Raw genomic sequence first — 81,757 nt, 5'->3', positions numbered from 1 at the left:
TGAGTAGGTTGTGATCTCAGATTACAAACCGGCCAAAATAATTGTCGCGAACCGGCCAGATTAATTGTCGTCAGATAGGGCCCGCCGAAACCGCCGGCCAGCAGGTTGCTCATCATCAGGTTGCCGGCGCGGCCGGGCTGCTGCGAAGCGCCCAGCACGGCGATCGATTTGGGACGTAGTAGCGCTTCTAACCCTCGCTGGCTCATGCACGGCTCCTTTTGGCAACGTTACGCCTGATTTTAGGCGCTTTCTGGCTACATTGCTGTGACCGGTGCCTCCGGCCGGGTCGGTTTTCCCGCCAGATATTGTTGACGGAAATAGCGGAAATGCTGATTCAATCCGTCGGCGGCCGGCAGATCGCCCGCCTGTTGCAGCAGGGCGGCGGCCACTTCCGCCGTGCAGTGTTGCTCGGCGCGGCTGGCTTCGCGCAGCTGGTAGTCCGATGCCGCGTCGACGTTGAGGGAAAACACCGGGAATTGATTGAGGTACGGGCTTTTACGGAACATTTTGCGCGCTTCCGCCCAGGTGCCGTCCAGCATGATGAACAGCGGCGGTTTGCCGCCGGCGGGCAGCTCGCTGAACACCGGCCGTTCGGCGTCGGCGTAGGAAGCGGGGAACACCACATAAGGCTGCCGCGCCGGATCGTTGATGGCCGCCAGCAGGGCCGGATCGACTTCGGTGCGCGACCAGAGGAACGCCTGGGTGTCCGGCAGGATATCGGCGATCAGGCGGCCGGTGTTGCTGGGCTTGAGCGGCTCGGCGCCGAACATGATCAGGCAGAAACGGCTGCCGGCCTGCTGCGGGCGAATGGTGTCGCACAGGCAGTTTTTATGCGGCAGCAGGCAACCCTGACAACGCGCCACCCGGCAACCGCGCGCCAGAAAAGGGCGGGTGGCGCGGTCTAAACGGAATTGGCGCAGGCGAAGTACGGCGTTGTCGGTCATAACGATCCTGGGGAAAAACCGCCATTGTAACGCAGAAAAAAGCCCGCCGGGAGGGGCGGGCTCGATCGAGGCGCGTTCGCGCGCGATGGCGGGATACGGCCTATACTTGCCGAATCACACTAACTCGTTGAGCCAGTTGTCAAACGGCGCTTTCGGCATCGCGCCGTTGAGCATGTCGACCATCTTGCCCTGACGGAACACCATGATGGTCGGGATGCTGCGGATGCGGAAACGGGCGCTCAGCTCCGGCTCGGCTTCGGTGTTCACTTTCACGAAGCGCACTTTGCCGGCGCGCTCTTCGGCCACGTCTTCAAAGATCGGCGCAAAGCTGCGGCACGGGCCGCACCACGGCGCCCAGAAATCGACCACGACCGGCAGATCGTCCTGCAGCAGCTGGTCCAGCGTGGCGGCGGTGGCATTGATCACTTCACCGTCGAAGAGCTCATGGCCGCAGCGGTCGCATTTCGCGTTGTCCGCCAAACGTTCTTCCGGCACGCGGTTGGTGGCATTGCAAGCTGCACAAACTGTATTCATGTTGACCTCGGGTACAGAGAAAGCATGGTCCCCGCAACGCAGTTGCGGAGATGTTTCTTTAATGCTGACAATTATCGGCAAAACCCGGCGCATGAACAATGAGGTTTGTTCAATGGATGTGATAGTTGGGAGCTTTTAGCGCAAGTTGGTGGCTTCGTGCACCAACATCAGGTAATCTTCGCGCCCTGCGCGTTGGTGGAGAAGACAATGAACGATTCATTTAGTGGCAAGAACGGTAAAGTCAAAGTGATGTACGTCCGCAATGACGACGACAACGGCGACGACCGCAACAAGAATAAACGTCCGGCCGGCAAAGGCCGTCCGGCTGACGGTGCGCGCTCGGGCCGCACCGGTCAAGACAAGGCGCGCGGCGGCAACGATCGCCGCGGCGCCGACTCCCGCCGCAGTGAAAGCGATCGTCCTCGCCGTCCGGCGCGCACTGAAGATCGCGGTGGCAACGAGTCGCCGTGGAGAACCGTTTCTCGCGCGCCGAATGAAGAGCCGGCGTTCGATCACGGCGGTATCAGCGGCAAAAGCTTTATCGATCCGGAACAGCTGCGCCGCCAGCGCGCGGAAGAAACCCGCGTTTACGGTGAAAACGCCTGTCAGGCGCTGTTCGCCAGCCGCCCGGAAGCGATCGTGCGCGCTTGGTTCGTGCAGTCGGTCACCCCGCGTTTCCGCGAAGCGCTGCGCTGGATGGCGGCTAACCGCAAGGCTTACCACGTGGTGGATGAGGAAGAGCTGGCCAAGGCTTCCGGCACCGAGCACCACGGCGGCGTCTGCTTCCTGATCAAAAAGCGTCAGGGCCTGGATGCGCAGACCTACCTGAAAAGCGCACCGGCGACCGACTGCGTGCTGGCGCTGGAAGAAGTGGGTAACCCGCATAACCTGGGCGCTATCGTCCGTTCTTGCGCTCACTTCGGCGTCAACGGCGTGCTGCTGCAGGATCCGGCGCTGCTGGAATCCGGCGCGGCGGTGCGTACCGCAGAGGGCGGCGCGGAGCACATCAAGGCGATCAACGCCGACGATTTCCTGTCGGTGCTGGACACCTTCCGCAAGGCGGGTTACACCATCGTTACCACCTCCAGCCACAAAGGCACCGCGCTGGCGCAGGCCAAGCTGCCGGCCAAGATGGTGCTGGTGCTGGGCCAGGAACGTGACGGTCTGAGCGACAGCGCCTGGCAGCAGGGCGACATGAACGTGTCTATCGGCGGCACCGGCAAGGTGGAAAGCCTGAACGTTTCCGTAGCGACCGGCATTCTGCTGGCGGACTGGTGGCGTCAGAATCAGGCGTAATCTGTTCTACGTCGGATAAAAAAACGGGCGCCCCAGGGCGCCCGTTTCGTTTATTGAAGCTTAGTGAGCGCCGCCGCCCCCACCGCCGCCGGAGCTGAACGGCGGTTTCGCCACCCACACCAGCACCAGCAGCACCAGGAATACCCCGGCCGACAGCCAGAAGATCTCGTTGGCGGAGATGATCAGGCCCTGCGCGGTGATCTCGTTGGCGATATACGCCGACGCTTGTTGTTTGCTCATGCCGAGCTGCTCCAGCTGCCGGTACATCTCCTGCGACTGCGGGTTGTACGGGTTGACGAACTCCGTCAGTTGCGAATGGTGCTGCGATTCGCGCTGCGTCCACAGGGTGGTGGTGATCGAGGTACCGATCGACCCCGCCAGCGTTCGCGTAAAGTTCGACAGGCTCGACGCCGCTGCCATGCGTTCCGGCGGCAGGCCGGACAGCGTGATGGTGGTCAACGGCATGAAGAAGCAGGCGATGGCGAAGCCCTGGACAAACTGCGGCCAGGCGGAAGCGCCGAAGTCCATACCCGGTTCAAACGTATAGGCGCGCCAGTAGAAGCACACGGCATACATGATGAAGCTGAAGGTGACCAGCCGGCGCATGTCGAGCCGGTTGCCGAACTTGCCGATGATCGGCGACAGCAGCACCGGGATCAGCCCAACCGGCGCCGACGCCAGCCCCGCCCAGGTGGCGGTATAGCCGTACACCTCTTGCAGCAGCTGCGGCAACAGCACGATGGCGCCGAAGTACAGCATGTAGGCCAGGCTGATACACAGGCAGCCGATGGTGAAGTTGCGCGACTTGAACAGCGACAGATCCACCACCGGATGGTCGTCCGTCAGCTCCCACACCACCAGGAACAGCAGTGCCACCACCGCGACGACGGTGAGCGTGATGATCTCGGTCGAGTTGAACCAGTCCAGCTCCTTGCCCTGATCGAGCATGATCTGCAGCGAACCGATGCCGACGATCAGCAATACCAGGCCGACGGTGTCGATCGGTTTGATCTCGGTTTTGGTTTCCCGCCCCTTCAACGTCGCCATCGCCGCCACGATCACGAAGACGCCGATCGGGATGTTGATGAAGAAGATCCAGCCCCAATGGTAGTTGTCGCTGATATAGCCGCCGAGGATCGGCCCAAAGATCGGCGCGACGATAACGGTCATCGACCAAAGCGCCAGGGCCATCGCTCGCTTGGCGGGCGGATAGTTGTTCAGCAACAGGCTCTGCGACAGCGGGATCAGCGGCCCGGCCACCACGCCCTGGATCACGCGGAAGAAGATCAGCATGCCGAGGCTGTTGGAGATGCCGCACAGCCAGGAGGCGAGGGCGAACAGCGCGGTGGACCAAAGGAACAGCCGCACTTCGCCGAAGCGCTTCGCCAGCCAGCCGGTGATCGGAATCGAGATGGCGTTCGCCACGCCGAACGAGGTGATCACCCAGGTGCCCTGCGAGTTGGAAGACCCGAGGTTACCGGAAATGGTGGGGATCGCCACGTTGGCGATGGTGGAGTCCAGCACCTGCATGAAGGTCGCCATGGCGAGCGCGACCGTCATCCAGGCAAGCTGGGCGCCTTCAAGCGGTTTCTGTGGCAAGATGGCCTCCCGCGCGCTTAGCCGGCGTTCGCATGGATCACGTCGGCGATCAGCTGGTTAACCGGCGCCAGATTCAACGCCAGCGCGTCGCTCTGATACAGCGGTTTGTCGCGCACCACGTCGGCCAGCACGCGGCCGTCCAGGTTGGCGGTGTCGACGGTCACCAGCGTAGAAAGACCGATGCGCAGCGGATGATCGGCCACCTGCTTGGCGTCGAGCTCAATACGCACCGGCAGACGTTGCACCACTTTGATCCAGTTGCCGGTGGCGTTTTGCGCCGGCAGCAGGGAGAAGGCGCTACCGGTGCCCATGTCGATACCGGCCACTTTGCCCTGATACACCACGTCGTCGCCGTAGACGTCGCTGACCACCGTCGCCGGCTGGCCGATGCGCATGTTGGCGATCTGGGTTTCCTTGAAGTTGGCGTCAACCCAAATGTGATCGGCCGGCACCACCGCCATCAGCGGCGAACCGGCGGCGATCTGCGCGCCGACCTGCACGCTGCGGCGCGAGACATAGCCGGTGATCGGGCTGATCACTTTGGTACGCTGCAGCGCCAGCCAGGCATCGCGCATCTGCGCGGCGGCCTGTTGGATCGCCGGCTGCTGTTCCAGCGGGGTGTTCAGCACCATCGCCTGATTGGCGTTGTATTGCTGCACCGCCACTTCCAGCGCGGCCTTGGCGCTGTCGACCGCATCGCGAGCGTGTTGCAGCTCTTCGCGGCCGATGGCGTCAACGCTGCCCAGCACCACGCGGCGCTTCAGATCGTTCTCGGCCTTGCTCAGATCGGTCTTGCGCAGGGCGATGTTGGCCTGATATTGCTTGCTGTTGATGATCAGCTGGTGGGTCTGACGCACGCTGTTGGCCAGGCCGGTCTTGGCGCGTTCAAACGCCTGCTCGGCATCGGTCGGATCGAGCGTCAGCAGCACGTCGCCCTGCTTGACGTAGTCGGTGTTGTCGAAATTGACGCTGTTCACGCTGCCGGACACCTGGGCCATGATCTGCACCTGGTTGCCGGAGACGTAGGCGTCGTCGGTTTCCTGGTGATGACGCAGCACCAGGAACCAATACACTAAGTAAGCCACCCCTATAACAATGAAAATAACCGTCAGCAACAGCAGCCAAAATTTACGCTGCTTCTTTTTGCCGTTCGGCTGCTGCGGGTTTTGGATTTCCGCGCTTGCGCTCATGGTGTTCTCCAAGCCTTATATTATTATGCTTTCGAATCCGCTGCGGCCGGGGCCTGATAGCCACCGCCCAGCGCGCGGATCAGTCCTATCTTCGCCTGCAGTAAATTGCTGCTGGCATTCAACTCCGCCTGTTGCTGCTGTAATAGCTGCGTCTGGCTGGTCAACAGATCGTCGCGCCCGATAATCCCTGCCTGGTAACGGGCGTTGGCGACCTGATACACCTGTTGCATCGACTGGGCCGCGGACGCCGCCTGCAGCTGCTGTTGCGCAGAGCTCTGCTGGATGGTGATGGCGTCGGCGGTTTCCTGTACCGCATTCAGGATGGTTTGGTTGTAGGATTCCACCGCTTCGTCATACAGCGCGGATTCCTCGCCAAGCTTGCTGCGCAGCGCCCCGGCGTGGAAGATTGGCAGCGAAATCGCCGGCATCACGTTCCAGGCCTGGCTGGCCGCTTCAAACAGGTTCGGGCTGGTACCACTGGTATTGGTGGTCATCAGGCCGGCGAAGGCTGAAATGGTCAGGCTGGGGTAAAACTCTTTACGCGCGGCGCTGACGCGCTGGCTGTAAGACTCCACCAGCTGGCGTTGCGCGGCGATGTCCGGGCGTTTGCCCAGCAGATCCGCCGTCAGCTCGCCCTGCGGCGCCATCAGGTTGTCTGCGGGCAGCGGCACCTGACGCAGGTGCTGCATGGCGTTTGGCCCCTGGCCCGCCAGCGCGGCGAGCTGGTGTCTGAGCTGCTCGATCTGCGATTGCAGCTGCAGGATCTGCTGCTTGGCGACGTCGGACTGTGCCTGGGTTTGTTGCGGCACGTCGACGCCGGTCAGGCCGGCCTGATAGCGCTGTTGGCGCAGCGCGGTCAGGCGCTCATTGTTGTTCACTTCCTGCTGCAGCAGCTTCTCGAGCGCCAGGTTGCTCTGCAGCTGATAATAGGCGGACGCCACCGAACTGGTCAGCGTCAGCGCCGCTTGTTCCTGCTCGGCGCGCGCGGCGTTGACCTGCGCCTTGGCGGCGTTCACCTGGTTGCGGTATTTGCCCCACCAGTCGAACTCGTACGCCAGGTTCAGCCCCAGCGAATTGGAGCTTTCGTAGATCGGCTTATGCGGATACCCCAGCCCCATATTGACGTTTTGCGGCACGCGCTGGCGTTGGGTGCTGGCGTTCAGATCCAGGTTCGGCCCGTTGGCGGCGCTGGCTTCACCCACCACGCTCTGCGCTTCGCGCACGCGGGCGGCGGCCTGCCGCAGGGTCGGCGAGCTTTGCAGCGTCTGCGTCATCAAGGCGTCCAGCTGCGGATCCTTGAGGGCGCGCCACCACTGCGGGCTGACGGCCAGCGAACTGACTTTCGGCTGAGCCAACTGCAGGCTCTGCGGATCCATCAGCGTGGATTGCGGGGCAATATTATCGGTCGAAGCACACCCGGCCAGCAGCAACACGGCGAACAGCGGGGTGAATCTCCAGTTAAATGGGGATCGCATAAGTAGGTACCTGAACAGAAATTGTGAATTAGGATAACTGTTCTGTGATTTCCATTTGATCCAGACGTGCCAGCAATTTGCGCGTCAGCTGTTCCAGCTGTTTTTGCTCATCGTCGGTCAGCGTGGACCACAGGAAATGCAGACATTGGTGCTGCGGCGGCAGCAGTTGACTGAGAAATTCTTCCCCCTGCGGCGTCAGATGCAGATGCAGGCAGCGGCGATCGTTGTCGCTTTCCCGGCGCTCGATCCAGCCGCGTTTCTCCAGCTCGTCGGCGATGCGGGTCGCATTGGTGCGCGAGGAGCCTAAGGCAGAGCTTAGCTCAGAAGGTTGGATGCTGTGGCTTTCCTGCGCATCCAGGGTGATCAGCGCCATAAACAGTGTTTCGTTAATCCCCTGCGCCTTCAGCATCTTATTGCGGTTTTCCAGCAGCTTGCCTTGCATGTGCATGCACAGGCGGGTCAGCAGGATTTCCTGATAAGGGAAATCTTTCTGCCGGGTGGCGCGGAAATTCAGCATTTGTTCTATGGGGGCAAACGAGCTTTCCATAATTTAGGGCCTCATTAATTTCGTTCGAGATAGTAACGACGGTGACTAATAATGTAAATGTTCAGCCGTGCGGATAATTTAGCAATTCGTGTCATTTGTCAGTGTTTGTAAAGATGTGACGCATGAAAACGCCAAAGTGAAGCCAAACGATCGGGAGCGGCGTCAGCCCGGACCGAAAAGCATTAACAGCTTTAATGTGACGCCAAAGGCCGTCGCGCCGAGCAGCGTCGACAGAATGATGCTTTTGCTGTGGTAGAAGCACAGCGCCAGTGCGGCGAACCCCGCCAACGTCGGCAGCAGCTTGTCCGGTTCGCGCATGACGACCGGCGTGCTGGAGACCACCAGCAGGGCGCAGATCGAGGCGATGCCGATGCTGTCGAGCAGCAGGGCGGCTTTACCGCGTTTGAGGCCGGGCTGGACGCGCGCCGGCGCCAGCCGCAGCGGCAGATAACGGAACAGGTAATTGGCGCAGCCCACCACCAGGCCGATCACCAGCACATCAGTGTTCATGGTTGGCCTCCGCAGGGGCGGGCTGGAACAGGGCGGCGACGCAGCCGGCGCCGATGCCGGCCAAAATGGCGACCGGAATGGAGAACAGCACCACGCCGAGCAGCGCGCCGGCCAATGCGGCAGCAATGGTCAGGCTCTGCGGGCGCCGGAAGGCGGCCAGCAGGAAACTGAGAAACAGCGCCGGCAGCATGAAGGCCAGCGAGGCTTCGATCACCGGGAACTGCTCCAGCGGGCCGTTGCCGAACAGCGCGCCGAGCGCGGTGCCGGCCACCCAGGAAAGCCAGGAACAGAGCGCGATGCCCAGCATCCAGTTTTCGCTCCAGCTGCGGTTATTGCGCATCAGCCTGGCGGTAGCGGCGGCGAAGACCTCATCGGTCAGGCCAAAGGCCCACATCGCCGTTTTACCGGGCGACATGCGCGAGACGATGCGGTGGCGCAGCGCCGGGCCGTAGAGCAGGTGGCGCACATCCATCGCCATCACCGTTAACGCGGAGACCCACAGCGACATCCCGGCGCTCAACAGGGCGGTGATCACGAACTGGCTGGCACCGGCGTAGATAATGCAGGAGAAGAAAATGCTTTCCAGCGGGGAAAAGCCCAGTTTGACGGCACTGAGGCCAAAGGCGAACGCCACCGGGACATACCCGATGACGATCGGCAAACTGTCGACGACGCCGTTGGCGAAGGTGGCGCTGACGGCGGGCGGATTGAGGCTGTCTGCAGCTTGGCTTTGCATGGTTGTGGGTCGCAGGGTAGATAGGACTTCAATAGTTTATGCCCAGAACATTACCAGAGAGTAAGTAATGTTTATACCCTGCACCGCTAATAAATTTCTTAAGTGACTATTTGCACGATAATCAGATTGTCGCCGGCCCCTGCGGATCGTGGTGCTTGCCGAGCCACCAGGTCAGCAGGTTGAGCAGGCATAACACCCCGCCGGCGGCGGCCACGCCGTACCAGCCGGCATGCTGATAGGCCGAGGCGGAGAGCAGTGAACCGAGGGCGCCGCCGATAAAGTAGCTGGTCATATAGCCGGCGGTCAGGCGGTTGCGCGCGTCCGGCATGATGCGGTACATCACGCTCTGGTTGGTGACGTGTACCGCCTGCACCGCCAGATCGAGGATCAGGATGCCGGCGATCAGCGCCCACAGCGATTGTTTGGCGAACGCGATAGGTATCCAGGACAGCAGCAGCAGCACCAGGCCGACGGTGGTGGTCAATCCGGCTTTGCCCTTGTCCGCCAGATGCCCGGCGCGTGAAGCGGCCAGCGCCCCGGCGGCGCCCACCAGGCCGAACAGCCCGATCACCCCCTCGGAATAGTTGAACGGCGGCGCGGCGAGCAGAAAGGCCATGGAGGTCCAGAGCACGCTGAAGTTGGCGAACGACAGGGCGCCGAGGATGGCGCGGGTGCGCAGCAGCGGCGTGCGGCAGAACAGGCTGAAGATCGAGGCCAGCAGCTGCGGGTAGTTCAGCCCGGAGTGTTGCTTATAGCGCGGCAGCGCGCGCCACAGGATCAGCGCCATCAGGATCATCAGCACGCTGGCGACCCAGTAGATGGTGCGCCAGCCGCCGAACGATGCCAGCGCGCCCGCGACGGTGCGTGCCAGCAGGATGCCGAGCAGCAGGCCGCTCATGATGATGCCGACGGTCTTGCCGCGCTTTTCCGGGTGGGCCAGCGTGGCGGCCAGCGGCACCAGAATCTGCGCCACCACCGAGAACAGCCCGGTGAGCGCGGTGCCGAGGATCATCATCGGCAGGGTGGCGGAGGTGGCGGTGATCAGCATGCCCCCGGCGGCCAGCAGCGTCATGAACACGATCAGCCCGCGGCGCTCGAACATATCGCCGAGCGGCACCAGCAGCAGCAGCCCGGTGGCGTAACCGAGCTGCGCGGCGGTCACGATAAAGCCGGCCTGATTGACCGACAGGTTGAAGCCGGTGGCGATGGTTTCCAGCAGCGGCTGCGCGTAATAGTTGCTGGCGACCGCCAGGCCGGTAGCGATGGCGATCAGCACGGTCAGCGCCGGGCTGAGGCCCGGGTGGGCGTTTTGTTGGCTCATGGTTTTTTCATCACGGGAAGAAGATGGCGCGCAGTATCCGGCAACGCACGGCGGGAAACCAATGTATAATTTTCATTTTATTTATCTCATTTCAAGATAGATGCCATGAACCTGAAACAGATCCGCTATGCGCTGGCGGTGGCGGAAGAGCTGAACTTTACCCGGGCGGCGCAGCGCTGCCATACGGTGCAGTCGGCGCTGAGCCACCAGATCGCCAAACTGGAAGAGGAGCTGGGCTGCACGCTGTTTGAACGCACTTCGCGTCGGGTGCGGTTGACCCCGGCCGGCCAGGCTTTCGTGGCCCCAGCGCAGCGCCTGTTGGCGGCGCAGCAGGCGCTGGTGGAGGAGGTGACGGCGGCCGACGGCGCGGTGTCCGGCACCCTGACCATCGGCACCATTTCAACGATAAACGTGATGGCTCTGACCGAAAGGCTCGACAAGTTTCATCGCCACTATCCGGCGGTGAATATCCGCCTGTACGTCGGCATGAGCGAAGCGTTGCTGGAAGACGTGCGCCAGCAAAAATGCGATATGGCGTTCGTCGGCATCTGGCCGGGCGATGCCGATCTGCTGCCGATGTCGCACCGGCAGTTGGCCGATGAGCCGCTGGTGGCGCTGGTGGCGCCGCAGCATCCGCTGGCCGGCCGCGAGCGGGTGAACCTGCAGGCGCTGGCGGAAGTGCCGCTGGTGGATTTCTACAGCGGCACCGGCGCGCGGCGCCAAACCGATCGCGCCTTTCAGGCGGCGGGCATTCGTCGGCACGTCAGTTTTGAAATCGATCATATCGAATGGCTGGAGAATTTGGTGCGGCGCGGGCTGGCGGCGGGCATCGTACCGATTTCGACCGCGCAACGCTTGAGCGCGCTGGTGTCGATTCCGATTGAAGACGGGCCGCGGCGCCAGGTGTATTGCATTTGGCCGCAGCCCATGTCGACTATCGCCGAGCGCTTTTTGCATTTCAGCGGCATCGATATGGCGGGGTAGGGGCGCGGCACAGGCGGCGCCCCTGAACGGTTACGGCTTCGCCGCTTCGGCGGCGGTTTTCACCCAGCCGTCGAAGGTGGCCTGGTGCGCCTTGATCCAACCGTTGACGTGGTTCTGGATGTCGGCTTCCGAAGCCTGGCCTTCATGCATGCGCAAGTTTTGCGCGTTGATGTCGGCGATCGGCAGCTTCATGATGGCGAACAGCTTGGCGGCCGCCGGATTGGCTTCGGCCCACTGCTTGTTGGCGGCGATGCGCATGGTGTTGACCGGGAAGCCGTAGTTGGCGCCGTTAGGCAGCTTGGTGTCGACGTTCTTTTGCTCGCCCGGCAGGGAGGAGAACGGCACCTGCAGCCAGACCACGTCGCGCCCTGGCACCATTACATCGCTGACCCAGTACGGCGTCCAGGTGTAATACAGCACCGGTTTGCCCTCTTTGTAGCGGGTGATGGTGTCGGCGATCATCGCCGCGTAGTTGCCCTGGTTGTGTTCGACGGTATTGCTCAGGCCATAGGCCTTGATATGGTGGTTAATCACCGCTTCGCAGCCCCAGCCCGGGGTGCAGCCGGTCAGATCGGCCTTGCCGTCGCCGTTGGTGTCGAACAGCTTGGCGATCTTGGGATCCTTGAGCTGCTCGACGTTGGTGATGTGGTACTGTTCGGCGGTTTTCTTGTCGATCAGGTAGCCCTGCGCGGCGCCGTTGACGTAGACGCCTTCGCGGTAGAACTTGGCGTCGCCGCCGGCGGCCTTGTACTGATCGGCGTGCAGCGGATCCCAGTTGACCGCGATAAAGGTCGCGTCGCCGGAGGCGATCGAGGTGTAGGCGACGTTGTAATCCACTTCACGCGGTTCCTTCACGTCGTAACCCAATTTTTCCAGCGCCTTGCTGACCAGCAGCGTCTGGAACGTCTCTTCGGAAATGGTGCTTTGCACCGGCTGTACCGCGATCCCCTTGCCGGGTAAATCTGCCGCGCTCACGCTCTGTGAGCCAATCAGCGTCGTCAGGGCGAGAGCCCAGATGCCCGTAGTGCGCATAGTGTTTCCCCTTTTTTCGATGTGGTGGTGTCATAGCCCGCCGGGGCCGCAGCCGCCGGCGGGAAAAGCGTCAGGCCTGTTTGATGAACGGGCGAGTCAGCAGCCCGATGGGGCCGCGGCGATACCAGCGGCCGATGCCTTTGCTGCGGCGATCGCGCCCCAGCGATTGGGTGAGGCGATCGAGAATGATCGCCAGGATCACGATGCCGACGCCGCCGACGGCGGCCAGGCCCATGTCCAGCCGGCCGATGCCGCGCAGCACCATCTGGCCCAGACCGCCGACGGCGATCATCGAGGCAATGACGACCATCGACAGCGCCAACATCAGCGTCTGGTTCACGCCGGCCATGATGGTCGGCATCGCCAGCGGCAGCTGCACCTTGAACAGCAGCTGACGCGGGCTGGCGCCGAAGGATTCGGCGGCCTCGATCAGATCCTCCGGCACCTGCTTGATGCCCAGAATGGTCAGGCGCACGATCGGCGGCAGCGCGAAGATGATGGTCACCACCACGCCCGGCACGTTGCCGATGCCGAACAGCATGACGATCGGCACCAGGTAGACGAAGGCCGGGGTGGTCTGCATGGCGTCGAGCAGCGGTCTTATCACCTTGGCGGCGTGCTTGCTGCGCGCCAGCCAGATGCCGAGCGGCAGGCCGATAAGAATGCAGAAGAACAGCGCGGTCAGCACCAGCGCCAGCGTGACCATCGCCTGCGACCAGGCGCCGATGGCGCCGATGGCAACCAGGGAGAGCAGCGTGGCGGCGCCCATGCCGAGGCCCGAGACCTGCCAGGCGAGCAGCGAGAACACCAGAATGGCGATCGGCGCCGGCATGCCCAGCAGAAGCTGCTGGAAGCCGCTCAGGATCATGTCGACCGGCACGCGGATGCCCTGGAACAGCGGGCGGAAGTGCAGCACTAGCCAGTCGATGCCTTGCGTGACCCAGGTATCGAACGGCACCCAGGCTTTGTGGAACGGATCGAGCAGGCTGAAGTGTTCCGGCTGCGCCGGGGCGCCGCTGAGCCAATCGGCGCCTGACGCGGCGGCGTCATGGGCGGCCGGCGGCGGCGCGCTGGACCAGGCGTCGCCGGCGTTGGCGGCGGCATCGTTTGTGGGTGCGGCGCCGGCATCGGCCGGTGCGGTAGCCCAGGGATCTTGGGTTTGCGTGGTATCACTCATTGGGGGAGCCCTCCTTGTCCAACGCCTGCAGCAGCATGGCCTTGGAGATGATGCCGAGATAGTTATGTTCTTCGCACACCACCGGCACCGCGCACGGCGCCTGGGCGACCAGGGAGATCAGATCGCTGAGCGGCGTGTCGGCCGGCACGGCGGCGGGGGCCTCGAGCAGGGCATCGTCCAGCGTTTGATTGGCGGACAGCGCCTTTTTCAGCGACTCTATCGACACTACGCCGATAAATTTCTTCCCGCGTTCAACCACATAACCATAGTCCCGGTCCTCATCGCGCAGCAGCTGCAGCGCCGAACGGGGGCCAAAACCGGGGGTTTTGCGGATCAGCGTCACCGGGCGCCGTTGGGCGATATCCTTGGCGCTGAACACATGGCTGATGTCCACGCCGCGGAAGAAGGTGCGCACATAGTCGTTGGCCGGGTTATTCAGGATCTCGTCCGGCGTACCGACCTGGATCACCTCACCGCCCTGCATGATGGCGATGCGATCGCCGATGCGCATCGCTTCGTCCAGATCGTGGGAAATAAACACGATGGTGCGTTGATGCTGGGCCTGTAATTTCACCAGCTCATCCTGCATTTCGGTACGAATTAACGGATCGAGCGCCGAGAAGGCTTCGTCCATCAATAATATATCCGGGTTATTGGCCAGGGCGCGGGCTAATCCCACGCGCTGGCGCATACCGCCGGATAATTCATCCGGATAAGACAGCGCATAATTCTCCAGCCCGACCTGGCGCAGGGCATCCAGCGCTTTTTCCTGGCGCTCCTGCAGCGGTATGCCGGCTAATTCCATACCGAAGGCGGTATTATTCAGGACATTCATGTGCGGCATTAGCGCGAATGACTGAAATACCATGCTGATCTTATTTCGCCGCACGGTACGCAGCGCGGTTTCGGATATTTTGGCGATGTCCTCACCGTCGATCAGTACCTGACCGCGGGTGGGTTCTATCAGACGATTGAGAAGGCGTACCAGGGTGGACTTGCCGGAACCGGAGAGCCCCATGATGACAAATATCTCGCCTTCTTCAATGGCCAGAGTGGCGTCTTTTACGCCGAGCGATAAGCCGGTTTTTTCAAACAGCCGATCTTTTGTCAGACCTTTATCCAGCAGTTTGAATGCGCGTTCCGGGTGTTCGCCAAATATCTTATACAGGTTCTTTACTTCAAGTTTAATTGCCATGCAATTTGCTGTTTCCTCTGGTTTAATTAAAGCGATATGAGCTGTCCTTAGCAAAATAAAAGAGCTTTTTACCCTAACACAGTGAATATCTGAGACAACCCTGAATGTCGTTTAAATGGGATATTAGTGGTTTACATCAAGGTTTTAATTAGTTATGGTAGTTTGGCCCATGACTCAAAATTGACGGCCGTTATTCGCCATAATGGATTGGTTTTGGGGGAAATAACGCGGCGTGAAGCAGGGGAGATATTTCGCTTCTGCGTCTGCCGTTCGGATAATAAAAAACCCGACCAGAGGCCGGGCAAAAGTCATCAGTATTTCATCAGTTTTAACGACAGGTGCCGATATCGAGGGGGATATCGTCGGGCGCTATGTTATCGCCGTAATATGACAGCCAGATGGCAGCCTCAGGCCTTGCGATATAGCCGCCGCGGATGGCCGATATTGCCGTACAGCATCTCCACCCGCACGAACTGGGTGGCGACGCAATATTCCAGATAACGGCGGGCGGTGGTCTTGCTGATGCCGACCTGCTCCACCACGTCTTCCACCGCATGCGCCACCGCCGGCTGGGCGATAAACAGCGCCTGTACCAGCTCGAGGGTATTGGTTTCGATGCCTTTGGCGCTCGGCTCGCTGGAGAACTGCTTCGACTGCAGGTTGTACAGCGCATCGACGTTGTCCTGATCGATGATCTTGAAGGTGCGCTGGGTCTGCACAAACTGCATGAAGCGTTCGAGCGAATTGCGCAGCCGCTTGTAAGACACCGGCTTGATGATGTAGTCGAAGGCGCCGTTGCGGATCGCCTGGCTGCAGGTATGCATGTCGCTGGCGGCGGTGATGAAGATCACCGAGCAGGCGGGGTTCTTCACCGCCGGTTCTTCCATCAGCTCGATGCCCTGGCCGTCCGGCAGGAAGTTATCCAGCAGGATCAGCCGCGGCTGATGCGTATTGGCTTTGGCCCGCGCTTCGGCCAGCGTGGCGGCGTAAGCCACCACCCGCAGGTTGAAATTTTTCTCGATGAACTCCGCGTGCAGCGTCGCCAGTTGCGGCTCGTCTTCCACGATCAGAACGTCCAGTGCTTGGTGTGACATAATCGGGTGCTCAAAAAATCGGGTTATGGGTTTTATTTAGGGATAAATATAGAGAATATCGCGCCGTGCGGCTCGTTGTCCGACACTTCTATGCTGCCGTGCGCCTGCGCCACGTGGCTGGCGACCAGATGCAGGCCGATGCCGTGGTCGCTTTTATCCGCTTTGGTGGTGACGCCCTGTTCAAACAGCGTATCACGAATCTCCTCGGCGATGCCGGTGCCGCGATCCGCCACCTCGATCACCAACTCGTCGCTGCCGTCGCTGATATAAAGCTCGATCGCTTCGTGCGGGGCCGGGTAGTGCAGCGTCGCCTCCACGGCATTATCCAACAGGTTGCCGACGATCGACATCAGTTCGGTCTCATTCAGCGCCGCCGGGATCTGCCGCAGCTGGCAGGCCGGATCGAAGCGCAGCTCGATGCCTTTTTCTCTGGCGCTGGAGTATTTGCCCAGCAGCAGGCCGCACAGCGCCGCCGAGCTGAAGCGCTGCGAGATGAAATCGAGGATTTCCTGCGCGCCCTCCGACTGGGCCTCCACGTAGCGGATGGCCTCGTCGTAGCGCTGCATATGCAGCAGCCCGGCCAGCGTGGCGGTCCAGTTCAGCTGCTCGTGGCGCATGATGCGCAGGTTGTCGGCATAGCGTTTCACCTGGCTGAGCTGGCTGCTCAGGGTATTGATATCGTTCTTGTCGCGGAAGCTGATCACCCAGCCTTGCAGCTCCTGTTCCTGCATGATGCGCACCCGGCTGGCGATCACCCGCACGTGGTTGAAGCGGCACACCTCGTCATGCGTATCCTGGCCCAGCTGCGCGGCGGCGAAGAAGTTCGGCTGCGCCTGGATCACGTCGCCGATCGGCCGGCCCAGCAAGCCGGCGGCGGGCTGGTGCAGATCCAGCAGCTCGCGCGCCGCATGGTTGATGGTGATGATCCGCATCTGCGGATCGATGGCGATCACCCCTTCATAGATGGCTTCCAGCAGCGCTTTTTGCTGGCGCACCAATAGCGCGATCTCTTTCGGCTCCAGCCAGAACATCTGGCGCTTGAGATTTTTCGACAGCAGCCAGGAAAAGACGAACAGGGCGATCAGCAGCAGGACGATAGAGCCGATAATTTGCGTCAACGTCCTGGCATTTAAATTATCGATATGCGATTTCAAATAGCCGACGGAAACGATGCCGATCACGCGATTATTTTCATCCACGATCGGCGCCTTGCTGCGCAATGAAACGCCAATGCCGCCCTTGCGAATGGAAATAATGCTTTTTCCTTCCAGCACCTCTTTATTATCGCCGCCGATCATCGGCGTGCCCAGGCGGCCTTCATATTCGGAATGATAAAGGTGGCGGGCATGATTATCGCCGATGACGATATAACTGGCGTCGCTGCTGGCGCGGATTTTTTTCATCAGCGCGGCGATCCGGGCGGCGTCGTTGTTCTCCACTGCGTCCACCAGCGAAGGAATGAGGGCGATTTCCCGCGCCTGTACCTGGGCGCGGGCGCCGAGATCGCGGTGCAGCTGCGCATCCAGCTGGTAATAGGTATAGGCGCCGATACAGGTCAGCAGCAGGCAGGAGAAGGCCACCAGGCACAGAAACAGCTTGATTTGAAATGAGAGTTTGAGGCGCATGGCGGTGCTTCACCGTAAAGAGATCCTGAAGCCTTACCCTATCACGAGAAGCGGGGTCTGTAATATTGTGCCCGATCAACTTGTGATCCCTCACACGGGATTAGAGTGAACCGGACGAGAATTGTTCGTCTGCGATAAAGTTGATAAGCTTTAAAATAAAAGCGGTATTAACACCATTAAAACCACGCTGATTTTTACATAATCTTAATTAACTCCATAGAAACCATAACCACCATTAAAAACCCTTTTTAACTTTGAACATAATCACAGCAGATAATCCGTGCGCTTCTCTATGATGGCTGAACAAACTAATAAGAGGCCAGATTATGAGCACAACAGATGATTCTTACCTCGTAGCCAAAGACAAGGCCGCCGATATTTCTCTGCGTGAGAAATGGTGGCGGATACTGGACAATTATAAAGTAGGGATTATTCCGTTACCGTTCTTTATTCTGGCCGGCGTATTGATTCTGCTCGACTGCCTGGAAGGCAAATTGCCGAGCGATATCGTGGTGATGGTGGCCACCCTGGCGTTCTTCGGTTTCGCCTGCGGCGAATTCGGCAAGCGCCTGCCGCTGATCGGCAAAATGGGCGCGGCGGCGATCTGCGCCACCTTCATTCCTTCCGCGCTGGTGCACTACGGTCTGCTGCCGGACGTGGTGGTGGAGTCGACCACCAAGTTCTACAAATCGACCAACATTCTTTATCTCTACATCTGCTGCATCATTGTCGGCAGCATCATGAGCATGAACCGCCAGGTGCTGATCCAGGGCTTCCTGCGCATCTTCATTCCGATGCTGTGCGGCGAGATCGTCGGCATGCTGGTGGGGATGGGCGTCGGCATGGCGCTGGGCCTGGAGCCGTTCCAGATCTTCTTCTTCCTGATCCTGCCGATCATGGCCGGCGGCGTGGGTGAAGGGGCGATCCCGCTGTCGATGGGCTACGCGGCGATCCTGCACATGGAGCAGGGCGTGGCGTTGGGGCGCATTCTGCCGATCGTGATGCTCGGCAGCCTGACTGCCATCGTCATCGCCGGCCTGCTCAACCAACTGGGCAAGCGTTATCCGCACCTGACCGGCGAAGGCAGCCTGATGCCGAGCAAGCAGGGCGACAGCGACATGAACGCGGTGGAAAAAATCAGCGGCAAGGTGGACGTCAGCACCATCGCCTGCGGCGCGCTGCTGGCCATCCTGCTGTATATGGTAGGCATGCTGCTGCACCGCCTGATCGGTCTGCCGGCGCCGGTGGGCATGCTGTTCGCCGCCGTGGCGGTGAAGCTGGCGCACGGGGTGTCGCCGCGCATTCAGGAAGGCTCGCAGGTGGTGTACAAATTCTTCCGCACCGCCGTGACTTATCCGATCCTGTTCGCGGTCGGCGTGGCCATCACGCCGTGGCAGGAGCTGGTGGACGCGTTCACCGTACAGAATCTGATCGTGATCGTCACAACCGTCAGCGCGCTGGTGGCGACCGGTTTCTTCGTTGGCAAGAAAATCGGCATGCACCCTATCGACGTGGCGATCGTCTCCTGCTGCCAGAGTGGGCAGGGCGGTACCGGCGACGTCGCTATCCTCACCGCCGGCAACCGCATGTCGCTGATGCCGTTCGCCCAAATCGCGACGCGTATCGGGGGCGCTATCAACGTCTCGCTGTCGCTGCTGGTGTTGGCCAAGTTCTTCGTATAACTCCTATAAATCCTTAGCGTTACTTTGCCTTTCCCCGCCCCCGCGGGGATTTTTTTTGCCCGCGCGCCGGCCGTACGCGCGGGCAGGGATAATACCGGTTACGCTGCCTGTTTCATGGCGGCGTCGTACCAGGCGAAGTAGCGCTCTACGCCGCGGCGGCCGGATTCGATCAGCGCGCGTTTCTTCTCTTCGCTGATGTTGAAATCCAACGTGTTGACGTCAAGCGTGTCGACATACACGGTGCGCTTCCAGTCGTCGCTGTCCAGGTGCACCTTGGTTTGGATGTCCAGCATCACGTTGGCCACCGCCAGGGTGAAATCAAACAGGTTGTTGACCGGCGTGCGCGGGCCGGCCTGCCCGGCGGCCTGGGCGATTTCGCCGGCGGAGTCCAGGCGAAGGCCCAGGGTGCGGGTATTGATGCGCTGGCTGGAACTGTCGATATAAGGCGGCGTGGCGGAAAAGTCATAGTCGAACAGCCGCACCGGGTAGTTGTCGATCATGCCGCCGTCGATGCACAGATCGCCCAGGGTATTGTTCTTCGCCACGAAGGCGAACGGGAACGACATCGAAATGCGCAGGCCGTCCGCCACTTTCATGCGCGGCGTGGTGCGATGCGAATAGACCTCGCGCTGGCCGCTGTTGAGGTTGGCGCCGATAAAGTAAATCGACTTGAACCCTTTCGCCGCTTTCATCGCTTCGAACTGCTCGAAGGTAATATCCGGCTTGCCGGTATATTGCTTGATAATATCGCGCGACCATTGATAGAAATAATCGCCGGGCGCGATGCCGTATTGATTGAACAGGCGGTAGGCGTCCTGGAGCGTACCGAAAAAGCCGCCGTTATAATCAAGGAATTTTTTAAAATCCATCGCCGACAGAATTTTGGTGACGTCCGCCGAGCTGCAGCCCAGGCCGACCAGCAGCGCGGCGATGGCGCCCGCCGAGGCGCCGGAGGTTTGCTTGATCTGCGGCATGATGCCTTTGGCTTCCAGCAATTCCAGCGCGCCGCCATAGGCGATGCCTTTTACGCCGCCGCCTTCAAAGACCAGATTTTCGAATTGATAGTTCATGATATTTCCTCACTCTTGGTTTAGGGAGTAAGAAAAATAACCAAGTGGCGAGCGAGAAAATATGGATTGGGGTTGTGTGGCTCGGCAAACAAAATTATTCATAATAAATATATTATTTATATATTTATCAAAGGCATTTATTAAACAGGCGCATCGGGCCTTTTGCGTCAATACTTAGCGCTGTCCAATTCTCGCAAGGAGTCATCATGTTCTGGAAACGTTGTCTGATGGGCGCGGCGCTGGCCGTTATGTCATTACAGGCCGGGGCCGCCGCGCCGCAGGCCAAAACCCCGACGCCGGGATTTTACCGCATCATGCTGGGCGGCTTTGAAGTGACCGCGTTGTCCGACGGCGTCATTCGCCTGCCGGCGGACAAGCTGTTGCTCAACACCACGCCGCAGCAGATCGCCACCGGGTTGGCCGAGCGGCATCAAAGCCTGCCGGTGGTCACCTCGGTCAATGCCTATCTGATCAATACCGGCGACAAGCTGGTGATGATCGACAGCGGCGCCGGCCAGCTGCTGGGCGACGGCCTGGGCAAGCTGGTGGATAACCTGCGCGCGGCGGGCTACCAACCGGAGCAGGTAGATGAGATCTACCTGACCCACATGCACCCGGATCACCTCGGCGGCCTGACGCACGACGGCAAGGCGGTATTCCCCAATGCGGTGGTGCGCGCCGCCAGCCAGGACGCGGACTTCTGGCTGAGCGCCGACCAGCTGAAACGGGCCAACGCGGAAAATAAAAGCAACTTCGAAAGAGCCCAGGCGGCGATCAAGCCTTATCAGGCGGCCGGGCACTTTAAGCCATTCAACGGCGACGGCGAGCTTTCGCCGGGCATCGCCGCCTTTGCCGCCCACGGGCATACGCCGGGCCACAGCGTCTATCAGGTGACGAGCCAGGGCAAAAAGCTGCTGTTGCTGGGGGATTTGATCCACGTAGCGGCGGTGCAGATGCCGCATCCGAAGGTGGCTATCAGTTTTGACAGCGACGCCAAGGCGGCGGTCGCTCAACGGCTGCGGGTGTTCGGCGACAGCGCGCGGCAGAGCGAGCTGGTGGGCGGCGCGCACCTGTCGTTCCCAGGGTTGGGCTACTTGAACCGCCAGGGCGAAGGGTACAGCTGGGTGCCGCTGAATTACGGCGCGCTGTAACACACTCGGTCGCTACCGGTTGCGTTCGGCGAATACCCGGCTGAACCAATCGAGAAACACGCGCACCCGCGGCGAGAGCTGGCGGTTGCGCGGATAAAGCAGCGAGACCGGCATCGGCGGAGAAGGCCAATCCGGCAGCAGCGGCAACAGGCTGCCGTCTGCCAGATCGCCGCGCAGGTGATAGCGCGGCACCTGAATGATGCCCAACCCGGCGCGGGCGGCGGCGACCAGGCTCTCCGCCGCGCTGACCGACACCGTCGCCGGCAGCGTGATGGGCTGCGCTTGCCCCGCCACCGTGAACGCCAGCGGCATCAGCGCGCCGGTCGCCGAAGAGCGAAAACCCACCATGCGATGATGGCGCAGGTCGTCCAGGCTTTGCGGCGTGCCGAAGCGCTGCAGGTAGGCCGGGGCGGCACAGGTCACCTCTTCCAGCTCGCCCAGGCGGCGCGCCACCATGTCGCTGTCCCGCAGTTTGCCGACGCGCACCACGCAGTCGATGCCTTCCCGCAGCGCGTCCACCAGCCGATCGCCTTCGCTCATATAGAGCTCGATATCCGGGTATTGCGCCAAAAAATCAGGCAAGTCGGGCAACAGAAAATGGCGCGCCAGCGTGCCGTGCACCTCGATGCGCAGCAGCCCGCGCGGTTTGGCGCCGGCGAACGCCATCTCCGCCTCTTCGATGTCCGCCAGAATGCTCAGACAGCGCTGATAGTAGGCTTCGCCGTCCAGCGTCGGGCTGACGTGGCGGGTGGTGCGCTGCAGCAGCCTGACCTGCAGCCGGGCTTCGAGCTGTTTGATGGCGTCGGTCACGGTGGAGCGCGGCAGGTTCAGATCCTGCGCCGCCTGGGTAAAGCTGCGTTGTTCTACCACGCGGGTGAACAGGCGCATGGCGTCGATTCTGTCCATAATTGTTCGTTTATTTCGGATAGTGATAACGAAGAATAGGGGATTATTCGCCGTGCCGAAAGGTGCATGATGACAACTCACTGACCCAGGAGGAGAGACTTATGCAGCACGCCACTCAACGCGTCGCCATCGTCACCGGCGCATCGCGCGGCATCGGCGCCGCCATCGCCGAGCGTCTGGCCGCCGACGGTTTTACCGTCATCATCAACTATTCAGGCAACCCGGCGCCGGCCGATGAACTGGTGCGCAAGATAGAACAGGCGGGCGGCCGCGCGCTCGGCGCCAAAGCCGACGTCAGCGATGCGGCAGCGGTTTCCCGATTGTTCGACAGCGCCGAACAGGCGTTTGGCGGCGTCGACGTGCTGGTCAACAACGCCGGGGTGATGGCGCTGGCACCGGTGGCGGACATGCGCGATGAAGACGCGGATCGCCTGATCGACATCAACCTGAAAGGCAGTTTCAACACGATGCGCGAGGCGGCGAAGCGCCTGCGCGACAACGGCCGCATCATCAACTTCTCCTCCAGCGTGGTGGGGCTGCTGCAGCCGGGGTACGGCATGTATGCCGCCAGCAAGGCGGCGATCGAGGCGCTGACCAGCGTGCTGGCAAAAGAGCTGCGCGGCCGCAATATCACGGTGAACGCCGTTGCGCCGGGGCCGACCGCGACCGGGCTGTTCCTCGACGGTAAAACCCCGGAGCTTATCGAGCGGCTGGCGAAGATGGCGCCGCTGGAGCGCCTGGGCACGCCGGAAGATATCGCCGCGGCGGTGGCCTTCCTCGCCGGGAACGACGGCGGCTGGATCAACGGCCAAACCCTGCGCGCCAACGGCGGCATCATCTGATTGACGACGCGCCGCCGCAGGATCGGGTATCCTGTGGCGGCACACATCACATCAAGGGCGGTTTATGGCGGGCGACAATCAGCAATTCCAGCACGGCGTGAGATCGCCCTGCGTCAGCCTGTGCCGCATCGACGACGAAACCCAGCGGTGCCGGGGATGTCGGCGCACGCGGGCGGAGATCGCCGCCTGGCCGACCGCCAGCGACGCGGAGAAACGAGCTATTTGGCGGCGGCTTGAGCTGCGTCAGTGGGTGAAATAATCCCCAGCATCATTGCGCTGCCAGACTCCATGTAGCACAATTGAGCTACATGTGATTGACCGACGTTGGGAGCGATTATGTCGACGACGACCATCCGTATTCCAGATGAGCTTAAAGCCCGAGTCGCCGCCGTCGCCGAGCAGGCTGGCGTGACGTCTCACAGCTTTATTTTGCAGGCAATAGCGGAGAAAACGCAGCAAGAAGAGTTGCGCCGCGGCTTTGAGAATGAAGCGGAAAAACGCTATGCCAAGATAATTGCGACGGGAGAGACTGTCTCTTGGAAAGAGATGCGCGGTTATTTGGAAAACTACGCAGCGGGTAACACCGAAGCGGTTAAACCTCCGGTTAAAAAATTGGGGCGCTGATGGCAAATGTCGAGTTGGCGCCAGAGGTCAGGGATGATATCGAACGTATTCTCGCTCATTTGGCTCAGTATGGTGCCGCGGATTCAGGGCGACGCATTCAGGAAATCATCCAGGCGATTGCGGTATTGGAACATAATCCATTGCTCGGACGAGCCCTTGGCGCAGGAATGCGTGAATTAATTATTGGGCAGCAGGCTCGCGGTTATTTGGCGCTCTACAAATATATCCCTGATATCGATACGGCGTTTGTTCTGGCGATCCGTAGTCAGAAAGAACAAGGGTATTAAATGCACGATACCGGCCTGAAAGACCGGTATCGTTGTCATGTCCTCAGAAATCCCAGTCCTCATCCTCGGTGTTGACCGCCTTGCCGATGACGTAAGACGAACCGGAGCCGGAGAAGAAGTCGTGGTTTTCATCGGCGTTCGGCGACAATGCCGATAGGATAGCCGGGTTGACCTCCGCCATCGCCGGTGGGAACAGCGCTTCATATCCCAGATTCATCAGCGCCTTGTTGGCGTTGTAGTGCAGGAAGGTTTTCACGTCTTCCGTCCAGCCGACGCCGTCGTACAGCTCCTCGGTGTAGCGCACCTCGTTGTCGTACAAATCCTGCATCAGGTCGAAGGCAAAGTTTTTCACCTGCCGGCGCCGCGCGGCGTCCACTTTCTCCAGCCCTTTCTGGAACTTATAGCCGATGTAGTAGCCGTGCACCGCCTCGTCGCGGATGATCAGGCGGATCAGATCGGCGGTATTGGTCAGCTTGGCGCGGCTCGACCAGTACATCGGCAGATAAAAGCCCGAATAGAACAGGAACGACTCGAGGAACACGCTGGCAACCTTCTTCAACAGCGGATCGTCGCTGCGGTAGTGGGCCAGAATGATGCCGGCCTTTTTCTGCAGCGCGCGGTTTTCCTCGCTCCAGCGGTAGGCGTCGTCCACGTCCGGCGTTTGGCACAGGGTGGAGAAGATTGAGCTGTACGAGCGGGCGTGTACCGCCTCCATAAAGCTGATGTTGGAGTACACTGCCTCTTCGTGCGGCGTCAGCGCATCGGCGATCAGGGCCGGCGCGCCGACGGTGTTCTGGATGGTGTCCAGCAGCGTCAGCCCGGTAAACACCCGAATGGTCAGCTGCTGCTCCTTCGGCGTCAGCGTGGCCCAGGAGGGGATATCGTTGGACAGCGGCACCTTCTCCGGCAGCCAGAAGTTGGAGGTCAGGCGGTTCCATACCTCCAGATCCTTGTCGTCTTCGATGATGTTCCAGTTGATGGCGCGCACCAGCGGCGCCGATGTTAGGGTCGTCATAAGTTGCCTCACAGCGAGCAGGACACGCAGCCCTGCACCTCGGTGCCTTCCAGCGCCATCTGGCGCAGGCGGATGTAGTAAATGGTCTTGATGCCTTTGCGCCAGGCGTAGATCTGCGCGCGGTTGATATCGCGGGTGGTGGCCGTATCGCGGAAGAACAGCGTCAGCGACAGCCCCTGATCGACGTGCTGCGTGGCGGCGGCGTAGGTATCGATGATTTTTTCCGGGCCAATCTCGTAGGCATCCTGGTAATACGCCAGGTTGTCGTTGGTCATGTAGGGCGCCGGGTAGTAAACGCGGCCGATCTTGCCTTCCTTGCGGATCTCGATGCGTGAGACGATCGGGTGGATGCTGGAGGTGGCGTTGTTGATGTACGAGATGGAACCGGTCGGCGGCACCGCCTGCAGGTTCTGATTGTACAGCCCGTGCAGCATCACCGACTGGCGCAGCGCGCGCCACTCGTCGCGGCCCGGAATGGCGATGCCGGCGGCGGCGAATAGCTCGCGTACCCGCTCGGTTTGCGGCAGCCAGTCGCGTTCGGTGTACTTGTCGAAGTACTCGCCGCTGGCATAGCGGGAGTGTTCAAAACCGTCGAAGGCGCCGCCGCGCTCGATCGCCAGCCGGTTCGAGGCGCGAATGGCGTGATAGGCCACGGTATAGAAATAGAGGTTGGTGAAGTCGATGCCTTCTTCCGAGCCGTAGAAAATGCGCTCGCGCGCCAGGTAACCGTGCAGGTTCATCTGGCCCAGGCCGATGGCGCGGGCGCTGCGGTTGCCCTCGGCGATCGACGGCACCGAGCGGATATCGCTCATGTCGGCCACCGCGGTCAGCGCGCGGATCGCGGTCTCGATCGCCTTGCCGAAGTCCGGCGCGTCCATGGTTTTGGCGATGTTCAGCGAGCCGAGGTTGCAGGAGATGTCCTTGCCGATGCGATCGTAGCTCAGATCCTCGTGATACGTGCTGGCGCGGTTGACCTGCAGGATCTCCGAACACAGGTTGCTCATGTTGATGCGCCCGGCGATCGGGTTCTCCCGGTTGACGGTGTCCTCGAACATCACGTACGGGTAGCCGGATTCGAACTGGATCTCCGCCAGCACCTGGAAGAACTCGCGCGCGTTGATGCGCGACTTGCGGATGCGCTTGTCGTCCACCATCTCGCGGTACTTCTCGCTGACGGCAATCTCCGAAAACGGCACGCCATACACCCGTTCGACGTCGTAGGGCGAAAACAGGTACATCTCTTCGTTGTTCTTCGCCAGCTCGAAGGTGATATCCGGGATCACCACCCCCAGCGACAGCGTTTTGATGCGGATCTTCTCGTCGGCGTTTTCCCGTTTGGTGTCGAGGAAACGCAGAATGTCCGGGTGGTGGGCATTGAGATACACCGCGCCGGCCCCCTGGCGCGCGCCGAGCTGGTTGGCGTAGGAGAAGGCGTCTTCGAGCATTTTCATGATCGGAATGACGCCGGAGGACTGGTTCTCGATGCGCTTGATTGGCGCGCCCACCTCGCGAATATTGCTCAGCAGGAAGGCCACGCCGCCGCCGCGTTTCGACAGCTGCAGCGCGGAGTTCACCGCCCGCCCGATCGATTCCATATTGTCTTCGATACGCAGCAGGAAGCAGGAGACCAGCTCGCCGCGCTGGCGTTTGCCGCAGTTGAGGAAGGTTGGGGTGGCCGGCTGGAAGCGGCCGGAAATCATCTCCTCCACCAGATCCTGCGCCAGCCCGGTGTCGCCCGCCGCCAGCGTCAGCGCCACCATGCATACCCGATCTTCGTAGCGCTCCAGATAGCGTTTGCCGTCGAAGGTTTTCAGCGTATAGCTGGTGTAGTACTTGAAGGCGCCGAGGAAGGTCTCGAAGCGGAATTTTTTGGCGTAGGCCTGCTGGAACAGCTGCTTGATAAACGGGAATTCGTACTGCGCCAGCACCTGCGGCTCGTAGTAGCCTTCCTCCACCAGATAGCGCAGCTTTTCCTCCAGGTTATGGAAGAACACGGTGTTTTGGTTGACGTGCTGCAGGAAGTAGTGCCGCGCCGCCAGCCGATCTTTATCGAACTGGATCCGGCCTTCCGCATCGTAAAGATTGAGCATCGCGTTGAGCGAATGGTAATCCAGCGCGCCCGTCTCGGGCCTGGTCAGTTCTGTCGTTGCCAAAATGCGGTTACTCCCTGTCGAACGTTTTCAACGTCTTGCGCGGTGCCGAGCAGCTCGAAGCGGTACAAAAAAGGCACCTGGCATTTTTTGGCGATGATGTCGCCGGCGATGCCGTACGCTGCGCCGAAGTTGGTGTTCCCGGCGGCGATGACGCCGCGCAGGTATGAACGGTTTTGCGGAACGTTGAGAAAGCGGATGACCTGGATCGGCACCGCGCCGACGGCGCTGCCGCCGCCATAGCTGGGCACGATCAAGATATAGGGTTGTTCCATCAGCAATTTGCTGCGGGCTCCGGCGATCGGAATGCGGATCGCCGGCAGGCCCAGTTTCTCAACGAACCGATGGGTGTTCTCCGAGCTGCTGGAGAAATAGACCAGCGGATTCATCGGCGGGCCTCAGCAGGTGAGCGCCAGTGCGCCGATCTTGTCCGGCCGGAACCCGGACCAGTGATCGTCACCGGCGATAATCACCGGAACTTGCTGATAACCTAAGGATTTAACGTGATTCAGCGCCTGCTGATCCTGGGTGAGATCGATCACCTGATAATCAATCCCCTGTTTATCAAATGCGCGATAGGTGGCGTTGCACTGGACACAGTCCGGCTTACTGTAAATAATAATGCTCATGATTCGCATTTACCTTTAGGCTGAAGGAAAGGCGGACAAGTCAGATAACGGAGCATCGTTCCTGGCGTTTCTGACGGCGTTATCAACCGAACGACACTCCCTGCGGCTGACCTATAAAATACTATATGTTGATATTTGTTTTATCAACCACGCTATATATGGTGTTTTGTCGGGTTGGAGGCGCAGGCCGCGCCGGGGCTGGAAAAGGCGAGGGAAAAAATTTTTGCGGGTGAGAAATTCCCCCTCTCAGTGAAGAGGGGGAATCGAGCGCATTACTGGCGCATGCTGACGGCCAGCCGGTTGAAGGCGTTCATGATGCTGATGGCGAAGGTCAGATCGGCGATCTCGGTATCGCTGAAGTGCGCCTTCAGCGCCTCGAAAGCGCTGTCCGGTGCGCCGGTGGCGGCGATCAGCGTCACCGACTCGGCCCATTCCAGCGCGGCGCGTTCGCGCTCGCTGAACTCATGGCTGACGCGCCAGCCCGCCAGCGTATCCAGCTTGGCATGGCTGAAGCCGCTTTCGCGCAGCGCTTTGCCGTGCATATCCAGGCAGTAGGCGCAGCCGTTGATCTGCGAAACGCGCATAAACATCAACTCGATGGTCGCCTTGTCCAGGGCACCTTTCTCCAGCGCCATCAGCGCGCTTACCATATTTTTGTACGGGGCGGGCGCCAGCTCGGCATAGTTCAAACGTTGCTTAATCATGGTCAACCTCAATCGGTAGTAACGAAATCATGCCGCTACTTTAGCGGCCTTATGGTCTATGCTATAGGGCCATAAAATGATTATTTAATCAGGCCATGATGCCATCTTTCCTGACCTCGCTGCGGCTGGACAACCGGCTCGCGGAACCGCTGTACCGGCAGATCTACCTGCGGATTAAAGACGCCATCGCCCAGGGCAGCCTGGCGGCGGGCAGCCGATTACCCTCAGTGCGCGGGTTGGCGAGCGATCTGGGCGTGGCGCGCGCCACGGTGGAAAGCGCCTACGCGCAACTTATTGCCGAAGGTTTCTTGCAGAGCCGTGGGCAGGCGGGCACCTATGTCTCGCCGCAGCTGCCGCACGTGCCGCCGGGTGCGGTATCCGCTGCGCCGCCGCTGGTGGCGATGGCGCCCGATCCGCTGCAGCCGCAGGGCATGCTGCAGCCTTTCCAGCTGGGCGTGCCGGCGCTGGACGCGTTTCCCCGGGCGTTATGGCAGCGCATTGTCGCCCGCCAGCTGCGCGGTTCCACGGTGGCTTCCCTGGCGCTGCCGCCGGCCGGCGGCCTGCCTGAGCTGCGTGAGGCGATCGCCCATTATCTGCATTTGTCGCGCGGCATCAGCTGCAGGCCGGAGCAGGTTTTCCTCTGCGCCGGTTATCCGGCGCTGTTGGACTGGGTGGTGGAGACGCTGTTGCACGCCGGCGACGCGGTATGGATCGAAGATCCCGGCTATCCGGTCACGCGCCCGCTGCTGCGGGCCGCCGGCGTCAGGCCGATCGCCGTGCCGGTGGATGAACAAGGCATGGACGTGGCCGCCGGTAGGCTGACGGCGCCTGAGGCGCGGCTGGCGGTGGTGACGCCAACCCATCAAAGCCCGCTCGGCGTCACGCTCAGCCTGGCGCGGCGCATGGCGCTGCTCGACTGGGCGCAGCAGCGCAGGGCCTGGATCCTGGAAGATGACTACGACAGCGAGTTTCGCTATCACGGGCGGCCATTGCCGCCGCTGAAAAGCCTCGATGTTCAGGGGCGGGTGCTGTACGCCGGCACCTTCAGCAAAACGCTGTTCCCGGCGCTGCGCATGGCCTACCTGGTGGTCCCCGCCGGCCTGACGGAGGCCTTTGCGCGCAGCAGCCGGCTACGTGGCTGCGGCTGCCCGCCGCTGCTGCAGGCCGGCGTGGCGAATTTTATCCGGCAAGGGCATTTCTACCGCCACCTGAAACGCATGCGGCCGCTGTACCGCCAGCGGCGTGAGTGGCTGACGCAGGCGCTGGAACGGCAGCTGGGGACGTGGCTGACGGCGGTGCCGCAACAGGGCGGCATTCAGCTGTTGGCCCGGCTGCGTGACGGGGTGGCGGATACGCCGTTGGCGGCGCAAGCCTGGCAACAGGGGTTGGCGGTGCAGGCGTTATCGGACTGGCGAATCGATCATCCGGCGGGGCAGGGGTTACTGCTGGGGTTCGCCAATTTCACTCGGCAAGAGGAGACGGAGCGGGCGGTGCAGGGGCTGTCGCAGCTGTTCAAACGCCTCAATTAAACGGCCCGCGATTTCCGCGGGCCAGACGCACATCTGTTTTATCTTTATGACTGCAGGGGTGTTAACGCCGGGCCAGCAGCACGCCGAGCACGATGCCGACGGCGGCACCGATCCCTACGCCCTGCCAAGGTTTGTCACGCACATAGCTGTCTGCTTGATCGACCGCGTCGCGCGCATGCTGTGTCAGACTGGTGGAGCCATTGAACCGCGCCCGGGCGTCGCGCAGCACGCCTTTCGCCTTACTGTGCAGCTCTTTCAGTTCCTCTTTGGTCTTGTCACCGGACTCGCGCAACACTTCATCCAGCGTATCGGCCAACAGAGTGACGTCCTGATCGATATCGCGTTCTGTTCTTTCCGCTTTCTTAAACATTCAGCTCTCCATTTCGACACATGTCTTTTAAGTGTAGACCATGCCGAGATTTATGTGGCCGATCACGCAAAAAAACGACGATTTACCGGCGTTAGCAGCCGGCGGCGATAAAATCGCCGTTGGCGCTGACCGGGATCACCGAATTGAACAGCACCAGCGCGAACAGGATCAGGATCACGCCGCCGAGCATCACGGCGATGCGCGACGCCTGTGCCAGATAGTAGCCCGTCAGGCCGGGTTGATGGGCCAGAAAACGCTCGCGCGCGTGGTGCACCAGCGTGGCGAGGATCATGATCGACAGCCCGGTGCCCAGCGCCATGCTCATGGCGGAGATCACCCCCCAGGTGAACATGCCGATGGCGTTGGCGAACACCAGAATCAGGATGGCGCCGCTGCATGGACGAATACCGATGGAGACGATCAGCCACAGCGCGTTGCGCCAGCCGCCGGTCAGTTCGGCTGCGCCGGGCTGATGCCGGTGGTCGCACTCGCACGCCGCGCTATGCGCGTGGTCCGCTGGGTGCAGCGCCTGAATGACCGGCGCGCGGCGCCGACGCCAGCGCCAGCCGCTGGCGCGCAGGATCACCATCAGGCCGAAGGCGGCGATGAAGACCGCGCTGCCTTTTTCCACCCAATAACGGCTGAGGCTGAGATCGCCCATCGACAGGTTGAGCGCCACCGCCAGCACCATCACGAACACAATGGCGACCACGCCTTGCATCAGGCTGCCCAGCAGGGTGATCGCCCGGCTGGCGTTCAGCCGTTCGCGGTGAGTGGCCAGATAAGTGGTGATGACGAACTTGCCGTGGCCAGGGCCGATGGAGTGCAGGAAGCCGTAAGCGAAACTGGCCAGCGTCAGCATTAGCCCGCCGCTGTATTGCTGGTTGCGCTGCTGCAGCAGATAGAGCACCAGATAGCGGTGCATGTAAATCTGGAAGTTGATGCAATACTGCACAAACTCGGCCCAGTGCCGCACGAACAGGTAGAGCAGCGTCAGCAGCAGCAGACCGGCGAGGGCCAGACCGGCGTAGCAGCCCGGCGCGTGTTTCAGCGAGACGGTTTTCATAGCGTGAGCGAGCCTGTACGAGGGGCGTCTTCCTTCAGCATATACCCGCCGATGCGGTTCACAAGCGCCGTTCACAAACGTTGTACATTTGGTTACTCGGCGAAACCAATCACTCACGGAAACGGCAGTTTGATTCCACTAGTATCTGTTTCAACGGCTCCACCGGAGCTTACCGAAACAACACTCTGAGGATTTAAAGATGAAAAAAGTATTAGCGCTGATCGTTGCTGCCACTATGGGTCTGTCTTCTGTTGCTTTCGCTGCTGATACTGCAGCTACTGCTCCGGCTACCACCACCGCGCCAGCTGCGACCACCACTACCGCTGCGCCAGCGGCTGCTGCTGAAAAAGCACCAGCTAAAGCAACGCACCACAAGAAAGCTAAGCACCACAAAAAAGCGCCAGCCCAGAAAGCTCAGGCCGCTAAAAAGCACCACAAAAAAGCGCCAGCTCAGAAAGCCCAGGCTGCTAAAAAACACCACAAAAAAGCGCCAGTGCAGAAAGCTCAGGCCGCTAAAAAACACCACAAAAAAGCCGGTAAAAAAGCTTAATTAAGTGATGTTTGCGGAACCGAAAGGTTCCGCACTCTCCAGCCCGTACTCCAGACACCCGGTTCTTCCGGGTGTCTTCTTTTGAGGCGACGAACGATGATCAATCGCTATCTGTTTGAAGTCATTTTCAGTACGGTAACCCTGTGCGGGGTGATCGTCGGTTGGGAACTGTTTTTGGCCGGCAGCTTTTTGTAATTATTGCGCTGCGGCGGTTTCGTGCAAATGCCGCCAGCCGAGTACGTTGGGCTGACGTTCAAAGACCACCGTGGAATAGCGCAGCGTGGCGCTTTGCCCCGGCAGGCTCTGTTTTTCCCGGTAGCTGACTACCGCGCCCGTCGGCCATTCGGCCACCAGCTTCATCTCTTCTATCTCGATTTCCAATCCCGGTTTGGCGGCGCGATGCGCACGGAAAAAGGCGCACAGCGCGGCAAAATCCAGCGGAGCGCCGCTCAGCGCGATCATGCTGAAATCCGGCGTAAAGCGCGCCAGCAGCGCCTGTTCTTCTCCAGCCCCTTTGCCCAGCCAGCGTTCAATGGCGATGTGGGCGTCGATCACTTCGGTAAAGTACGGGTTCATAAAGCATCCTGTTGAGCGTTGAGTTGGCGCACGATGGCGCGGTTGGCGAGGCGCAGGCACAGCAGCAGCGGGATAAATACGCTGGCGCCCGCCAGAATGAAGCAGGTGCGGTAGGCCGCCGCGGGCGGCAGCCCGGTCAGCAGCAAATTCAGCAGCAGGCTGAGCAGCGCCACGCCGAGGCAAAAACTGAGCTGGCGATTGATGTTCCACAGCGCGCTGGCGTCCGCCAGCTGAGCGTCGGGGATCTGCAGGAACGCGCTGCTCTGCGCGGTGCTGCTGCACAGGCTGCCGCCAAACCCCATCAGGGCGAAGGCGGCGATCTGCAATGCGTGCTGGCCGGCCAGATCGATCTGCGCCAGCGTCAGCATGCCGGCGCCTTGCAACAGGCAGCCGGCGATCAGCAGCGGCCGCGGGCCGAGGCGATTAAAGGTTTTGCCGGTCAGCGTGATGGCCAGGAACGACGCCAGCGCCCAGGGCAGCATCAGGCCGCCGACCTGGGCGGCGGGCATCCCCAGCTGGTTTTGCAGATACAGCATCGCCACCAGGCTGACGCCGATGAACAGGCCGGGAATGCACAAATAAACCGCCATGGCGTTGCGCAGCAGCGGATCGGCGACCAGCCGCAGGTTCAGCAGCGGCTGCGGGGTGCGCAGGCTATGGCGCAGATAATAGGCCAGCACCAGCAGGCCGGCGGCCAGCAGCGCCGCGCCGGAAGCCTGATGACCGGTCTCGCTCAGCCGGGTCAGGCCGAGCAGCAGCAGCGTCAACGCCGCGCAGGCACTCAGCAGCCCTTTGCCGTCGAGCGGTTTACGCACCGCCGTCGACGTTTCCGCGCGCAGCCACAGCGCCGCCAGCGCCAGGGCCAGGGCCGCCAGCGGCAGGTTGGCGAAAAACACCCAGCGCCAGTCCAGCCGATCGACGAGCCAGCCGCTCAGCGCCGGTGACAGCGCCGGCGCCAGCAGCCCCACCAACATGATAGCCGCCGACAGCCCGGCGCGTTCATGGCTGCGGTACAGCTGGTAGGTCAGCGTTTGGCCGATGGGGATCAGTAAGCCGCCGCCCATGCCCTGCAGGGTGCGCCAGCCGATCAGCGCGCCGATGCTGTCGGCATTGCCCGCACCGAGGGTGGCCAGCATGAACAGCGCCAGCGACAGCAGGAACACCCGCCGCCCGCCGATGCGCTGCGCCAGCCAGGCGCTGAGGGGGATCACCAGCGTCAGGCCGAGAATATAGCCGTTGCTGACCCACGCCAGTTGGCTGACCGACGCCCGCATCGCCTGGCCGATGGCGGGGTAGGCGACGTTGGCGATAAACATATTGATCAGATCGACGAAAAAGCCGAGCAGATAGACGATTGCCACTTTGCTGCGATAAGACATGGTGCCTCCGGTTGAAGGCGAGCAGTGTATCGGGGGGAAAAGTGCGGATAAATCGGCGGCGGGCGATTACACTGTCAAAATGATTTTGACAATAAGGGCGGCGAAATGCTGAATTTGCAGCGCCTGGCGATCTTTGCGGCGGTGGTGGAAGCGGGCAGCTTTACCGCGGCAGCGGCGGCGCTGGGGCAAACCAAGGCGGTGGTGAGCTTTAACGTCAAACAGCTGGAGAACGAGCTGGGGGTGTCACTGCTGGCGCGCAGCACCCGGCGGCTGTCGCTGACCGACGCCGGCGAACGCTTTTACCAGCGCAGCCTGCAGCTGCTGCAGGAGGCGGAAAACGTGCTGGACGACGTGCGTCGCGATCATCACGGCCTGAGCGGCGTGCTGCGCATCACCAGCACGCCGGAGTACGGCGCGCAGGTGGTGGTGCCGGCGCTGGCGGCTTTTTCGCGGCAGCATCCGCGGCTGCGCATCCAGCATGTCTCTTCTTCTTATCATGCCGATCTGATCTCGGAGCGCTTTGACGTGGCGATCCGCCTGGGCCAGCTGGCGGACTCCAGCCACCGCGCGGCGCTGATCGACAGCTTCGCCATTTTTCCGGTGGCGTCGCCGGGTTATCTGGCCGACCGACCGATTCATTCGCTGACGGATCTGGCGCAGGCGCAGTGGATCGCCCACAGCCGGCTCAGTTCACCGCTCAGCTGGCAGGTGGCCACGCCGCAGCGCGAAGCGGTGCTGTTCAAGGTCGCGGACGCTGCCACGCTCACCGGCGACAGCGCCGCGGCATTGCTGGCGTTCGCCCTGCATGGCGCCGGGGTGGCGCTGCTGCCGGCGTGGCTGGCACAGCCCGAAATCGACGCCGGCCGGCTACAGCGGTTGCTGCCGGATCACCGTTTCCCCGAGCAGAGCATCTATGCGCTCTACCCGAACACCCGCCATGTGCCGGAAAAGGTACGGGCGTTTATCGATTTTCTGCGCGCGCGGGTGGCGGCAAAATCGTTAGCGAAATAATAATTCGTTATAACTCTCTCATTTATCATCAGATCCCATCGGGGTATGCTGGCAATCTCTGTCTACCCCGTCCGATGCGAGCCACCTTCGATGACCGCAGAAAATAACCTCCAGCTGAACCGACGCATTCTGTCCGTGGTGATGTTCACCTTCGTCTGCTACCTGACCATCGGCCTGCCGCTGGCGGTGCTGCCGGGATTTGTGCATGAGCATCTGGGCTACAACTCGGTGCTGGCGGGCCTTATCATCAGCGCGCAGTACTTCGCCACGCTGTTCAGCCGCCCGCACGCCGGGCGCTATGCCGATCAGCTGGGGCCGAAGAAGGTGGTGCTGTTCGGCCTGGCGTGCTGCGGTGCCAGCGGCCTGTTTTACGCGCTGGCGTTCGGCGTTGACGGTTACCCGTGGCTCAGCCTGCTGTTGCTGTGCGCGGGGCGGGTGTTTCTCGGCGTTGGCGAAAGCTTCGCCAGCACCGGTTCCACGCTGTGGGGCATCGGCCGGGTCGGAGCGATGCACACCGCGCGGGTGATTTCCTGGAACGGCGTTGCCACCTATGGGGCGATGGCGGCCGGGGCGCCGCTCGGCGTGTACCTGAATCAGCAGTGGGGATTGGCCGGGGTGGCGGCGCTGATCGTGCTGGCGGTCGCGGTGGCGCTGCTGTTGGCGAGCGGCAAGCCGGACGTCTCGATCGCCGCCGGGCAGCGCATCGCCTTTCGCGCGGTGTTCGGTCGCATTTGGGCCTATGGCCTCGGGCTGGCGATGGGCACCGTCGGCTTCGGCGTGATCGCCACGTTCATCACGCTTTACTATGCCGACAAAGGTTGGAGCGGCGCGGCGTTTTCGCTGACGCTGTTCAGCTGCGCCTTCGTCGGCATCCGCCTGATCTTCAGCAACGTCATCAACCGCCACGGCGGTCTGAAGGTGACGCTGGCGTCGTTTCTGGTCGAGATCGTCGGGCTGCTGTTGATCTGGCTGGCCGGTGAGCCCTGGATGGTGCAAACCGGCGCGTTGCTGGCCGGCGCCGGTTTCTCGCTGGTGTTCCCGGCGCTGGGCGTCGAGGCGGTGAAACAGGTGCCGCCGCAGAATCAGGGCACGGCGCTCGGCACCTATTCGGCGTTCCTCGACCTGGCGCTGGGCATCACCGGCCCGCTGGCCGGGCTGCTGATTGGGCAAGCGGGCGTGCCGTCGATCTATCTGGCGGCGGCGCTGCTGGTGGCGCTTGGCGTGTTGCTCACTCTGCGCCTGCTGCAGCGCAGCCGGGCCTAATTCAGGAATAGTCCGAAACCCGGATTCCTCCCCAGAAAATCATTGTTTCGGTGAATGATTACGGTAAGGTCGCTCAGCGGTCCAGAATGAGAGGAGGAATCGATGTATTTACGGCCGGATGAAGTGGCTAAAGTGTTGGAGAATACCGGCTTTGAGCGTGATTATGTCACCGATCAGGCCTATGGCTACCGCAAGGGTGCACACTACGTGTATGTGAATCGCGAAGCGCGGATGGGCAGAACCGCGTTGGTGATCCACCCGGCGTTGAAAGAGAGAAGCGTGCATTTCGCCACGCCAACCTCCCCGGTGCGCACCAGCGAGCAGTATCTGGAGTTTCCCCTGGATTTAAGCGGCGACGCCCCGAACCTGCGTTACGGCATCGCACACGGCTTCAGCTCGCGCGAAGCGCTGTCGCGCTACCTCTTCAGCATGTTCCTGTAATCGGTCCCCCGCTTCGGGGGACGCGATCAGCCGTGGGCCAACGCTTCGCGGTTGAAACGCTCGTTGTAGGCGCGACGGAACTGCGCCAGTTCAAACGCATCGATATCCAGTTCGGCGAAGTAAAACAGCGCCGCTTCGGTGTGCTCGGCGTGCAGCTCCGGCGACAGCCCGGCGCGCAGTAGCACGTCGCGCCACAGGGCAATCTGTTCGTCGTCCGCCTGTTTGATGAACGTCAGGTAGATGAACAGCAGATAAGCCGCCTGGTGCATCTCTTCGGTGTAGCCGTTGTTCAGCATGCGGATAAAGGTCTGGCTTTGGCGGCCGCCCATTTCCTGGATCATCGATTCGATCAGCATCGGTTTGACCCTCAGCAGATGGGCCAGCGAATCGATGGCTTTGCGGGTGTCGGACGTCAGGATGCGGTAACCGATAATGAATACGACGATCAGGGCGGCGAGGATGATCCAGGTCATTTAGGCTTTATTACACTCTCAATACGCCAGAAGAGGGGCGGGAGGCGCTGTGCGACAGCGCCCGCTATCAATGCTGTTCGCCGCTGAAATTACCGACCGCGCTCTGTTGGCGCAGGTGGTGATTGAAGGTGGCCGCGTCTTTGGCCAGCGCGTCCAGATGAGCGCCGAGCATTTTGATCTGCTTCACCAGCGCATGCTGTTCCGGTACCGAACTGGCGGTGCTCAGCTTGCGCGCCAGTTGTTCATTCTGCGCCCGCAGTGCGGCTTCGCGCTGTTTGGCTTCTTCCAGCAGTTGCTGCAGCGCCTGGTAGCTCTGCTGCCATTCGCGGTGTTGCCGTTCGAAGCTGCTCTGCAACTCATTCATCGCATTTTGAAACTGGATTTCCAGCTCGCGCATTGTCATGGGCTCGATCCTTTGCGGCACTCAATGATGGCTTAGCAGTATAGCGAAAACTGTTCGCAAGCTCACCCGTTGACGACAAATGAGACAAATGCCGCTGACAATTCCCGGCTTGCAACCGTGGCAAGGCGTCTTACAATCGACCCCATTCCCGGCCGTAAAGGCTGCCGTTCAAGAGAGGTGGAAGATGAGCGAGCAGGAAAAAGACTTTTTTGAACAGGCGATGGCGGACGTGGTGCCGCTGGTGAGCGGGCGGCAGACGCTGTACCTCAAGCCGCAGGAGGCGGTGGACAAAAGCGCGCGGCGCGAAGCGCAGCGGCTGCTGCAGGAAAACTTCCTCAGCACCGATTTTCTCGAGGTGATCCCCTGCGAACAGCCGCTGGAGTTCAAAGGGGAAGGCATTCAACAGGGCGTGCTGGACAAGCTGCGCAACGGGCGTTATCCGCCGCAGGCGTCGCTGAACCTGCTGCGTCAGTCGGTCGAAGCCAGCCGGCAGGCGCTGTTTCGCTTTATCGTGCAGGCGGAGGCGCAAAACCTGCGTTCGCTGCTGATCGTGCACGGCCGCGGGCGGCAGAACGAAAGCCATCCGAATATCGTGCGCAGTTACGTCGCCAAATGGCTGGCGCAGTTTGAACAGGTACAGGCGTTTTGCCGCGCCTTACCGCGCGACGGCGGCGAGGGCGCCTGCTATGTCACGCTGCGTAAATCGGCGCAGGCCAAGGCGGAAAACTTTGAGCGCCACGCCAAGCGCAGCCGTTGAAGGGATAGCCGAAATAAAATGGCCGGCGAATATCGCCGGCCATCGATGAATTATTTATTAAATATTTTATAGTCCAGCGAATAACGGCCGGCGCCGGTTACCGCCAGCAACAGCAAGCCGCCAATGATGCTGATGTTTTTAAAGAAGTTGATTTCATTGCCCATCATTTCCATGCCGGTCATTTTCCAGAACGGATGGCCGATAAACGCGGTGCCCAACACATACAGGGCGAAAATGACCGCGATAGGGCGAGTAAACAGACCGAGAATAAGCGCGATGCCGAAAATAAACTCCACCACTACGGCAACGATCGCCGCTAAATAAGGCATCGGCGTGCCGTAGCCTTCCATCGCCGTGACGGTCGCACCGAAGTTGACCAGTTTCATCCAGCCGAAAATGATAAACAGAACCATCAGTAATATGCGGGACAGCAGAATTACGCCGTCTTTTGAGCTATCACCCATTTCGAACTCCTTAGCCACTGTCGGAATGATGTTGTCTTACTGAATAAAGATTAGAACAATTTACGTTTTTTTCTAGCGGCGGCGGGCGGTTGCGCCACTTTTTTCGGTGAGCGAGACGCGTGGTGAAGCCGGTGGCATTGCCTATACTTGAGCCTGGAGCAAAAACAATAAAACAGGCAATGTGAGGCCAAAATGGACGAGGAATTGACCGCCGCCGGTTACCGCCGTTATTCCGGCGACAAGATTGACGTTTATTTTAACAGCGCGATATGCCGCCATTCCGCCAACTGCGTGCGTGGCAACGCGGCTATTTTTACCCTGAACCGCCGCCCGTGGATTATGCCGGACAATGCTGACGCGGCGGAGGTGAAACGCGTTATCGACACCTGCCCCAGCGGCGCACTGAAATATAGGGAGAAATAATATGGAACATAAAATACTGGCAGACGACAAGCGTTTTTATATCAATGACGAGCAGGGCAAGCTGATCGCCGAGATCTCTTTCGTGCCGAGCGGCGACAAGCTGACCATTATCGATCACACCTGGGTGGATGAGTCATTGAAGGGGCAGGGCGTCGGCAAAAAGCTGGTGGCGCTGGTGGTGGAGAAGATGCGCGCGGAGCAGCGTAAAATCATTCCGCTCTGCCCGTTCGCCAAGCATGAGTTTGATACCACGCCGGCCTATCAGGACATTCGCGCCTGAAGCGATAACGGGGCGCGGTGCGCCCCGGTTATTCAGCAGACGCCGAAATCGCCGTCTTCGTGGTACAGCGCCACATCGCTGGCCTGCACCTCCGTGCGCTGCTCTTTGCCCAGTTCATTCCAGCTGCAAACCAGGGTTTCACCGTCGATCGCCACCACGGTCATCTTTGGGCCGCCGGTGGTGCGTTGAACAAAATCACCGATATTGAATGCCATGCGTTCCTCCACAACAGATTAAACCTCACCTATTGATAACACAGAATGGCGCTGCCGTTGGCACGAGTTTCGTTATGTATTATTTTATATAGCGATTATCACCAAGGAGAGCAGAATAACATGCCGGGAGTATTGATGTTTTATGTGGGCGGTACGGCGCCGGGCGCCAATATTGAGCTGCACGACGTGCAGTTCGCGGCGGCGGATCGGCCGGAAGAGGCGTATCCGCTGCTGCGTGAAAAGTGGTTCGGCGATAAGCGCAAGGTGCATGTCGACGGCTATGCGCGCATCGACTGGGCGGACGGTTACGACGTGAGCCTGGAGCCTGCGCCGTTCGCCGGTGAAGAGAAGCTGTTTTTCGTCAACGTGGGCGGCTACCGCAGCGATGAGCTGGCGGAATTGCACCAGTTCGGCCTGTTTGTGGCGCGTTCCGCCGACGAGGCGAAGGACAAAGCCAAACGGGTGCTGCTGACGGACAGCGCGCAGCAGCACAAGGATGACCTGGCCGAGGTGGACGACTGCCTGCTGCTGCAGGCGCTGCAGGGCTACTACGTGCATCTGCGGGCCAACCCGCACGGCAAACCGGCCCGGCCGCTGTGGCAGGGGTATCTGCCGATCGGCGAACCCGCGTTATAACGCCGCCAGCGCCTGCAGCTGTTGCCGCAACCAGCGGCAGGCCTCCGGCCGGCCGTTCTTGCGGTGCAGGTAGATTTTAATCTGATACGGCGGCACCGGAAACGGCAGGGGGTGGATATCCAGCGCCGCCGCCTGCCGCAATTTTTGCGCGGCGTAGCGCGGCATGCTCATCACCAGTTCGCTGTCGGTGACGATGAACGGCGCTCCCAGCAGCGAAGGCGTGCGGATGGCGATATCGCGCTGCAGCCCCAGCTTATCGAGCTGGTAGTCAATGACGCCGCGCTGTTCGTTCCACGGCGTCACCACCAGATGGCGCGCACGCAGATAGTTTTCCAGCGTCAGTTCGCCGTATTTTGCGCTGAAGGCGGGTGAACAGATCGCCACATACTCATCCTCCAGCCAGCTCACCTCGTCGATCTCCGGGTAGCTTTCGCCGTCGGTTTCGCTAAAGCCCAGCGCGAAATCGATGCGCCCCGCCAGCAGATCGTTCAATGCCACCTTGCGCTCGGAGTAGCGCAGCTGGAACGACAGCCCCGGCGCCAGGCGCTGCATCTGCTCCATCAGCGCGGGAAACACCGCGAAGGCGGTGTAATCGGTAATGGCGAAGGTGAAGCTCTCCCGGCTTTCGGCGGGGACGAAGCGCGGGCGCGGATGCAGCCCTTTGGCCAGCAGCGCCAGACTTTCGCTGACGGTCGGGGCCAGGCTGTCGGCATACACCGTCGGGTGCATGTCGTTGCCGACCCGATAGAACAGCTCGTCCGCCAGCGCCTTGCGCAGCCGGATCAGCGCGTGGCTCAGCGCCGACGCGCTGAGGGCCAGCTCCGCCGCGGCGCGCGTCACCGATCGCAGCCGATAGACCGCTTCGAACACCAGCAGTAGGTTGAGATCGAGACGCTTCAAATCCAGATGCATGATATTCATTACCTGTTGATGAAAATGCAGTTCATACAGTATTTGAGGCGCGATATGCTGGCAAGCACAGTCATTAACACACTCAGGATTTGCCATGACCATCGAGATTTACCCGGCGCAAAAAAGCGACGCCAAACTGATTCTGGATATGATTATCGAGCTGGCAGTGTACGAAAAGGCGCGCGAGCAGGTGCTGGCCAGCGTGGAAGATATCGAACGCAGCCTGTTTGGGCCGGGCGCCTGTTCCGAAGCGCTGATTTGTACGGTAAACGGCGAGCCGGCGGGTTATGCGGTGTTCTTTATGAGTTACTCCACCTGGCTGGGTAAAAACGGCATCTATCTGGAAGACCTGTACGTGGCGCCGAAGCATCGCGGCGCGGGCGCCGGTAAAAAGCTGCTGCGGCACATCGCCCAGCTGGCTTGCGAACGGCAGTGCGGCCGCCTGGAGTGGAGCGTGCTGGACTGGAACCAACCGGCCATCGATTTCTACCTCAGCATCGGCGCGCAGCCGCAGGGCGAGTGGGTGCGCTATCGTATGGAAGGCGAGGCGCTGACGCACTTCGCGGCGCACGGGGCGGCGCTGCCGGCATAATAGCCGTTGGGGGGAGGTGGCCTCCCCAACTGTGGTGATGTGAACGGTTTACTGCGGATCAATCAGGCGGGTTTGCGGGCGGCGAGAATGAAGATCATCGGGCGTTCCTGCTCTTCGTCCTGCGCCGGATTAGCGGCGATTTGCTGCGCGCTGGGGCCCCATTCGTTCAAATGCTGGATGATAAAGCCTTGCTGCGCCAGCGGGTTGATATAGCTGCCGAGCGTGCGGTGCTGCTTGATGACGCCTTCCGCCAGCCAGTTGGAAACGCGCTGCCCTTCCCGCTGGTAGCCGTTCACCGGCCAGGATTTCTGCCCGTTGCCGTCGGTCAGCCAGCCCTGCTGCGCCGGGGCGGTGTAGATCGGGTGCTCGGCGGTGAAGATGAACTGCCCGCCGGGTTTCAGCGCGGCGTAAACCGTGGCGAACAGGGCGGCCAGATCCTCGAGGTAGTGCAGCGTCAGCGAGCTGTAGACCAGATCGTAACTTTCCGGCGGCAGCTGCAGCTGCGCTAAATCCTGCCGACGGTACTCGATGCCCGCGTCGGCGGTCATCTCCCGCGCCTTGGCCAGCATTTTTTCCGAGACGTCCAGCCCCAGCACGTCGGCGGCGCCCTGTTCGCGCGCGCTGCGGCAAAACCAGCCGTAGCCGCAGCCGAGATCGACCACGCTTTTGCCCTGCAAATCCGGCAGGATGCGGCGGATGGCGGGCCATTCCGGCGCGCCGTCCAGGCCGTGCTGCGAGCGGCTGAGCTGCGCATAGCCGTCGAAAAAGGCCTGATTGTCATAGATGTTTTGCGTCATGATGACTCCTTGGGGTGAATGACGGCGGCGGAATGCCGCTGCCATACCGTGTATATTGCTGCATAATTCTACGCTGACAACATGAATAACGGGAATGACGATGGACATGATTTCGGTGCGGCAAGCGCCCGAGCTGGCGCCGCGCGCCATTGCGTATTTTCAGCGGCACTGGGCCACGGCAGAAACGCTGATGATGTATGAAGACGCCATCAACCGCAGCCTCGGCGCCGCCAACCCGCTGCCCCAGTGGTACCTGCTGATGGAAAATGACCAGATCCTCGGCTGCGCGGGGCTCATCACCAACGACTTTATCAGCCGTGGGGAGTTGTATCCCTGGCTGTGCGCGCTCTACGTAGAGGAAGCGCAGCGCGGCCGTGGCTACGGCGCCAAACTGATTGAGCATGTGGCGGCGGAAACCCGCCGGTTGGGCTTCCCGCAGCTGCACCTGTGCACCGATCTGGAAGGCTACTACGAGCGCAGCGGCTTCGTTTATAACGGGCTCGGGTATCACCCGTGGGGCGAATCCTCGCGGGTCTATTCGCGAGTGCTGTGATCGCCGCCGCCGAGGACGATTAAGACAAATCTGACTTTTCTTTCACCTCATCGCGCATCGCGGGTTACACTGGCCGCTTGTTCGCCACCGACCGGGTTAATTCGCCGCCGCGATGAGAGTACCACGCCAGCTACAGCAACGCTTTACCGCCTGCATCGCCATTATGGCGGTGCTGTTGCTGTTTGTGGCGCCGGTGGTGTCGAAATCGCTGATGCACCACCCGATGATGGGCGGCATGGCGCAGACGGACGCCGCTATGCCGCACGACATGCACGCGATGGCGATGCCCGCCGCCGAGCATGCCGGCCACCACGGCATGGATCCTGCGGAGATGATTTTCTGCGGCTATTGCGAGCTGCTGATCCACGTGCCGCTGCTGCTGTGGACATTCGTCCCGCTGCTGTGGCTGATGGCGCGCATCGCGCGCCTGCCTTGCGCGCCGCGTATCGTTTCTCCGCCCATTCGGCGCCTGACTCTGCGGCCGAGCCCGCGCGGGCCGCCCGGCCAACCGTTTTTCCCTATTGCTTGATCATGGGTAACGCCGTTCGTATCGCTGCGGACGGTTTGCCTGCGCGCACAGTTTGAAAAACGAGAAAGGCCATGTCTTCAATAACCAAAACCCCACCTGCCGCATCGCCGCGTGGCGCGATGCTGAACCTGATCAGACGGCTGCATTTTTATATCGGCCTGCTGGTCGCTCCTTTTATTCTGGTCGCTGCATTGACCGGCACGCTGTATGTGCTGACGCCGCAGCTTGAAGAGGCGCTGTATCGCGATGCGCTTTTCACCGAACCGCACGGGCAGGCGAGATCGCTGGCTGACCAGATCGCCGCCGCCCGCCGCGCGGCGGGTGACGAGGCGCGCATTTACGCCGTGCGCCCGGCACCCGGCGCAATGGACACCACGCGCGTACAGTTCGCGGGCGCCGATCTGGGCGCTTCCGAGTCGCGCGCGCTGTTTGTCGATCCTTATACCCTGGCGATCAAGGGCGATATGACGGTGTACGGTACCTCCGGCGTGCTGCCGCTGCGCACCTGGCTGGACAAGTTGCACAGCAGCCTGCTGCTCGGCGATCTGGGGCGCAACTACAGCGAGCTGGCGGCCTCTTGGCTGTGGGTGGCCGCGCTGGGCGGCGTGGCGCTGTGGCTGGCGACGCGGCCGAAGCGCAAGCTGAAAAGGGCGAAAGGGGGCTTCGCCGCCAGCCGCCATTGGCATATCACGCTGGGCGTGGCGCTGCTGGTCGGGCTGCTGTTCTTCTCGGCTACCGGACTGACCTGGTCGCAGTGGGCCGGCGGCAACATCGACGCGCTGCGGGCCAACCTGGGCTGGCTGACGCCACAGGTCAACACCAGCCTGCAGGCCGATGCGCCGCAGACGCCGGCCGATCCGCACGCCGAGCACCGCGGGATGATGCCGGGCATGAAGATGGGGCCTGCCGCGCAGAGCAATGCGCTAAACGGCGACTGGGATCGGGCGCTGCACGCTGCGCGCGCCGCCGGGATCGACGCCGCCAAGGTCGAGCTGCGCCAGCCGAAAGGCGAGGGCAAAGCCTGGACGGTAACCGAAGTGGATCGCAGCTGGCCAACGCAGGTGGACGCGGTTGCCATCGCACCGCAAAGCTTCGCCGTCATCGATCAGGTGCGGTTCGACACCTTCCCACTCATCGCCAAGCTGACTCGCTGGGGTATCGACGCCCACATGGGCATTCTGTTCGGCTTGCCGAATCAGCTGCTGCTGGCGGCGTTCGGCCTTGGGCTATGCCTGATGATTGCGCTGGGTTACCGCATGTGGTGGAGTCGCCGTCCGGCGGCGGGGGCGCAGCATCCGGTGCATACGCTGATTGCCGCCTGGCTGGCGCTTTCCCTGCCGGCGCGTGCCGTCACGCTGCTGGTTGCAGCGGCGCTGGGGTATTGCCTGCCGGTAATGGGCGTGAGCCTCGCGGCGTTGCTGCTGGTGGACGTGTGGCGCTGGCGCGGCCAACGGCAAAGCCACCGGGACGAAACGCCGGAAGCGGCCGCCCGCCGCGCCGAGGTGCGTAAGTTCCGCGCGGCGGTGGCGACCGTGGCGCTGGCGGTCGGCTGCGTGATGGGCCGAGCGATCCTTGGCGGCACCGTCGAGCAATTCCAACTGCCGATCGGCGCCTGGAGTGCCCAGATGGTGATCATGCAGAGCCTGATGGTGCTGCTGTATACGCTGGTGTTCACCCTGCTGCTTTCCATTCCGCTGTGGTATTTCTTCCTGGGAGAGAAAGAGGGGCGGTGAGGTAGCGTCCGGCATGCCTGCGGGCATGCCGGATATTTGGGAATGTGGCTTAAGCACGTATCAGCTCACCAAAGGGTAATCGCCACTGAAAGGAAGCGAACGATGACGTTTGAATAACGAAGGGACAAAGCGATAACCGCGAGGAAATTGCACAACAAAGAAACCTAATACCAGAAAATGTAAGCATACTCGTTTTATTTCCTCCTTAAAATATTTTATTTATTTAATATCATAGGGTGAATTCCCGCCGCGCTTTGCTTTTCAGTTGTAGTACGAGGCCTCAGATATTCCTGCTTCGCGGCAAACATTTTTGACGGTCCAATCTGCTTCGACGGAGTTCAGTACGAGGATGATCTGATGCTCAGTAAAATGGGCTTTGCGCATGATGATCTCTTTAAAGGACACATTCTATATGCCGAAAGATCTCTAAAATTGAATAATTCGATTTACTGGATGCTTACACTTGCACAGGAGCTTTGAAATTTTCACTTCAGCCACTTACACACCACACAATCTTTTTGTGCTCAGTATATGAGATAAATAGAAGAACGTATTAGCGGATCACCCAGGTCGCAGTGTATTAGCCAACGACGCGGACAGGTCAATGCTGATGTGAAATGCATTCTTAGTCGGGTTTAATAGACGGGAGAGTGATAAGTAGTATGTATAGTCATTTTTATTGATATGATGAAATCAGATGTTTCCATATTGGAATGTGATTCGTTTTTTATTTAAAAGTTATTATGCATGGAAAAGATAGCTTGAAAAATAGATGGTGTCCGCAATTAAGTTATGTCGTTCAATAAATAGGCTGTGATATTAATACACGGATTAAACCATCTTGATTTATACCTTAATTATATTGCCTAACTATGTTTCACTTGAGATAATACTATTGATATCAAGAAGCTTGAAAATCGACGGTAATTTTTCACACGGCCTAAAATATGGAGGTGTTTCTGTGAAGAAAAGAAAATATCTTACACAAAATGAAATAGATCGCTTGCTTGAGGCATCTCGTAAAGGAAGTTTCCCTAAGCGAGATGAGTGTTTTATTCAAATGTGTTTTATTCATGGTTTCAGGGTTAGTGAGCTCTGCCACTTAAAATTTTCGGATATCAATCTCATTGATAAAGTCGTGCACGTAAACAGGCTAAAAAGCGGCTTAAAAACAACGCATCCACTTTTGGCTTCAGAGATAAAGCTTCTAAAAGCTTGGCTAGAGGAAAGAGTAACATGGCGTGGCTGCGAATCACCTTGGATATTTCTCTCGCAAAAAGGCGGTCCTCTTTCTCGCCAACAAGTTTATAACATGATGAAGAAGTTCGGTTCCTTGGCAAGTATCGCCGTCTCTCTTAATCCACATATGTTGAGGCATTCATGCGGATATGCTTTGGCTAACAGGGGGACAGATACGCGGCTGATACAGGACTATTTGGGACATAGAAACATTCAACACACAGTGTTATATACCTCGAGCAATCATCGTCGGTTTGCAGAGGTTTGGCAAAAGGAATTGTAGAGGAATTAGTCAAAATGAACCAAATTGTAATTAGTTTCGTCTATAATTTGCGCCAAGTCAATTCTTCTTGGATTCTTTTTTTTAACAGAATATCCGCTTTTATTAGTTACCTAACTAGCCAACCGCAGCAGAAACATCTGAGAGTGCAAAATTCTTTGCAGTCGCAATCCATACTTTATCCATTCTTATATTATCCCATCAATCGCCTCTCCAGCTTGTTTGACTACAATGCATATTTATTTCGAAGCATTTAACTGTAATTATGCAAAAAACAATATTTAACTCCAAATGATACAATTTGGTTCATTTTGACTACTTTTTTTGTCTTTCCGTGTTCGATTTGGCGCGAGACAAACAGAAAAAATGCTCATTTGAATCAAGTTGTTATGCCAATTATTGGCCTTTTACCAAGACATGGAGTTTTGAACTTATGCGTAAGATCCGTCTTATCAACACCTTGATTGCCGCCTCTCTGATGACTGCTGGCCTGGCTCATGCAGCAACTACTACCGTTAACGGTGGTACCGTTCACTTTAAAGGTGAAGTAGTTAACGCTGCTTGCGCCGTTGATGCCGGTTCTGTAGACCAAACCGTCCAGCTGGGCCAGGTCAAAACTGCCACGCTGAGCGAGGCGGGTAAAACCAGCTCTGCTGTAGGCTTCAACATTCAGCTGAACGATTGCGATACCACCGTTGCTACCAAAGCGGCCATTGCATTCTCTGGTGTTGCTGTCAATGCTGAGAACCCAACTGCTCTGGCACTGGAAAGCTCCTCTGCGGGTGGTGCTACCAACGTGGGTGTGCAGGTGCTGGACAGTGCAGGCAAAGCGCTGGCATTCGACGGTGCAACCTTCAGTACTGCTGCCACTCTGACTGACGGTACCAACACTCTGCCATTCCAGGCGCGTTACATCGCCACCGGTGCTGCCACTCCTGGTACTGCCAACGCGAACGCCAACTTTAAAGTTCAGTACCAGTAATACCGGTCTGCAAGGATGCTTAATCAGGCCAGGACGGCCTGTTTTCAGCTATCGAAGAGGGAATAAGCGATGCTCAAAACCAGACTGGGACTCTGCCTGCTTTTCATTGCTCCTCTGTCTATCGCCGGCAACAAGTGGAACGTCACGCTTCCTGGAGGACAGATGCGCTTTCAGGGGGAGCTCATCGCTGAAGCCTGTACGGTTGAGGCGGGTGACAGGCAACTGGTTGTTCGCATGGGACAGGTTAGCAGTAACCGTTTCAAGGATGCAGGGGATGACGCCGATCCGGTGCCGTTCAGTTTGCATCTCCAGGATTGTAATCCCAATGTCAGCGATCGCGTCGGTATCGTCTTTCACGGCGTAGCCGATGGCAAAAACCCTGATGTTCTGTCGGTTGGCGAAGGCGAGGGAATTGCGTCTGGCGTCGGCATCGCCCTGTTCGATGAACAGGGGCAACTCATACCCATTAATTCAGAACCTCAGTCTTGGAAACCGCTGACTAAAGGAACGCGTATCTTGCAATTTGTTGCCAAATATCGGGCAACCGGCAATACGGTTATCGGTGGTGCTGCAAATGCCCAGGCTTGGTTCTCTTTGACATACCAATAAAACATTCGTTTTCGCGTATGAAACTTTTATCTCGGATGAGATAAGCGCGCGCAAAAGGTTAAAACGGCGGTTATCCGCCCAAGAGGTTAACGTGATTAAAATGAAAGCGACCGGAAACGTCATGGGTTCACTGCTGGCTTTGGCAGTCGTATTTTGTACTCCGCATGCTGAAGCGGGCGTGGCTCTTGGGGCAACACGCGTTATTTATCCGGCAGAACAGAAACAGGTCACTCTGGGTGTGAGCAACAATAATGATAAAGACACCTTTCTTATTCAATCCTGGGTCGAGAACGATGATGGTCAAAAAGAAGGCCGGTTCGTTATTACTCCGCCGTTGTTCCTCATGCAGGGGAAAAAAGAAAATACGCTGCGTATTATTGATGCAACCAATAACGCCTTGCCTAAAGACCGCGAAAGTCTTTTCTGGGTCAACGTCAAAGCCATTCCCTCTCTGGACAAGGCAAAACAGAAAGAAAATACGCTTCAACTGGCGATAACGAGCCGAATCAAATTGTTGTATCGCCCACAAAATCTCAGTATGGCGCCTGATCAGGCCCCCGGAAAACTGACGTTTAAACGCGATGCGAACACACTGGTACTGAATAATCCAACACCCTATTTTCTGACCGTCACGGAATTGAATGCCGGCACACGTTCATTAGCCAATGTCATGGTCCCGCCTATGGGGGAGGCAACGGTGAAACTGCCGGGCGATGCCGGCAGTGCAATTACATATCGCACGATTAATGATTACGGTGCGCTCACGTCTGTGATGAAAGGCACCTTGCAGTAACGATCTGAGTCATTCACTAAAACAATGGATTCAATAACGCAGGTAACGCAGCACCGGCATTGATGACGGCGTGCGGTAGCGACAAGTCACCTGGTTTATGGAGCAGGCACGGATAACATGAAAAAATACCACATCCGGGAACGGGCGCTAAACAAAGCAATGCTTACGCCGCTGGCATTGCTCTTGGTGGCTTCGACATTTTCCGCGCGCGCAGACAACTACTTCAATCCCCGGTTCCTGGCTGACGACCCGGCATCGGTTGCCGATCTCTCCAGTTTCGAAAAGGGGCTTGATGCGCCGCCGGGTACCTATCGTGTCGACATTTACATGAACGAGGGTTACGTGACGACGCGAGACATCACCTTTGATAAAAGTGATGACGGTAGCAAGCTGGAACCGTGTCTCACTCGCTCTCAGCTGGCTTCACTTGGCGTCAATACCTTGACTATTCCAGATATTGCCGTAATGAAGAGCACGGCCTGCGTGCCTTTCACACGGCTTATTGCTGATGCTGCAAGCTCATTCGATGTCGGTCGCCAGCGTCTTTCCATCAGCATTCCTCAGGCTTTCATGGGAAATCAGGCGAGAGGGTACATAGCTCCCGAGCTTTGGGATAATGGTATTACGGCCGGTTTGCTCAATTACAACTATACCGGCAGTGAAGTGCGCAGTCACAATGGCGGCACCCGCAATTACGCCTATCTCAATCTGCAAACGGGTCTCAACCTGGGGGCATGGCGCCTGCGGGATAACTCAACCTGGAGTTACAGCAGCGGCACGGGATATAACGAAAATCGCTGGCAACATGTCAATACCTGGCTTGAACGTGACATTGTATCCTGGCGCAGCCGGCTGACGATGGGTGATGGCTATACTGCGGGTGATATCTTTGAAGGTATCAACTTCCGCGGCCTTCAGGTTGCCACAGACGATAATATGCTGCCCGACAGTCAACGCGGCTTTGCTCCTGTTATACATGGAATAGCACGTGGTACCGCACGCGTATCGGTCAAGCAGAACGGATATGAAATATATCAGACCACGGTACCCGCCGGCGCATTCACTATCGGTGATCTGTATGCGGCAGGAAACAGTGGCGATCTGCAGGTGACGGTGAAAGAGGCGGATGGCTCCGTTCAGGTCTTTACCGTTCCCTTCTCATCCGTCCCGATGTTGCAGCGTGAAGGACAGGTGAAGTACGCGGTGACTGCAGGGCAGTTCCGCAGTGGTAATGAACAACAAGACAAGCCGAAGTTTTTCCAGGGAACGGCGCTTTGGGGATTACCCGATGGCTGGACGGTCTATGGCGGCACACGTGCCTCAAACGACTATCGTGCCTTTAACCTCGGGGTGGGAAAAAACCTGGGCTACCTCGGGGCGGTATCTTCAGATATTACGCAGGCGAATGCCACCTTGCCTGACGGCAGCAAGCATCAGGGACAATCTCTGCGTTTTCTCTATAACAAATCGCTCAATGAGTTAGGGACCAATTTCCAACTGGTCGGATACCGTTATTCTACTCGGGGCTTCTATTCTCTGGCCGACACCGCGTGGCGACGCATGAGCGGTTACTCCGTGATTAGTGAAGACGGGATCGTGAATATCAAACCAAAGCTGACGGATTATTACAATCTGAACTACAGCAAGCGCGGTCGTTTGCAGGCGACGGTGACGCAACAGGTTGGACGGACATCGACGATATACCTGACTGGCAGTCATCAAAGCTACTGGAATACCAGCCGTTCAGATGAACAGCTGCAGATTGGTTATAACAGCACCATTCAGGATATCAGCTGGAGCCTGAGTTATAGTCTGTCCAAAAATGCCTGGTCCGACGATAAAGACCAACTGCTTGCTTTCAACATTAATATTCCGTTCAGCCACTGGATGCGCTCGGATACCCGGTCAGTATTCCGAAATGCCAATGCCAGTTACAACACGTCGACAGACTTCAAGGGACGTACGACAAATACGGCCGGCCTTTACGGGACGCTGCTGGAAGATAACAACCTGAGTTATAGCGTGCAATCGGGCTATAACAGCGGCGGTAATGGTAACAGCGGCGCAACGGGTAACGCCGCGCTGAATTACCGCGGCGCTTACGGCAACGCCAACGTCGGTTATAGCCACAGCGGTGACTATAAGCAGATTTACTATGGTGCCAGTGGTGGCGTACTTGCCCACGAAAATGGCATCACCTTCAGCCAGCCACTCAATGACACCATGGTGCTTATCAAGGCGCCGGGGGCGAAACACGTTTCTGTCGAGAATCAAACAGGGGTGCGTACAGATTGGCGTGGTTATGCCGTGCTCCCTTATGCGATGGACTACCGCGAGAATCGGATATCCTTGAACACGAATACACTGGCGAACAACGTCGAACTGGAGGAACCGGTATTAAGCGTCGTTCCTACACGGGGAGCCGTCGTGCGTGCGGACTTCAAGGCCAAAGTCGGGCTGAAGGTTCTTATGACATTGACAAACAACGGCAAGCCAGTCCCGTTCGGCTCTGTAGCCTCTTACGGAGATGGTCAGTCAGGCAGCATCGTGGCAGATGGCGGGCAAGTTTACCTTACCGGCCTTGCGCCAAAAGGTACCGTCAACGTGAGGTGGGGCAATAGCGAAAATGAACGCTGCACGGCGACGTACAGTTTGCCGGCTGACAGTCAAAACCAGGCTTTGAGCTATGCCTCTGCCATTTGCCGGTGATAAGCAGGAGATGATGACGCAATGAGAAAATACCTTCCAATCCTGTGTTTGTTGCCGTTGGTTGCGGGATATGCCCATGCGGCGGACAGTACTATCACCATCACAGGTTATCTAAAAGACAATGCCTGCTCGGTCTCTGTTGACTCTCAGGATTTTACGGTGGATTTGTTGAGCAATGCGGCCAAGCAATTCAACCGGGTTGGGGCCGTCACGCCATCCATACCTTTCAAGATTGTCTTCGACAAGTGCGGCAGTTCCGCGACGGCAGTTCGCGTGGGGTATGTCGGAACCTCTGACAACGACAACACTACCCTGTTAAAGATTGATGCTGGAACAAACGCCGCAAGCGGTATTGGAGTGCAAATACTGGATCGCGACAAGACTCCGATTCCATTAAATGCGGCTCAGGACTCCCTGAAGTGGACGACATTGACGGCGGGCCAGCCCAATACGTTGGGCTTTTATGCACGCTTAATGGCAACGCGCGCTCCCGTGATGGCAGGAACAGTGACAGCGACGGCCAATTTCACCTTAGAGTTTCAGTAAGGAAGTCTGAAGATGATCATTATCAAGAACATTATGCTGGCGGGGGCGTTGCTTTTTACTACAACATTCGCCGCGCATGCAGCTGACGTGACCATTACGGTCAACGGACGCGTAGTGGCCAAGCCCTGCACCGTATCAACGCCATCGGCGACGGTAGACTTGGGCGACTTGTTTACATTTAATTATATACAGGCCGGCTCGGGTTCAGCCTGGCATCCGGTAACGCTGAATTTGACCAATTGTCCAATAGGCACTTCGAGAGTCACGGCAACATTCACGGGGACAACGGACAGCACGGGATATTACAAAAATCAAGGTGGGGCAACCAATCTTCAATTGGAATTGCAGGACACCAGTGGCAATAACCTAAACAACGGAAAAACCAAGGCGGTTCAGGTTGATGATTCCACACAGTCAGCGAGTCTGCCATTACAGGTTCGTGCGTTATCAGTTAATGGCAACGCCAAGCAAGGCAGTATTCAGGCCGTAATTAATGTCACATACACTTACGCCTAAATTGAGGAGTCACGTCATGACACTGGTTTCAAAACTAAATAAAGTGTTGAAGAAAAAAGAAGTTGCTGCCCTCGTGGCTTCTGTATGCCTAATGGCATATTCATCCGGCGCTAATGCTTTTGCTTGTAAGGATGCTACAGGAAATGTAATTAATTCTAGCTCTGGAGGAGGGGCAGGAACTTTCACTGTTTATGCTAACTTAACGCCTAGCGTACAGGCTGGTCAGAACCTCGTTGTAGACCTAAACTCAAGCATAAGTTGTCGAAATGAACTTCCACAATCCTATATTGACTGGGTGGCTTTAAATGACGGCAGCGCCTATGGTGGGGCGCTGGAAAATTTCACAGGAACGGTGAAGTATTATAATTCAAGCTATCCACTGCCAGTTACTAATAGAACCAAAGAGACCGCATTTACAACCAGTTCATATCAGCCATGGAATGTTATGCTATTTCTGAAGCCTATTTCAGCGGCGTCAGGAGTATTAATTAATAAGGGTAGTTTGATTGCCAGATTAAATATGTATAAATATTCAACAAACCCTCAAACCGGTCAACAAAATGGCACAATAGACCGTTTCACATGGAATATTTATGCTAATAACACAGTGGTGGTTCCCACTGGTGGTTGCGACGTGTCATCGCGCAATGTGACGGTTACCTTGCCGGATTACCCCGGCACGGCTGCTGTACCGCTGACTGTCCATTGCGGACAAAACCAACAGCTGGCTTATTATCTGACCGGCACAACTGCTGATACGGCAAGCACCATATTTACCAATACGTCATCTTCAAATCCGGCTACTGGCGTTGGCGTACAACTGTCTAACCGTAATGGCATTGTAGCTACCAATAAGAATGTCTCTCTCGGTACGGTCGGTACCAGCCCCCAAAGTTTGGGACTAACGGCTTCCTATGCACGAATCAATGGGCAAGTGGTAGCAGGCAATGTTCAGTCCATTATTGGCGTGACGTTCGTTTACGAGTAGCATTATCTATATCTTATACCTCGATAAAACGCTTTAGCAGATAAAAATTCGCGACATGATTATCATGTAGGGCTCGTTTAATCTCGAAACTACTTGCGCTCGGGGTCATAAGTATATGGTTATTACATGGGCATCGCAATCTTGAAGAAAAACAACAGAAAGATAAATATTGTAGTGATGGATCCGGTGGTTTTTTATCGGGAGAGTATGGTTCAGGTATTAAGTAAATATTTTGTTGAAAGAATAAATGTTACCGATGTGGTATCCAGTCTATCCGCACTAATGTGTTTGGCGCTGAGGAAAGGGCCTGCCGATGTCTATTTGATGGAGGCCTTCGGTCAGAATGAGAGTTATAATAACTGGGGAGAGTTCACTCACTTCATGGCCACTTATCATCCGTCAGTAAAGTGTCTGCTCTGGTCTTCAAAACCGACCATGTTTATAAATAAATTCAATAATTTTGAGCGGGGGGAGGCTGGCTGGCAGATACCAAAAAAAATTGACATAAGTTGCTTTGTTAGTTTTTTGACACGATTTTTTGATGGAGAGAATTTTGCCTCATATAATTCCCAGTTTTACATAGGTCCTCCCATGTCAAACCTCACACCTAGTGAAATAGCTATAATTACAGGTATCATTGAAGGGGATAGTATCAAGTGTTTGGCCAAGAAATTTAATGTTGCATATAAAACTATAAGCACGCACAAACGGAACGCCATGATAAAAATGCGCATATCGTCGACAGCTCAGCTACGTAGCCTTTTTCTGGACGGGCATATCTTGCGAGGCGATAAGGAACGATATCTTCCAATTGAAACTAGCTCTAACCAACCTTTTATGTTGTAACCTTAGGTAGTAGAGTGGCTTACTGAATTCGTCCATCTGAACAGAAGTGATATGTTTACCTAATCACGGCGCAGCTGTAGAAATTACATTCTAAACGTCTGTTAGGGTGGCTTTGTTTCGAAAATAATGATCGTCATCTGCTTAATGGGTATTTTTTTATAAGTAAAAGGGTATGGTGTATCGAGGTATTTATTCTCCATAATCAAGGTTGTCTGCCTCAGAAGCGTATAGCTAAACGGTTGGAACTCCCTTGGTTAACTGTAAACAGTAGTTTCTTGCGAGCTACCCAAACTGGGGTGCGTTGATCCGTCAACTAACTGAAACTGGAATGCACTCTACTATTGCCATACTAATGCTTCAATCACCATTCTTGCCTTAATTTCCTGAATTAGGATAACTACAGACCTCGGAAAACAACTTTCTTAAGATCGCCAGATATCCTTGGCTAGTCCGCAGTTATCCTTGTTCGCTTAAGGGCAAACCAATTGGCCTCGACGGCTGCGAAAATGCTCTCTAAGGCAATTTGCTGCTATTCTGCCATTTGCTGGGCTCTGGTTTTTATACTTATGTAGTCCACGCTATGCACGGAGTCTTCCATCTATTGGTTGTACGTAATTGGTATCAATTTAGCGTATATCAAACCGCATACCAACAGTCTCCAGATTTAGCCGGATAAACTCGAACGATTACGGATACAAAAAAGCCCGCAACCGAAGTTGTGGGCTTTTTCGCTATTATCGCCGGGTCTATCTGGTTCACTGGCGACGTATTTGGTGGAGCTGGGGGGATTTGAACCCCCGTCCGAAATTACTACACCGTCGGCACTACATGCTTAGTCCAATCTTTACATTCGCCGGCCAGCTGCGGATGGACACGCTACTGACAGACTAGCCTGATTGAGTTTAACGCTTCAGCCCCAGGCAGGACGTCCACGCGATCTCTTTTGGGTTTGACCTCTCTTGATCCCCGTCCTAAGAGCGGAGGCTAGGGAGAGAGGGCTCTAAGCAGGGTATTAAGCTGCTAAAGCGTAGTTTTCGTCGTTTGCGACTATTTTTTTGCGGCTTTTTACGAGGCCAACCGCCCCTCGGCATGCTCCTAGGGCTTCGCAAATCCCGTCGAATCCAGAATCAGCCCCAAGTAACTTTATGCAGTATACCAGAAGTTTACCTCGATAAGCCAGCGGCTTAACGATTGGCGTGCTTCATGATACGGGCTTTCGCCGTCTGCCATTCGCGATCTTTGATGTCATCGCGTTTGTCGTGCTCTTTCTTGCCTTTGGCTACGCCGATCTTGATCTTGCTCCAGGCATTTTTCCAATACAGGGACAAGGCCACCACGGTGTAACCTTCGCGGTTGACGCGGCCGAGCAGGGTGTCCAGCTCGCGTCGGTTCAGCAGCAGTTTACGGGTACGCGTCGGATCGCACACCACATGCGACGAAGCCACGTTGAGCGGGGTGATGGTGGCGCCAAACAGATAGGCTTCACCGTCACGGAACGTCACGTAGCTGTCGCTGAGGTTGGCTTTGCCGGCACGCAGCGATTTAACTTCCCACCCTTGCAGCGACAGGCCCGCCTCGAACTCTTCTTCAATGAAGTATTCGAAACGCGCGCGCTTGTTTTGAGCAATGGTGGCGGAACCGGGTTTGTGTGCTTTTTTCTTTGTCATAGTGCGTTCATTATACTGGATGCTTCAGCGAAAGAAATCCTTTCCCGTTCAGCACCTGCGCAATTTTTCGCATTTTTGGCGCCTCCATCCCTTAGCAGATTTTTTGTTTGCCGCCAGATAAATGGTATTATCTGTACGTTTTATGTCTCACAGGAAATGATATGCCCCAGATCAGTCGGTCTGCATTAGTGCCGTTCAGCGCCGAGCAGATGTATCAGTTGGTTAACGATGTTCATTCTTATCCCGATTTTCTGCCAGGCTGCACCGGCAGCCGGGTGCTTAACGCTACCTCCAACGAAATGACGGCCGCAGTGGACGTCGCCAAGGCCGGTATCAGCAAGACCTTCACCACACGCAATACGCTGCTGGATAACCAGAGCATCAATATGCAGCTGGTCGATGGTCCGTTCCGCAAGCTGATGGGCGGCTGGCAGTTCACGCCGCTGAGCGAAGAGGCCTGCAAGGTGGAGCTGCACCTGGACTTCGAGTTCACCAACAAACTGATAGAGCTGGCGTTTGGCAAGGTGTTCAAAGAGCTGGCGGGCAGCATGGTGCAGGCATTTACCCAGCGGGCGAAAGAGGTCTACAGTGTCTGACATCCAGGTCGAGGTGGTGTACGCCTTGCCGGAGCGTCAGTACCTGCGCAAGGTGAAACTGGCCGAGGGCAGCAGCGTTGAGCAGGCGATCCAGACTTCGGGCCTGCTGGAGCTGCGCCAGGATATCGATCTCAAGAGCAATAAAATCGGCATCTACAGCCGCCCGGCCAAGCTGGGCGATACGCTGAACGACGGCGACCGGGTGGAGATCTACCGGCCGCTGATAGCCGATCCGAAAGAGCTGCGCCGGCAACGGGCAGAAAAGGCAAAAAAATAAGGCGCTATGAGCGCCTTATTTTTTATCTGAAACTGATTTCTCTTCCGCGTTGCAGCCTGCGACTGTCATGAGGAACATCATGCCCCCTCATGGGCCGGAAGAGCGGGCGGCGCCGATTACTTGGTCAGCGCCGGTTTGTTCTGGATATCGGTCAACACGCCTGCGCTGTCGAAGGTCAGCGTCAGCGTCTGCTGGGTGATGTCTTCATGGCCAGGTTGCTGACGGAACACATAGAACCACGTCTGAGTCCCGAACGGGTCTTGCAGCATTGGGGTGCCCAATGTGTAAGCGACCTGTTGCTGGGTCATCCCTTTCTGAATTTTCGCCACGTCGGTCGACGTCAGGTAGTTCCCCTGGTTGATGTCAGGACGATAAACCACCTTTTCAAAAGTAGAACAGCCTGCAGTCAGCATCACAAGAACTACAGCGGCGGCAGTCAGCGTTTTACAGCGCATAGTAATCACATTCCTTTAGGGCATAGGATGCCGATGATAATAGACCTTGCGGCAGTTGGAAACCTTTATACCCTTCATCTTTCAAGTTGCGACGCGTTGGCTTTCTTTCAGCACCTCAAGCGCTTGGCCTGTTTCAGGCCGTTGAGGAGGCTTCGAATCGCCGCCGCGCCGCACTTTAGATATCTTTCGGGTCAACAGCGTCACTGTCAGACCGCAGGAAAGTGAAAAAGTTGAGCTTTTTTATGCCGCCAGCAGTTCTTTGGCGTTCGCCAGCGTATTGCGGGTGACTTCGCTGCCGCCGAGCAGGCGCGCCAGCTCCTGCAGCCGGGCGCGCTTATCCAGCGGCGCCATCTGGGTTTCGGTGACCGTGCCGTCGGTCTGCTTGCTGACGAACAGGTGCTGATGCCCGCACCCGGCCACCTGTGGCAGGTGGGTCACGCACATCACCTGGGTGGATTCGCCGAGCTGGCGCAGCAGGCGGCCGACGATGGCGGCGGTCGGGCCGCTGATGCCCACGTCCACCTCATCGAAGATTAGCGCCGGGGTTTCCATCTTGCGGGCGGTGATTACCTGAATGGCCAGCGCGATGCGCGACAACTCACCGCCGGAGGCGACCTTCGCCAGTGGCTGCAGCGGCTGCCCCGGGTTGGTGGAGACGCAGAACTCGGTGCGGCTGGCCCCTTCGGCGCTCAGATGCTGCGGTTCGAAGCGCACATCGATGTTGAACTTGCCGTGCGGCATGGAGAGCGCTTGCATGCTGTCGGTGATGAGCGTGGTCAGCTCGGCGGCGTAATGCAGGCGTTTCTGATGCAGCTGCTCCGCCAGCGCCAGCGCCTGCTGGTGATGCAGGGTGACCGCCTCGTTCAGGTGCTCATGGTCGCTTTCCTGCTGTGAAAGCAGCTGTTGTTCATCCAGCAACTGCTGATGCAGCTGTGGCAGCTCTTCCGGCGCAACCTGGTGTTTGCGCGCCAGGCTGATTTGGCGCGACAGGCGCTGTTCCAGTTCGTGCAGGCGATTGGGATCGAGATCCATGCGATCGGCGTAGTGGCGCAGCTCGTCGCTGGCTTCGCTGATCTGGATAGAGGCCTCTTCCAGCATGTCCAGCAGGCCGCTGAGCTTGTCGTCCAGCCCGGCCAGCTCGAGCAGCAGGTGCTTGGCGCTGTAGAGTTGGCTGAGCATGTTGTTCTCGTCGCTGTCGGCCAGCAGCTGCAGCGTCTGCTGGCTGAGGGTCAGCAGCTGGCCGCTGTTGGCCAGGCGCTTGTACTCGGCGTCGGTCTGTTCGAACTCGCCGGCCTGCGGCGCGAATTCGTTCAGCTCTTTCAATTGGTATTGCAGCAGCTGCTTGCGCGCTTCGCGCTCGATGGACTGCTGCTGATGGTGCGCCAGCTCGCGGCAGCTCTGGTGCCAGCGTTGGTAGGCCTGGCTCATCGCCGCCAGCAGGGCGGGTTCGTCGGCGTAGGCGTCGAGCAGCGCTTTTTGGTGCTCCGGTTTGAGCAGCAGCTGATGGGCGTGTTGGCCGTGGATTTGGATCAGGCGTTGCCCCAGCTCGCGCAGCTGCGACAGCGGCACGGCGGTGCCGTTGATAAAGCCGCGCGAACGGCCGTCGGCGTTGATCACCCGGCGCAGCAGGCATTCGTTGCTGTCGTCCAGCTGGTTCTGTTCCAGCCATTCGCGCGCGGACGGGGTGTCCGCCAGCGAGAAGCGGGCGCAGATGTCGGCGCGGGCGGCTCCCAGGCGCACCACGTTGCCGTCGGCGCGGTTGCCGAGGCACAGCCCCAGCGCATCGATGGCGATGGATTTGCCGGCGCCGGTTTCACCGGTGATCGCCGTCATACCCGGTTGAAAATCGATTTCCAACTCACGAACGATAGCAAAGTTGCTGATGGTTAATTGCGCCAGCATGGGAACCTTCCTGTGTATAAACACATAACTGTAATTTCATACAGTATAAACTGGTTTTATATACAGTAAAGTGGCCGGCGCAGATTTTAGAACAATTTTTTCGACCAGCCCAGCTTGGTGCTTAACGTGTTGAAATAGCTGTAGTCCTTCGGGTGAATCAGATTCAGGTGGAAATCGCTGCGGCGGATCAGCACTTCTTCGCCTTCCTGGATAGGCAGCGCGATCTGGCTGTCGCAGCTGATCTCCAGATCGCTGCCGATCTGCGAAAACTTCAGGCGGATGGTGCTGTCGCCGTTGATCACCAGCGGCCGGGCGGAGAGAGTGTGCGGGAACATCGGCACTAGCGCGATCGCCTCCAGCGACGGGGTGAGGATCGGCCCGCCGGCGGAGAGCGAGTAGGCGGTGGAGCCGGTCGGCGTGGCGATGATCAGGCCGTCGGAGCGCTGCGAGAAGGCGAAGCGATCGTCGATGTACACTTCGAATTCGATCATGTGCGCCACTTTGCCGGGGTGCAGCACCACTTCGTTGATGGCGGTGCTGATGCGGCACTGCTGGTGCTCTTTATGCACGATGGTTTCCAGCAGGAAACGCTGTTCGTCGATGTATTCGCCTTCCAGCACGTCCGCCAGCTGTTGTAGGGCGTTGTCGGGATCGAGATCGGTGAGGAAGCCGAGGTTGCCGCGGTTGACCCCGATCACCTTGATGTCGTAACGCGCCAGCACGCGCGCGGCGCCGAGCATGTTGCCGTCGCCGCCGACCACCACCGCCAGATCGGCGCGCTGGCCGATATCCGCCAGGCTGCCGGTCACGGCGTCTTTCAGCCCCAAATCATGGGCGATCTGGCGTTCGACCATCACCGAATAGCCGCGGGCGACCAGCCAGTGGAACAGCATCTCGTGGGTTGCCAGCGCTGAAGGGTGACGCGGGTGGCCAACAATGCCAATACAGGCGAATTTTTTATTCATTTGTTGTGATTTTCCTCACCGGGACCCGTTTATGCCCCACATTGTGACCGGTTGACTTGAAACCCCGGTTTTGATCCCCATAATAAGCCAAGTTGCGAGATTAATGCTAAAACGCGGAGATATTCATGAGTAGTAAAGAACAGAAGACGCCAAACGAGCAAGTCTCGGAAGAAATGGAACAACACGCTCATCACGATGATACGCTGCCGGAAGCGGCGGAAGGCGTCGATCTGCGCGATGCGCGTATCGCCGAACTGGAAGCCCAACTGGCGGAAGCTCAGCAGCACGAGCGCGACAGCCTGCTGCGCGCCAAAGCGGAAGCGGAAAACATCCGCCGCCGCGCCGAACTGGACGTCGAGAAAGCGCACAAGTTCGCCCTGGAGAAATTCTCCGGCGATCTGCTGCCGGTGATCGACAACCTGGAGCGCGCGCTGGATCTGGCGGATAAAAACAACCCGGAACTGGCCGCGATGATCGAAGGCATCGAGCTGACGCTGAAATCGCTGCTGGACGTGGTGCGCAAGTACGGCATCGAAATCGTCGGCGACGTCAACGTGCCGTTCAACCCGGAAGTGCATCAGGCGATGAGCATGATGGAATCCGCCGATCACCAACCGAACCACGTGATGATGGTGATGCAGAAAGGCTATACGCTGAACGGCCGCCTGCTGCGTCCGGCGATGGTTGCAGTTTCCAAAGCCAAGGCGTAATCGCCCCGGCAACGCATAAAGAAAGGCACCCGAGGGTGCCTTTTTTGTCTCTGTGCTACGCCTGCGGCAGGCGCGGCATCCAGTCGATCGGCGTGAGCCCTTGCTGCTCCAGCAGCTGATTGGCCTGCGAGAAATGACGGCAGCCGAGGAAACCGCGGTGCGCGGAGAGCGGCGACGGGTGCGGCGCCTTCAGCACATGGTGGCGGTTGCGGTCGATAAAGTTGCCTTTCTTCTGCGCGTGCGAGCCCCACAGCAGGAACACCACGCCTTCACGGTTCTCGTTCAGGGCGGCGATCACTTTATCGGTAAAGGTTTCCCAGCCCAGGTTGGCGTGCGAGTGCGCGCGGCCGCCTTCCACCGTCAGCACGGTGTTGAGCAGCAGCACCCCCTGTTCGGCCCAGCTTTGCAGGTAGCCGTGATCCGGGCGTTCGAAGCCGGGAATGTCGGTCGCCAGCTCTTTATACATGTTCACCAGCGACGGCGGCGCCGGCACGCCGGGGCGCACCGAGAAAGAGAGGCCGTGCGCCTGATTGGGGCCGTGATACGGATCCTGGCCGAGGATGACGACCTTGACGTCCGCCAGCTCGGTATAGCGGAAAGCGTTGAACACGTCCTTCTGCGGTGGATAAATGGTCTTACCGGCCTGGCGCTCAGCGGCAACAAAGGCGAGCGTTTCAACAAAATAGGGCTGCTCTTTCTCTTTGCCGATCACGTCATGCCAGGTGAGGGAGGTGGCCATAAACGCTCTCCTTTGTTTTCTTTAGCAATTCATGGGCTATAGCTTACCGTTTCGGCACGCGCAGCGAAACCCGCTTTTCATTTCTCGCCGCCGTGTCTTATGCAATTATTTTTGAAAATTTACAAAAATAATTGGTTTTTGCCGCAGTGGGAAAATTGATATAAAACATAAATTTGCCCCTTCACGCCCTGTGCCTACCCGGTAAAAATTGACTTTAATCAAGGAACTGGCCCGGTCAGGCTGGTATACAGAACAACAAGACAGCAATGGTTTTACCAAATGGCCGAAACCAGAATTGGGTTTTCTCACGACGTGAATTTTTACGCCCTTGTACGGAGGCAACATAATGATTACCGGTATTCAAATTACCAAAGCGAATGACCAGGCGCTGGTGAATTCTTTCTGGCTGCTGGACGATGAAAAAGCGGAAGCTCGCTGCGTGTGCGCCAAGGCCAACTACGCGGAAGATCAGGTTGTCGCGGTGAGCGACCTGGGCCAGATCGAATACCGTGAAGTGCCGCTGGAAATGCAGCCGACCGTGCGCGTGGAAGGCGGTCAGCACCTGAACGTCAACGTGCTGCGTCGCGAAACCCTGGAAGACGCGGTCAAGCACCCGGAAAAATACCCGCAGCTGACCATCCGCGTGTCCGGCTATGCGGTGCGCTTCAACTCCCTGACGCCGGAACAGCAGCGCGACGTTATCGCCCGCACCTTTACCGAAAGCCTGTAATTTGCGGCGCAGTCAATCAGGGAGCTTCGGCTCCCTTTCTGGCGTTTGGCGGCCGAAAACCGAACGTGGATCACATTCTGTACAAAGATAAGCATTTCTAATACAGAACTCATCCGACCTGCCGATAGCTAAATCAGCACCTATTCAGGTGCTCAATAAAAAGTCTATCGACAAGGAGTCGGCATGAGTATGCCTTTAAGTTTTACCTCTGCAGTATCCCCGGTGGCCGCGATCCCTACGCCTCGCGCCGCTGCCGAGACGGCGACGGCGGCGCAGCCCGCGGCAGCGCCGGCAAATCCGGCGCCGGTGGCCTCTCCCTCTCAGAACACGCTGAACGCGCAGAATCTGTTGAATACGCTGGTCGGCGATATCTCAGCGGCGGTACCGACGGCGGCGGCAGCGCCGGGCGTGACGCGGGGGCAGCAATCGCAGGAGGGGGATTATGCGTTGGCGCTGTTGGCCAAGGACGTTTACTCACTCAATGGCCAGGGCGCCGCCGGGTTCAACCGCCTGAGCGACAGCGCGCTGCTCGGTTTCGGCATCGATCCCGCCAGCCTGCACGACGCGGGCAGCGGTTTCCAGGCTGGGATTTACAGCAACGACAAGCAGTATGTGTTGGCGTTCGCCGGCACCAACGACTGGCGCGATTGGCTGAGCAACGTGCGGCAGGCGACGGGCTATGACGATGTGCAGTACAATCAGGCGGTTGCCGCTGCCAAAAGCGCCAAGGCGGCCTTCGGCGATGCGCTGGTGATCGCCGGCCATTCGCTCGGCGGCGGCCTGGCGGCCACGGCGGCGCTGGCGACCGGCACTGTCGCGGTCACCTTCAACGCGGCCGGGGTGTCGGATTACACCCTGAATCGCCTGGGTATCGATCCGGCGGCGGCGAAGAAAGATGCCGAAGCCGGCGGTATTCGCCGTTACAGCGAACAATATGACATGCTGACCAGCACCCAGGAGTCGACCTCGCTGATCCCGGACGCCATCGGCCACAACATCACCCTGGCCAACAACGATACCCTGACCGGCATCGATGACTGGCGGCCGAGCAAGCATCTGGATCGCAGCCTGACGGCGCACGGCATCGACAAGGTGATAAGCTCGATGGCGGAACAAAAGCCGTGGGAGGCGAAGGCCAATGCCTGAAGGGCGTCGCTTGCGGCGGGCGCTGGCGATAGCCTTACTGGCGCTGGTCGCGGTGACCGGTTTACTGATGATGGCTAAGGAGCAACAGATGGGGCAGGAGATTTCGCCGTTTGACGGCCACAGCAATCTGGCGCTGGCTCAGGCGGTGGCGCGTGGCGATACGCAGGGTATCCATGCGCAGGCCACGCAGGATCGCTTGCGCGAACGGGGCGATCGGCAGGTCACGCTGTTGCAGTGGGCGGTGCTTTCGCAGCAGCCGGATAGCGTGCAGGCGTTGCTGGATCTCGGCGCCGACCCGGCGGCGGCGGGGCTGGACGGCAACAGCGCGCTGCACACCGCGGCGATGCTGCAAGACGCGCAGTACCTGCGGTTGCTGCTGGCCAAAGGGGCGCAGGTGAACGTGCGTAATGCCGTTACCGGCGCCACGCCGCTTGCGGCGGCGGTGCTGGCCGGGCGTGAAGAGCAACTGCGGATGTTGCTGGCGGCCGGGGCGGACACCACCTTGAGCGACCGGCTGGGGGATACTCCGCTGCATCTGGCGGCGAAGATTAACGCGCCGCACCTGGCGCTGCTGCTGTTGCAGGCCGGGGCCGATGCCCGGGCGCGCAACCAGCAGGGCGTCGCGTTCCAGTTTTATTTCTCGCAAACGCCGGCGCATTTGCAGAATGACGAACTGAAGGCGCAGTTCCGCGAACTGGATAAATGGCTGCAGGGGCACCGCCTGGCCACGCACTACGCGCAGCAGTAAACGCCCATAAAAAAACCGCCTGTACAGGCGGTTTTTTCTTAGGCAGCGGTGGTTATTCCGCGTCGCCGGCCGGTTTGGCCTTCGCCTGACGGCGTTTGCCGACGTTTTTGGCGTCACGGTGGCGCACTTTCACCTTGGCCTTTTCTTTGTTCTTCGCTGTATCTTCCGCGCGTTTGGCCAGCACTTTCTTCGATGGCTTGCCGTTGCTCTTCTCGTTCGGCACCTTGGTTTTCGGCCGCAGTTCGTCGATCACGCGCGCTTTCAGCGGCTCGTTCAGGTAACGGCCCACTTTGCCCAGCAGCAGATGGTCGTGCGCTTCCACCAGCGAAATGGCGGTGCCTTTGCGCCCGGCGCGGCCGGTACGGCCGATGCGGTGCAGGTAGGTGTCCGCCGTGCGCGGCATGTCGAAGTTGAACACGTGGGTGATATCGAGGATATCCAGACCGCGTGCGGCAACGTCGGTGGCGACCAGCACGTTAACCCGGCCATCCATCATGCGTTTGACCGCTTCGTTGCGTTTGGCCTGCACCATTTCGCCTTCGAGATAGCAGGTGTTGATGCCCGCTTCGCGCAGCCAGGTGGCCAGCTCGTGCACGCGCTCGCGTTTGCGCACGAAGATCACCGATTTCTGCACGTCCGGCTGCTTCAGCAGGTGGATCAGCAGCGCGGTTTTGTGCTGCACGTCATCAGCGCGGTAGTACCACTGCAGGATCTTTTTGCGTTCGCGGCGCGACGGATCGGCTTCCACTTCCACCGGCTCTTTCAGGATGCGCTCGGCGAATTCGCGAATTGCTTCGCCTTCCAGCGTGGCGGAGAACAGCAACGTCTGGTTGCGCCAGCGGGTTTCGGCGGAGATGGTTTCGATGTCCTGCGCGAAGCCCATATCGAGCATGCGGTCGGCTTCGTCGAGGATCAGGGTTTCCACCGCGCGGCAGTTGAAGTTCTCTTCTTTAATGTATTGCAGCAAACGGCCGGTGGTGGCGACCACCACGTCCTGGTTTTCGCTGAACACTTCCGCGTGGTTCATGTAAGCGACGCCGCCGGTGATGGTGGCGATATCCAGCGAGGTATGAGCAGCCAATTCACGCGCCTGATCGGCGACCTGCATCGCCAGTTCACGCGTTGGCGTCAGGATCAGTACGCGCGGCGGGCCGGATTTTTTGCGTGGAAAGTCCAGCAGGTGCTGCAGCACGGGCAGCAGGAAGGCGGCGGTTTTGCCGGTGCCGGTCGGAGCCGAACCTAAGACGTCGCGCCCGTCCATCGCCGGCGGGATCGCAGCGGCCTGAATGGCGGTGGGGCGATCGTAGCCTTTGTCGCGCAGCGCGTCGATCAGGCGATCATCGAGTTCGAGTTCGGAAAAAGTGGTTGCTGTCATGGTCTACCTCTACTTGGGGCGCCGATTATAGACGGGTTGGCCGCGATCTTCACCTATTTAAGCGGAAAGCCGCTCTTTTCCCGTCGATCAGATTGCCTTATGCTACGCCAGTTTTATAGCCAGGTGGTGAGTGTGAGCAAGCGATCGAAAGCCGATTTTACCCCGCGCCGCGGGGGTTTTACCTTTAAACAATTCTTTGTCGCCCACGATCGTTGCGCCATGAAAGTGGGCACCGACGGGGTGCTGCTCGGCGCCTGGGCGCCGCTGGGGCAGGCGCGCCGGGTGCTGGACATCGGCAGCGGCAGCGGGCTGATCGCGCTGATGCTGGCGCAGCGCAGCGGCGACGAAGTGACCATTGACGCGGTGGAGCTGGATGAAGCCGCCGCCGGCCAGGCGCGCGAAAATGCGGCGGAGTCGCCGTGGCCGCAGCGCATCCGCGTGCATGCGCAGGATATTCACCATTATGCGCAGCAGCATGCCGCTGAGTATGATCTGATCGTCAGTAATCCGCCTTATTTCGAGCCGGCGGTGGCCTGCCGCGACCAGGCGCGCCACAACGCGCGCTACACCGAAACCCTGACGCACGATGCGCTGTTGGCCTGTGCGGCACAGCTGTTGGCGGAACAGGGAACGTTCTGCGTGGTGCTGCCGCACGACATCGGCGCCGAATTCGAACGTCTGGCGCAGCAAAGCGGCTGGCAGACGGCGGCGAAAGTGAACGTCAGCGATCGGGCCGATACGCCGCTGCACCGGGTGCTGCTGGCGCTGACGCGGCGGGAAACGCCGCTGCGGGAGCAGGCGCTGGCGATCAAGCAGGCCGATGGCAGCTATACCGAGGATTTCCGCCGGTTGATCGCCGACTTCTACCTGTTTTACTGAAAAGAAAAGGGCGCCGATTAGGCGCCCTGTCGCAGAGTTTAAGGCTGTAAAATGGTCGGCAGCGCTTCCGGCAGCAGATCCGGATAGTCCAGCGTGTAGTGCAGGCCGCGGCTCTCTTTGCGCGCCATGGCGCTGCGCACGATAAGCTCGGCCACCTGCACCAGATTGCGCAGCTCCAGCAGGTTGTTGGAGATGCGGAAGTGAGCGTAGTACTCGTCGATTTCCGCCTGCAGCGTGTTGATGCGGCGCAGGGCGCGTTCCAACCGCTTGGTGGTGCGCACGATGCCGACGTAATCCCACATGAACAGCCGCAGCTCGTGCCAGTTGTGCTGAATCACCACCCGTTCGTCCGCATCGTCCACTCGGCTTTCATCCCAGTGCGGCACCTGTTTGGCCTGCTGAATGAACGGCAGGCGCTGCAGAATGTCTTCCGCCGCCGACCAACCGTACACCAGGCACTCCAGCAGCGAATTCGACGCCATGCGGTTGGCGCCGTGCAGGCCGGTATAGCTGACCTCGCCGATGGCGTACAGCCCGTCGAGATCGGTGCGGCCGTGCTGATCGACCATCACGCCGCCGCAGGTGTAGTGCGCCGCCGGGACGATCGGGATCGGCTGCCGGGTCAGATCGAAGCCCAGCGTCAGCAGCTTCTCGTGGATCATCGGGAAGTGCTGGGTGATGAACTCCGCCGGCTTGTGGCTGATGTCCAGGTACATGCAGTCGGCGCCCAGGCGCTTCATTTCATGGTCGATGGCGCGGGCGACGATATCGCGCGGGGCCAGTTCGCCGCGCGGGTCAAAATCGGGCATAAAGCGGCTGCCGTCCGGGCGCTTCAGGTAAGCCCCTTCGCCGCGCAGCGCTTCGGTCAGCAGGAAGTTGCGCGCCTGAGGATGGAACAGGCAGGTCGGGTGGAACTGGTTGAACTCCAGGTTGGCGACCCGGCAGCCGGCGCGCCAGGCCATGGCGATGCCGTCGCCGGAGGAGATGTCCGGGTTGGTGGTGTATTGGTATACCTTAGCTGCGCCGCCGGTGGCCAACACCACCGTTTTGGCGCAGTAGGTTTCCACCCGCTCCAGCTCGCGGTTCCAGACGTAAGCGCCCACCACTCGGCGGGTGCCCGGCAGGCCGATTTTGTTCGAGGTAATCAGGTCAACCGCGTTGCGGCGCTCCATCACGCAAATATTGGGGTGAGCGCTTGCTTTCCCCACCAGCGTGGTCTCTACTTCCTTACCGGTAGCGTCCGCGGCGTGCAGGATGCGGCGATGGCTGTGGCCGCCTTCGCGCGTGAGGTGATAATGCTCCTCGCCCTGCGCGTTGACCTCGGTGTCGAACAGCACGCCCTGATCGATCAGCCACTGCACGCAGTGGCGCGCGTTGCCGGCGATGAATTCGACGGCCTCTTTGTCGCACAGGCCGGCGCCGGCAATCAAAGTGTCATCAACGTGTGAGGCAATGCTGTCCGTCTCATCGAATACCGCGGCGATCCCGCCCTGGGCATAAAAGGTGGCGCCCTCGCTGAGCGGCCCCTTGCTGAGAACGGTAACCTTGCAATGCTGCGCCAGGCGCAGCGCCAGTGACAGGCCCGCAGCGCCGCTGCCGACGATCAGTACATCGCTAACATGTTCAGATGATGGTTGCATAACGTATGATGTGTGCAGAAGAAGAGTGAATTTCATGTTAGCCTAACTGTCCGGGCAAAAGCCACGGATAGGGCGACATCAACAGAAAAAACAATGGCGATATGGAACTTCGTGTTCTATATGAACTCCAAGCGAGTGCTTGCTCAGGAAAATAATGTATGGCTGGCAGTACAATTTTACGCGTGGAGACGGATTTGGGGAGAGTTTACCTCGGATGAGCGAGCAGTTAACGGATCAAGTTCTGGTCGAGCGGGTCCAAAAGGGCGATCAGAAATCGTTTAACCTACTGGTAGTGCGCTATCAGCATAAGGTGGCGAGTCTCGTTTCCCGCTATGTGCCGCAGGGCGATGTGCCCGATGTGGTGCAGGAGTCGTTTATCAAGGCCTATCGCGCACTGGAATCGTTCCGTGGCGACAGCGCTTTTTATACCTGGTTGTATCGAATCGCCGTGAACACGGCAAAGAATTATCTGGTTGCTCAGGGGCGCCGTCCGCCATCCAGTGATGTGGACGCTAACGATGCGGAAAATTACGAAAGTGCGGGCGCACTGAAAGAAATTTCGAACCCTGAGAACTTAATGTTGTCAGAAGAGCTGAGACAGATAGTTTTCCGTACCATTGAGTCGCTCCCTGAGGATCTTCGCATGGCGATTACCCTGCGGGAGTTGGATGGTCTAAGCTACGAAGAGATAGCTGCCATCATGGATTGCCCGGTCGGAACCGTACGTTCGCGTATTTTCCGCGCCCGGGAAGCTATCGATAATAAAGTTCAACCGCTGATCCAGCGTTAGCAATGGCGGGCACAGGAAGGGTACTTAGGCATGCAGAAAGAAAAGCTTTCCGCTCTGATGGATGGTGAATCGTTCGACAGCGAGCTGTTGAGTTCTCTGTCGCAAGATCGAACGCTTCAACAAAGCTGGCAGAGCTATCACCTGATACGTGACACACTGCGAGGTGATGTCGGGCAAGTGATGCATCTCGACATCGCCGATCGCGTAGCCGCTGCACTTGAGAAAGAACCCGCCCGGCTGGTGCCTTCCGCCGTTCAGGAATCTCAGCCGCAGCCTCATACCTGGCAGAAAATGCCGTTCTGGGACAAAGTGCGTCCTTGGGCGAGCCAGATTACGCAAATCGGTATGGCGGCCTGCGTGTCGCTGGCGGTGATCGTCGGCGTACAGCACTATAACCAACCTGCTGCGTCATCGAACGCGTCCGAATCGCCGGCCTTCACCACGCTGCCGATCATGGGCCAGGCCTCACCGGTCAGCCTGGGCGTCCCGGCCGACAGCTTCTCCACCGGCAGCGGCCAACAGCAGCAGGTGCAGGAACAGCGCAAGCGTATCAACGCCATGCTGCAGGACTATGAACTGCAACGCCGCCTGCATTCGGATCAGCTGCAGCTTGAACAAAGCAACCCGCAACAGGCTGCCATTCAGGTTCCCGGAACTCAGTCTTTAGGAATGCAACAGCAGTAATGAAGCAAATCTGGTTCTCCGTTTGTTTATTGACGGGCAGCCTGCTCTATTCCAGCATCGCCCCGGCGCAGCCAACTGCGTCCGGGGCGTTATTGCAACAGATGAGCAGCGCCAGCCGTTCTCTCAATTACGAGCTCGCCTACATCAGCATCAGCAAGCAGGGAATCGAGTCGTTGCGCTATCGCCATGCGGTGATCGGCAACGTGCCGCTCGGCCAGCTGTTGCATATGGACGGCCCGCGCCGCGAAGTATTGCAGCGCGGCGGCGGGATCAGCTACTTCGAGCCTGGCCTGGAGCCGTTCACGCTCACCGGCGATCACATCGTCGATGCGCTGCCGGCGATCGTCTATGCCGATTTCACCCGTCTGGCCAAGTACTACGACTTCATCTCCGTGGGCAGCACTCGCATCGCCGATCGGCCGTGTGAAGTGCTGCGCGTGGTGGCGCGCGACGGTTCCCGCTACAGCTACATCGTCTGGATGGACGAGGACACCAAGCTGCCGCTGCGGGTGGATCTGCTCGACCGCGACGGCGAAACGCTGGAGCAATATCGGGTGATCTCCTTCGCGGTCGGCGCCGACGTGCAGGGCGCGATGCAGGGGCTGCTCAAGGCCAACCTGCCACCGCTGTTGTCGCTGCCGGCGGTGGAGAACGTCCAGCTCAGCTGGAGCACCGGCTGGCTGCCGGCCGGGGTGGACGAGGTGGCGCGCAATCGCCGCAAATTGCCAAACGTCGCCGTGCCGGTCGAATCCCGGCTTTACAGCGACGGTCTGTTCAGCTTCTCGGTCAACGTCAGCCCGGCGGGCAGCGGAGCCGGGCAGCAATACTACCGTCAGGGGCGCCGCACCATTCAGACCGAAGTGCGCGCGGGCAACGAAATCACTATCGTGGGCGAATTGCCGCCGGCTACGGCCAAGCGCATCGCCGACAGCATTTCTTTCAAGGTATCGCCGTAATGATGAAAGAGTGGGCCACGGTGGTTTCGTGGCAACAGGGCGTAGCGCTGCTGCGCTGTGAACCCAAGGCCGGTTGCGGCAGCTGTACCGCGCGCTCCGGCTGCGGCGCGCGCGCGTTGAACGAGCTGGTGCCGGAAACCGAGCATCAGCTGCAGGTGCATATTGATCAGCCGCTCGAACCGGGGCAGCGTGTCGAGGTTGGCATTGCGGAGGGCAGCCTGCTGCGCTCCGCCATGCTGGTTTACCTGACGCCGCTGCTGGGCATGATGTTGGGCGGCACCTTGCTGCAATATTGTTTCGGCAGCGACGCCTCGGCGGCAGTCGGCGCCGTGCTGGGCGGCGGGGCGGCCTTTATGCTGGCGCGCCGGTTGGCCCGGCGTCTGGGCGAGCAGGCCGATTACCAGCCGGTGGTGCTGCAGATTGGGCTGCCGCCTACCGCGATGCGCATGCAGGCGGAAAACTCCCCGCTGATTTAAACCGACGGCCGCGTCATCGCCGGGTTGTGATAGGCGGGGATGCGGTTGTGGATCATATGCTCCAACAGCGCGATAAACAGATCGGCGCTGAGCAGCGAATCGTAGTTAATCGCGAACAGCACATTTCCCTGGCCGTCGAGCAAACGGATGCCGCGCCGCGGATGGTTTTCCACCGCGCGGATCTGCTCGAGCGGCACGTTTCCCCGTTCCGTGGCCAGCAAGGTGGCGCTTAGCCGCAGCGTTTCAGTCGGCGTACCTTGCCGTTTGCCCAGCAGCAGCTGCCACAGCCAGCGTGCGTCGCCCTCAACGGTGTGAAACGGCACCACCTCCCCCTGATAGAGCGCATTCAATGCCAGCGGCCCGCGCTGCTGCAGCTGTTGGTCAACGATCACGTCCGCCAGCCGCCACGAATGGGCGACGTTGCTGAAAACCGTACACCAGGGCTGATCCGCGCCGGCGCGGAACGCCGTGACGTCAAACAGCCCGCCAAAAGCTTTGCCGCCGTGAAAGCGATAGATGTCGCCGATCTTCTCAAACGGGATGAAGCGCTCTTTGTGATGGTGGCCGTCAAAGACCCGCACGCCGTGCTCGTACAGGCGATAGGTCAGCGTCGGGCGCAGATAGTGCCGCAGCGCCAGCAGCGTACAGCCGAGTAAAACCGTGCCCGCGCCGGCCTGCAACAGCGTGATGACTTCACTCTCATCAATGCTGCTCAGCAGCGGCAGCACCAACAGCGCGGCTCCCACGCTAAACAGCAGCGCCGCCGCCGCCAGAATGCCCCAGTTGACCTTCGAAAAATCGTGCCGGCTCAGCATTTGCCCTTTATCGATCATATGCACCTTCCAATCAACGTACGCAGATATGCTGCTGAACCCCGGTGGGCTGCCGATGTAGTGCCCGGAATAATGTTTTGTCGCGGAGTTCATGCCCTTTCTATCCGAGGGGCGGTGGTGGCGTATATGGGGTTTTTCCTAAAGGAAGAGGGGCGAAATGGAATTCTAAGAGGTTGATCCAAATATTCTTTTCTTATAATTTCGGAGAGGGTTTATTGCGCTGCGGCCGGTTATGTATTAGTGCCGGAGTTTGACGGCCACGAAGCACCTGCAAGCCTTGGGTTCAGGCCGTATCGTCCGCGTTAACATCTGTTTTCACCCGCCGGGGTGCCCTGTAACATTTAGCTGCGCATAATAGAATGCCTTCACTGCACCGATCGCTAGGTTTTCAGTGGTGTGGCATGTAGAATGCAGCGATTCAGGTGCAAGACGGCCTAACCCATTCACTGTCGCTTTAGGTCCATGCGGGTTTCTATAGGCGAGTAATTCAGAAATACCAAGGCAGAAAAACTTTTATAATGAAGCATATACGAAATTTCTCCATTATTGCCCATATTGACCACGGTAAGTCGACGCTGTCTGACCGCATTATCCAAATCTGCGGTGGCTTGACCGACCGTGAAATGGCCGCGCAGGTGCTCGATTCCATGGATCTGGAGCGCGAGCGCGGCATCACCATCAAAGCGCAGAGCGTGACGCTGGATTATAAAGCGCTGGATGGGCAGACCTATCAGCTCAACTTTATCGACACTCCCGGCCACGTTGACTTCTCCTATGAAGTTTCCCGCTCGCTGGCGGCCTGCGAAGGCGCGCTGCTGGTGGTTGATGCCGGTCAGGGCGTAGAAGCCCAGACGCTGGCCAACTGCTACACCGCGATCGAAATGGATCTGGAAGTGGTGCCGGTACTGAACAAGATTGACCTGCCGGCCGCCGATCCGGATCGCGCCGCACAGGAAATCGAAGACATCGTCGGCATCGACGCTACCGATGCGGTGCGCTGCTCGGCCAAAACCGGCGTCGGCGTGCCCGAGGTGCTGGAGCGCCTGGTGCGCGACATCCCGCCGCCGCAGGGCGATCCGGATGCGCCGCTGCAGGCGCTGATCATCGACTCCTGGTTCGATAACTACCTGGGCGTCGTGTCTCTGGTGCGCGTCAAGAACGGCACGCTGCGCAAGGGCGACAAGATCAAGGTCATGAGCACCGGCCAGGTGTACAACGCCGATCGTTTGGGCATCTTCACGCCGAAGCAGGTCGATCGCGACGTGCTGAACTGCGGCGAAGTGGGCTGGCTGGTCTGCGCGATCAAAGACATCCTCGGCGCGCCGGTGGGCGATACCCTGACGCAGGCGCGTCAGCCGGCGGATAAAGCGCTGCCGGGCTTCAAGAAAGTGAAGCCGCAGGTGTACGCCGGTCTATTCCCGATCAGCTCCGACGACTATGAATCCTTCCGCGATGCGCTGGGCAAACTGAGCCTCAACGACGCCTCCCTGTTCTACGAGCCGGAAAGCTCCACCGCGCTGGGCTTCGGCTTCCGCTGCGGCTTCCTCGGCCTGCTGCACATGGAGATCATTCAGGAGCGTCTGGAGCGTGAATACGATCTGGATCTGATCACCACCGCGCCGACGGTCGTCTACGAAGTGGAAACCACCGGCAAAGAAGTGATCTACGTCGACAGCCCGTCCAAGCTGCCGCCGTTGAACAATATCCAGGAACTGCGCGAGCCGATCGCCGAATGTCACATGCTGATGCCGCAGGAATACCTGGGCAACGTCATTACCCTGTGCGTTGAGAAGCGCGGTGAGCAGACCAACATGGTCTACCACGGCAACCAGGTGGCGTTGACCTATGAAATCCCGATGGCGGAAGTGGTGCTCGACTTCTTCGACCGCCTGAAGTCCACGTCGCGCGGTTATGCGTCGCTGGATTACAACTTCAAGCGCTTCCAGGCTTCCGACATGGTGCGCGTGGACGTGCTGATCAACAACGAGCGCGTGGATGCGCTGGCGCTGATCACCCACCGCGACAACTCGCAGTATCGCGGCCGTGAACTGGTGGAGAAGATGAAAGATCTGATCCCGCGTCAGCAGTTCGACATCGCGATTCAGGCGGCGATCGGCACGCACATCATCGCGCGTTCCACCGTGAAGCAGTTGCGTAAAAACGTGCTGGCGAAATGCTACGGCGGTGACGTCAGCCGTAAGAAAAAGCTGCTGCAGAAACAGAAAGACGGTAAGAAACGCATGAAGCAGGTCGGCAACGTCGAGCTGCCGCAGGAAGCGTTCCTGGCCATTCTGCACGTCGGTAAAGACGGCAAGTAACCGCGACGAGTTCGCGAAACGAGGGAGTTTGCATGGCGAATATGTTTGCCCTGATCCTGGCGTTGGCCACCCTGGTCACCGGGATCATCTGGTGCTTCGAGCGCTTTAAATGGGCGCCGGCCCGCCGCGCGAAGATCGCGGCGGTCAACGAGCAGACCGCGGGCGCCGTAGACGATAAAACGCTGGCGAAAGTGGCGAAGCAGCCTGGTTGGGTAGAGACTGGCGCATCGGTGTTCCCGGTGCTGTTGCTGGTCTTTGTGGTGCGTTCGTTTATTTACGAACCGTTCCAGATCCCGTCCGGCTCAATGATGCCGACGCTGTTGATTGGCGATTTCATTCTGGTGGAGAAATATGCCTACGGCATTAAAGATCCGATTACCCAGACCACGCTCATTGAAACCGGCCATCCGAAGCGCGGCGATATTGCGGTATTTAAATATCCGCTGGATCCGAAGCTCGATTATATCAAGCGCGTAATTGGCCTGCCGGGCGATCGTATTACTTACGATCCGGTGAATAAGCGCGTTACGGTGCAGCCGTCCTGCAACAGCGGGCAGTCCTGCGATACCGCGCTGGCGGTGACCTACGCGGACGCCCAGCCGAGCGACTTCGTGCAGCTGTTCAGCCGCAGCGGCATGGGCGAGGCCAGCAACGGCTTCTACCAAATCCCGCTGAACGACAACGTGCCGCAGGGCGGCATTCGTCTGCGCGAGCGTCAGGAGAGCCTGGGCAACGTGACCCACCGCATCCTGACCGTGCCGGGCACGCAGGATCAGGTGGGCGCTTACTACCAACAGCCGGGCAAACCGCTGGCGGAGTGGGTGGTGCCGGCCGGACATTACTTCATGATGGGCGACAACCGCGACAACAGCGCGGACAGCCGCTACTGGGGCTTTGTGCCGGAGAAAAATCTGGTGGGTAAAGCCACGGCCATCTGGATGAGCTTTGAAAAGCAGGAAGGTGAGTGGCCTACCGGCGTGCGTTTCAGCCGGATCGGCGGCATTCATTAATCGCTGACTTATTCTCTGTCTATTTCACGCCGCAGCCTACTGCGGCGTGAAAGATTAAGGGGATATAAACACAGCATTATGTTTCCACTCGTTGTAGAATACTTTCTCGAGCGATAAAAAGTTGGCTCCTGCTGGGAGCCACTGCAAACGAAACAGCTTTGGATCGGCTTTCGGCGAAGCAGGCCTGTTCCGTATGCTGCAAGTTTTTGACGCATTCTTGATCTATTGGTAACTCATGAACCCCATCGTAATAAACAGGCTGCAGCGGAAGCTGGGCTACACTTTTCAACAGCAGGAGCTTTTACTGCAGGCTTTGACTCACCGCAGCGCCAGCAGTAAACACAATGAACGTCTTGAGTTTCTGGGTGACTCGATTCTGAGCTTTGTCATCGCCAATGCGCTCTATCACCGCTTTCCTCGCGTAGACGAGGGCGATATGAGCCGCATGCGTGCCACGCTGGTGCGCGGCAACACGCTGGCGGAGATGGCGCGCGAGTTTGACCTGGGCGAATGTCTGCGGCTGGGGCCGGGCGAATTGAAAAGTGGTGGGTTCCGCCGCGAGTCAATCCTGGCGGATACGGTGGAGGCATTGATCGGCGGCGTGTTCCTGGACAGCGACATCCAGACCGTCGAGCGTCTGATTTTGGACTGGTATCGCAGCCGGTTGGACGAAATCAGCCCCGGTGATAAGCAGAAAGACCCGAAAACCCGTTTGCAGGAGTTTTTGCAGGGGCGTCATCTGCCGTTGCCTTCTTATTTGGTGGTGCAGGTTCGCGGTGAAGCGCACGACCAAGAGTTTACCATCCACTGCCAGGTGAGTGGTTTGAGCGAGCCCGTGGTGGGCACCGGCTCGAGCCGCCGTAAAGCCGAGCAGGCGGCAGCGGAACAAGCGCTGAAAAAGCTGGAGCTTGAATGAGCGAAGTAAAACAACACTGCGGGTTTATCGCCATCGTCGGCCGCCCGAACGTGGGCAAATCGACGTTGCTGAACCAACTGCTGGGGCAGAAGGTTTCCATTACGTCGCGTAAGCCGCAGACGACCCGTCACCGTATCATGGGCATCGACACCGATGGCGCCTATCAGGCGATCTACGTCGACACCCCTGGGCTGCACATCGAAGAAAAACGCGCCATCAACCGCTTGATGAACCGCGCGGCCAGCAGCTCGATCGGCGACGTCGAACTGGTGATCTTCGTGGTCGAAGGCACCAACTGGACCGCCGACGACGAAATGGTGGTCAACAAGCTGCGCAGCCTGCGCTGCCCGGTATTGCTGGCGATCAACAAGGTCGATAACGTCACCGACAAATCCAAGCTGTTGCCGCACATCGCGTTCCTCAGCCAGCAGATGAACTTCCTCGACGTGGTGCCTATCTCCGCCGAGAAAGGGATGAACGTCGACACCATTGCCGGTATCGTGCGCAAGCTGCTGCCGGAAGCGGAACACCACTTCCCGGAAGACTACATCACCGATCGCTCCCAGCGCTTTATGGCGTCCGAGATCATCCGCGAGAAGCTGATGCGTTTCCTGGGCGAAGAGCTGCCGTATTCGGTGACGGTGGAAATCGAACAGTTCGTGGCTAACGATCGCGGCGGCTACGATGTGCACGGCCTGATCCTGGTCGAGCGCGAAGGCCAGAAGAAAATGGTCATCGGCAACAAAGGCGCCAAGATCAAAACCATCGGCATCGAAGCGCGCCAGGACATGGAACAGATGTTCGACGCCAAAGTGCATCTCGAGCTGTGGGTGAAAGTGAAATCCGGTTGGGCGGACGACGAACGTGCGCTGCGCAGCCTGGGCTATGTTGACGATCTGAAGTAACGATCCGTGGACGGCTGGGAGCGCGCTTTCGTCCTGCATGGGCGGCCGTACAGTGAAACCAGTCTGATGCTGGATCTGTTTACCGAAGGTCATGGGCGGGTGCGCTTGCTGGCGAAAGGCGCGCGCAGCCGCCGTTCCAATCTGAAGGGTTGCCTGCAGCCCTTTACCCCCCTGTTAGTGCGCTGGGGCGGCCGCGGCGAAGTGAAAACGCTGCGCAACGCCGAAGCGGTCTCCCTCGGTTTACCTCTCAGCGGCATGATGCTTTACAGCGGCCTGTACGTGAACGAACTGCTGGCGCGCGTGCTGGAGCAGGAAACCAACTACTCGGTGCTGTTCTTCGACTATCTGCAATGCCTGCAGGCGCTGGCGGCGGAAGACAGCTCGCCGGAGCAGGCGCTGCGTCAGTTCGAACTGGCCTTGCTGCACCACCTGGGCTACGGCCTCGATTTCCTGCACTGCGCCGGCAGCGGCCTGCCGGTGGATGATGCCATGACCTATCGTTACCGCGAAGAGAAAGGCTTTATCGCCAGCCTGGTGGTGGATCACTACAGCTTCACCGGGCGCGAACTGCGCGCGCTGGCGGAGCGGCAGTTTCCCGATGCCGAGACGCTGCGCGCCGCCAAGCGTTTCACCCGTATGGCGCTGAAACCCTACCTCGGCGGCAAACCGTTGAAGAGCCGCGAACTGTTCCGTCAGTTTGTGCGCAAACAGCCGAATACGCCGGTCGACGACGCCTGACCTTTTCCCCTTTTGCCGCCTTGCGCCCGCGTGTAAACTGCTGGCACTGAAAATCGTATTTAGAGGTTGTCATGGCTGATTTGCTGCTGGGCGTCAATATCGATCACATCGCCACGTTACGTAACGCGCGCGGAACCCAATACCCGGATCCGGTTCAGGCGGCATTCATTGCCGAACAGGCGGGGGCCGACGGCATTACCGTGCATCTGCGCGAAGACCGCCGCCACATCACCGACCGCGACGTGCGCCTGCTGCGCCAGACCATCCAGACGCGCATGAATCTGGAGATGGCGGTGACCGACGAGATGCTGGATATCGCCATTGAGCTGAAGCCGCACTTCTGCTGCCTGGTGCCGGAAAAGCGTGAAGAAGTGACCACCGAAGGCGGCCTGGACGTCGCCGGCCAGCTGGACAAAATGAGCGTGGCGGTTGAGCGCCTGGCGCAGGCGGGCATTTTGGTCTCGTTGTTCATCGATCCCGATCATCGCCAGATCGACGCGGCGGTGGCGGTGGGCGCTCCTTATATCGAGATCCACACCGGTGCCTACGCCGAAGCGCAGGGCGAGCTGGCGGTACAGGCCGAGCTGCGCCGCATCGCGGTAGCCGCCGCCTACGCGGCCGAGAAGGGGCTGAAGGTCAACGCCGGCCACGGCCTGACCTACCACAACGTGCAGCCGATTGCCGCGCTGCCGGAAATGCACGAGCTGAACATCGGCCATGCAATTATCGGCCAGGCGGTGATGTGCGGGCTGCCGGCTGCGGTTGCCGACATGAAAGTGCTGATGCGGGAAGCGCGTCGGTAATGGCGGTGCTCGGGCTGGGTACCGACATCGTCGAGATGGCGCGTATCGAAGCGGTGGTGGAGCGCAGCGGCGATCGTCTGGCACGCCGCGTGCTGAGCGACGCCGAGTGGGCGCTGTATCAGCAGCACCAGCAGCCGATTCGCTTTCTGGCCAAACGTTTCGCCGTGAAAGAGGCCGCCGCCAAGGCGTTCGGCACCGGCATTCGCAACGGCCTGGCGTTCAATCAGTTCGAAGTGTTCAACGATGCGTTGGGCAAGCCGAATATTCGTTTGCACGGCCGCGCCGCCGAGCTGGCCGGGGAGATGGGGGTCGCCGCGATCCACGTTTCGCTGGCCGACGAACGGCGCTACGCCTGCGCGACGGTGATCGTCGAAAGCTGAAAAGAGAAAGGGCGCCTGTGGCGCCCTTGTCAGTCCTGCGGCGGATTAAATGCGATCGGCGTGGTGCAACACCACGAACTTGTCCCACAGCTGTTCGTTGCTCTCGCGATGCTGCGGATCGGTGATGATGGTATTGTCGATCGGGCAAACCTGCTGACAGGTCGGCGTATCATAATGGCCGACGCACTCGGTGCAGCGATCGGTATCGATCTGATAAATCTCATCGCCCATCGAAATCGCCTGGTTCGGGCATTCCGGCTCGCACATGTCGCAGTTGATACACCGCTTTGTTATTAATAATGCCATATCAATCACTTACGAGTTTAATCTATTTAAATCATGCATTTATAGGCTTTAGTTATTGCGCACGATTCCGCACTATGTGTATATTTATACAGTGTTTGAAACATTGAAAAACCATGTTCAGCAACACAGAATGGCAACACATGCCTTTTTTAGCCCCCAGATTTAACCTCATGTGTGAGCTTAGTGCTGGTGGCCTCTGATACAAGGAAATATCAATGCCGCGCACTGTAACACAGATGCAGGATATCCCCAAAAATGATGAGTTCTTGGCCGCATCTGCACGTTGGGAAGACTGCAAGCCACCTTATGCAAGCTCACACATGAGAATCTGTGTTGCTGCCGCCAAAATCATTTTGGCGCACCTCGGCCAAGCTCGGCGATCGAAGTACGAAAAAGACAACTATCTGCGCATAGATTTTAGCAAAGCAGGAAAGGTCACGTTCTACGCTGAGTTTCCAAAGAAGATGGGGCTTAAGGGTAAAAAACTGGGGGAGTGGCCAGAAATGGCTATTCAGATCGCCAGGGAGAAAGCTCAGGACATCGCCGATAACGGCTTGAAAGCTGAGTCGGTACAACAGGCAATCAGAGAGTATGAAGAGGACTTATACGCTAAAGTTCAGCGTAAAAAGTTGGGGGAGGATAGCTTCAAAACCTACTGCACACGGACGAAACAAATATCTGCCGCGTTCGGTGAACGTGAGGTTTTCAGCGATGTGACATATAACCGCCTGCTTGAAGTTTTCGATATCTGGATAGAAACCAAATCCAATAACCAGGCGTTGGAGCTATCAGCAGAACTGCGACGGCTATGGAAATTTGGCGCGCTACGTTACTGTAACGGGCGCAACGTTGCCGCCAGCATGCCGAGTGACTACATATCATCGAGAGTCCAGAAGCCGACGCCGACACGTCTGTTTACCGATATTGAGTCTATCGCGGGTTTGTGGCTTAACATAGCTGCGGCCAGGTCAGTGCATCAGAAAAACGCGATGCGGTACATGATCCTAACTGGCGTCAGGCCGATCAACGTCAGCAACTTGCGATGGAGTTTTATCAATGAGCAGGTAGGGGAAATAGTATATCCGGCTGGGGTAATTGGCATGCGCGGGGCTATGAAAACCCAGAAAGAATTCCGGCTACCTATAACGCCAGGCATCGGGAAGATTCTTGAAGAGCAGAAGGCGTGGAGGGATTCTGTCGAAGGGTGCAATAAAGATTACGTGTTCCTCCAGCCGCGTGACCCATCACAGCCATTTTCTAAGCGTTCCCTGGACAAGCTAATAAAAATTTATAGCCCAGAGAACGCCGTGAAAGGTGTTCGGCATGATGGTACGGTGAAGGGGAAAGAAGGTGCATTTAATACAATGTGCCGAAAATTCCTGAAGAGTAATGTTATCGCCACGATGAGAGATAAAGGTTATTCACGAAGTGATTCGAAGGAAATAAGCATATTGTGTATGCATCATTCTGACAAAGAGTCAGACCCTATGGGTGAGTTTTATGATTTCTCCGACGAAATATTAAATGAAGAGATGGCACTGAAGCGGCTGGCCTTTGAGGCACATGAGACTAGTATACTCGCTCAGGTTGCGTTATTAAGAAAGAAACGTTAATAAACGCTTCTGCATTTAGCAATAAAAGCCAAAACATTTTTGCGCTCATACCGGACTACTTTATGTGTAAACCGAATGGGCGCTAAAATCTGCCGGTGACGGTGATTATTATTCCAATCCCTCAAAGTTTTAGTAGTAACCCCTCCAATAAGTTTGCACACCTCTTCTGGGGTTAGCAAATCCAGCTCTGTACCTTCTTTTTTATTATTCATGAACCCCCCTTGATTTAATCTTGCTGGTGGCCTGAAAACAGGCGCTGATAAATTGCGGAAACATATTTCGCCTGGTGGATAGCATCGGCTAAGGCGTTGTGGCGCTCGCCGTCAAACGGCATATCACGCTTGGGATCAAAGCCAACTACGCGGCCAAGCTCAACGATAGTGCGCACGTCCCTGTCGTTGTACCACTCCCACGGCAACGG

At 58.7% G+C, this 81,757-nt stretch carries 92 protein-coding genes, 1 other RNA gene and 1 pseudogene; 49 read left to right on the top strand and 45 right to left on the bottom strand.

Features of this window, described 5'->3' with window-relative positions:
- From AC4PR2_RS20375 to trxC, 3 genes are all read right to left on the bottom strand, one after another.
- The coding region (locus AC4PR2_RS20375; protein WP_492175397.1) for a hypothetical protein at positions 1-206 on the bottom strand (206 nt) is incomplete at its 3' end.
- Positions 207-254: 48 nt separating this feature from the next.
- On the bottom strand, positions 255-944 hold the full coding sequence (locus AC4PR2_RS20370; protein WP_060431249.1) for a tRNA-uridine aminocarboxypropyltransferase: 690 nt from the start codon (positions 942-944) through the stop codon (positions 255-257).
- Positions 945-1,058: 114 nt separating this feature from the next.
- Positions 1,059-1,478 carry a thioredoxin TrxC gene (gene trxC / locus AC4PR2_RS20365; RefSeq protein WP_443014574.1) on the bottom strand — a complete coding sequence of 140 codons (420 nt, stop codon included), beginning with the start codon at positions 1,476-1,478 and terminating at the stop codon, positions 1,059-1,061.
- 207 nt (positions 1,479-1,685) lie between these two features.
- Here trxC and AC4PR2_RS20360 point away from each other — a divergent pair, with 207 nt between their 5' ends.
- Entirely contained in the window at positions 1,686-2,774 is a 1,089-nt protein-coding gene (locus tag AC4PR2_RS20360; protein WP_197658747.1) for a tRNA/rRNA methyltransferase, read from the top strand.
- 60 nt (positions 2,775-2,834) lie between these two features.
- Here the strand turns inward: AC4PR2_RS20360 and emrB are convergent, their stop codons facing one another.
- The 7 genes from emrB to AC4PR2_RS20325 all read right to left on the bottom strand — a co-directional run bounded on the left by emrB (position 2,835) and on the right by AC4PR2_RS20325 (position 10,152).
- Entirely contained in the window at positions 2,835-4,373 is a 1,539-nt protein-coding gene (gene emrB / locus AC4PR2_RS20355; protein WP_038872860.1) for a multidrug efflux MFS transporter permease subunit EmrB, read from the bottom strand.
- 17 nt (positions 4,374-4,390) lie between these two features.
- Complete coding sequence (gene emrA / locus AC4PR2_RS20350; RefSeq protein WP_033635707.1) at positions 4,391-5,563, bottom strand: multidrug efflux MFS transporter periplasmic adaptor subunit EmrA; 1,173 nt, start codon at positions 5,561-5,563, stop codon at positions 4,391-4,393.
- Positions 5,564-5,586: 23 nt separating this feature from the next.
- Positions 5,587-7,038: an efflux transporter outer membrane subunit gene (locus AC4PR2_RS20345; RefSeq protein ID WP_060425102.1), complete on the bottom strand. Its 1,452-nt coding sequence runs from the start codon at positions 7,036-7,038 to the stop codon at positions 5,587-5,589.
- A 28-nt stretch (positions 7,039-7,066) separates the two neighbouring features.
- A complete protein-coding gene (mprA, locus tag AC4PR2_RS20340) occupies positions 7,067-7,585 on the bottom strand; it encodes a transcriptional repressor MprA (protein ID WP_025160249.1) in 519 nt (172 codons plus the stop codon).
- A 162-nt stretch (positions 7,586-7,747) separates the two neighbouring features.
- Positions 7,748-8,095, bottom strand: coding sequence for an L-valine transporter subunit YgaH (gene ygaH / locus AC4PR2_RS20335; protein WP_197786798.1), 348 nt, complete (start codon positions 8,093-8,095; stop codon positions 7,748-7,750).
- On the bottom strand, positions 8,085-8,831 hold the full coding sequence (locus AC4PR2_RS20330) for an AzlC family ABC transporter permease (protein WP_038872849.1): 747 nt from the start codon (positions 8,829-8,831) through the stop codon (positions 8,085-8,087). The genes ygaH and AC4PR2_RS20330 overlap by 11 nt, the downstream gene beginning before the upstream one ends.
- A 121-nt stretch (positions 8,832-8,952) precedes the next feature.
- The gene (locus AC4PR2_RS20325; RefSeq protein ID WP_033632267.1) at positions 8,953-10,152 is read right to left on the bottom strand and encodes an MFS transporter; all 1,200 of its coding nucleotides are present in this window, start codon (positions 10,150-10,152) and stop codon (positions 8,953-8,955) included.
- A gap of 105 nt (positions 10,153-10,257) precedes the next feature.
- Here AC4PR2_RS20325 and AC4PR2_RS20320 point away from each other — a divergent pair, with 105 nt between their 5' ends.
- On the top strand, positions 10,258-11,136 hold the full coding sequence (locus tag AC4PR2_RS20320; protein WP_038872847.1) for a LysR family transcriptional regulator: 879 nt from the start codon (positions 10,258-10,260) through the stop codon (positions 11,134-11,136).
- A 30-nt stretch (positions 11,137-11,166) separates the two neighbouring features.
- On the opposite strand, the gene proX is transcribed toward AC4PR2_RS20320, so the two are convergent.
- The 5 genes from proX to AC4PR2_RS20295 all read right to left on the bottom strand — a co-directional run bounded on the left by proX (position 11,167) and on the right by AC4PR2_RS20295 (position 17,259).
- Positions 11,167-12,168 (bottom strand): glycine betaine/L-proline ABC transporter substrate-binding protein ProX, encoded by a 1,002-nt coding sequence (proX, locus tag AC4PR2_RS20315; protein ID WP_033635697.1) that lies wholly within the window; start codon positions 12,166-12,168, stop codon positions 11,167-11,169.
- A 70-nt stretch (positions 12,169-12,238) separates the two neighbouring features.
- Positions 12,239-13,345 carry a glycine betaine/L-proline ABC transporter permease ProW gene (gene proW / locus AC4PR2_RS20310; protein WP_337046909.1) on the bottom strand — a complete coding sequence of 369 codons (1,107 nt, stop codon included), beginning with the start codon at positions 13,343-13,345 and terminating at the stop codon, positions 12,239-12,241.
- The gene (proV, locus tag AC4PR2_RS20305) at positions 13,338-14,540 is read right to left on the bottom strand and encodes a glycine betaine/L-proline ABC transporter ATP-binding protein ProV (protein WP_492175395.1); all 1,203 of its coding nucleotides are present in this window, start codon (positions 14,538-14,540) and stop codon (positions 13,338-13,340) included. The genes proW and proV overlap by 8 nt, the downstream gene beginning before the upstream one ends.
- A 407-nt stretch (positions 14,541-14,947) precedes the next feature.
- Positions 14,948-15,634 carry a response regulator gene (locus AC4PR2_RS20300; RefSeq protein WP_048234594.1) on the bottom strand — a complete coding sequence of 229 codons (687 nt, stop codon included), beginning with the start codon at positions 15,632-15,634 and terminating at the stop codon, positions 14,948-14,950.
- 32 nt (positions 15,635-15,666) lie between these two features.
- Positions 15,667-17,259 (bottom strand): ATP-binding protein, encoded by a 1,593-nt coding sequence (locus AC4PR2_RS20295; RefSeq protein ID WP_337046910.1) that lies wholly within the window; start codon positions 17,257-17,259, stop codon positions 15,667-15,669.
- A 326-nt stretch (positions 17,260-17,585) separates the two neighbouring features.
- Here AC4PR2_RS20295 and AC4PR2_RS20290 point away from each other — a divergent pair, with 326 nt between their 5' ends.
- Positions 17,586-18,941: a 2-hydroxycarboxylate transporter family protein gene (locus tag AC4PR2_RS20290; protein WP_060441094.1), complete on the top strand. Its 1,356-nt coding sequence runs from the start codon at positions 17,586-17,588 to the stop codon at positions 18,939-18,941.
- A 98-nt stretch (positions 18,942-19,039) separates the two neighbouring features.
- Here the strand turns inward: AC4PR2_RS20290 and AC4PR2_RS20285 are convergent, their stop codons facing one another.
- The gene (locus tag AC4PR2_RS20285) at positions 19,040-20,011 is read right to left on the bottom strand and encodes a patatin-like phospholipase family protein (protein ID WP_070913747.1); all 972 of its coding nucleotides are present in this window, start codon (positions 20,009-20,011) and stop codon (positions 19,040-19,042) included.
- A gap of 206 nt (positions 20,012-20,217) precedes the next feature.
- On the opposite strand from AC4PR2_RS20285, the gene AC4PR2_RS20280 reads away from it, so the two are divergent.
- On the top strand, positions 20,218-21,162 hold the full coding sequence (locus tag AC4PR2_RS20280; protein ID WP_337046911.1) for an MBL fold metallo-hydrolase: 945 nt from the start codon (positions 20,218-20,220) through the stop codon (positions 21,160-21,162).
- A 12-nt stretch (positions 21,163-21,174) separates the two neighbouring features.
- Here the strand turns inward: AC4PR2_RS20280 and AC4PR2_RS20275 are convergent, their stop codons facing one another.
- Positions 21,175-22,068 (bottom strand): LysR family transcriptional regulator, encoded by an 894-nt coding sequence (locus AC4PR2_RS20275; protein WP_048234590.1) that lies wholly within the window; start codon positions 22,066-22,068, stop codon positions 21,175-21,177.
- Between the two features lie 101 nt (positions 22,069-22,169).
- Between AC4PR2_RS20275 and AC4PR2_RS20270 the strand changes: the two genes are divergently transcribed.
- The 4 genes from AC4PR2_RS20270 to AC4PR2_RS20255 all read left to right on the top strand — a co-directional run bounded on the left by AC4PR2_RS20270 (position 22,170) and on the right by AC4PR2_RS20255 (position 23,821).
- A complete protein-coding gene (locus AC4PR2_RS20270; protein ID WP_060425092.1) occupies positions 22,170-22,910 on the top strand; it encodes an SDR family oxidoreductase in 741 nt (246 codons plus the stop codon).
- Positions 22,911-22,974: 64 nt separating this feature from the next.
- Positions 22,975-23,169: a DUF1289 domain-containing protein gene (locus AC4PR2_RS20265; RefSeq protein WP_342177804.1), complete on the top strand. Its 195-nt coding sequence runs from the start codon at positions 22,975-22,977 to the stop codon at positions 23,167-23,169.
- 77 nt (positions 23,170-23,246) lie between these two features.
- Complete coding sequence (locus AC4PR2_RS20260; protein WP_107228094.1) at positions 23,247-23,534, top strand: CopG family ribbon-helix-helix protein; 288 nt, start codon at positions 23,247-23,249, stop codon at positions 23,532-23,534.
- Positions 23,534-23,821 (top strand): type II toxin-antitoxin system RelE/ParE family toxin, encoded by a 288-nt coding sequence (locus tag AC4PR2_RS20255; RefSeq protein ID WP_443014577.1) that lies wholly within the window; start codon positions 23,534-23,536, stop codon positions 23,819-23,821. The genes AC4PR2_RS20260 and AC4PR2_RS20255 overlap by 1 nt, the downstream gene beginning before the upstream one ends.
- Positions 23,822-23,864: 43 nt before the next feature.
- Here the strand turns inward: AC4PR2_RS20255 and nrdF are convergent, their stop codons facing one another.
- The 5 genes from nrdF to AC4PR2_RS20230 form a co-directional block, all read right to left on the bottom strand.
- Positions 23,865-24,836: a class 1b ribonucleoside-diphosphate reductase subunit beta gene (gene nrdF / locus AC4PR2_RS20250; RefSeq protein ID WP_038872807.1), complete on the bottom strand. Its 972-nt coding sequence runs from the start codon at positions 24,834-24,836 to the stop codon at positions 23,865-23,867.
- Between the two features lie 8 nt (positions 24,837-24,844).
- Positions 24,845-26,989: a class 1b ribonucleoside-diphosphate reductase subunit alpha gene (gene nrdE, locus AC4PR2_RS20245; RefSeq protein ID WP_141960023.1), complete on the bottom strand. Its 2,145-nt coding sequence runs from the start codon at positions 26,987-26,989 to the stop codon at positions 24,845-24,847.
- A complete protein-coding gene (gene nrdI / locus AC4PR2_RS20240; RefSeq protein WP_015378865.1) occupies positions 26,971-27,375 on the bottom strand; it encodes a class Ib ribonucleoside-diphosphate reductase assembly flavoprotein NrdI in 405 nt (134 codons plus the stop codon). Before nrdI ends, nrdE begins: the two co-directional genes overlap by 19 nt.
- 9 nt (positions 27,376-27,384) lie before the next feature.
- The gene (gene nrdH, locus AC4PR2_RS20235) at positions 27,385-27,615 is read right to left on the bottom strand and encodes a glutaredoxin-like protein NrdH (protein ID WP_004928934.1); all 231 of its coding nucleotides are present in this window, start codon (positions 27,613-27,615) and stop codon (positions 27,385-27,387) included.
- 272 nt (positions 27,616-27,887) lie between these two features.
- The gene (locus AC4PR2_RS20230; RefSeq protein ID WP_015378864.1) at positions 27,888-28,319 is read right to left on the bottom strand and encodes a carboxymuconolactone decarboxylase family protein; all 432 of its coding nucleotides are present in this window, start codon (positions 28,317-28,319) and stop codon (positions 27,888-27,890) included.
- Positions 28,320-28,414: 95 nt separating this feature from the next.
- Here AC4PR2_RS20230 and pdxR point away from each other — a divergent pair, with 95 nt between their 5' ends.
- The gene (gene pdxR, locus AC4PR2_RS20225; protein ID WP_492175394.1) at positions 28,415-29,848 is read left to right on the top strand and encodes a MocR-like pyridoxine biosynthesis transcription factor PdxR; all 1,434 of its coding nucleotides are present in this window, start codon (positions 28,415-28,417) and stop codon (positions 29,846-29,848) included.
- A 61-nt stretch (positions 29,849-29,909) separates the two neighbouring features.
- On the opposite strand, the gene AC4PR2_RS20220 is transcribed toward pdxR, so the two are convergent.
- Positions 29,910-30,218, bottom strand: a complete 309-nt coding sequence (locus tag AC4PR2_RS20220) for an ElaB/YgaM/YqjD family protein (RefSeq protein ID WP_004928950.1) — start codon at positions 30,216-30,218, stop codon at positions 29,910-29,912.
- A gap of 91 nt (positions 30,219-30,309) precedes the next feature.
- Positions 30,310-31,284 carry a nickel/cobalt transporter gene (locus tag AC4PR2_RS20215; protein WP_492175393.1) on the bottom strand — a complete coding sequence of 325 codons (975 nt, stop codon included), beginning with the start codon at positions 31,282-31,284 and terminating at the stop codon, positions 30,310-30,312.
- A 199-nt stretch (positions 31,285-31,483) separates the two neighbouring features.
- Here AC4PR2_RS20215 and asr point away from each other — a divergent pair, with 199 nt between their 5' ends.
- Complete coding sequence (gene asr, locus AC4PR2_RS20210) at positions 31,484-31,834, top strand: acid resistance repetitive basic protein Asr (RefSeq protein WP_004928953.1); 351 nt, start codon at positions 31,484-31,486, stop codon at positions 31,832-31,834.
- A gap of 195 nt (positions 31,835-32,029) precedes the next feature.
- Here asr and AC4PR2_RS20205 read toward each other — a convergent pair whose 3' ends face one another.
- The gene (locus tag AC4PR2_RS20205) at positions 32,030-32,410 is read right to left on the bottom strand and encodes a DUF4440 domain-containing protein (RefSeq protein ID WP_049200826.1); all 381 of its coding nucleotides are present in this window, start codon (positions 32,408-32,410) and stop codon (positions 32,030-32,032) included.
- Positions 32,407-33,789, bottom strand: coding sequence for an MFS transporter (locus tag AC4PR2_RS20200; protein WP_492175392.1), 1,383 nt, complete (start codon positions 33,787-33,789; stop codon positions 32,407-32,409). The genes AC4PR2_RS20205 and AC4PR2_RS20200 overlap by 4 nt, the downstream gene beginning before the upstream one ends.
- Positions 33,790-33,894: 105 nt before the next feature.
- Between AC4PR2_RS20200 and AC4PR2_RS20195 the strand changes: the two genes are divergently transcribed.
- From AC4PR2_RS20195 to AC4PR2_RS20185, 3 genes are all read left to right on the top strand, one after another.
- A complete protein-coding gene (locus AC4PR2_RS20195; RefSeq protein ID WP_049200821.1) occupies positions 33,895-34,800 on the top strand; it encodes a LysR family transcriptional regulator in 906 nt (301 codons plus the stop codon).
- A 90-nt stretch (positions 34,801-34,890) separates the two neighbouring features.
- Positions 34,891-36,063 (top strand): MFS transporter, encoded by a 1,173-nt coding sequence (locus tag AC4PR2_RS20190; protein ID WP_337046916.1) that lies wholly within the window; start codon positions 34,891-34,893, stop codon positions 36,061-36,063.
- Positions 36,064-36,165: 102 nt separating this feature from the next.
- Positions 36,166-36,504, top strand: coding sequence for a DUF2002 family protein (locus tag AC4PR2_RS20185; protein ID WP_038872785.1), 339 nt, complete (start codon positions 36,166-36,168; stop codon positions 36,502-36,504).
- A gap of 26 nt (positions 36,505-36,530) precedes the next feature.
- Here the strand turns inward: AC4PR2_RS20185 and AC4PR2_RS20180 are convergent, their stop codons facing one another.
- Complete coding sequence (locus AC4PR2_RS20180) at positions 36,531-36,977, bottom strand: DUF1198 family protein (protein WP_025303978.1); 447 nt, start codon at positions 36,975-36,977, stop codon at positions 36,531-36,533.
- A 67-nt stretch (positions 36,978-37,044) separates the two neighbouring features.
- The gene (locus AC4PR2_RS20175) at positions 37,045-37,380 is read right to left on the bottom strand and encodes an MbeD/MobD family mobilization/exclusion family protein (protein WP_004928976.1); all 336 of its coding nucleotides are present in this window, start codon (positions 37,378-37,380) and stop codon (positions 37,045-37,047) included.
- A 184-nt stretch (positions 37,381-37,564) separates the two neighbouring features.
- Here AC4PR2_RS20175 and smrA point away from each other — a divergent pair, with 184 nt between their 5' ends.
- Positions 37,565-38,137 carry a DNA endonuclease SmrA gene (gene smrA / locus AC4PR2_RS20170; protein ID WP_149571759.1) on the top strand — a complete coding sequence of 191 codons (573 nt, stop codon included), beginning with the start codon at positions 37,565-37,567 and terminating at the stop codon, positions 38,135-38,137.
- A gap of 50 nt (positions 38,138-38,187) precedes the next feature.
- On the opposite strand, the gene AC4PR2_RS20165 is transcribed toward smrA, so the two are convergent.
- Positions 38,188-38,601, bottom strand: coding sequence for a DoxX family protein (locus AC4PR2_RS20165; RefSeq protein WP_016929826.1), 414 nt, complete (start codon positions 38,599-38,601; stop codon positions 38,188-38,190).
- 192 nt (positions 38,602-38,793) lie between these two features.
- Here AC4PR2_RS20165 and AC4PR2_RS20160 point away from each other — a divergent pair, with 192 nt between their 5' ends.
- Positions 38,794-39,024: a (4Fe-4S)-binding protein gene (locus tag AC4PR2_RS20160; protein WP_016929825.1), complete on the top strand. Its 231-nt coding sequence runs from the start codon at positions 38,794-38,796 to the stop codon at positions 39,022-39,024.
- A gap of 1 nt (position 39,025) precedes the next feature.
- On the top strand, positions 39,026-39,304 hold the full coding sequence (locus tag AC4PR2_RS20155; protein WP_047730014.1) for a GNAT family N-acetyltransferase: 279 nt from the start codon (positions 39,026-39,028) through the stop codon (positions 39,302-39,304).
- 32 nt (positions 39,305-39,336) lie between these two features.
- Here AC4PR2_RS20155 and AC4PR2_RS20150 read toward each other — a convergent pair whose 3' ends face one another.
- Entirely contained in the window at positions 39,337-39,519 is a 183-nt protein-coding gene (locus AC4PR2_RS20150) for a YodC family protein (protein WP_025303973.1), read from the bottom strand.
- A 120-nt stretch (positions 39,520-39,639) separates the two neighbouring features.
- Here AC4PR2_RS20150 and AC4PR2_RS20145 point away from each other — a divergent pair, with 120 nt between their 5' ends.
- Positions 39,640-40,155 (top strand): DUF1543 domain-containing protein, encoded by a 516-nt coding sequence (locus tag AC4PR2_RS20145; RefSeq protein ID WP_492175391.1) that lies wholly within the window; start codon positions 39,640-39,642, stop codon positions 40,153-40,155.
- Here the strand turns inward: AC4PR2_RS20145 and AC4PR2_RS20140 are convergent.
- Entirely contained in the window at positions 40,150-41,076 is a 927-nt protein-coding gene (locus AC4PR2_RS20140) for a LysR substrate-binding domain-containing protein (RefSeq protein WP_492175390.1), read from the bottom strand. The two genes, AC4PR2_RS20145 and AC4PR2_RS20140, sit on opposite strands and share 6 nt — an antisense overlap.
- Positions 41,077-41,161: 85 nt before the next feature.
- Here AC4PR2_RS20140 and AC4PR2_RS20135 point away from each other — a divergent pair, with 85 nt between their 5' ends.
- Positions 41,162-41,659, top strand: a complete 498-nt coding sequence (locus tag AC4PR2_RS20135; RefSeq protein ID WP_033649791.1) for a GNAT family N-acetyltransferase — start codon at positions 41,162-41,164, stop codon at positions 41,657-41,659.
- Positions 41,660-41,721: 62 nt separating this feature from the next.
- Here AC4PR2_RS20135 and AC4PR2_RS20130 read toward each other — a convergent pair whose 3' ends face one another.
- Entirely contained in the window at positions 41,722-42,456 is a 735-nt protein-coding gene (locus AC4PR2_RS20130) for a class I SAM-dependent methyltransferase (RefSeq protein ID WP_197804273.1), read from the bottom strand.
- 100 nt (positions 42,457-42,556) lie between these two features.
- On the opposite strand from AC4PR2_RS20130, the gene AC4PR2_RS20125 reads away from it, so the two are divergent.
- From AC4PR2_RS20125 to AC4PR2_RS20115, 3 genes are all read left to right on the top strand, one after another.
- Positions 42,557-43,009 (top strand): GNAT family N-acetyltransferase, encoded by a 453-nt coding sequence (locus tag AC4PR2_RS20125; protein ID WP_038872878.1) that lies wholly within the window; start codon positions 42,557-42,559, stop codon positions 43,007-43,009.
- Positions 43,010-43,121: 112 nt separating this feature from the next.
- Positions 43,122-43,538, top strand: a complete 417-nt coding sequence (locus tag AC4PR2_RS20120) for a DUF2946 domain-containing protein (RefSeq protein ID WP_187322698.1) — start codon at positions 43,122-43,124, stop codon at positions 43,536-43,538.
- A gap of 71 nt (positions 43,539-43,609) precedes the next feature.
- Complete coding sequence (locus AC4PR2_RS20115) at positions 43,610-45,271, top strand: DUF2534 family protein (RefSeq protein WP_180547610.1); 1,662 nt, start codon at positions 43,610-43,612, stop codon at positions 45,269-45,271.
- Positions 45,272-45,535: 264 nt separating this feature from the next.
- Here the strand turns inward: AC4PR2_RS20115 and AC4PR2_RS20110 are convergent.
- A pseudogene (locus AC4PR2_RS20110) lies at positions 45,536-45,655 on the bottom strand (transposase); the annotation flags it as partial.
- A 577-nt stretch (positions 45,656-46,232) separates the two neighbouring features.
- Here AC4PR2_RS20110 and AC4PR2_RS20105 point away from each other — a divergent pair.
- From AC4PR2_RS20105 to AC4PR2_RS20065, 9 genes are all read left to right on the top strand, one after another.
- Entirely contained in the window at positions 46,233-46,793 is a 561-nt protein-coding gene (locus AC4PR2_RS20105) for a tyrosine-type DNA invertase (protein ID WP_072271062.1), read from the top strand.
- A gap of 430 nt (positions 46,794-47,223) precedes the next feature.
- Positions 47,224-47,772 carry a type 1 fimbrial major subunit FimA gene (gene fimA, locus AC4PR2_RS20100; RefSeq protein ID WP_089186389.1) on the top strand — a complete coding sequence of 183 codons (549 nt, stop codon included), beginning with the start codon at positions 47,224-47,226 and terminating at the stop codon, positions 47,770-47,772.
- A gap of 69 nt (positions 47,773-47,841) precedes the next feature.
- On the top strand, positions 47,842-48,381 hold the full coding sequence (gene fimI, locus AC4PR2_RS20095) for a type 1 fimbrial minor subunit FimI (protein WP_060441103.1): 540 nt from the start codon (positions 47,842-47,844) through the stop codon (positions 48,379-48,381).
- A 121-nt stretch (positions 48,382-48,502) separates the two neighbouring features.
- On the top strand, positions 48,503-49,174 hold the full coding sequence (locus tag AC4PR2_RS20090) for a fimbria/pilus periplasmic chaperone (protein ID WP_060441104.1): 672 nt from the start codon (positions 48,503-48,505) through the stop codon (positions 49,172-49,174).
- 117 nt (positions 49,175-49,291) lie between these two features.
- The gene (locus AC4PR2_RS20085; RefSeq protein ID WP_060441105.1) at positions 49,292-51,883 is read left to right on the top strand and encodes a fimbrial biogenesis usher protein; all 2,592 of its coding nucleotides are present in this window, start codon (positions 49,292-49,294) and stop codon (positions 51,881-51,883) included.
- Positions 51,884-51,904: 21 nt separating this feature from the next.
- The gene (gene fimF, locus AC4PR2_RS20080) at positions 51,905-52,429 is read left to right on the top strand and encodes a type 1 fimbrial adaptor subunit FimF (RefSeq protein WP_060441106.1); all 525 of its coding nucleotides are present in this window, start codon (positions 51,905-51,907) and stop codon (positions 52,427-52,429) included.
- 12 nt (positions 52,430-52,441) lie between these two features.
- On the top strand, positions 52,442-52,945 hold the full coding sequence (gene fimG / locus AC4PR2_RS20075; RefSeq protein WP_100397064.1) for a type 1 fimbrial minor subunit FimG: 504 nt from the start codon (positions 52,442-52,444) through the stop codon (positions 52,943-52,945).
- Between the two features lie 16 nt (positions 52,946-52,961).
- Entirely contained in the window at positions 52,962-53,933 is a 972-nt protein-coding gene (locus tag AC4PR2_RS20070) for a fimbrial protein (protein ID WP_072271068.1), read from the top strand.
- A 126-nt stretch (positions 53,934-54,059) separates the two neighbouring features.
- Positions 54,060-54,779 carry a helix-turn-helix transcriptional regulator gene (locus AC4PR2_RS20065; RefSeq protein WP_060441107.1) on the top strand — a complete coding sequence of 240 codons (720 nt, stop codon included), beginning with the start codon at positions 54,060-54,062 and terminating at the stop codon, positions 54,777-54,779.
- Positions 54,780-55,550: 771 nt separating this feature from the next.
- Here the strand turns inward: AC4PR2_RS20065 and ssrA are convergent.
- Positions 55,551-55,914: a transfer-messenger RNA gene (gene ssrA, locus AC4PR2_RS20060) on the bottom strand.
- Between the two features lie 49 nt (positions 55,915-55,963).
- Positions 55,964-56,446, bottom strand: coding sequence for an SsrA-binding protein SmpB (gene smpB, locus AC4PR2_RS20055; RefSeq protein WP_004929094.1), 483 nt, complete (start codon positions 56,444-56,446; stop codon positions 55,964-55,966).
- Positions 56,447-56,607: 161 nt separating this feature from the next.
- On the opposite strand from smpB, the gene AC4PR2_RS20050 reads away from it, so the two are divergent.
- Together AC4PR2_RS20050 and AC4PR2_RS20045 are read left to right on the top strand one after the other, a co-directional pair.
- A complete protein-coding gene (locus AC4PR2_RS20050; protein WP_004929096.1) occupies positions 56,608-57,042 on the top strand; it encodes a type II toxin-antitoxin system RatA family toxin in 435 nt (144 codons plus the stop codon).
- A complete protein-coding gene (locus AC4PR2_RS20045; protein ID WP_087762394.1) occupies positions 57,035-57,319 on the top strand; it encodes an RnfH family protein in 285 nt (94 codons plus the stop codon). The genes AC4PR2_RS20050 and AC4PR2_RS20045 overlap by 8 nt, the downstream gene beginning before the upstream one ends.
- A 116-nt stretch (positions 57,320-57,435) precedes the next feature.
- Here the strand turns inward: AC4PR2_RS20045 and bamE are convergent, their stop codons facing one another.
- The 3 genes from bamE to nadK all read right to left on the bottom strand — a co-directional run bounded on the left by bamE (position 57,436) and on the right by nadK (position 60,641).
- Positions 57,436-57,774, bottom strand: coding sequence for an outer membrane protein assembly factor BamE (gene bamE / locus AC4PR2_RS20040; RefSeq protein ID WP_004929101.1), 339 nt, complete (start codon positions 57,772-57,774; stop codon positions 57,436-57,438).
- Positions 57,775-58,014: 240 nt separating this feature from the next.
- Entirely contained in the window at positions 58,015-59,676 is a 1,662-nt protein-coding gene (gene recN, locus AC4PR2_RS20035) for a DNA repair protein RecN (protein WP_038870807.1), read from the bottom strand.
- Positions 59,677-59,762: 86 nt separating this feature from the next.
- Positions 59,763-60,641, bottom strand: a complete 879-nt coding sequence (nadK, locus tag AC4PR2_RS20030) for an NAD(+) kinase (RefSeq protein WP_019452304.1) — start codon at positions 60,639-60,641, stop codon at positions 59,763-59,765.
- Between the two features lie 125 nt (positions 60,642-60,766).
- Between nadK and grpE the strand changes: the two genes are divergently transcribed.
- Positions 60,767-61,351, top strand: a complete 585-nt coding sequence (grpE, locus tag AC4PR2_RS20025; protein ID WP_025303955.1) for a nucleotide exchange factor GrpE — start codon at positions 60,767-60,769, stop codon at positions 61,349-61,351.
- A 55-nt stretch (positions 61,352-61,406) separates the two neighbouring features.
- On the opposite strand, the gene ung is transcribed toward grpE, so the two are convergent.
- Entirely contained in the window at positions 61,407-62,090 is a 684-nt protein-coding gene (gene ung / locus AC4PR2_RS20020) for a uracil-DNA glycosylase (RefSeq protein WP_033635636.1), read from the bottom strand.
- A gap of 346 nt (positions 62,091-62,436) precedes the next feature.
- On the opposite strand from ung, the gene grcA reads away from it, so the two are divergent.
- The 3 genes from grcA (at position 62,437) to AC4PR2_RS20005 (ending at position 64,714) form a co-directional block, all read left to right on the top strand.
- Positions 62,437-62,820 (top strand): autonomous glycyl radical cofactor GrcA, encoded by a 384-nt coding sequence (grcA, locus tag AC4PR2_RS20015; RefSeq protein WP_004929114.1) that lies wholly within the window; start codon positions 62,437-62,439, stop codon positions 62,818-62,820.
- A 183-nt stretch (positions 62,821-63,003) separates the two neighbouring features.
- On the top strand, positions 63,004-63,966 hold the full coding sequence (locus AC4PR2_RS20010) for a Tle-like phospholipase domain-containing protein (RefSeq protein WP_197804387.1): 963 nt from the start codon (positions 63,004-63,006) through the stop codon (positions 63,964-63,966).
- Positions 63,959-64,714 (top strand): ankyrin repeat domain-containing protein, encoded by a 756-nt coding sequence (locus AC4PR2_RS20005; protein WP_102984262.1) that lies wholly within the window; start codon positions 63,959-63,961, stop codon positions 64,712-64,714. Before AC4PR2_RS20010 ends, AC4PR2_RS20005 begins: the two co-directional genes overlap by 8 nt.
- A 52-nt stretch (positions 64,715-64,766) precedes the next feature.
- On the opposite strand, the gene srmB is transcribed toward AC4PR2_RS20005, so the two are convergent.
- Complete coding sequence (gene srmB, locus AC4PR2_RS20000) at positions 64,767-66,089, bottom strand: ATP-dependent RNA helicase SrmB (protein ID WP_492175388.1); 1,323 nt, start codon at positions 66,087-66,089, stop codon at positions 64,767-64,769.
- Between the two features lie 99 nt (positions 66,090-66,188).
- Here srmB and trmN point away from each other — a divergent pair, with 99 nt between their 5' ends.
- Complete coding sequence (gene trmN / locus AC4PR2_RS19995) at positions 66,189-66,968, top strand: tRNA(1)(Val) (adenine(37)-N(6))-methyltransferase TrmN (RefSeq protein ID WP_049200774.1); 780 nt, start codon at positions 66,189-66,191, stop codon at positions 66,966-66,968.
- Between the two features lie 38 nt (positions 66,969-67,006).
- On the opposite strand, the gene nadB is transcribed toward trmN, so the two are convergent.
- Positions 67,007-68,608 (bottom strand): L-aspartate oxidase, encoded by a 1,602-nt coding sequence (nadB, locus tag AC4PR2_RS19990; protein WP_330113001.1) that lies wholly within the window; start codon positions 68,606-68,608, stop codon positions 67,007-67,009.
- Positions 68,609-68,822: 214 nt separating this feature from the next.
- Between nadB and rpoE the strand changes: the two genes are divergently transcribed.
- The 4 genes from rpoE to rseC are packed head-to-tail and all read left to right on the top strand — an operon-like array spanning position 68,823 to position 71,514.
- Positions 68,823-69,398 (top strand): RNA polymerase sigma factor RpoE, encoded by a 576-nt coding sequence (gene rpoE, locus AC4PR2_RS19985; RefSeq protein ID WP_004929136.1) that lies wholly within the window; start codon positions 68,823-68,825, stop codon positions 69,396-69,398.
- 30 nt (positions 69,399-69,428) lie between these two features.
- On the top strand, positions 69,429-70,082 hold the full coding sequence (gene rseA / locus AC4PR2_RS19980; RefSeq protein ID WP_049200771.1) for an anti-sigma-E factor RseA: 654 nt from the start codon (positions 69,429-69,431) through the stop codon (positions 70,080-70,082).
- On the top strand, positions 70,082-71,038 hold the full coding sequence (gene rseB, locus AC4PR2_RS19975; RefSeq protein ID WP_025303948.1) for a sigma-E factor regulatory protein RseB: 957 nt from the start codon (positions 70,082-70,084) through the stop codon (positions 71,036-71,038). Before rseA ends, rseB begins: the two co-directional genes overlap by 1 nt.
- Complete coding sequence (gene rseC / locus AC4PR2_RS19970) at positions 71,038-71,514, top strand: SoxR-reducing system protein RseC (protein WP_004929144.1); 477 nt, start codon at positions 71,038-71,040, stop codon at positions 71,512-71,514. Before rseB ends, rseC begins: the two co-directional genes overlap by 1 nt.
- On the opposite strand, the gene AC4PR2_RS19965 is transcribed toward rseC, so the two are convergent.
- The gene (locus tag AC4PR2_RS19965) at positions 71,511-72,347 is read right to left on the bottom strand and encodes a hypothetical protein (protein ID WP_330113000.1); all 837 of its coding nucleotides are present in this window, start codon (positions 72,345-72,347) and stop codon (positions 71,511-71,513) included. The genes rseC and AC4PR2_RS19965 overlap by 4 nt on opposite strands.
- Before the next feature lie 518 nt (positions 72,348-72,865).
- Between AC4PR2_RS19965 and lepA the strand changes: the two genes are divergently transcribed.
- The 7 genes from lepA (at position 72,866) to acpS (ending at position 79,417) form a co-directional block, all read left to right on the top strand.
- Complete coding sequence (lepA, locus tag AC4PR2_RS19960) at positions 72,866-74,665, top strand: translation elongation factor 4 (RefSeq protein ID WP_492175387.1); 1,800 nt, start codon at positions 72,866-72,868, stop codon at positions 74,663-74,665.
- A gap of 32 nt (positions 74,666-74,697) precedes the next feature.
- Positions 74,698-75,675, top strand: a complete 978-nt coding sequence (gene lepB, locus AC4PR2_RS19955) for a signal peptidase I (protein WP_033644122.1) — start codon at positions 74,698-74,700, stop codon at positions 75,673-75,675.
- A 235-nt stretch (positions 75,676-75,910) separates the two neighbouring features.
- A complete protein-coding gene (rnc, locus tag AC4PR2_RS19950) occupies positions 75,911-76,591 on the top strand; it encodes a ribonuclease III (protein ID WP_004929158.1) in 681 nt (226 codons plus the stop codon).
- A complete protein-coding gene (gene era, locus AC4PR2_RS19945) occupies positions 76,588-77,496 on the top strand; it encodes a GTPase Era (RefSeq protein WP_004929162.1) in 909 nt (302 codons plus the stop codon). The genes rnc and era overlap by 4 nt, the downstream gene beginning before the upstream one ends.
- A 6-nt stretch (positions 77,497-77,502) precedes the next feature.
- Complete coding sequence (recO, locus tag AC4PR2_RS19940; RefSeq protein WP_004929165.1) at positions 77,503-78,234, top strand: DNA repair protein RecO; 732 nt, start codon at positions 77,503-77,505, stop codon at positions 78,232-78,234.
- A gap of 71 nt (positions 78,235-78,305) precedes the next feature.
- A complete protein-coding gene (gene pdxJ, locus AC4PR2_RS19935) occupies positions 78,306-79,037 on the top strand; it encodes a pyridoxine 5'-phosphate synthase (RefSeq protein WP_047730060.1) in 732 nt (243 codons plus the stop codon).
- Positions 79,037-79,417, top strand: coding sequence for a holo-ACP synthase (gene acpS / locus AC4PR2_RS19930; protein ID WP_019452319.1), 381 nt, complete (start codon positions 79,037-79,039; stop codon positions 79,415-79,417). The genes pdxJ and acpS overlap by 1 nt, the downstream gene beginning before the upstream one ends.
- Positions 79,418-79,462: 45 nt before the next feature.
- Here acpS and AC4PR2_RS19925 read toward each other — a convergent pair whose 3' ends face one another.
- Entirely contained in the window at positions 79,463-79,723 is a 261-nt protein-coding gene (locus AC4PR2_RS19925) for a YfhL family 4Fe-4S dicluster ferredoxin (RefSeq protein ID WP_043138299.1), read from the bottom strand.
- A 215-nt stretch (positions 79,724-79,938) separates the two neighbouring features.
- Here AC4PR2_RS19925 and AC4PR2_RS19920 point away from each other — a divergent pair, with 215 nt between their 5' ends.
- Positions 79,939-81,336: a recombinase gene (locus AC4PR2_RS19920; RefSeq protein ID WP_492175386.1), complete on the top strand. Its 1,398-nt coding sequence runs from the start codon at positions 79,939-79,941 to the stop codon at positions 81,334-81,336.
- Here the strand turns inward: AC4PR2_RS19920 and AC4PR2_RS19915 are convergent.
- Complete coding sequence (locus AC4PR2_RS19915; RefSeq protein ID WP_096242538.1) at positions 81,333-81,548, bottom strand: MerR family transcriptional regulator; 216 nt, start codon at positions 81,546-81,548, stop codon at positions 81,333-81,335. The two genes, AC4PR2_RS19920 and AC4PR2_RS19915, sit on opposite strands and share 4 nt — an antisense overlap.
- A 14-nt stretch (positions 81,549-81,562) precedes the next feature.
- A partial coding sequence (locus AC4PR2_RS19910) for a 3'-5' exonuclease (RefSeq protein ID WP_492175385.1) occupies positions 81,563-81,757 on the bottom strand: 195 nt, incomplete at its 5' end.

The sequence above is a fragment of the Serratia sp. A07 genome, assembly GCF_058725505.1.
Note: the sequence above shows the minus strand (reverse complement) of the source record. Positions and strands in the feature narration are given on the sequence as shown.

What these genes read in the sequence shown, in the direction of transcription:
- AC4PR2_RS20370 (WP_060431249.1), bottom strand. Translation starts at nt 944, where the DNA reads ATGACCGACAACGCCGTACTTCGCCTGCGCCAATTCCGTTTAGACCGC.
- trxC (WP_443014574.1), bottom strand. Translation starts at nt 1,478, where the DNA reads ATGAATACAGTTTGTGCAGCTTGCAATGCCACCAACCGCGTGCCGGAA.
- AC4PR2_RS20360 (WP_197658747.1), top strand. Translation starts at nt 1,686, where the DNA reads ATGAACGATTCATTTAGTGGCAAGAACGGTAAAGTCAAAGTGATGTAC.
- emrA (WP_033635707.1), bottom strand. Translation starts at nt 5,563, where the DNA reads ATGAGCGCAAGCGCGGAAATCCAAAACCCGCAGCAGCCGAACGGCAAA.
- AC4PR2_RS20345 (WP_060425102.1), bottom strand. Translation starts at nt 7,038, where the DNA reads ATGCGATCCCCATTTAACTGGAGATTCACCCCGCTGTTCGCCGTGTTG.
- mprA (WP_025160249.1), bottom strand. Translation starts at nt 7,585, where the DNA reads ATGGAAAGCTCGTTTGCCCCCATAGAACAAATGCTGAATTTCCGCGCC.
- ygaH (WP_197786798.1), bottom strand. Translation starts at nt 8,095, where the DNA reads ATGAACACTGATGTGCTGGTGATCGGCCTGGTGGTGGGCTGCGCCAAT.
- AC4PR2_RS20330 (WP_038872849.1), bottom strand. Translation starts at nt 8,831, where the DNA reads ATGCAAAGCCAAGCTGCAGACAGCCTCAATCCGCCCGCCGTCAGCGCC.
- AC4PR2_RS20325 (WP_033632267.1), bottom strand. Translation starts at nt 10,152, where the DNA reads ATGAGCCAACAAAACGCCCACCCGGGCCTCAGCCCGGCGCTGACCGTG.
- AC4PR2_RS20320 (WP_038872847.1), top strand. Translation starts at nt 10,258, where the DNA reads ATGAACCTGAAACAGATCCGCTATGCGCTGGCGGTGGCGGAAGAGCTG.
- proX (WP_033635697.1), bottom strand. Translation starts at nt 12,168, where the DNA reads ATGCGCACTACGGGCATCTGGGCTCTCGCCCTGACGACGCTGATTGGC.
- proW (WP_337046909.1), bottom strand. Translation starts at nt 13,345, where the DNA reads ATGAGTGATACCACGCAAACCCAAGATCCCTGGGCTACCGCACCGGCC.
- proV (WP_492175395.1), bottom strand. Translation starts at nt 14,540, where the DNA reads ATGGCAATTAAACTTGAAGTAAAGAACCTGTATAAGATATTTGGCGAA.
- AC4PR2_RS20300 (WP_048234594.1), bottom strand. Translation starts at nt 15,634, where the DNA reads ATGTCACACCAAGCACTGGACGTTCTGATCGTGGAAGACGAGCCGCAA.
- AC4PR2_RS20295 (WP_337046910.1), bottom strand. Translation starts at nt 17,259, where the DNA reads ATGCGCCTCAAACTCTCATTTCAAATCAAGCTGTTTCTGTGCCTGGTG.
- AC4PR2_RS20290 (WP_060441094.1), top strand. Translation starts at nt 17,586, where the DNA reads ATGAGCACAACAGATGATTCTTACCTCGTAGCCAAAGACAAGGCCGCC.
- AC4PR2_RS20285 (WP_070913747.1), bottom strand. Translation starts at nt 20,011, where the DNA reads ATGAACTATCAATTCGAAAATCTGGTCTTTGAAGGCGGCGGCGTAAAA.
- AC4PR2_RS20280 (WP_337046911.1), top strand. Translation starts at nt 20,218, where the DNA reads ATGTTCTGGAAACGTTGTCTGATGGGCGCGGCGCTGGCCGTTATGTCA.
- AC4PR2_RS20275 (WP_048234590.1), bottom strand. Translation starts at nt 22,068, where the DNA reads ATGGACAGAATCGACGCCATGCGCCTGTTCACCCGCGTGGTAGAACAA.
- AC4PR2_RS20270 (WP_060425092.1), top strand. Translation starts at nt 22,170, where the DNA reads ATGCAGCACGCCACTCAACGCGTCGCCATCGTCACCGGCGCATCGCGC.
- AC4PR2_RS20265 (WP_342177804.1), top strand. Translation starts at nt 22,975, where the DNA reads ATGGCGGGCGACAATCAGCAATTCCAGCACGGCGTGAGATCGCCCTGC.
- AC4PR2_RS20260 (WP_107228094.1), top strand. Translation starts at nt 23,247, where the DNA reads ATGTCGACGACGACCATCCGTATTCCAGATGAGCTTAAAGCCCGAGTC.
- AC4PR2_RS20255 (WP_443014577.1), top strand. Translation starts at nt 23,534, where the DNA reads ATGGCAAATGTCGAGTTGGCGCCAGAGGTCAGGGATGATATCGAACGT.
- nrdF (WP_038872807.1), bottom strand. Translation starts at nt 24,836, where the DNA reads ATGACGACCCTAACATCGGCGCCGCTGGTGCGCGCCATCAACTGGAAC.
- nrdI (WP_015378865.1), bottom strand. Translation starts at nt 27,375, where the DNA reads ATGAATCCGCTGGTCTATTTCTCCAGCAGCTCGGAGAACACCCATCGG.
- nrdH (WP_004928934.1), bottom strand. Translation starts at nt 27,615, where the DNA reads ATGAGCATTATTATTTACAGTAAGCCGGACTGTGTCCAGTGCAACGCC.
- AC4PR2_RS20230 (WP_015378864.1), bottom strand. Translation starts at nt 28,319, where the DNA reads ATGATTAAGCAACGTTTGAACTATGCCGAGCTGGCGCCCGCCCCGTAC.
- pdxR (WP_492175394.1), top strand. Translation starts at nt 28,415, where the DNA reads ATGATGCCATCTTTCCTGACCTCGCTGCGGCTGGACAACCGGCTCGCG.
- AC4PR2_RS20220 (WP_004928950.1), bottom strand. Translation starts at nt 30,218, where the DNA reads ATGTTTAAGAAAGCGGAAAGAACAGAACGCGATATCGATCAGGACGTC.
- AC4PR2_RS20215 (WP_492175393.1), bottom strand. Translation starts at nt 31,284, where the DNA reads ATGAAAACCGTCTCGCTGAAACACGCGCCGGGCTGCTACGCCGGTCTG.
- asr (WP_004928953.1), top strand. Translation starts at nt 31,484, where the DNA reads ATGAAAAAAGTATTAGCGCTGATCGTTGCTGCCACTATGGGTCTGTCT.
- AC4PR2_RS20205 (WP_049200826.1), bottom strand. Translation starts at nt 32,410, where the DNA reads ATGAACCCGTACTTTACCGAAGTGATCGACGCCCACATCGCCATTGAA.
- AC4PR2_RS20200 (WP_492175392.1), bottom strand. Translation starts at nt 33,789, where the DNA reads ATGTCTTATCGCAGCAAAGTGGCAATCGTCTATCTGCTCGGCTTTTTC.
- AC4PR2_RS20195 (WP_049200821.1), top strand. Translation starts at nt 33,895, where the DNA reads ATGCTGAATTTGCAGCGCCTGGCGATCTTTGCGGCGGTGGTGGAAGCG.
- AC4PR2_RS20190 (WP_337046916.1), top strand. Translation starts at nt 34,891, where the DNA reads ATGACCGCAGAAAATAACCTCCAGCTGAACCGACGCATTCTGTCCGTG.
- AC4PR2_RS20185 (WP_038872785.1), top strand. Translation starts at nt 36,166, where the DNA reads ATGTATTTACGGCCGGATGAAGTGGCTAAAGTGTTGGAGAATACCGGC.
- AC4PR2_RS20180 (WP_025303978.1), bottom strand. Translation starts at nt 36,977, where the DNA reads ATGACCTGGATCATCCTCGCCGCCCTGATCGTCGTATTCATTATCGGT.
- AC4PR2_RS20175 (WP_004928976.1), bottom strand. Translation starts at nt 37,380, where the DNA reads ATGACAATGCGCGAGCTGGAAATCCAGTTTCAAAATGCGATGAATGAG.
- smrA (WP_149571759.1), top strand. Translation starts at nt 37,565, where the DNA reads ATGAGCGAGCAGGAAAAAGACTTTTTTGAACAGGCGATGGCGGACGTG.
- AC4PR2_RS20165 (WP_016929826.1), bottom strand. Translation starts at nt 38,601, where the DNA reads ATGGGTGATAGCTCAAAAGACGGCGTAATTCTGCTGTCCCGCATATTA.
- AC4PR2_RS20160 (WP_016929825.1), top strand. Translation starts at nt 38,794, where the DNA reads ATGGACGAGGAATTGACCGCCGCCGGTTACCGCCGTTATTCCGGCGAC.
- AC4PR2_RS20155 (WP_047730014.1), top strand. Translation starts at nt 39,026, where the DNA reads ATGGAACATAAAATACTGGCAGACGACAAGCGTTTTTATATCAATGAC.
- AC4PR2_RS20150 (WP_025303973.1), bottom strand. Translation starts at nt 39,519, where the DNA reads ATGGCATTCAATATCGGTGATTTTGTTCAACGCACCACCGGCGGCCCA.
- AC4PR2_RS20145 (WP_492175391.1), top strand. Translation starts at nt 39,640, where the DNA reads ATGCCGGGAGTATTGATGTTTTATGTGGGCGGTACGGCGCCGGGCGCC.
- AC4PR2_RS20140 (WP_492175390.1), bottom strand. Translation starts at nt 41,076, where the DNA reads ATGAATATCATGCATCTGGATTTGAAGCGTCTCGATCTCAACCTACTG.
- AC4PR2_RS20135 (WP_033649791.1), top strand. Translation starts at nt 41,162, where the DNA reads ATGACCATCGAGATTTACCCGGCGCAAAAAAGCGACGCCAAACTGATT.
- AC4PR2_RS20130 (WP_197804273.1), bottom strand. Translation starts at nt 42,456, where the DNA reads ATGACGCAAAACATCTATGACAATCAGGCCTTTTTCGACGGCTATGCG.
- AC4PR2_RS20125 (WP_038872878.1), top strand. Translation starts at nt 42,557, where the DNA reads ATGGACATGATTTCGGTGCGGCAAGCGCCCGAGCTGGCGCCGCGCGCC.
- AC4PR2_RS20120 (WP_187322698.1), top strand. Translation starts at nt 43,122, where the DNA reads ATGAGAGTACCACGCCAGCTACAGCAACGCTTTACCGCCTGCATCGCC.
- AC4PR2_RS20115 (WP_180547610.1), top strand. Translation starts at nt 43,610, where the DNA reads ATGTCTTCAATAACCAAAACCCCACCTGCCGCATCGCCGCGTGGCGCG.
- fimA (WP_089186389.1), top strand. Translation starts at nt 47,224, where the DNA reads ATGCGTAAGATCCGTCTTATCAACACCTTGATTGCCGCCTCTCTGATG.
- fimI (WP_060441103.1), top strand. Translation starts at nt 47,842, where the DNA reads ATGCTCAAAACCAGACTGGGACTCTGCCTGCTTTTCATTGCTCCTCTG.
- AC4PR2_RS20090 (WP_060441104.1), top strand. Translation starts at nt 48,503, where the DNA reads ATGGGTTCACTGCTGGCTTTGGCAGTCGTATTTTGTACTCCGCATGCT.
- AC4PR2_RS20085 (WP_060441105.1), top strand. Translation starts at nt 49,292, where the DNA reads ATGAAAAAATACCACATCCGGGAACGGGCGCTAAACAAAGCAATGCTT.
- fimF (WP_060441106.1), top strand. Translation starts at nt 51,905, where the DNA reads ATGAGAAAATACCTTCCAATCCTGTGTTTGTTGCCGTTGGTTGCGGGA.
- fimG (WP_100397064.1), top strand. Translation starts at nt 52,442, where the DNA reads ATGATCATTATCAAGAACATTATGCTGGCGGGGGCGTTGCTTTTTACT.
- AC4PR2_RS20070 (WP_072271068.1), top strand. Translation starts at nt 52,962, where the DNA reads ATGACACTGGTTTCAAAACTAAATAAAGTGTTGAAGAAAAAAGAAGTT.
- AC4PR2_RS20065 (WP_060441107.1), top strand. Translation starts at nt 54,060, where the DNA reads ATGGGCATCGCAATCTTGAAGAAAAACAACAGAAAGATAAATATTGTA.
- smpB (WP_004929094.1), bottom strand. Translation starts at nt 56,446, where the DNA reads ATGACAAAGAAAAAAGCACACAAACCCGGTTCCGCCACCATTGCTCAA.
- AC4PR2_RS20050 (WP_004929096.1), top strand. Translation starts at nt 56,608, where the DNA reads ATGCCCCAGATCAGTCGGTCTGCATTAGTGCCGTTCAGCGCCGAGCAG.
- bamE (WP_004929101.1), bottom strand. Translation starts at nt 57,774, where the DNA reads ATGCGCTGTAAAACGCTGACTGCCGCCGCTGTAGTTCTTGTGATGCTG.
- recN (WP_038870807.1), bottom strand. Translation starts at nt 59,676, where the DNA reads ATGCTGGCGCAATTAACCATCAGCAACTTTGCTATCGTTCGTGAGTTG.
- nadK (WP_019452304.1), bottom strand. Translation starts at nt 60,641, where the DNA reads ATGAATAAAAAATTCGCCTGTATTGGCATTGTTGGCCACCCGCGTCAC.
- grpE (WP_025303955.1), top strand. Translation starts at nt 60,767, where the DNA reads ATGAGTAGTAAAGAACAGAAGACGCCAAACGAGCAAGTCTCGGAAGAA.
- ung (WP_033635636.1), bottom strand. Translation starts at nt 62,090, where the DNA reads ATGGCCACCTCCCTCACCTGGCATGACGTGATCGGCAAAGAGAAAGAG.
- grcA (WP_004929114.1), top strand. Translation starts at nt 62,437, where the DNA reads ATGATTACCGGTATTCAAATTACCAAAGCGAATGACCAGGCGCTGGTG.
- AC4PR2_RS20010 (WP_197804387.1), top strand. Translation starts at nt 63,004, where the DNA reads ATGAGTATGCCTTTAAGTTTTACCTCTGCAGTATCCCCGGTGGCCGCG.
- AC4PR2_RS20005 (WP_102984262.1), top strand. Translation starts at nt 63,959, where the DNA reads ATGCCTGAAGGGCGTCGCTTGCGGCGGGCGCTGGCGATAGCCTTACTG.
- srmB (WP_492175388.1), bottom strand. Translation starts at nt 66,089, where the DNA reads ATGACAGCAACCACTTTTTCCGAACTCGAACTCGATGATCGCCTGATC.
- trmN (WP_049200774.1), top strand. Translation starts at nt 66,189, where the DNA reads ATGCTACGCCAGTTTTATAGCCAGGTGGTGAGTGTGAGCAAGCGATCG.
- nadB (WP_330113001.1), bottom strand. Translation starts at nt 68,608, where the DNA reads ATGCAACCATCATCTGAACATGTTAGCGATGTACTGATCGTCGGCAGC.
- rpoE (WP_004929136.1), top strand. Translation starts at nt 68,823, where the DNA reads ATGAGCGAGCAGTTAACGGATCAAGTTCTGGTCGAGCGGGTCCAAAAG.
- rseA (WP_049200771.1), top strand. Translation starts at nt 69,429, where the DNA reads ATGCAGAAAGAAAAGCTTTCCGCTCTGATGGATGGTGAATCGTTCGAC.
- rseB (WP_025303948.1), top strand. Translation starts at nt 70,082, where the DNA reads ATGAAGCAAATCTGGTTCTCCGTTTGTTTATTGACGGGCAGCCTGCTC.
- rseC (WP_004929144.1), top strand. Translation starts at nt 71,038, where the DNA reads ATGATGAAAGAGTGGGCCACGGTGGTTTCGTGGCAACAGGGCGTAGCG.
- AC4PR2_RS19965 (WP_330113000.1), bottom strand. Translation starts at nt 72,347, where the DNA reads ATGATCGATAAAGGGCAAATGCTGAGCCGGCACGATTTTTCGAAGGTC.
- lepA (WP_492175387.1), top strand. Translation starts at nt 72,866, where the DNA reads ATGAAGCATATACGAAATTTCTCCATTATTGCCCATATTGACCACGGT.
- lepB (WP_033644122.1), top strand. Translation starts at nt 74,698, where the DNA reads ATGGCGAATATGTTTGCCCTGATCCTGGCGTTGGCCACCCTGGTCACC.
- rnc (WP_004929158.1), top strand. Translation starts at nt 75,911, where the DNA reads ATGAACCCCATCGTAATAAACAGGCTGCAGCGGAAGCTGGGCTACACT.
- era (WP_004929162.1), top strand. Translation starts at nt 76,588, where the DNA reads ATGAGCGAAGTAAAACAACACTGCGGGTTTATCGCCATCGTCGGCCGC.
- pdxJ (WP_047730060.1), top strand. Translation starts at nt 78,306, where the DNA reads ATGGCTGATTTGCTGCTGGGCGTCAATATCGATCACATCGCCACGTTA.
- acpS (WP_019452319.1), top strand. Translation starts at nt 79,037, where the DNA reads ATGGCGGTGCTCGGGCTGGGTACCGACATCGTCGAGATGGCGCGTATC.
- AC4PR2_RS19925 (WP_043138299.1), bottom strand. Translation starts at nt 79,723, where the DNA reads ATGGCATTATTAATAACAAAGCGGTGTATCAACTGCGACATGTGCGAG.
- AC4PR2_RS19920 (WP_492175386.1), top strand. Translation starts at nt 79,939, where the DNA reads ATGCCGCGCACTGTAACACAGATGCAGGATATCCCCAAAAATGATGAG.
- AC4PR2_RS19915 (WP_096242538.1), bottom strand. Translation starts at nt 81,548, where the DNA reads ATGAATAATAAAAAAGAAGGTACAGAGCTGGATTTGCTAACCCCAGAA.